The sequence below is a fragment of the Bacillus sp. FSL W7-1085 genome (assembly GCF_038595035.1).
In the GTDB taxonomy this organism is placed as follows: domain Bacteria; phylum Bacillota; class Bacilli; order Bacillales; family Bacillaceae; genus Bacillus; species Bacillus altitudinis.
The window spans coordinates 3,234,053-3,349,395 of the sequence record NZ_CP152000.1 but is presented as its reverse complement, the minus strand read 5'-3'; the positions used below and the strand labels follow the sequence as shown (position 1 = coordinate 3,349,395).

Genomic DNA, 115,343 nt, shown 5'->3' with positions numbered 1-115,343 from the left:
GCCGTTTGAAGATGAGCGGGCCCTTTTAGCAATGTGATCTGCTGACTGCCGCGTTTGATTAATTCCATTGCAGCCATTTTCCCACCTGCCGTAGCATCTGCAAACACAGAAGGCGCATTTGGAACGGTACGATCTAAGAAGACAACAGGCAGTTCATCATCATTGTACAAATCCGATTCAGGTTCGTTTGTGACAGCGATGACACCGACCACCTGGTTTTGCTTAAAGGTTTGTAAATAGGCCATTTCCTTCTCCCGATCTTCATCACTGTTTCCGAATAATAAGCGAAAACCGTTTGCATGAATCTCATCCTCAACGCCTCTAGCCAGCTGAGGGAAGAAGGGGTTTGTGATATCAGGTAAGATGAGACCAACTAATCTTGATTCTCTTTTAAAAAGGGATCGTGCCACTTCATTGGGGAAGTAGTTTAGCTCCTGCATCGCTTGTGTCACACGGGTTTTCGTATCAATATGGACGTATCCAGTATCATTGAGCACGCGTGAAACAGTTGCAACAGACACTTGAGCAGCTTTTGCAACATCTTTAATTGTAGCCAATGGAGTGCCTCCCTTCTTTGATGTGTAACCGTTTACACAGATAGATTATCACGAAAGCATTGAAAAAACAATCTTAAAAAAATAAAAAAAGAAAAGAAAGAGGACGTCTTCCTTTTCTTAACTAATAATGCCTGTTTGTGTAATGTTCACTTTGATTTTTGGAATGATTTTCACTTTTGGATAATCGGTGACCCAATTCATTTTCATATACTCATCATAATGTCTGACTCTGTATTTTCTGCCGAGGCTTAGCACATCGGAATTCGCATCTTGCAGGGCAGCGATAATTTTTTCTGCTTCTTTTGTCAAAATGACTGATAGCTTTTTGTTGAGCATTTCAATTTTTTTGTCAGTATCAAGGTTATCTTTTGGGTACTCAATGACAGAAGTATTAAATTCAAATTTGAGTGAGTATGTTAAGTTTCGATGATCAGGATTTAGAATCTCGATGTCTCTCTTTACATCAGTGACTTGAATCGTAATGTAATTGTTTTCTTTTGACTTCATGTCGCTTCTCACTTTTTTTGTGAAGTTGGCATACTTGCCCATTTTTCCGTCCATGACGGTGAGTAAGATCGCATCTTGACCGTACAACTCGCCTTTCTTCTTCTCATTATCAAATAGAGCAACCCCTTTTACACTGATTAATTTCTTCGATTGATCAAAATAGATTAAAGGCAGTGTGAAGTCCTCTCCAGTTTGAAGCATTTTAGATCGAATACTTTGAATGTTTTTAGGTGCTACTTGGGAGGAGCGTGATGCGGTTGTGATCAAGTTATTTAAATAGTCACTCACGATGAGTTTTTCCTTCAGCAGCGAGTTAATCACTTCTTCACAGGTCCCCCCTTGAACAACGGCAAGATTTGCGAGGAGGGGACTTTTTGGATCACGATAAAACATATCTAAGTAGGGCAGAAGACGATTTTGGGCAAATTCATCACCGATCAGCATCACCCGCATTTTCGACATGTCTATTTTTTGATCCACTATCCGGCTGAAGTTGGTTCTTGCTTTTCTTAAAGTAGGTGCTTCCGTTGTGAGAAGAGTGGTTAAAAAGCTGCCAGTATTTCCTTGCTCCATACTTTGAGATTGCTGCACTTTTCGATAAGTGATTGAGTATTTCGCATTGTCATCCTCTCCTTGATCAACAGCGGAGGTTAACACAAGAGAGATGTTCTTTAATAAATTTTGATCCCAGCAGCCAGGCATGAATATGAGAGAAACACACATGAGCAACGTCAGTATGTACTTATGACGCATGTGATTTCACCTTCCCTTTGCGATGTTTGATAAAGATGATAATGGCCATAAAGATTGGGAGTGTGTAAATAAATGAATATTGCGCAATGGTGGTAAAGTCATTAAAACGCTGAATTCTAAAATTATCGGTTGCAAGGTAACAGCTAGCCGCATAAATCAAAATGGCAAAATAAAAGACGTATTTTTTGTGGTCTTTTTTCTTGAGAATACTTGCTACGCCATTTGCACAGAAGTAGAGATAGTTACTGAGTGTGGCTAAAATGACAAATACCCAGAAACTAAGAAAAATTAAATCTGTCCGTTCAATCACACCGAACGAAATGGTTTTTAACAGATAAAGAACAGGATTTGGAATGATATTGAGCTCAATCGGGCTGAAGAACATAAAACAAATCACTGTGATAAATAGGTAGTAAAGTGTCGTGCATATATTGGCAATGGTCATGACCTTGTATCGCGCTTTAATGGTGCCTTTCATCAGTGGAGAGATGATCAGAATCATCTCAAATCCATTCATAGATAGTACAACATCCTTCAATCCGAGTGAAACTTGAGAAATGTCCACTTGAAAAAAAGGCATGAGATAGTCGATATTGGTTCCTTTTAATGAATAGAGCATTAAGAGAGACAGCATAAGCAAAAAGGGCGTTAGAATGAAGTTAAACCTGACGATGGCTGTAATCTGCTCCTTTGCAATGTAAATGATGGAGATCATCAGTAATAGATTTATGACCCAATTTGGTGTGAGTGGGAGCACCCAAATACCCAGAATTCTCGTGAAAATAGATAGAACGACAATACAGACTGAGGCGAAATAAATTGTATAAAGAGCCACTAAGATTCGCCCAATCCATTTTCCAAAAACCTCAATTAACGCCTCGAAAAATGATGTCTCAGGATATTTGTGAATGATATATATAAAAATGGTATTGATGATTTGGATAAAAAAACAGGCCAAAATGATAGCCATCCAGCCATCATGCCCCATATCTTTCATGAGCAAATGAGGCAGGGCTAAAATACCGACACCAATTTGAGATTGAATGATAAAAAAGACAGCTTGAGATGGAGATATTTTATTTTTCATCTTGATTTTTCCATCCTCTCAAATTTTCAATTTGCTCTTTCTTTTTTGGGTTTAAGTAAACAGGGCGATTTTTATACATCCACATTGGTAATCGAATCACAGTGTCTTTTAAATCCTGCCAGTTAAATGGAGTTACTGGAGATAAATACGGGACACCTAGTGATTCAAGGCGGCATAAATTCATCAGGACGATCGACAGACCGAATGAAATGCCAATAAACCCAAACATCGATGCCATGAACATGAGCGGAAAACGCAGCATCCTGATGGTAGACGTCATTTCAAACGAAGGAAGAACAAAGGAAGCAACAGCGGTCACGGCGACCACAACGATAAGAACATTGGAAATGAGCCCAGCTTTTACTACCGCATCTCCAATGACCAAACCGCCTACGATCCCAATGGTCTGTCCAATTGGTTTTGGCAGACGCACCCCAGCTTCGCGTATGAGCTCAATCGTAATCTCCATCAGCATTGCTTCTATTAAAGGTGGAAAAGGAATGCCGATAATGGAATTTTTCATCGTAATCGCTAATTCATCCGGGACTACCTCATAATGAAAGCCGATGACTGCAATATAAAAAGAAGGCAAAATCACAGCGATGATACAGGCAATATAACGAAGAATACGAATAAACGTAGCTGGAATCCAGCGGCTATTGTAGTCATCTGGTGATTGAAAGAAGCTAAAGAATGTAATAGGCAGAATGATAGCCATTGGACTGCCATCCATCAGCACAACAATTCTCCCCTCAAGAATGGCGGATCTCACTTTGTCAGGTCGTTCTGTATCAATGAGCTGCGGGAAGATGGAATATGAATCATCCTCAATCGCCTCTACAATAGAACCGGGGCTAAGCAGCGTGTCTACTTTAATAGAAGAAATTCGTTTGTTAACCTCATCTATCTTTTCTTGATTGGCAATATCAGAAATATAAACCGTCGCAACCTTTGTTTCAGATTTTGTACCGACCTTATGATACTGGATTGCAAGTTTTCGATCATTTAAGTGTGAACGCAGCAAGTATAAATTGGTATCTAAACTCTCAACAAACCCATCATGTGCGCCTGCAATAATACTTTCAGAAGAAGGTTCAGAAATGGAACGCAGCGGCGGCTGTCCAACGGCAAATATTTTGATCTGTGAGGATTTTTCATCAAGGAAAGCAATGCTTCCTGCAATAATGCTGTCGACAATCAGCGTCAAGTCTCCTGTTTCGAGTGTACTAAGTGATTTTGTATAATTCTGCTCTCCAGGAGGACCGAGCAAGTTGCCGATAATGAAGTCGTTTAATTTGCTTTCTTCAACTCTTGTTTTAATATAAAACAGCACTGATTTCGTTTCATTCACCATTAATTCCCGGTATTCAAAATCAGCGCTTTGCTGAAATGCTTTTTTCAGAATCCGAATCTTTTCCTCAAACCCGCCTGATAAAAAGTGTAAGCGTGTTTGCTCATTCGTGTTTGGCATCTTTAGCCTCCTCTCACAGATTTTTTAACCATAGTGTAAGCCGAGAAGATGATTTTATGCGTCATCTTTGGGGAAAGCATGACACGCACCGACAACTTTCAACTAAAATCACATTAAAAATGTTAAGAAATGATGAATCTTGATAAAAAGAAATGAATAATGTTTCATTGTTTAGGTCATAAGGAGTGAATATCGTAAAAAGAGGCTATAACAAAATGATTAATCTTTGACATCTTATCCCAATTTTTTGTGACCTGAAAATAAGCAGATGACTTGATTTTTTGAGAGGTGACCTTTGTCATAGGTCAACACATAGCGTTCTGACCAATGAGGATGACTTTCTAACTTGTTCATTTAAAAATATAAAATATTCTAAAACACGCACTATTCATTTAAAGCGCTGATATGACTGATTTCATAGAGATGAGAGGGCTTTAAAACATTGATTCAAAATACATCTTAATAATTGTCGAAAAATTTAGGGAGAAAAGGACAAAAGATTTTTCACTGTTTGATGGTAACGCTTTCTCTTGTTTGAAGCAGAAATTCAGTCGTCATTTTGTCCGTCTTTTGGCCTTTTCATTTGAGCGTGAGATAGGCAAATACGCCTTCTGATTAGAGGAATTTGGCATACGAGGAAGTGAAAGATTATGTTACATAATACCGATTGTGATTTTATGCTGAACCTATATACTGTTGATTGAATTTACATATCACACTCATAAAAAAAGGAGATGTAGATAAGCGATGTGGTTAATCGTTATAGCCTGTGTCATCATGTTAGGGATTGGCTTTATTGAAAAGAAGCGTCATCAGAAAAATATCGATGCCCTGCCGGTACGCGTCAATATTAATGGTATACGCGGAAAGTCTACCGTTACAAGATTGACAACCGGTATCTTAATGGAGGCAGGTTATAAAACTGTCGGCAAAACAACAGGAACGGATGCAAGAATGATTTATTGGGATACGCCAGAAGAAAAACCGATTAAAAGGAAACCGCAAGGACCAAATATCGGAGAGCAGAAAGAAGTTATGAGAGAAACCGTTGAAAGAGGAGCAAATGCCATCGTCAGTGAATGTATGGCGGTGAATCCAGATTACCAAATTATCTTTCAGGAAGAGCTGCTTCAAGCGAATATTGGCGTGATCGTAAACGTTCTTGAAGATCATATGGATGTGATGGGGCCAACTCTTGATGAAATAGCTGAAGCCTTTACAGCGACAATTCCTTACAATGGGCACTTGGTTATTACGGATAGTGAATATACAGATTTCTTTAAAGAGATTGCGAAAAAACGCAATACTGAAGTGATTGTTGCAGATAATTCCAAGATTACCGATGAGTATTTACGGAAATTTGAGTACATGGTGTTCCCGGATAATGCTTCACTTGCACTTGGTGTCGCACAAGCATTGGGAATTGATGAAGATACGGCATTCAGAGGCATGTTAAATGCGCCGCCTGATCCAGGAGCGATGAGAATTCTTCCATTAATGGACGCAAAAACACCTGGACATTTTGTAAATGGATTTGCGGCTAATGACGCAGCATCTACATTGAACATTTGGAAGCGTGTGAAGGAAATTGGATATCCAACAGATGAACCGATTATTATCATGAACTGTCGTGCGGATCGCGTAGATAGAACGATCCAGTTTGCGGAGGATGTACTTCCTTATATTGAAGCAAGTGATCTTGTCTTAATTGGTGAAACGACAGATCCAATTGTGAAGGCATTTGAGGATGGAAAAATTCCGGCTGACCACTTACACAACCTTGAATATCAATCTACAGAACAAATTATGAACATGCTTGAGAAAAAGCTTCATAATCGAGTGGTTTATGGAGTCGGCAATATTCACGGCGCCGCTGAACCTTTAATCGAAAAAATTCAAGAATACAAAATTAAGCAGCTTGTCAGCTAGGAGGAAATATAGAAAATGTTCGGATCAGATCTTTATATCTCGTTAATTTTAGGTGTTCTACTCAGTTTAATCTTTGCAGAAAAAACAGGAATCGTACCAGCTGGGTTGGTTGTTCCAGGTTATCTGGCGCTCGTCTTTAACCAGCCAGTCTTCATTTTAGTTGTTTTATCTGTCAGCTTGCTGACATATGTGATCGTTCGTTTTGGTCTATCGAAATTTATGATTTTGTACGGACGCAGAAAGTTTGCGGCGATGCTGATTACAGGAATTGCCCTAAAGCTCATATTTGATTTCTTCTATCCAGTGGTTCCGTTTGAAATAGCAGAATTCCGTGGAATTGGAATCATCGTGCCTGGATTGATTGCGAATACGATTCAAAAGCAAGGTCTTACGATTACCCTTGGAAGCACATTACTTCTAAGTGGTGCAACATTTGCCATCATGTATGTTTACTATCTATTTTAAGATAAGGTGTGTCCAATGATGAATAAAAAATTGAGCTTTCAGGAAAAGCTGCTGAAAATCACAAAGAACCAAAAGAAAAAGACGAATAAACACGTACTGATTGCTTTACCGATTGTCATTGCTTGTACATTTCTATTTACATTTATCGGGAAAGCACAAGTACCAACTGTAGAAAAGAATCCAGAAAACATCCTGACCGCTTCGTTTGTCGGAGATATTATGTTTGGAAGAAATGTAGAGAAAGTAACAGACCGCTATGGAAAGCAGCACCTGTTCCGCTATGCGAAGCCGTATTTTGATGTATCAGATTATGTAACTGGGAATTTTGAGCATCCAGTGGCTTCAGATAAGGAACAGGCAGCACAAAAGAATATTCATTTGAAAACAGATGAAGATTCTGTACAAGCGTTAAAGGATTTGAATTTCTCTGTACTAAACTTTGCGAATAACCATGCAGCAGACTACGGTGAAAAAGGCTTAAATAACACGATTGATGCCTTTGAAAAAGCTGACATGGATTATACAGGGGCAGGGCGCAACGTCAAAGATGCGAAGCAGAACATTTCATACAAAGAAGTGAATGGCGTTAAAATCGCTACCCTTGGTTTTACAGATGTATATGGAAAAGATTTTAAAGCAACAAATCGCAAGGCAGGTATTCTGCCAGCTGATCCATCTATCTTTATTCCGATGATTTCACAAGCTGCTGAAAAGGCAGATATCGTTGTTGTTCATGCGCACTGGGGACAGGAATATAACAATGAAGTAAACGACAGACAAAGAGAGCTGGCAAGAGCGATGTCAAAGGCTGGTGCTGATATCATTATCGGTGCACACCCGCACGTTCTTGAGCCGATGGAAGTCTATAACGGAACAGCGATTTTCTATAGCTTGGGGAACTTTATTTTTGACCAAGGCTGGTCAAGAACACGTGACTCTGCCATTGTTCAGTATCATCTGAATGAAGATGGAAAAGCGACATTTGAAGTGGTTCCAATGTACATCAAAGAAGCGACACCTGCTCCAGTCAAAGCAGGATCTCTTGAATCAAAATCGATTATCCGTATGCTGACAAATGGCACGAATGCGGATTGGAAAGAAAAAGACGGACATATTTTCTTTGAAGTCGATCATTCTGATAAAGTTCAAACATTAAAAGAAAATGAGGGGAAGGATAAAAAATGAAATTCCTTAAAGCAAGCTGGCCGTTTGTTGCGTTAATTTTAGTCTTTGTCTTTATGTCTGCTTTTAAATTTAGTGACAGCCTCACAGATCATGAGAAACAAAAGATCTCGGTTGAAATGCAGAAAATTGAACAGCAAAAGCAGTCAAAAGCGGAAGCGAGTAAATAAAGAAATGATGATGAAAAGAGCACGCGAGGCGTGCTCTTTTTTGACGGAAAAAGGTGTAAAATGAAAGGGGTCATGTCGAAACTATAAAAGAAAGGAGGAAGAGAGGATGAAATGGAAAGGAATACTGCTTGGAGGATGTGCCATTGTAGGACTCATGTTTATGTCTCAAACAGAGGTGTCTGCTCAAACAACAACTCCTTTAAAACAAGCGGAAACGCTGATAGGTACGCCTTATCATAAAGGAGGAATCGATCCGAAAACGGGCTTTGATGCGTCTGGCTTTATACAATATGTATACAAAACAACAGGTGCATTTGATTTGCCGCGAAAGGTGATCGATCAATACCAAATCGGTGAAAACGTATCATGGGGAAAAGCGAAGCCCGGAGACCTTGTCTATTTTCGCAGTCTTGAAGAAACAAAAGACATCCCGACACATGTTGCTTTGTACGCTGGAAATGATCAAGTGATCCACATCACACTCAGTCAAGGGGTGGTGAAAACAGATGTCAGCAAAAGTAAATATTGGACCGATCGGTTCTATGCGGTCAAACGGCTGCCTGTCTCCCAAGAGATGTCGGATGATCAACTGGTGAAAGATGCGATGAAATATTTAGGAATCCCTTATGTATTCGGGGCATCAGATCCAAAAGTAGGATTCGATTGTTCAGGTTTTTTACAATATTTGTTTGGAAAATCACTTGGGATTTATTTACCAAGAAGTGCTGAGCAGCAATGGATGGTTGGAGAGAAAGTAGCACGAGACGATATTCGGCCTGGAGACTTTGTTTTTTTTAGCAACACGTATAAAAAAGGAATTTCACATGTAGGAATGTACATCGGAGGAGACCGCTTTATTCATGCGAGCCGTTCGGAAAGTGTGACGATTTCTTATTTGTCTGAATCGTATTGGCGTGAGAAATGGACAGGTGCGAAACGATTAACTGAGCTGAAACTAGCGAAAGAAGACCCAGTCGTATCAAAAGCCGCTACGTATATTGGAGAAGTACCTTATGTAAAAGGTGGTGCGAGCCCAAAGCAAGGCTTTGATACAGCAGGATTCACGCAGTATATCTATCAAGAAGTGCTTGGAATTGAGATGCCTCGCTATGCGCCGGGACAAGTTAAAGCAGGTACACCTGTGAAACGATCGGAACTAAAGCCAGGAGATCTTGTCTTTTTTAAAGGGACTTCGTTGATGCCAGCCATTTATGCTGGTTCAAATCAAGTCATTCATGTGACGGTTTCAAATGGCGTTGTCATTACCAATATGAAAACAAGTACGTATTGGAAGGATAAATATGAGACGGCTGTTAGAATCAAAAAATAAAGAAAAGCCCGATCAATGCTCGGATCGGACTTCTCGACTTCTCACTAGGCGCTGATCAGACAAGCGTCTTTTTTTCTTGAAATTGATTCTGCAAAAGCAGATCAATAAAATAGGCGACGCCATCTTCATGGTTGCCTTTTGTGATATAGGTGCTTTGTTCTTTAATGACATCCACCGCATTCCCCATCGCTACCCTGTGTCCTGCTTCATCGAACATGGATAGATCATTAGGGCTGTCACCGATCGCATAAATATCGGATGGGTCTACGCCATAATGGGCTGCAAGTTTTTTGAGGGCATGTCCTTTACCTGACTCTTTTGGCAGTACCTCAATGATATGTTCTCCAGATGAGGTCAAGGAGAGCTCAGGCATCTTAGAAAGAAGATCTCGTGCTTCTTGCAGCTTATTCATATCAAAGGAGAAGCATAGTAGTTTATAAGTTGGTTCATTCGACTCAAAAATTTGACGGATGTCATCGACAGGTTTGATACCAAACTGTTTAAATTGAGTCATCGCCCCTTCCCATAAATCAGCTACATCCTCATGAGGATTGGCGCTTTTGATCATATCAAATTCAGCTTTGAGCTTTTCTTTTCCATCAAATGGGGAAAGGAGGGCATCGTCTGTATAGACCTCGAAATAAATGTTCCGTTCCACTAATTCCTTTGCAGCACGTCTTCCAGCTTCTTGATCAAGGGTGATTCTGCTGAAGAGCTTGTACCCTTCTGTATGGACAGTTCCTCCATTTGCCGCAATAATGGGAATGTCCAAATCCCCAAGAAGCTCTTTTACATCAAAAGTCGCGCGCCCTGTACAAATGGTCACAATATATCCAGCTTCCTTCGCACGAATCAATGCTTGCCGGTTTTGAGCGGATATTTCACTTTTCGTATTTAAGAGTGTACCGTCTAAATCAATCGCAATCATCTTTTTCATTGCTGTTATATCCTCCTTCATTCATGCAATAGCCTCTTCAAAGTATGTACGATTTCCTTCATTCTCATGAAAGAGTCGGATCGTGGATTCCTCTCTTTAAGGCTAAACAAAAATGGTCAATTGATCAAGGATATAAGAAAAAGCGCCCAAAAGGACGCTTTTAGCGTGTAGACAAACCCTCGCATTCTTTGTCAGTCCTGCGCTCCGGTGCTCACGAATGTCAAATTCGCTCTGCTCCGGTGCTCGTCCTTCCTAGACTGCAAAGGTTTTCTATCACGCTGAAAAGAAGAAAAAGGGCAAACACCTTTTTCAACACATAAAAAGCGCCCAAAAGGACGCTTTCTGTTTTTATGATAATTCAAGCTGTTTCTTCAATTCCGTTTTGACTTCGTTCAGTTGGTTTTGATCCAATTGGTAATAATAAACGCCATTTGGCTGGTAATCAGATCCTTTTAGTTGAATCGTATCAACAGATTTCAATGAAGTGAGTAGTGGGAAAAGACCGACTAGTTCTTTCATTGACAGGTTAGTTGAGACGTTATCACCTAGAGTATCTATGATATTGTCATAAGACGGAATAGACGTTACTGATTTTGATTTATCGAAAATGGCTTTTAAAACTTCCATTTGACGCTGTCCACGCAAGAGATCACTGTCTGCTTTTCTTGTTCTCACATAAGCGAGAGCTTGATCACCATCTAGTGTGTGAGTACCCGTTTGCAGCTGAACTTTGCCCTTTGTATCTTTAAGAATCTGTTTCACAACATATTCATCTTTAATGTTAACGGAAACACCATTCAATTCATTCACAATTTCTTTAAATGCTTTGAAATTACTTTCAATCACAAAGTCGACAGGGATATCTAGTAAATTCTCAACTGTACTCACCGTGAGGTCTGCATCACCAAATGCGTGTGCATGTGTGATTTTGTCATAACCATGACCTGGAATATTAACATATGAGTCCCTTGGAATACTTAATAATTTCACGGTTTTATTCGTACGATTTACTGTCGCTAATACCATTGCATCGCTTCGTGCTTGTTTGACGGTTTCGCCTGGTCTGCTGTCAATGCCAAGCAGCAAGACAGAAAAGCTGTCTTTCCCAGGATCAAATGCTTCAATCCGTTTGACAGATTGTGCACCGCGGTCTAGAGAGACTTGTGCTTTTTTGGCAGCCGATGTCACTTTATAGTAGGCATAGCCGGTGACAGAAGCGGTTGTCAGTAAAAGAATACCAAAAATAAAAAGAGTGACTTTCACCCATGGTTTTAAACGCTTTTTGCCTTTGCGTTTACTTCTTGTTTGATCCATATATTTAAACCCTCGCTATGATTTTATAGTAAAGATGTCCTTCTTCCTGCTTACAAACTAAAACAAATATACCTTAAAACGGGATATAGTGCGACATTTTTTTCACTAACGCTTAATTGACGTTTCCTTATCTAAAAAAGTTTCAATGATACGCAAATGAAATATATTTGTCATAAAACATCGAAATGTTTGAAATGACAGGAAGTGAGGAAAATGATTTTTCATAGAGAAACATCCAGTCATTACATAGATAAAAGAGGGGTTATGATCATGAAAAATCGGAATGGGTGGCTTTATTTCTTCGGCGCACTTGGCGGCGCCTTATATGGTTACGATACAGGTGTCATTTCTGGCGCTATTTTATTTATGAAAGAGGATTTAGGTTTAAATGCATTTACAGAGGGACTTGTGGTCAGCTCGATTTTAATTGGGGCGATGCTCGGGTCTTCTCTTTCTGGAAAACTGACAGATCAATTCGGACGGAAAAAAGCGATAATCGCCGCAGCCATTTTATTTATTATCGGCGGATTTGGAACAGCCCTTGCACCGAATACGGAGGTCATGGTCTTATTCCGAATCGTGCTAGGACTTGCTGTCGGATGCTCGACGACGATTGTTCCATTATATTTATCTGAACTTGCGCCAAAGGAATCAAGAGGGGCACTTTCCTCATTAAACCAACTCATGATCACATTTGGTATTCTTCTTGCCTATATTGTGAACTACGTTTTAGCAGATGCAGAGGCATGGCGTCTGATGCTTGGAATTGCCGTTGTTCCTTCTGTTCTCTTGTTATGTGGTATTTTGTTTATGCCAGAAAGTCCTCGCTGGCTGTTTGTCCAAGGACAGGCGGACCGGGCGAAAGAAATATTGTCAAAACTTAGACAAAGTAAGCAAGAAGTTGAAGACGAAATTGCGGATATTCAAAAAGCAGAAAGTGAAGAAAAAGGCGGTCTTAAGGAATTACTCGAGCCATGGGTGCGCCCCGCTTTAATTGCTGGTGTCGGCTTAGCCTTTTTACAGCAGTTTATTGGGACAAATACGATCATTTATTATGCACCAAAAACATTCACAAGTGTCGGCTTTGGCGATTCAGCAGCCATTTTAGGAACTGTAGGAATTGGTGCAGTCAATGTTGTCATGACGTTTGTTGCGATTAAAATCATTGATCGTGTCGGGCGGAAAGCGTTACTCCTATTTGGAAATGTAGGGATGGTTCTTAGTTTGATTGTTCTAGCAGTGGTCAATCGTTTTTTCGAGGGATCAACAGCTGCAGGGTGGACGACGATTATATGTTTAGGACTTTTCATCGTCATTTTTGCTGTCAGCTGGGGCCCGGTCGTATGGGTGATGCTGCCGGAGCTGTTCCCAGTACATGTCCGGGGAATTGGTACGGGGGTATCGACCTTCCTACTGCATACAGGGAATTTGATCATCTCGCTCACATTCCCAACCTTGTTAAGTGCAATTGGCATCAGTAACCTTTTCCTTATTTATGCAGCCATCGGCATAGGTGCCTTCTTATTTGTGAAATATTTGGTCACAGAAACGAAAGGGAAAAGTCTTGAAGAGATTGAAGAAGATTTAAAAAAGAGAAACCGTGCCGTCGTGAATGACGAAGGGGAAACGGTATGAAAAAAGACCAGCTGCATGAGGCAGCTGGTCTCAGCGTGTAGACAAACCCTCGCATTCGCCCGCAGTCCTGCGTGCTGGTGCTCACGAATGTCAAATTCGCTCCGCGCCAGTACTCGTCCTTCCTAGGGCTGCAAAGGTTTTCTATCACGCTGAAAAGAAGACAAAGGGCTAAAATCAAGTTCATTTTAGCCCTTTGTTAAACAAACGTTTAATCAAGAAAGGACAATCACTCATCTTCTGAACGTGCTGCCTATGACATACATATGGAACAGGCGGGCGAAAGGTGGAAATGAGATGAAAGGAAAAACGAGCATTGTGATGCTGACGTACAATGAACTGCACCTAACGAAAAAATGTATCGACAGTATCAAGAAGCATACTCGGCGTGATGAATATGAACTCATTATCGTGGATAATGCTTCATCAGACGGAACAAAGGAATATGTGAGACAACTAGAAGATGTCGTGTTGATTGACAACGAGAAGAATCAAGGCTTTGCCAAGGGCTGTAACCAAGGGGCGAAAAAAGCAACAGGAGATAGTCTTCTTTTTTTAAATAACGACACGATTGTGACCGAAAACTGGCTTTTGCCTTTAAGAGAAGCCCTTTTTGCATCAGATCGTATTGGCATGGTAGGCCCTGTCTCCAATTATGTGAGTGGTCCTCAGCTCGTTCAGCCATCTTACACAGATGTGAAGGAGCTTCCTGCCTTTGCGAAGGCATATACGGCTTCGAAAAAAGGTCAAAGAACATATGTGCATAGACTTGTTGGTTTTTGTCTGCTGGTCAAAAGAGAGCTGATCGAGGATGTAGGGTTATTTGATGAGCGATTTGTATATGGATCATTTGAGGATGATGACCTTTGTCTGCGCTCATTGCTGAAGGGGTATCAGCTGCAAATCGTCCATGATTCTTTTGTGCATCATCACGGTCATGCTACCTTCAATGCCAATGAAGAAACGAACATCTCTACGTTGTTTGCGGAGAACAGGCTTCGTTTTTTAGATAAATGGGGCATTGATTTAAACCTGATAACGCCCCATCCATATTTTGCAGCACTGCTCCCTGAGGATGCCGGATGTGTGCTGGATGTTGGCTGTGGTGCTGGGGCGACAGGACTTGAACTGATCAACCGGCAGTCCGTTGACATGTACGGAGTAGAGGCGGATGCATTAAAAGCAGAGATGGCAAAGGCGTATTACAAAGAAGTGATTGAGACAAAAGCGGAGGCGTATCCTTGGTCAGAGAAAGAAGCTTTTTTTGATGCTGTGATCTTTTCTGATGTGTTAGAGCATGTGTCAGACCCATGGCAGATGATTGCTCAAGCGCATGCGTCTTTAAAACCAGGTGGCGTGATCATTTGCTGCTTACCTAATATGATGCATGCGGAAGTACTGCTGCCTTTATTGGCAGGTGATTTTACGTATCAAGATGTGGGGATTTTAGATCGAACACATATGAGATTTTTCACACCAAACACAATGCGGGCGCTCTTTCCAGACCATTTATTTCATCGCGTGATTGAACAGCCGATCAATGTGCCAATTGATCAAAACGTTCAATTGTTTTTTGACGAAGTGGCGAGAGTAGGAGAGTCACTTGGCTTTCAAACAAAAGCATTATCTGATCAAATGACGCTCTATCAGCTTTTGATCGTTGCACGTAAAAAAGGCGGTTCCCCCTCCGGGTAATCCGCCTCAGCGTGTAGGCAAACCCTCGCATTCTTTGTCAGTCCTGCGCGCCGGTGCTCGCGAATCCTTCATTCGCTCCGCTCCGGTACTCGTCCTTCCTAGACTGCAAAGGTTTTCTATCACGCTGAAAAGAAGACAAAGGGCTAAAACAAAGTTCATTTTAGCCCTTTGTCAACCATCTAAGGCGGATGACCGCCTTTTGTGCTACCATTTAAAGCTTTTTGTTGCGCCTTCTGCACCAAAGTTCAAAATGCTCACTTTTACGTCATATGCAATGTCTACTTCTTGAAATAGTGTATCCCATTCATTGCGGTGCTGATCCCAAAAGTCTGGATACTTGATGCGCACCTGCCGATTTAAAAGGATCGGGTCAACGCCAACTTCTTTTTGCATGTGGTGGACAGCTTTTTGAATGCGCTCTTTGATTTTGCGTTCAAAAATGCGCTCAAATCGTTTGATGTATTGCTCATCGTATGAGTTTTCAGGGGGATATTGATCTTCTGATAGTTTCCCGTTTGTTTGTACACTAATGTTAAAGGAAATCTTTCCGTTCTTCAGATAGGGTTCAATCTTGGATTTTGCTTTCTTGATTTCATACGTAATCGGAAAGCCTTTGTAGGTGGCGGGTACGACTCCGCCTGAGATGCGATTCATGACCCAGTTTAAAGATTGGACATCTTTTGCTGGAATGAACCCTATCAGCTTTCGTGTTTTTCCATGGATAATGCCTGCACCATCATAGGTGAGTTCTCCGTTTACGACATCCACACTTTGGACAAGAAAGCTTGTACCCATCTGAAAGTAATCCGACGCTCGGCCAATACGTGTTGGCAGTAAAATCTTTCCGTTAAAGCTCCGGTTTTTTGATGTTTCAAAAATATGCTCGACTGGCACCTTTTGTTGTGATTTTAATTTTTGATTGATGATTTTTGATGCCTCATGGCGTGACACTAAGAGGTAGCTGCTTCTTCGAACCTCATCATCTCGTATAAAGTGGTTGAGTGTTCCTTGAATATCATGATGCTCGGCTTGATTTTTGCCAAACAAAAAGATTTTGAGGTGATCACTGTAAATCGGCGGGTCCTTCAAAGCGACATTGCTGACTGCTTCCAGTACATTTTTCCCCTTTGAGACGACATTCACATAGCCAGGGGAATCTGCTTCTTGTGTACCGCCCATTTTAGGGACAAGGTTTTGATAGGTGAGTTTGACTCCGTTATCATCTTCCTCGTCAATTCCAACACCGCGCACAAACGATAATTTCTCAATATCCTTTAAGTCCCAGCAGCCTGTCGATAAAAGCAAAAGACAGCAAGACAGAAAGGTGAGCCATAAACGCCGCCCTTTCATGCAGATCGACCTCCCCATTTTTTACGTATCATGAGCAGAACAGCTGTTATAAAAGGAATCGCTAACACAGCGAATAATGCATAGCCGAGTAAAGTCGAGTAGTAAAAGACTTCATTGATATTTCTCGGAAAAAGAGAGAGAGCTGAGGTCAGCAAAAACAGCAACCATAGCAGTCTCGTTAAATTGGTTGTCTTAAAAACCGTTTGACAGCCTTTAATAGCAAATTGGAAAAAGCCCAGCATACAAATAAACTGCTGGCACGTCCAGATCGTCAGTAAGAAAATATCAAAGCGTTCAATGAAGACCCCTTCTAGTTCTAGCGCTTGAATGAGTGAGACAGTGGGCCAGGTGAGTGATTTCGTTTCTCCAACCGTCATGGAACCAATCACAATAAAGAGCGTGAGGGAGTAAATAAGTGTGGTGATCCCTACACCGATCGCTGCGGCCCATTTCGCTTTTGACCATTTGTCTTTATAGATAAGCGGTACGACAAACAAAATGACTTCAAAGCCTGTAAATTGAATAAATGTTTGAGAGAACAAATTACTAAAATCTTTAAACCCGTGCGCCATCACTGGGCGTAAGTAATCAAAATCAAATATTTTCAAACTAAACAGCATGAGCCCAATGTAAATGATCATGGTCATCGGATAAATATATGTCACCATTTTCACTACCGGAAAAATTCCGCTTTTTAAATGATAGGTGGCCACTAGTAAAAAAATCATCACAATCACGGTCATCGGGGTCGATTGCAGCAGGAAAAATTGAACCACTTCCCCTAGTACACGCGCCTCAAAGCCAACAATGGCTAGTAAATAACCGATCAGCATTAGGTTAAAGATCGTGCCAAAGAAGGCACCGGCTCCTTTTGTATTCGATTCAAAAATGGTATCCGGTGCATTCTTCTCCGCAATCCAACCTAGCAAAAAAGCAATGAAAGCAAAGATGACTCCCTGTATTAATACAATGATCCAGCCATCAGGGAATCCTGAATTGGCAGAACTGCGTGGAATGGTTAAAATTCCAGCGCCTATCATTGTAGAACTGCACAGAATGGTGACTTGTAACAATGATAGCTTCTCAGCTCTGTACATCGTTTACTCTCCTTGTCTTTTGAGATTTTTTGTCTTGGCTGTTTTCGGTCTTGATTTAAATAGCCCTATTGGTAAACGAACGTACGTATCTTTTAAATCTGAAAACGGTGAAGACAAAACAGGTGTGAAATAGTCAAAACCAAAGGTCTTTAGCTGCATCAAGTGACAAAGTACAAATAAATAACACATGATGAGGCCGTATAATCCAAACATGGCTGAACTGAAGATCGCCATAAACCGCAGAATGCGTAAGGGGAAGCTGAAATCATATGATGGAGCAGTGAAATCGGCTAGTGCCGTCAGAGACACAATAATGACCATTAAGGCACTGACGATATTGGCTTGGACAGCCGCCTGTCCAATAATGACGCCGCCAATCAGTCCAATCGTCTGCCCGATCGCCCTAGGAAGACGAAGTCCAGCTTCCCGCAGCAGTTCAATCGTAAACGACATCAAAATGGCTTCCACTACAGGAGGAAAGGGCACATTTTGCCGGCTGCCTGCGATGGTAAGTGCCATTCGTGTTGGTAATAAACCAGGATGATAGGAAACAAGGGCGATATAGAGTCCCGGTAAAAAGATCGTCAAAAGCACGGCAATATAACGGAGCAAACGCAAAAGAGTCGCACTTGTCCATCTTTGATAATAATCCTCCGGTGATTGCATCAAGGCAGTGAGTGTCATCGGCATAATGAGGGCAAACGGCGTCCCATCGAGCAAAATAGACACCTTTCCTTCGAGCACAGAGGCAATCACCCGATCAGGACGTTCTGTATTTTGAATCTGCGGGAAAATAGAGATATGACTGTCTTCAATCAGCTGTTCTATGTAGCCGCTCTCAGGAATATCATCCATTTTGATTTGCTTCATACGAGAGAATACATCATCTACTAGTTTGGGGTCTGCGATATCACGAACATACACAAGAGCAGCAGATTTCTTGTTACGAGTACCTATGTTCACCTTTTGAATGACAAGGTTCGGATCGTTTGCTCTTTCACGAAGCAATGCCGTGTTTTTTTCAAGATTTTCAATAAATCCAATCCTTGGTCCTCTAACAAGGACTTCTGATTGCGGCTCCTCTACTTCTCTAAATTGAAAAAGATTCGTATGGAGCGCAAGAGCTTGAGTGGCCCTATCCACAAATAAAATAGCCCTGCCGCTGTATAACTGCTCGATGGCAAGGTTCATATCTTCCAGCACATCATTTTGAATACCAAAGAACGTTTTAGAAAGGAGAGAAAGTGTGGTGTGGTCGACCTCAGTGATGGTCAGTTCCTTTTGCATAGGTGAAATAATTTGTTTGGAAAGCATCTCAAATTCTGTGAGTCCTTCAACGTACACGAGACATGCAGAGACAGCGGAAGGACCAAATGAAAAAGAGTGGAACACGATATCATCACTTTTGCCGGCAAAGCTTTTGACACGCTGAATGACGGACTCTATATCTTGTTCAATACGACTTTTCATAATACCTCACCCTCATGTCTTTTTTTATAGAGTGACTCGGAAGGAGAAGAATTATGCAAATAGAAAAAAGAGAATCCCCTAAAATAGGAATTCCCTTCACATGTTTATCTCGCCAGCCAGCCGCCATCTACGGCTAAAATATGACCGTTCATATAATCAGAGGCAGGGGAGCTGAGAAAGACGGCGGCACCTGCTAGATCTTCAGGCCGTCCCCAGCGTCCAGCGGGGATTCGTTTCAGAATCTCTTCATTCCGGTTCGCATCGTCACGAATGGCTTGCGTGTTATTGGTTGCAATATAACCAGGCGCGATCGCATTGACCTGAATATGCTGACTTGCCCATTCATTTGCAAAAGCTTTCGTCAAACCTGCGACAGCATGCTTACTTGCTGTATAAGCGGGAACAAAGACACCGCCTTGAAATGATAGAAGGGAAGCGATATTGACAATTTTCCCTTGCCCTTTTTTCAGCATCTGCTGTCCGACCTTTTGCGTGAGGAAAAAGAGACTGTTGATATTCACATCCATGACAGTATGCCAGTTTTCCTCTGAATATTGAGCAGCCTCTTCTCTTTTAATGGTCCCAGCATTATTGATCAAAATATCAATTGAATGCTGTTTTAAAAGGGCATCAACATCCCGCTTTGCGGACTTAGGATCTGCAAAGTCTACTTGAATCGCATGAAATGATCTGCCGGTCTGTTCGACAAGTTCTTTTGTTTCATCAAGCGGCGTATGGTGGTAGGTGCCGATGATATCTGCACCTGAACGGGCAAGCGCTACGGCAATACCTTGCCCAATACCAGTTCCAGGACCTGTGACAAGAGCTGTTTTGCCTTCGAGGGAAAAGAGGGACGCTACATATGATGTCGTCGTCATCTCATTACCTCAGCTGGTCCATCGGGACAAAGTCCATATCTTTAAACGTATAGTTTTCTCCCGCCATTGCCCAAATAAATGAATAATTTGCGGTACCTGAGCCTGAATGAATGGACCAGGCAGGTGAGATGACGGCTTCTTCATTTGCTACAACGAGATGTCTCGTTTCAGATGGCTCCCCCATAAAATGAAAGACACGTGCGTCTTCCTCTATATCAAGATATAAGTACACTTCCATCCGCCGGTCATGTATATGAGCAGGCATCGTGTTCCATGTGTTATTGGTTTCAAGCTGAGTGATGCCCATCATAAGCTGGCAGCTTTGGATGCCGTCTGCATGAATGACCTGATACAGATTCCGTACGTTCGAGGCGGATGCTTCCCCTAAATGATTCGGTGTTAATTCAGCAATCGCAGCCTTTTGTGTCGGATACGCTCTATGAGCTGTGGCTGACACAAGATAAAATTTGGCCTGCTCACCTGATGAACTAGCAAACTGTACATGTTCGTGTCCAAGTCCAATATATAAGAAATCTTTATGCTCCAGCACAAATGACTCACCATCGACTGTAACCGTACCTTGGCCGCCGACATTCACAATGCCAATTTCCCGTCTTTCAAGGAAATATTCTGTACGTAAAAAGTCGCCGGCATCTAGCTTGATCGGTTCTGATGTCGGCATAACACCGCCAATCACCACACGGTCCTCATGCGAATAATATAGCTTCAATTCACCACTGACAAAGAGTGTCGGAATATGAAAATGACGACGAAGTTCCTCTGTTGTAAAACGCTTGACCTGCTCAGGATGTACAGCATAACGATTTTCCATTTGAGATAAGCCTCCCTTTCCATCTGAAACATATGATTGTTTTATTTGGTATCGGTTTCAAGGAAAATTCTAGAGGAAAAAGAGAGCGGCGTCAACCGTTAATTTGAAATCGCTTTCTTTAATTGTATAAAAGCTTTTTTTCTTCATGTTCATGAAAAAAATCTTCTGATACAGTTCAACTTGTGGTATGCTTTTTTTAAGTTTATTTGAAATCGGTTTCGAAACAAATGAGAAGATCAATCTTGGGAGTTTTTTGTATGAAAGAGAAAAAGCAAACGAAAGTCACCATTAACGAAGTTGCAGCATATGCAGGTGTCTCAAAATCAACGGTATCCAGATACATCAATGGCAGAACAAATGAAATTTCTCCTGAAAAGGTAAAAAAGATTAAAAAAGCCATTGAGGAGCTCCATTACCGTCCGAGTCAGCTTGCCCAAGGATTGAAAGTAAGAAAGAGCAAGGTCATTGGTTTTATTGTGGCTGATATTACGAATCCATTCTCTGTTGCGACACTTCGTGGTGTGGAAGAGATTTGTGATGAATATGGATACAGCATCATGGTGTGCAACACAGATAATCGTCCAGAAAAAGAACGAGAAATGCTTCTGAAGCTGAATGCGCATTATATTGAAGGGCTGATCATTAATACGACCGGTCAAAACAATGACATTTTGCAAGACTTTAAGCAAAACGGTGTACCGATTGTTCTTGTTGACCGTAAGTTACCTGAACTCAAGGTTGATACCGTCACAACGAATAACCGTGACATCACGGCTCGTCTACTTCACCAAATGTATGAAAAAGGCTACGAACATATCGCTTTCTTTACTGAGCCGGTCGATGGGATTAGTCCACGTGAAGAACGAAAAGAAGCCTATGAACAGACGGCGATGAGTCAACATAAGACACCTATGATTGCAGAAATCAATTTGAAGCAAAAGGAACAAATGCGAGATGAGATTTGTCGTTTTTTACAATCAAGCCATCAGAAAAAAGCGATTTTAGCAGGCAATGGATTACTCATGCTGAAGCTCATCAGTGAACTTGTCGATCTTGGGGTAAAGATTCCTGAGGAGATAGGCATTGCCGGATTTGATGATACAGAATGGTATAAGCTGATCGGGCCAGGCATCACTACGGTGGCGCAGCCATCTCATGAGATGGGGAAAGCGGCGATGCAAAAAATCAAGACGCGTCTTGAAGGGGATAAGAGTGCACCCCAGACCATTCAACTTGATGGAGAAATCATTGTGAGAAAATCTTTATAAACGTTAGGCAGAGAAGAGTATACATACGTGCATGCTCTCTCTTTTTCAACTGTTTTGAAACCGGTACCAAGAAAGGGGAGAAATGAGTGAAAGCATTGGATGTGATCACATTTGGGGAATCAATGGCGATGTTTTATGCAAAAGAAATTGGCGAGCTTCACCAAGTGCATACGTTTCAAAAAGCACTTGCTGGTGCAGAGAGTAATGTTGCGGTCGGCTTGGCAAGATTAGGCTTTAGCGTAGGCTGGATGAGTAAGGTCGGGGCGGACTCACTTGGTACATTTATTTTAGAAGAGCTTCAAAAAGAAGGGGTCGATACGAAGGCAGTACTCCGTTCAAATGATGGAGCCAAAACAGGAATATTGCTTAAATCAAAAGTCATCGATGGAGACCCTGATGTGACGTACTACCGAAAAGGCTCTGCTGCGAGCACATTGAACCCAAGCGATTTCCCGTCCACTTATTTTCAGCAGGCAGGACATCTTCATATGACCGGAATCCCGCCTGCTGTGTCTAGTGAAATGAGAGCGTTTTCTTTTCATGCCCTTAAAGAAATGAAAGAAGCAGGAAAAACCATTTCCTTTGACCCGAACCTTAGACTTCAACTATGGGAAGAGGAAGAAGACATGATTCATACGGTGAACCAGATGGCTGCTCAAGTAGATTGGTTTTTCCCAGGGCTTGCAGAAGGTCAAAGACTCACTGGATGTCATGAGCCGGAAGCGATTGCGGATGTTTATTTACAAAAAGGCGTCAAGCTTGTGGTCATTAAACTGGGAGCGGAAGGAGCCTATTTCAAAAGTGCATCCGGCCAAGGTGTAGTGGATGGTTTCCATGTGTCTCATGTCGTGGATACAGTCGGAGCTGGTGATGGATTTGCAGTGGGAGTGATGAGCGGTCTGCTGGACGGATTATCATATGAAAAATCGGTGACAAGAGGCAATGCCATTGGAGCACTTGCAGTCATGTCCCCAGGAGATCACGAGGGCCTGCCGACTCGAAAAGAGCTTCAGGCATTTATAAAAGAAGCCAAACGATATCAAAGGCGACACGATATGAAGGGAGATGAGAGGTATGGGAAAGTCAGCAAGTATGAGCGTTAAAGAGAAGCTCGCAGCTTGTAAACTCATTGCGGTGGTCAGAGCAGGTAGTGAAGCAGACGGGATAGAGATGATTGGTCGTTTAAAGAAAAAAGGGGTGCGGGCCATCGAAGTGACATATACCACGCCCAATGCAGAGCGGATCATTGCATCTTACCAGCATGACCACGACTTGATTGTCGGAGCTGGAACGATTACAACGCTTGAGCAGGCACAATCAGCCATTGAAGCCGGCTCTCAATTCATCGTTAGCCCTGGATATCTTCCTACTATCGGAGAGCACCTATCTTTTCACGATATACTCTACGTGCCAGGTGTTTTGACCCCGAGTGAAATTATGCAGGCAAAAGCAAATGGATACAGCGTGTTAAAGCTTTTTCCGAGCGGCTCCTTCGGTTTGTCCTATATGAAAAATTTGCAAGGTCCGTTTCCAGAGGTTGAGTTCATCCCAACAGGAGGCATTCATCCAGTCGATGTGCCAAAGTGGCTTGAAGCAGGAGCCGTTGCAGTAGGTGTCGGCAGCCAGCTTGAAAGCAGTACAGCAGAAGAATTACAGGCTGTTCTTTCTTCCACCATCATGTAGTTCACATAAACAACCGGCTGATGACTGCCGGTTGTTTGTTCGTTTATCTGACATAAAAGATGGGAAGGCGCTTCTTTTCACATAAAATGAGCATAAAGGAGAGGTCGATATGTACATTCAACAAGATGAACTAAAAGATGGTCAAATTGAACAATTGATTAAAGCTCATTTAGAAGAGATGAAAAAACATTCACCGCCAGAAAGCATTCATGCCCTTCCGTTAGACCATCTGAAAAAACATGATGTCACAGTATGGAGTGCAAGGGATGGAGAGGTGCTTCTTGGCTGCGGAGCCATCAAGGAGCTATCAAGTGAACATGGTGAACTCAAATCGATGAGAACGGCAGCAGCCCATATGCGAAAAGGCGTGGCGAAGCATCTGTTGACCCACCTTCTCCAAGAGGCGAAGCGGCGGGGGTATAAAAGAGTGAGCCTTGAAACAGGTGCGATTGCTTTCTTTGAACCGGCAAGAAAATTATATGAAAGCTTTGGATTTCAATATTGTCCGCCTTTTGGTTCATACCAAGAAGATCCGAACAGTTTATTTATGACAAAGGAATTATAGAGGTCGAGAGAGTATGCTTTTATAAGCAGCTCTTTTTTTATGCGGCAACAATGGAAGGAGGAGAATGTGAATGAAATGGTCGAAGTTGTTCGGAATGGGCGCATTTCTCACATTTTGTGTCGTATCTGTTCTTTTTTTATCTATATTAGGTCAAGATTTAGTTAAAATTGAAAGCGCTTCCGATGAGGCGGTATCAACTTATCAATATCACTTTGTTCTTGTACCAGAGGAACTTGATAATGAATATTGGCAATTGGTGCAAAAGGGAGCTGCTGATGCGGCGGAAGTTCATCAGGTGTATCTTGAATACCTAGGTCCAAAGCAGGCTGATTTGGATGATCACCTGAAAACCATTGATATGGCGATTGCTGGTCATGTGGATGGCATTATGACGCAAGGGCTCGATGCAAAGAGATACAAACCGCTCTTTCAAAAAGCAAGAGAGAAAGGTATAGATGTCGTCACAGTCGATACCGATGCAGAGGGGAGCAAGCGTCAAGTGTATGTCGGAACAGATAACTATTATTCTGGCTTTATCGCCGGACAGGCACTCATCGCCGATACAAAAGGCGAACAGTATGTGGGCATTGTGACGGGACGGCTTGATGCGATTCACCAGAAGCTTCGCGTGAAGGGGTTTCGAGATGCCGTTTCTGGTGAGAAACGCATTCATATTGCTGGAATAGAAGAGTCGGCGATTACAAAATCAGGTGCTTCCGGTGCTGCGTATAAATTGTTAAATGATCATACGCAGCTCACCGCATTTTATGGAACAAGTGCATTAGACGGAGTCGGCATTATTCAAGCAACAGAGCAATATCATTCGTCTAAAGATGTTTATGTGCTCGCATTTGATACTCTGCCTGATACGATTCAAGCGCTGGATGATGGGAAAATTGATGCAGTGGTTGTACAGCATCCTTATGAAATGGGCTATCAAGCGGTTGAATCTCTTGTTCGTTTGCAACAAGGGGATAAACAAGAACCGCTGCAGTACACAGGGACGAGTGTGATTCGGCGAGGAGACCTGCCCCTTCATCAAACGGAAAGACCACAGGGGGTTCAGCCATGAGAAAAATACGAAGTAAATTATTATTGGCATTTTTAATTCTTGTGCTCCTTGGTAATGTGGCCGCTTTTTTTGTGTATTGGAGCAGTTCAAAAATCACATCAGAATATAGCAAGAGCTTTCGTTCCTTTCTCCTGCTGAATGATATTTCGACAGAAGCAAAAACGATGTATGAAAAGGTCAACGCCTTTGCCATCGAAAAGGATCAGGCGTTTGCCAAGGGGTATGCTGAATCAAAACAGAAAATGACATCATATGATCAAACATTACTCAAAGATGCAGGGCTTCATGCCGCCATCCCCTCCATTGAAAAATATCGATATATGATGCGGACGCTCATAAACGAAAGTGATGCGACAATGAATCATGTCAAAGAAGGGAAAATCAAAGAATATGCTGCAAGTGTGAAAGAAGTAAGAACCGTGTCCTCTTATATCCAAGAGCAGACAATGACTCTTTTGGATGATGAATTATCTGAGTATCAAGTACTCTACCAATCCCTTCAAAAAAGACATCAAACGTATGCGCTTTTTACTCTATGTCTGTTTACATTATCGATAGGCATCGCTTTATGGATGGCCTATATCATTGCGGGTGGAATTTCAAGACCGATCGTTCATCTGTCTCGAAGTGCCAAAGAAGTATCAGAAGGAAATTTTGACGGTCCGAATTTGCATGTGTCATCAAAGGACGAAATCTCTGTGTTAAATCATGCCTTTGAGCGAATGCGGCGAGAGATGAAGGTCATGATTGAAGAGATGAAACAAAAGGCCGCTTTAGATCAGAAAATTAAAGACATGAAGCTGAAAACACTACAAAACCAAATGAATCCACATTTTTTATTTAATACATTAAACATCGTTTCACGTATGGCGTACTTAGAATCAGCTGATGCGACATCGAGATTGATACAATCCGTTTCTACACTGATGCGGTATTCGCTATCTCCTCTCAGCGCATCTGTTACGTTAGAACAAGAAGTGAAAGTGGTAAAAGAATATTTTCATATACAAGAAACAAGATTTTCCGATCGTATTACATGCAAAACGACCATAGATGAGTCGTGTCTATCTGTTCACATTCCGAGCCTTACATTGCAGCCGCTTGTCGAAAATGCCTTTATTCATGGGGTAGAACCAAAAGAGGAGGGGGGGCTTGTAGAGCTCTCTATTGATCGAGATGATGGCTTTGTCATGATTCGGATTCGGGATAATGGACTTGGCATCAGTGATCAAGAGAAAAAGAGATTGCTATCGCAAGAGGAAGAAGATCATCCAGACACACGTAGTAAAGGTCACTCGACAGGAATTGGTCTTCGAAATGTGATGTCGAGGCTGCGTTTGTTTTACGGAGTGCAGGATGCCCTTCAAATTGATTCAAAGCCAAACGAAGGGACCACCATTCAATTGACAATACCAATCAAGGAGGAACGAGCATGCTGAACGTGCTGATTGTGGATGATGAAAAAATTGAACGAATGGCGATGCGTAAGTTCATGACCGAATGGCTGCCAGACTGTCATATTGCAGGGGAAGCTGCGAATGGAAAAAAGGCGGTGGAATTGGCGCGGTCTAAGCCAATTGACCTTGTGCTCATGGATATTCAGATGCCAGGCATGGATGGACTCACAGCGATCAAACAGATCAAAGCAAGCTGTCCTCATACTAAATTTATTATGCTGACAGCCTACGATACGTTTGATTATGCCAAACAAGCCATGCAGGAAGGGGTCAAACAATACCTTGTCAAACCAGCTGATAAAGACGAAACCATTACAGCGATTCGTTCTGTTGCGGCAGAAATTCAGCAGGAGGTCTCCCTGCGGCAGGCGGAGAAAGTCAATCAGCAGTCAAAATGGCTGGAAGCTCATGTGTTGAACGGCCAATCTTATTCCTCCACAGCGTTTGAGCGGCTGTTTCAGGATTTTCAAGCAGGTCTAGTGATCGCTGTTCAGCGGACAGGCGGGGATCAACTCCTGAATCATTTGCAGGAGTCTGCTCTTTTTCAAGCAGTGCCTATCCAAGTGAGCGGTGAGCTGTTCACATGCTTGATTTACAGCCGTCAATCACCTGGTCATCTAAAGGCGAATGTACTGCAAGCCATTCGCGCTACCATGACAAGCGAGCAGCATTCACCTGTCATTGTTGGCATGGGTCATCCTGTCTCAAATCCACTTCAACTTCAGAAAAGTGCGGCAGAAGCGAAGCTTTCCTATTATCAGCGAAAAAAAGATGACGGTGCGGTTCGTTATGGCTTTTACTATACAGATAGACAACCTTACGTATTGATCAACTTGCCTGAGCTTGCCGATGACATGATGCTGGCACTAGAAGAAGGGAGAAGAGATGATGCTCTTGCTTACTATGATGCCTTCCAATTAGAAGGGGCAACCATCTCTCATGTGAAAGAGCTGCTCATTTTACTCAAATCACGACTTCGTGCAGATGTGCCGATTCTAGCTATCACTACAGAAACAGAATGCCGCCAATGCTGTGAACATTTATTTGATCTGTATGAAGCAAGAACCCAGACGGTGAATGATATAGAACGGGCGAAACGATACATTCAAACACATTTTTGCGAACATATCACGCTGGAGCAAACGGCCGCCTATGTTGATTTAAGCCCGACGTATTTCACCAAACGCTTTAAGGATGAGACAGGTCTGACGTTTAAAGAATATGTGACGACCTGTAGGATGGATAAAATGAAGAAGCTACTGAAAGAGAGTTCGCTTAGTTTAAAAGAAATCACCTATCAAGCAGGATATACTGATCCGAATTACGTCAGTCGTGTGTTTAAAAAAATGGTTGGCTGTTCACCGAAGGAATATCGAAAACAGGTCGTAAAAAAATGAAGAATTTCATAAAAAAGTGAAGAAGTTTGCCTGAAAAAAGGCAAGGATCTGCCAGTATACTTATTTTGATAACGCTTACAAAATAGGGATGGGGGATCCATGATGAAGTTTAAATTAGGCTTTACTTTATTGGCACTCTGTATGCTGGTCGTCTCTGCTTGCAGTTCATCGACGAACTCAGATGCAAAAAAAGAGGGCGGAGCGGAGAAACTAGAAATTTTCTCTTGGTGGACTGGTGCAGGTGAGGAAGACGGACTGAAGGCACTCATTCAATTGTTTGAAGAGAAAAATAAAGACATTCCAATTGAAAATGCAGCTGTCGCTGGTGGCGCTGGTACGAATGCAAAGGCTGTTCTAACAAGCCGGATGCAAGGAGATGATCCGCCAGCTACTTTCCAAGTACACGGGGGAGCAGAGCTGAATGAGAGCTGGGTAGCCGCAGGTAAAATGGAGCCGCTGGATGACCTTTATGAGAAAGAAGGCTGGAAGGATAAATTTCCAGAATCACTGATTGACCTTGTGAGCAAAGACGGGAAAATCTATTCCGTTCCAGTGAATATTCATAGAGGCAATGTGCTTTGGTATAACAAAAAAGTATTTGAAGATCAGGGCTTAGAACCGCCAACGACGTTTGATGAATTTTTCAAAACAGCCGATGCCTTAAAGAAAAAAGGGATTACTCCACTTGCGCTTGGGGATAAAGAACCTTGGGCAGCGACTCATTTGTTTGAAAGCGTTCTTCTAGGTGTACTAGGTGCAGATGACTATCAAAAACTTTGGGCGGGCGACTTAAAAATGGATGATGCAAAAGTGAAGGAAGCGGCAGACATCTTTGGACGTATGCTCGAATACGTCAACGACGATCATAGCTCGCGTAACTGGCAGGATGCCTCACAGCTCGTGGCAAAAGGGGAAGCTGCAATGAATGTCATGGGCGACTGGGCAAAAGGATACTTTGTGAATGATCTAGATTTGAAGGTGAATAAAGACTTTGGATACGTGGCTACTCCTGGTACGGAGGGCAGCTTTATGGTCATCACGGATACATTCGGACTGCCGAAGGGTGTCAAACAGCCAGAAAACGTGAAAAAATTCTTATCTGTCTTAGGATCTGTGGAAGGACAGGATGCGTTTAATCCGTTGAAAGGGTCAATACCGGCACGTGTGGATGCAGACGTATCAAAATATGATGAATATGGAAAATCGGCAATGAAGGCGTTTAAAGAGTCAAAGCTCGCACCGTCTCTTGCGCATGGCTCAGCTGCTGAAGAAGGTTTTGTCACGAAGGCGAACCAAGCCGTCAATATTTTCGTGACACAAAAAGACAGCAGTCAGTTCGTTTCTTCTTTAAAAGATTCAATGAAATAAAGATGAAAGAGGCGGCCGTTAGGCACCGCCTCTTTTTTAAAAAAGGAGTGTAGCTTCATGCGCATGGACACATCGCCGATCACAAAAACACCAGCAGCAAAAGTGAAACGTGTTCGGAAAAAATGGAATGGAGACCAGCTGCTTGCCCTGCTATTTTTAGCACCGTCAGCTGTTTTATTATTCATTTTTGTTTACGGATTTATTGGCTGGACAGGATATGTTTCATTATCGAACTGGACCTCGCTTGTTCCTGATTTTTCTTTCGCAGGTATGAAAAATTATGTCATGCTGTTTCAAGATTTTCGCTTTCAGTCAGATCTTCGAAACACGGTCTTTTTTACATTATTCTTTATTGGAGCAGTCATTGCTTCTGGGCTTGTACTCGCCATTTTACTAGACCAGAAGATCAAGGGGGAATCACTTTTTCGGAATCTCTTTTTCTTTCCGATGGCCCTTTCCTTTGTTGTCACAGGTGTTGTGTGGCAATGGATCCTAAATCCATCTACTGGGGTGAATCTGTTTTTAAAAACACTCGGCATCCAGCCCAAGTGGTACACGGATACGAACATTTTAGCTGGATTTGTCTGGGGAAAAATTGAGTTTGGTGTACCGGCAGCAATGATTGCAGTTGTCATCGCTGCTGTGTGGCAGATGACAGGGTTCTCACTTGCGATGTATTTGGCTGGTCTTAGAGGCATTCCAGAGGAAGTGAGAGAGGCTGCTAGAATGGATGGCGCAACCGAGTGGCAAATCTACTGGAAAATCATTTTCCCGCTGTTAAAACCAATCACAGCGAGCGTCGTCATTATCATGGCACATATTTCTTTAAAGATCTTCGATTTGATTTACTCGATGACAGGACCAGGTGCAAACTTTGTCACCGATGTGCCAGGTGTTTATATGTTTGAAATGACCTTTAGAGGAAACCATTATGCAGGTGGTGCCGCCATTGCGATCGTCATGTTGATTTCTGTTGCGGTCTTTATCGTGCCGTATCTCCTGTCTAGCCGGAAGGGGGCTTCATCATGACCGCAAGAGGATTTGTCCGTCCAGTTCTTTATGCTTTATTAATACTGTGCAGTTTGTTTTTTCTCATGCCTGTTTATGTCATGCTCGTCACAAGCTTAAAGCCATTAGGTGAAGTTACCCTTGAGCGAATGTGGTCGCTTCCATCTACACTTGATTTCTCAAGCTACAAAATCGCTTTTGAAAAGTTATCACCCAATTTAATGAATTCTCTTTATCTAGTCATTCCTGCTACCTTATTGTCAGCTGTATTAGGTGCGATGAATGGCTATGTGCTGTCTAAATGGCGCTTTAAAGGATCAGAAGTGGTGTTTACCTTCATGTTGTTCGGTATGTTTATTCCATACCAAAGTATCCTCATTCCACTTATTCAATTTTTACGTGAAATCGGCTTGTATAACTCCATTCCGGGACTTGTACTTGTCCATGTCGTATATGGCCTGCCAATCACAACACTCATGTTCCGCAATTTTTATGTGAGCATTCCTGATGAAATGATTGAATCAGCGAAGATGGATGGAGCTGGGTTTATCGGGATCTTCAGACATATGATTTTGCCGCTTTCCATCACAGGGTTTGTCGTGGTTGCCATTTGGCAGTTCACAAATGTGTGGAATGAGTTTCTATTTGCGGTCACTATGACCACAGCAGAGAATCAGCCGGTCATGGTTGCACTGCAAAATTTATCAGGCAGTCAAATTGTGCAATGGAACGTCCAAATGGCAGGGGCGATATTGGCAGCGCTGCCGACACTTTTGGTCTATATTCTACTCGGAAAATACTTTGTGAAAGGACTTCTTGCAGGCTCTGTCAAAGGGTGAATTGATTTTCTTGTTATCGTTTTCATTCGGTGTACTGAAAGGATTGACTTCTCTTTAGATAGCGTCATAATAAAAGTTGAGACTTGCTAGTTTTCATCATGCTAGGCGAGGATTATCAAAGGGTAGCAAAGGGAGGAGTCATCCTGAATGAAGCAGTCACCAATTTTTTTACTGCCTGAATTGAAGGAGAGAATATGGGGAGGTACAGCCTTAAGGGATCAATTTGGCTATGATATTCCTTCTGATCAAACGGGAGAATGCTGGGCAATTTCTGCTCATCCAAACGGACCAAGTGTCGTGCAAGACGGTCCATATAAAGGGAAAACGCTGATCGAACTATGGGACAATCACAGAGAATTGTTTGGGGGAATAGAAGGCGATCGCTTCCCGCTCTTAACCAAAATTTTAGATGCAAACCAAGATTTATCCGTTCAAGTTCATCCAGATGATGATTATGCGGAAAGACATGAAAATGGCGAGCTTGGGAAAACAGAGTGCTGGTATATCATTGACTGCAAAGAAGGCGCAGAAATGATCTATGGTCATAATGCAAGGACGAGAACTGAGCTTGTGACCATGATGAACAGCGGAGATTGGGAAGGCCTTTTGCGGCGAGTGAAAATTAAGCCGGGCGATTTTTATTATGTGCCAAGCGGTACCATTCATGCGCTATGTGAAGGCACACTGGTTCTTGAAACGCAGCAAAGTTCAGATACGACCTATCGGGTGTATGATTATGAACGAAAAGACCAAAATGGCCATGAACGTGAACTTCACTTCACGCAGGCCATTGATGTTACCACGGTTCCTCATGTAGACGGTTATGCAGATGAATCAGTAGAAACTCGTCCAGGGGTGACCATTAGAACATTTGTAGAAGCAGAATATTTTTCTGTGTATAAATGGGAAATTGATCAAAAAGTAGAGCTATCGCAAGATTATCCGTTTTTGCTGTGCAGCGTTATTAATGGGGAAGGGTCCTTAGAGCATAATGGACATACATATCCGCTGCCAAAAGGAGCCCATTTTATCCTGCCTGCTGAAACAGGGAACTTCACCATTGAAGGATCTTGTGAACTGATTGTGTCACATATATAAAGAAAAAGACTTTCAAGCATGGAATAGAGCTTGAAAGTCTTTTTTAGTTAATTTAACACTTTATAAAAAGTATCCATTGCTTTTTTATTGTACTCTTTATAATTGAATGGAGCATAAGCAGGATTTGTATGATTACTAAAGTTATTTAGCCCTCCTACAAGTCCATCGACACTGTTATTGACTAAAGCACCATATTTGCCATTCTCTAAAACTGTTCGATTTGCAATAATATCCGTTGCCAAGATATCCATTCCTAACGTCATGGCTTCTAAAAGTACCATTGGCTGGCCTTCATAGTGTGATGATAAAACAAAGCAGTCACACATTTTTAGGACGGTAAATGGATTTTCAACTTGGCCAACTAAAAACACATAGTTTTGCAATTCTAATTCGTCTATTAACTTTAGAAGGTCATTTTTAAGAGGACCATCGCCGAGAATATATAGTCTGCTGTTTGCATTTGTTTCTAAATGTTGTTTAAAAGCAGTAATTAAATTATCTTGCCCTTTTTCTGGAGACAGACGTCCCATATTAACAAAATTATAGTGTTTTTTGGAAGGGTAAGGAACAAATTCATTTCCTATTTCAAACCCTCGAACTTCAAGAATTTCAATCGCTTTTTTATCTACCCAGCCTACTTTTTCGTTATTAAACACTATGGAACAGTAAGTTGATATAGGTGTGGTAATTTCTTCTGTAATATCAACTTCTTTTTGATTGTAAAGATAAAAATCTTTCAAGACTTTAAACCTAGTATCTTCGTTCGTTTTGCTATAAATTTTAAATTCGTTCAAATGAAGAGAAGCAGAGTAGCTCACTTCTTTACGATTTAAAATAGTTTGATGATCTAATGTTTTAAACGCTTTTACATGTAACCATCCAATCACTTTTTTATCTAAAGAGAATTGGTAATATGTCGCTTCTTTTGTTTTATGGCTCTTGTGTACAGTCACAATAGCACCTTTATATAACTCAGCGCTGCAAACTTCTTCATATCCGAAATTTGGATATGCTTTTGTCCATATTGTATGATTCTCTGGATGGACAATTTTCATTTTTTTATTTATATTTCTTTCTAAAAGTGTTCTATTAGGCAATGAGCGAATAAACTCTGCATGTTCGTGGTAATTTTTGTTCAATAATGTTTGTATTTCTTTTTCCATCATGACTTGCTTTTCCTCAGATTGAACACTATTTACTTCATAATTCTTCAGTATTTTTAGTGCAGATGAGTCTATCCAGCCTATTAGTTGTTTGTTGATATAGAATCTGCAGTAGAGTGAACGTTCAGTTCTAGCTTCTCGGTCTATCTCTACCATAATATTCTTATAGGGGTGACTCGAAGAAACCTTTTTAATTCCCCTCGTTTTAAAGGGTTTAGTCCAAATATCATTATGTTTAGGGTTGGTGATTAATGCTAATTTATGAACTTCTTCTTCACATATAATACTATCTGGAAGAAGTTTAAAAGCATCTTTATTTAGCCATCCCACAACATGATCTTCATAAGAGAACTTATATAAAACTTCGTTTTGTTTTGTTACAGCTTTTCTTGTAATCATCACTACATTGTTTTCAAACTCTTTGCTTGAAAAAGTGGACAGGTTATCTTCTACTAACGTAGTGAAGATTTTATCATGTTTGCTGCTTAGAATTTTTGCTCTTGATTTAAAAGGTTTATTCGATTGGATAAGGCTTGATGTGTTTTGGTCACCAGATTGTAATTCTATTCCTAATATTTTGTCTGGATTGATTGAGTTCATCACATAATCAAACTTACTTTCATCTGTATAGCGAGATAAATTTTGTTTGTTCAATTCCATTGTGCCTTTAGAAACACTGACCAATTTATCAAATTTATGATATATGGTGAATAAACCTCTCAAATTTATTTTATGAGGCTTCTTACCATTGATCGTTCTTTCGCTATCAGAGAGAAGATCATTATGCATAAAACATATTTTTGTTTTAGCATCTGCAGAAACGAGATATTTAGCCCAATATAAACTATATCCGCTAAAATCAATGACATGGTCAAAAGTGGATTTTCCGAAAAGGCGACTAAATTCTCTGGAATAAGCATCTTGTGGATAGAGCTTTTCCCCGAATTTACTGGTTACTCCACGATTATGAATGAATTTATCTTTATAAACTTCTTGTAAAGTGTAGACAGGTAGGCCTGGCTTGAAAATAAACCTGACATTTTTATTGACTTTTGCAATATTATTTAATACCTCTTTGGAGTTTGGTGTGCTCATATAGCAACTAACATCATATTTATGATAATCAATATTTTGTGTTAAATTAATGAAAGAGGAAGTGATACCATTATTTTTCATTCCCCCAGGGTAAATCAATATCTTTTCTTTCTTTTCATGAAGAGCATTGATGAAACGGATGTCTTCCGTTTCATTGTTGAAAATAGATTTAACAACTCTCTCAGTCACTTTACCATCGTCATGTTTTGTGAAGTCATGTTTAAATTGATCATACTGACGTTTAAATTGTGAATTTATGTCTTCTATATGAGCAATCGAATCTGCCAAATTTTTAATGTTATAAAGGCGGGGACCAGGAAGGTCTTTAAGATTAAAATACATGCCTCGCTCTTCATTATATTCATCTGCATCCCACATATAAAAAAGAACGGGTTTATTTGTAACTAGAAAATCAAAAAATATACTTGAATAGTCAGTAATCAATAAATCGGTCGCACTTAGCAGCATATTTGTATCGATAAAGTCTGGTATCAGCCGACCTTGTAATTCTGCTGATTGACTGGCTTGGTGATACAGAAATGGATGAAGCTTAAGAAGGATATTATATTCTTGACTAAAGCGTTCATGTAAGTAATTCAGGTCAGAAGTGATCTGAGTTAAATTGTTTTTAACTTTACCTACACTTGTCCCTTTCCAAGTAGGGGCATATACAATGGTTTTTTTGTCTAAAGAAAGGTCTACTCCAAAAGAGTGAAGATCTTTTTTAAATTCAAGGGAATCAGTATTCAACGTTAAATCAATTCTTGGATACCCTTCTTCTATAATTTTTCCCGAGAAAAGATGTTTCAACTTATAGCTATTTATAAACATACTTGTTGTATGTTCATTTGGGCTAATGAGATAATCTGAGCTCAAAAAATTTCTCAATACATTCTGAGAATGTGCAGGGTTTCCTGGAATATCAAAGCCCATATATTTCAATGGTGTGCCATGCCATGTATTGATATAGACTTGTTCCTTTTTACATATAAAAAATGGTTGAAAAGTAGAGTTGTTTATTAAATATTTTGCAGTTGCTAAGTATTTCAAATAATCTTTAGAATTTCGCTTTACAAAAATGATGTTTTTATAATCGGTATACTTATCTAAAATTGGTTTTAATATTTCAAAATCATCAATTGACCAAATATGTGTATAGTCTTTGAAATGAGGCTGATGTAACAAATATTCAAAAATGGCTAATGGGCTATCGGTCATACTTTTTCCGTCTCTAGATTCATATAGTACGGTTTTTTCAACAACATCAAAACGTTGATAATAGTATGCATATAAATTGTTTCTTTGGTGTCTTTTGTCCTTTATAAAATTCATTAAAGGGTCTTTTAAAAATTTTATTTTTCGTTTTAATATTTTTTTCTGACGTTTAAAAATTTTCTTGTTCATCATTATGACTCCTTTGGAGATTACTATTGAAAAAGTCAAGAAATTCGTTGTGATATAAAATACAAGTGAATTTTAAATTTCTATAAATTCTAATGATGCTAAATGATACCATACCTTTAAAGAAAAATTAAGAAATCGCTATATCTTTAAAGTAAATTTAAGATGATGTATTGAGGTGAAAGTCCCCCAAAAATGTCACTTTTCATAGGTGAATTTAAATATATTAAGCTTATTTTGTTAAAAAAGTCTGGTGTTTTTGTCGATAAAGAGATTAGTAGACTATTATGCAAAGTTAAGAGAGGGACAGGGAACGTGAAAAAAACCATCAAGATTATGTTACTCGCAGCTGCCTTTGGTATGACATTACACCCAGGCAAAGAAGTGCAAGCAGCCTCCTATGTCGATCAATCCATTTATACGATTAGCACCTCAAAAGTATTTACAACAGAAGCAGAAGTCAAAAAAGCGGTTGACACGTTGAAAAAGGATAAGAAGTGGACAGCCACGTATCAAACCTCAGGAAATACATCGACTTATCAGCTAACTGCCTCAGGATATGACTCACAAGCAGCAGCGAGTGCAAGTGCCGCTGCATTAAAAAAAGAGTTAGGCATGAGCGGTACGGTGTCTCCAGTAGGTGACCGCCTTCCTTTACAGAAAATCGTATCTGATCCAATCAACGATGAAAGTCAGGCGAAAAAACTGACGCTCGAGCTGACGAAAACATCAGGACTCAATAGCGCGTATGAAGCTATCAATCAAAGCAGACCATCATATCAGGTCATTTCAGGAGCCATTGATTCTGAAACGAAAGTCAAAAATATTCAAACCGAACTACAAAAACAGGCCGGAGTCACTAGTACATATCAAACCGAAAACAAAGCTGGCACCGTGTATCAGCTGATCTCAGGCAATATTGTCGGACAGAGTAAGGCAAATACCATCCTGCAAGGTTTTCAAAAGGAATCTGGTTTAAAAGCAGTACTCCAAACGGTAGCAGCAGGCAAACCGTATTACATCGTCACATCTGCTGCACAAACGAATCAGTCTAAAGCGCAAACCCTTCTGACCCAGCTGCAAAAAGAAGCGAAAATCAGCGGAAAGATTCAGAAGGCTGGAGCTGTTAAAAATGTATATAGCATGGAATCAGGCTATTTCAAAGACAGTAAGCAAGCAGCCTCAGCGGCGGCTCAGATCAAAAAACAAGCTGGTGCGTCAGGTACTGTGCAGCGAGTAGGGAAAACGAAAAATTATATCGTAAAGCTCAATCAATTAAATGACACAACTTACGCAAAAACAGTTGCTTTTTTCAAGAAAAAGAAATGGCGCTATACGTCTAAAAAGATCTCCTCTACACAGCCATATCAAGTAGTGACTGGGAATCTTTTGGGCGATGATCAAGCAAAAAAAGCAACGGCATTTTTCCAAAAGAAAAAAGTATCCGCCACAACGAAAAAAACAGGCAAAGCATCTGATAGCACGTATCGACTTGTCGTGAATCAAGCAACGGATCAGACAAAAGTAAATAAAGGTGCTGCATACTTAAAAGCACAAAAGGTGACAAGCAGCATCACAACAGGCAAGGGACAAGCCGTCAGTAAAGCATACAGCCTAATGACAACTCCTGTATATGATCAAAGCAAAGTAAAGCAGGCACAAGAGATCATGAAAAAAAATGGAGTTGCTAGCAGTACAAAAACATTAACAGAAGCTGTTAAGCAATACCGTATTACGACAGAGGCAACTGTGAATCAGACAAAGCTGAATCAAGCCTTAAGTTATTTAACCAAACAAAAAATGAAAGCAGCCGCTCAAAAAACGGGAGCAACTGATTATGGTCAATATCAGATCAAAACAGGGGTTATTTCGACTGCTGCCTTAAGAGACCAAGGCATGACATTCTTCAAAAAACGAAATGAACCAGCTGCTTATACAACAACGACAAAACCGGCATATAAAATCAACATCACACAGCAGTTTACAGGGTTACCAAATGCGAATGCGGCCATTGCTTTTGTGAAAAGCCAATACGGCTGGACAGCCACTGCGACCAAAATCAAAAATGGTCCAATGGTGATGCAGACGAATTATAACCTCACAGTCAATGAGATGGTAAACAAACAAATGAAGGTGTCGCCGCAGACAGATGGTGCAGCCTACGTCTATGCGACATATGTAGACCCAGCGACGTCCACAGTGAATACAGACGGGCTAAATGTACGTTCTACACCTGATTCAAGTTCGGCTAGCAACATCGTCGCACAGCTGAACAAAGGGACAAAAGTGAAGCAGCTTGGAAAAGAAGGCAACTGGATCAAGATCAGCCTCGGCTGGAGAAATGCGAGTTCAGCAGAAGTATTAAAATATGTAGATCCAGCGAATATCGCGGAGGGCACTCAATCTTATTTTCAATTTCTCAAACTCTCTGAAGCTGCAAATCTCAATCCAACTGAAGTGAATACGAAGATTTTAGCAGGGAAAGGCATTCTTGCCGGAAAAGGACAAGCCTTTATCACAGCAGCAAAAACGTATCATATTAACGAAATCTATCTGATTTCACATGCATTGCTTGAAACAGGAAACGGCAGTTCCATTTTAGCGAACGGTACGAAGTTTAATGATAGAATCGTGTACAACATGTATGGCATTGGTGCATATGACAGTAACCCGAATTACCTCGGTGCAAAGTATGCGTATGAACAGCAATGGTTCACACCAGAGGCAGCCATTATTGGCGGGGCAAAATTCATTGGCAACAGCTACATCAATAATGCCACGTACAAACAAGATACCATTTACAAAATGCGCTGGTCTGCGACAGCCACTCACCAATATGCAACAGATATTGGCTGGGCTTCTAAACAGGTCACTCGTATGTATAGTTTGTATAACTTACTTGATAACTATACGCTGTATTATGATATCCCCGTGTATAACAAATAAAAAAACGTCCGTGCTTCTTAATGAGAAGCCGGACGTTTTTTGTGTAAGAGCTGATGTTCAATAAAGGAAAGAAGCTGCTGACTTGATTTCCCTTTTGAATATTGATTCCATTCCTCAGCAAAGGTTTTCAATAAGTCTTGATTGGCTGATTCGTTTAGCTGCTTAAGCTCCGTTAAGAGCAGATCTTGAGTGACGCAAGCCTTTCCTGGAATGATGTCTTCATAACGTTCGACTAAGCCGCGTTTTGTGCGATAAGTCTCTAGATCGTAAGTGAAGAACAAAACAGGCTTTCGGAGCAGCGCATATTCAAACACAATGGACGAATAATCTGTAATCAGGACATCGCATACAGAGAGCAATGGAAAGAGCGGCTGATCGGACACATCAAAGATCCACTCGCCATCTGTTTCTGCTTTGGCTAAATGTTTCACCGCAGGATGAAGTTTGACGAGCAGAATATAGTCGCCCTTCAGCTCACTCTGCAATTGTTCTTTAGAAAAAGGTAAGACAAGACCGTCCATTGCAAAGTCCCGGTAGGTCGGCGCATACAGCAGCACTTTTTTGCCTTTTGGAAAAATATCCGTCTGAAAGGAAATAGGGCGCTCATCATAGTACGCATCTGTGAAGGGGACACCTGTTGGCAAAAAACGATCGTCGTTGACGCCAAATGAAGTTTTGAAAATCTCGCGCATGTGATCTGAGCCAGTAACGATATAATCGAAAGACGCATAGACCCGCTTGAAACGCTGCAGATCACGAGAACTACGGTGATGATTTGAAGCATCTTCAAGACCGAACTTTTTCAAAGCACCATTGGCGTGCCACACTTGAATACAAGTGGTAGAAGGTCTATTTCTTAGCACACTTGTCATCAGAAAATAATTATCTGTGACGACGACTTTGCTTTTTAGCATCGTATAGATACATTGAATGAGATGGATGGGATTTTTTTCATGAAAATAGCGAAATGACACATGAGGCACGTCCTTGTCTATCACGGAAGCATGCTTCGTATAGAGGACAGTGAGCTTCATTGTCATATTCGCCTGTTTTTGATAAGTATCAATGAGAGCAGCTGCGTTCTCTTGGAATGAAACAAGCAGCGTCACCTGATTGTCACGAGGTTTCACGCCGCTCATGAGCCATCCAGCAAAAGAAACAAAAGCTGCATAGCATGAGATGATCATTGAGCGTATATTCATCATGTATCAGTCTCTCACAGCTGCTTCGTCTGATCTTTTACTTGCTCAGGATAGTAGCGCTTTTTCCCTTTGTTTTCTTTTAATACGGCAAAAGCGTACTTTGGGATATTCAGCATTCGTTTCCATCTCCACGGATTGACAATGAGTCTGTACAGCCATTCCGTATTTGTTTTAATCATCCAGCGTGGTGCACGCTTCACCGTTCCGCTAAATACATCAAAGCTTCCGCCTAAACCGATGCAAACAGCTTGCGGGAACAAATGACGGTATTCATAAATAAAGTTCTCTTGGTTTGGATAACCTAAAGCAACAAACACCATATCTGCTTTTGAACGAGCAATTTGTTTTGCCACAAACCGTTTATCCGCCTGATAACCATCACAGCTGCCTGCAATCACCACATTCGGATATTCCGTATCAATTCGCTGTTTGACAGCCTCAAGCACTTCTTTTTTCGCACCATATAAAAAAATACTTTTAGATTGCTTGTTTGCGAGATCAAGCATAGACATGAACACATCAAAACCTGCAATTCTTGATTTCAATGGACTTTGCGTCATGCGTGACATCAACACAACGCCTACACCATCCGGCAGTACATAATCCGCAGAAGAAACAACTTGATGATATGCATCATCCTTCATGACAGCATAGCCGATCTCTGGGTTCACTGTCGCAATCATGGCGCCTCTTCTCTGGGAAATATGATGCTGGTTGATATAGCTAATAAATTCATCTAAGTCACCATTTACATAAGAAAGGTTAGAGACCACTTCTGTTTGCATTGTTCAGACCTCCTTTTTCATTTTGTTATCTATGAAACGTTCATTGTAAATTCATTCTTCGCCTACTCATCATTTTATCACAGTTGCTCCATGAAATATTAACAATAACTTTACAATCCTTTTAATTTCATGACATTTTAATAAACAACTAGTCTCTAAAAACGTTGAAATACTGTATTGACGCAGTTCCACTATTTCATCCATTAAATTGGAAATAGTTTGTCTTTACATTTTCTTAACGTTTTTTAGGCATTATGATATAATGAGGTTCCGAAGAGCGAAAAAACATGACCGATGAGAATAGGATTACGGATAAACATTACTGCTTGAAGCAGTCGAATAAGGATGAAGAAAGGAGTTTATGTTTGCAATGAAGAAAGTTATTACTTACGGTACATTTGATTTATTACACTGGGGGCACATTAAGCTGCTAGAACGTGCAAAGCAGCTCGGAGATTACTTAGTGGTGGCCATCTCTACAGACGAGTTTAATCTACAAAAATCAAAAAAAGCTTATCATAGTTACGAGCATAGAAAGCTGATTCTTGAAACTATTCGTTATGTAGACGAAGTTATTCCAGAAAACAGCTGGGATCAAAAAGTCCGCGATGTACAAGAGCATGACATTGATGTCTTTGTCATGGGAGATGACTGGGAAGGTAAATTCGATTTCTTGAAAGAGCATTGCGAAGTCGTTTACTTGAAGAGAACAGAAGGTATCTCGACAACTCAAATTAAGGAAGAAATTGCTGGACTTTAATAGATGAAAAAAGTACTTCTTATCTTTTGGTAAGAAGTACTTTTTCATGTAAAATACAATGAGTAAGTCAACAATATTATGAAGGAGAGCTTCCTTTGTTTCAAAATTGGATGAAGAAAAAAGTTGAAGATACATTGGATCAACCTGAACAACATGAAACAATGGCATCAGTGGACGACATGCCTGATATGGACTACTACGTTATTATGGGCGATGTACCAAAACAGGATGAGAGCTTAACGAAGTCTTTAAAGGCAAGAATAAAACCATTAGTTGATCAACATAAACGTACTGCAATTTTAACTTTGAATTATGATGTAAATGTGAAGGAACGTATTCACCACATGGAAGAGATTTTTTCTCCTGAGGTTGACATCTTGAATGTGTATGAACACTATATTCTACCGGAAAGCGGAAGTAAAAGACGTTACTCGGAATTTATTGTCGGTGAATCATCGCATTCGATCAATGAAGCAGTAATTCCAGCAGATACATCGACCATTCAGGTGACGAGATATAAACGGTCTTCTTCTCCCATTTGTTATATTGAACAATATAATGAAGAGAAGCAATTGGTGAAAAGGGAAGAATATAATTTTCATGGCGTTTTATGCAGAGTACAAAGTTTTGTTCCCCATACAGGTGCACTATACTTGGAGGAATTGATCAATGACGATGGCAGTATTTATATGGAGTTCATCTACCCTGGAGATGTAAAAAAGAATCCAGTCCGTCACATTAATTGGTATAAAAAAACAGGAATTCAAACATTTACAAAGAAGACGGATATAAAACAACAATGGCTATCCAGCATTCAATTACAAAATGACCGGTTAAAACTGATGGTCACAGAGGACCGGGACCAGGACCGCCACTTGTTTAAAATAGATCAACCGGAATCAACTTATTATGCTGCTTTTGTGCATGAAGCCCATTATGAGGAAAATCCGCACCATATCAATTCTCAATATGGAGAATTATTTAAACAAATAAGAAAACAGCAAGTGGATGCCGTCTTCTTTGGCGATACTAAGCATAAAGAAGATGTTGAGAAGGTTTTAGGAGAACAAACTTATTTCTACCATGTGCCTTCTGATGAAATGTCAGCTTGGAAAACAGTACTTCATCAGATGCTGGAAAACCGTATACGTAAAGATGAGCTGAGAAAGATCGTGGATCGCACGAAATGGGTGCTGCATGGTCTTAGCTCTGAACACCATGTTCTTCATCTTCAGCTTAAGATGACAGACGAAATGAGCCAAGCGGATCATGTGGAAATTGATTTTGCAGGATATGATCGAGTGAATGGAGCTGAAATCATTTCTCAAACAATTGATGAGAATGATCAAGTCAGTTTCCCAATTGGTCATTTTCAAACAAAGAAAAACATCGAAACCAACCAAACAAAATTTGTGGATTTTTACATCCGCTTTAAAACAGAAGAACTTCAAGAAGTTTTGCAACGTCTAGAAGTAGAGGGAGAGCTCCTTACCAATAAACCATCTTCAATTGATGGTTGGTCGTATCAAACGAAACAGGGGAACTATTCTTGGAAAGTAAAATAATGATACAAATAACGGTAAGATTTTTGAACAGAGGAGATTAACGATTAATGATTGAAGAGGGAATCCATAAGAAGAGTGTCGTTGAAGGTTTAAAAAATCATCATGAAAAATTGGAAATGCTCGTTCGCATCTACGATGACATGCCATTAGCAGATAGAGAGTTTTATCTGTTTATGAGGGAAAGGGTCTCAAAACAAGAACTATTCCTCCCGCTTGTTCATCAAGAAGAGAATCTATTCAAATTGGTACTGAGTGAAGCATCGCTTCCGCTTGCGTTAGAGCAAGGCCAAACATACAACTTATATGTCACGGACTATGTGAGCGCAAACAAAGAAGAGGACGAAGACGAGCTTGAAGACTCAGCTTATGATTCTGATTCGGAAGAAGAGGATGAAGACGCAAAAGAAGCGGATACCAGCGCAACTTCCGAAATAGAAGAAAAAACACCATATTATAAACGTCGTTTAAAAATGGAAATTGAAACGCCAGAACTGACATTTTTAGAAAATAAAGAAGCGCTGTTGTATGTTATTCCATATCGTACAGACAAAGGCAATGCTTCATTGAAAATCAAACGGGAGCTCAAAGTTGTGAAATTCCATCACATCGAGCTCAACAAAGAATGCACGCTATCCTTATCTGGGTATGCAGGCGTTCTAAGTGCAGAGCACCCTTATCAGATCAAAGAAGTAAAGCTTCTATTGAAGAAAAATGGTGAGGAACCAGTTGAGCATCGTTTTCCTGTCAAGATGACACATAAAAAAGATGAAGTCATTCAATATCGTGACGACCATAAAACACCACAACTGTATCAATTTTCAGCAGAAGTTCCTTTAGAGGAGTTAACTTATTCCTTAAACAAACGCCTTATATACCGCTTTTATCTAGAATTTATTTGCGACGTCAACGGAGTGGAGGAAACATTAACAACTGCTTCTTTGGTACTTGGAGATCGTTCAAACAAACTCAAAGGGCTTGTTCAAATTCATAAAAGAGACGACGTACCAATTCGTTATGAAGTGTACAGAAAGAAAAAAAGACAAACTCTTGGTATTCGAATTAATGATTACACCATGAAGACACGTGCTAAGTACTACATGAAAAGCAAGTGGAAGAAATTCAAAAAGCAATTTGGGAAAATCAAAAAAATTCGAAATCGTCTTGTAACAAGAACCTTTAAAACAACCTTTAAGTTGGCGAGTAAGCTGTCCGTCAAAAAGAAAACTGTTGTGTTTGAAAGCTTTAATGGGAAACAATTCAGCTGTAACCCGCGTGCTATTTATGAATATATGAAAGAAAATCACCCTGAATATACGCTGATCTGGAGTGTTAAAAAAGGGCATGAAGCTCCATTTAAAGAAAAGGGCATCTACTATATCAATCGTCTGTCATTGAAATGGATTTTTGCAATGGCAAGAGCCGAGTATTGGGTCGTAAACAGCCGTTTGCCACTATGGATTCCAAAGCCAGAACACACCACATACTTGCAAACGTGGCACGGTACGCCATTAAAACGACTGGCAATGGACATGGACGAAGTGCATATGCCTGGAACAAACACGAAGAAGTACAAAAGGAATTTCACGAAAGAAGCATCGAATTGGGATTATCTGATTTCTCCTAATGCATACTCGACCGAAATCTTTACCCGTGCGTTCCAATTCCAAAAGACCATGATTGAGTCAGGATATCCGAGAAATGATTTCCTTCACAATCAAAACAATGAAGAAACAATGAGAGCGCTCAAACAAAAAATGAACCTGCCGCTTGATAAGAAAATGATTCTATATGCACCGACATGGAGAGACGATCAATTTTATAAAAAAGGGCAGTATAAATTTGATTTAGACCTTGATCTGCATGAGCTACGAGCATCTATCGGAGAAGAATATATCATCATCCTTCGTATGCACTATTTAGTAGCGGAAAACTTTGATCTCGGACCATATGAAGGCTTTGCCTATGACTTCTCTCATTACGAAGATATTCGAGACCTTTATATGATTTCAGATCTACTCATTACAGATTACTCTTCCGTGTTCTTTGATTATGCAAATCTCAAACGTCCGATGCTGTTCTATGTACCAGACATCGAAACATATCGTGACAAACTGAGAGGCTTCTATTTTGACTTTGAACAAGAAGCACCAGGACCACTTGTAAAAGAAACATCACGCGTGATTGAATGGGTAAGAGAAACAGAACAGCCGACATTTACATTACCACCTTCATTTACGCCGTTTTATAAAAAATTCTGCTACCTAGAGAGCGGAGAGTCATCGAAGCGTGTGGTGGAAGTGGTATTTAAAAAGGAATATTGAGAAGCACTACTAAGGGATCCTCATGCCTAAGAGTGAATCCCTTAATAGTGCTTTTTTTGGTTTATTTATTTAGAATTGTAATTTAGGACCGAATTTTAACTATTAACTTTGTATTAGGTATATGTTATTATAAAGCTGATATTCAAATAAAAAACAAATAATTTCTTAGGATTTAAGGCTTTTCTGAGTATTTTTTCATAGGAGGATCATCTTGAAAGGAATAATTTTAGCTGGTGGTACGGGCTCGCGGCTTTATCCAATTACAAAGGGTATCTCTAAACAATTAGTTCCCATTTACGACAAACCAATGATTTATTATCCACTATCAGTTCTAATGCTAAGTGGTATTAAAGAAGTACTTATTATTACTACCCCAGATGATTTAGAACAATTTAGACGTCTTTTAGGGACGGGAGAAACTTTAGGAATACAAATAAGTTATGAGGTACAAAAAGAACCTAAAGGACTTGCAGATGCTTTTATTATTGGAGAAGAATTTATAGGCCAAGATAATGTGTGTCTTGTGCTCGGTGATAATATATTTTATGGACAAGGTTTAACTGAAATCCTAAACAAAGCAGTAGAACTAACGACAGGTGCGCTTGTTTTTGGGTATTATGTAAAGAATCCAGAGGATTACGGTGTTGTCCAATTTGATAATAGCGGAAATGTTCTTGGCATTGAAGAAAAACCTAGCCAACCTAAATCAAACTATGCGGTACCTGGTCTCTATTTTTATGATAATAAAGTGGTGGAAATCGCAAAAAATGTTAAACCCTCAGCAAGAGGGGAAGTTGAAATTAGTTCTATTAATGATTTTTATTTGAAAAATGGTGAATTGAAAGTGGAAGTTATGGGTAGAGGAATGGCTTGGCTAGACACTGGTACACATAAAAGTTTACTAGAGGCAAGTAATTATATTGAGGCAGTTCAAAATAGACAAGGGCTCTATGTCGCTTCATTAGAAGAAATTGCTTATCGTAAAGGGTATATAAATGAAGAACAACTTTCTCGTTTAGCTCTACCATTAACGAAAACTGAATATGGCAAATACTTATTAGATTTAGCTGAAAATAAAGAAGTCATTCTTAAATAGAAGTTACAAAGGAGAGAATAATGAAAACTTACCTTGTTACAGGTGGAGCAGGTTTTATTGGTTCTAACTTTATATCATATATGTTAGACAAGTATACAGATATAAAAATTATAAATCTAGACAAACTAACTTATGCAGGGAATCTTGAAAACTTATCTCAATATGAACATTTCGTGAATTATAAATTTATTAAAGGTGATATTAAGGATTCGGAATTATTGAGTGAAATTTTTGAAAATAACGAAATTGATTATGTAGTGAATTTTGCAGCTGAATCTCATGTAGATAGAAGTATCGAAAATCCGCAAGTATTTGTGGAAACCAATGTGCTTGGTACATTGAATCTTTTGAATACAGCTAAAGAATTCTGGCAAACAGATGCAGACTCTTATAAAGAAGGAAAAAAGTTTATTCAGATTTCAACAGATGAAGTGTACGGTTCATTGAGTGAGGAAGGGTATTTTACAGAAGAAACACCTTTAGATCCTCATAGTCCGTATTCAGCTAGTAAGGCTTCGGGTGATTTACTGGTACAATCGTTTTTTGATACGTATAAATTCCCTATGAATATTACAAGATGCTCTAACAACTATGGACCATTTCAGTTTCCAGAAAAATTGATACCACTTGTTATTCATCACTGTATTGAAAAAAAGAGCATCCCTGTTTATGGAGATGGATTGAACGTTAGGGATTGGCTTTTTGTTGAAGACCATTGCAGTGCTGTAGACTTAGTTATTCAAAATGGCCAACTTGGAGAAGTATATAATATTGGCGGACATAACGAAAAGACAAATATTGACCTTGTGAAAAAAATCATAACTTATTTAAATGAGAAGGTAGATCACACGGTTACCGAAGACTTAATAGCCTTTGTTAGAGATCGAAAAGGTCATGATAGACGTTATGCGATTGATCCAACAAAAATAGAAAAAGAACTCCAATGGCAGCCGAAATATCATTTTGAAACAGGTATTATAAAAACAATTGATTGGTATTTAGATAACTCTCTATGGTTTAAAAATATTATAGACGATGAGTATAAAAATTACTATCAAAAAGCATACAATACAGTAAAGTAATATTTTATTTTTGAAAAGCCCTATTCAACACCATGAATGGGGAATTTTTTCTTTATTGCTATTGTGAAAAATGTAATTGAGATGAGGTTACGAAGACTAAAAATGAAAATTAAAAAATTAGTTTCTAAAATATTAAAGTCAAAAATAAGTAAACATAAAGTGAAAATCCAAATTAAAAAAGAAGAACTCCATTTAGTTGTTAATCATTTAGGCTTTAGTTTATTTAATAAATATGTAATTTTGAAAGATCGTGAGAGTGGCAGATTTTTAAAGAGCAAAATTAAAAAAAACATCTCTGTTTTTAATCTTCAAGATATTGTAGATCTTAATAGTAATGGAACTTTGGATGTGTATATTACTCTTCAATTTTATAGTAAATATTTTCGTAAGAGAACTGTATTTAGCATAAATAATCAAGGGTTTACATCATATTCAGAGGATTTGAACTTAAAATTAAAAAGTTTTAAAACCAAAAACGGAAATCTATCTTTTGATTATAAAAAAAATATTTTTACTCAGCATATAAAAAATTTAAAAAGTGTAGGCTCGAACTTTTATATTGAGGGGGAAGTAATCCAATTTTCAGATGAATATTCAGTTAGACAATTAGAATTAATTGCAGTAAGAAGAGACAATAACAAGTCATATGGCTACTCTTTAGATTTTCAGAAAGAAAAGAATAAATATATTTTTAAAAAAATTATTTTGATAGATAAATTAAAACAACATTTGGATCTCAATAGCAGATGGGACTTCTTTTTGCAAATAAGGGATGATAAGAAACGAATCTGTTATAAGGAACTAGTAGATATGACAGGTTATAATGATTTCTCAAGAGAAGAAGATAGGTATCTACTAAATAATGAATATAAAGATAACTTCAAGCTTATTTTATATGTAACTATGGGAAAAGAGAGCTTAGCATGCTGGTTTACTGATAATGAACAATATATTAAGACATACAATATCGCTAGAGGTAAAACTATCTTTAATAACACTTGTGATAATCATCCAATTCATAAGAAAATGATTTTCTTTGAAAGTTTTTTAGGAAAAAGTTACTCAGGAAATCCAAAATATATATATGAATACTTATTGGAAAATGGATATGGTGAAGAGTATCAATTTGTATGGTCTTATCAAGGAGAATCGAAATTACCAGGAAACCCAATTGTAGTAAGTAGAGAAGAAGAAGATTATTATCGATACCTGGCGCTTTCAAAATATTGGGTGAACAATATTATTTTCCCGGTACATCGGAAAAGAGAAGGTAATGTGTATATCCAGACATGGCACGGAACGCCTTTAAAAAGATTGGGTTATGACATAGAAGTAGATGGTCCTGAAAAATTGGCTAGGGAAAATTTTTATTTAGAATCTCGTAATTGGGATTTTCTATTGGCAGCTAATAAATACTCTGGTGATATCTTTAAGCGGGCTTTTAAGTTTGAAAAAGAGATCATATTAAATGGCTATCCATCTAATGATATTTTTTATAAAACGAATAATATAGAAAAAATTGAATCCATTAAAAGAAAGTTGAGTATTCCTAAGGAAAAACAAGTTATATTGTATGCTCCAACTTGGAGAGATAATGAATCCAATGGATCATGGAACCATTCCTTTGAGATACAATTCGATTTAGATCAGTTCCAGAATGAATTTGGTGATGATTATGTATTAATCTTAAGAATGCACCATTTAATTTCAGATTATTTAGTGCTTAATCCAAGCAAACATTCTTCAATCATTGATTTATCTAAATATGATGATATTCAGGAATTGTATTTAGTCAGTGATATTTTAATCACGGATTATTCTTCTGTGTTTTTTGAGTATGCAAATAGCAAAAAGCCGATATTGTTCTATGCTTATGATTATCAACTTTATAAACAGGAGATAAGAGGTTTTTACTTAGATATGTACAAGGATTTGCCAGGTCCAGTATTACAGGAACAAACAGAGTTATTTGATGCGATAAAAAATATTCATCGTGTGGAAAAAGAATATGAAGAAAAATATAATGAATTTTTCCAAGAGTATTGTAGCCTGGAAACAGGAAATTCAGCTAAATTAGTTATCGAAACAGTATTCAAAAAATAATTGGAGGTAACAATGAAAAAAGTTCTAGTGTTTCCATGTGGTTCTGAGATTGGCTTGGAGATTCACAATTCTCTTAAGTACTCAAAAGACTTTGAATTGATCGGTGCTTCCAGCGTCTGTGATCATGGTAAGTATGTATATAAGAATTATATAGAGGGTATGCCAAATATCCATGACGAAGGCTTTATTGATCAATTAAATCGTATAATTAAAGAAAATGAAATTGATTTTATTTTCCCTGCACATGATAGTGTGGTATTAAATTTAGCACAGAATCGAGAACGACTTCATGCCATAGTTATAACATCAGATCAATTGACTTGTGAGATTTCAAGATCGAAAAAGAAAACGTATGAATTTTTTGAAAAACAATCTTTTGTTCCAAAAATGTATGAAAAGGTTGATGATGTAGATACATTCCCCGTATTCTTAAAGCCAGATGTTGGACAAGGTTCAAAAGGAGTAGCACTTGCAAGAAATAAAAAAGAGCTGGAGTTTTATAAAAATAATCAATCCGACTTATTAATACTAGAATATCTCCCAGGTAAAGAATATACAATAGATTGCTTTACAAATAGAAATGGAGAACTTGAATATACTGGGAGACGTGAAAGGAAGCGTATTAAGAGTGGTATAAGTGTAAACTCTTCCACGTTACCGATGGATGAGCAAACAACACAGATAGCGCAAGAAATTAATAAACATCTTAAATTTAGAGGAGCTTGGTTTTTTCAAATTAAAGAAGATGTGAACGGTCAATACAAGTTGTTAGAAGTGGCACCGCGAATTGCAGGAACTATGGCATTATATCGTAACAAAGGTGTAAACTTCCCTTTACTGAGTTTATATGATCGAATGGATTTTGATATAAAAATAGAAGATAACGGTGTGAACCTTGAAGTAGACAGGGCTTTGATTAATCGATTTAGCATTCAATACTCTTATCAAAGAGTGTACGTGGATTTTGATGATACGATTACGTATAAAGATAAAGTTAATCCTCATGTAATGTTATTTTTATATCAATGTTTTAATAATGAGAAGGAAATTATCCTAATTACAAAGCATATCAATGATATCAAAGAAACTTTGGAAAAGCTTCGAATCCACATTAACCTTTTTGATCGTGTCATTCATCTAAAAAAAGAAGATATGAAATCAAAGTTTGTAGATAATCAAATACCTTCTATATTTATTGATGATTCTTTTAGCGAAAGAGATCAAATTAAAGCAATTGACATCCCTGTGTTTGACGTAGACTCGATAGAAGCATTAATTGATTGGAGAAATTAAATGATAAGACAATTTAAATTTCAAACGCCAATTCATGTGACAAAACCAAAACTTCCAAAACTTGAATATTACACGGATAAGATAAAAAGTATTTGGGAGAATAAATGGTTAACAAATGACGGTCCATTACATGAAGAGTTTAAAAAAAATCTTCAAGAATATCTTGGGGCACCCCAAATTGAACTCTTTACCAATGGCCACTTAGCATTAGAAATTGCTTTAAAAACAATAGAAGAAAAGGGTGAAGTGATTACAACACCTTTTACTTTTGCTTCTACAGTTCATGCAATAAAAAATACAGGTTTCCAGCCAGTTTTTTGTGACATAGAACCAAATACATTCAATATCAATATCAATCATATTGAAAAACTCATTACTGAAAAAACAAAAGCAATTGTAGCAGTGCATGTTTTTGGAAACCCATGTGATGTGAATGAATTAGATCGAATTTCAAGGGATTATGGAATACCTGTTATCTATGATGCAGCACATGCTTTTGGAATTAAAATAAATGGTAAACCGATTGCAGAATTTGGCTATGCATCTATGTTTAGTATGCATGCAACCAAAGTTTTTCATTCGATTGAAGGTGGAGTTCTTTGTTTTAAACAGAAAGGATTAATTCAACAATTAAAAGCTTTGAAAAATTTTGGTATTACTTCAAATGAAACAGTTGATTATATTGGAATTAACGCAAAGATGAATGAATTCCAAGCTGCTATGGGATTAGTGAATTTGGAAGAAATTGATCAAGATATAATAACAAGAAAAAAAATTTATCATCAATATGAAGAAAAATTATCTGAGATACCAGGAATTAATGTTGTAGCAATTGATGATAATGTCCATCACAACTATTCATACTTTCCAATAATTTTAGAAAATCAAGAGATGAGAGATTATGTAAATGAAGAATTGAAAGCATATAATTTGTTTACCAGGAAATATTTCTATCCTCTTTGTAATGACTTCGGTTGCTATACATTTGATTCAAGTGAAACGCCAGTAGCAGTATATGTTAGTAATCGAATTTTAGCATTGCCAATGTACACAGAACTATCCTTAAGTGAAGTTGAACAAATCTGTACCATCATGAAAATAGTTTTGGACAATTTTCATAATCAAGTCAACATAAGAATGACGAATCAAGTGGGTGAACTATCGAATGAGTCAGTATAAACTAAGCGTTGTTGTATTGGTTTATAATACAGAATACTATTTGAAGGAGTGCCTTGATTCACTTGTTAATCAATCATTGCCAGATTTGCAAATTATTGCAGTAAATGATGAGAGTCCTGATAATAGTGCCGAAATTTTAGATGAATATGAAAAAAAATATTCGAATATGATGGTAATTCATCAAAAAAATAGTGGGGGCGCCAATGCGGGGAATCACGGATTAAAATATGCAACAGGAGAATACATTACGCTCATGGATTCAGATGACATTCTTCCTCTTGATGCCTATGAAAAATTATATTTAGAAGCAAAGAAAACTGAGTCTGATATTGTGATAGGAAGGCCTAATATCTTAATAAACGGTTTTCAAAAAGAAATTATTTATAAAAAGGAAAGAGAAGTTTGGCAAAAGAATAAATTAATCGAGAAAGTAAAAGATTATCCTGATGTTTTTTATGATGGATTTTATTGGAATAAGATATTTCGGAGAGAGTTGATCTTTGAATATCAATGTTTTATGCCTCCAGGTATGCTATATGCAGATCGCCCAATGGTTCATAAGGCATTTTTATATGCGAAAAAAATATCAATCATTACGGATGTTGTTTATCTTTGGAGAAAAAGAGGAGAAGAAGCAACTCAAAAGTCAATAACTCAATTAAATGGTGATTTACGAAACTTTCAAGATCGGATAGAATCACTTAAATATCAATTAGAATATTTCGAGAATTATGGTGATAAAGAGCTTTTAAATGAATTTCTTAAAAGAAATATTGAACGTTTGTTCTTTCCGATTAAAAATATCGTTTGGGATAAAAAGTTTAGGCACGTATTTTATAAAGAAATTAAACCGATTTTACAAAAGATTGATAATATCTTTGACAATGATTTAGGGATTACTAGTAATTTATATATCTACTTTATTTTGAATGAGCTTCATGAGGAATTAATATATTATTTAGCTGGTAATCAAAAAGGAAATATATTAAAAGAGAATGGTAAATACTATTGGGCCCTTCCCTTTTTTAGAAACGAAAGTCTCAATATTCCGGATGAACTCTTTGAAATTAAAGTACTAAAAGAAGAATTTATCAAAATAAATCATATAGATGTTGATGGTCAAAAAATTATATTCAGAGATATCGATATACCAAAAACGTTTAATGATGCTCAGGTATTTCTTTCTTTTGAGTCAAGACATAATTTATCGAAAAAAAAATTGATCAATACATTTACAAATGATGTTGGTCAATTAAATGCGGAATTTTCTTTAGAAGATTTGAATCAAATTGCAACATATGATATTTATCTTATTGTTCAAAGAAACGACAAAGAAGATAAATTTAGAATTTCTAAGCAAATGTACAAGGGGGCCCTTAATCATTGCAATCAATCTAATTTTCATCTCTTTTTCACTATTAACGGAAACCTATCTATTGAAAATATAAATGTAAAAGTAGAACAATTGATTTTGAATGATGAAGGTGTTTCTATATTAGCAGAAAAGCCAATAATAGAAACAGGGACATTCTATTTGAAAAATCGAATAACAAGAGAAGTAATTTTTCTGAAAAGAACATCAAGTACAGAGTTCAATATTAAATGGGAACATTTCTTTGAAGGGTTTAAGACATATGACCTTTTTTACTGCTCGCAAGATCGTCACTTTAGATTAAGAAAAAATTTATTAACAGATAGACTATATAATAGGTATAACTTAAGACCTTTTCAGGTAGAAATATACGAAACGGCCAAAGGAAACATTTCTTTAAAAAGTTCAACGAATATTACCCGATTCTTATCAAGATTGAAAGTTTAATTTTAAAAAGGAGGAAGTAGCTTCCTCCTTTTTATATTGTTTATGATGTGTATTTACTGATAAGTGAAATATTCCTCAACTTCTGGTACAATTATGAGCGGTGCTTTTTTAAAAAAGTGATCCCAAAAACTTATATCTAAGGAAGATTAGAATGAACGCAATGTTGACGATACTGAAGGAGCAAATCAGCTCATTTTCGCTGATTATGCGACTTGCTGTTTATGAAACAAAATCAAAATATCAGATGAATTATTTAGGTGTTTTATGGCAGTTTTTAAATCCATTGATTCAAATGCTGGCTTACTGGTTTGTTTTTGGTTTAGGCATTCGTGGAGGACAGCCGATTGTCATTGGAGGCATGGAGGTTCCATTTATCATCTGGATGCTTGCTGGATTAATACCTTGGTTCTTCATTAGTCCGACGATCCTTGATGGATCAAACAGTGTGTTTAAACGCATTAATATGGTATCAAAAATGAATTTTCCGATTAGTGCGCTGCCGTCTGTGGTCATCATGTCCAACTTGTTCAGCTATTTTGTCATGATGGGTGTCTATCTGATTGTGCTGATTTCTTATGGCATATATCCTGACGCGCATTGGCTACAATATATTTACTATCTTATATGTATGATCGCGTTTATGTTTTCGTTTAGTTTATTTAATTCAACAATTAGTGTACTCGTAAGGGACTATCAATTTCTTTTACAATCAGTGACACGGTTACTTTTCTTTTTGCTGCCGATTTTTTGGAATATCTCAGAGAAGCTCACTGGAGACAAAGCATGGATAGGAGATATTTTAAGATTAAATCCTCTTTTCTACATTATTGATGGTTTCAGAAATAGCTTGTTAAAGGGAGAATGGTTCTTCCATGATGTGAAATATACGCTTTATTTTTGGCTGATTACGCTTCTTCTTTTAACAGTCGGTTCATTACTGCATATGAAATTCAGGGATAAATTTGTCGATTTTCTTTAAAAAGTAAGGAGATTATACGATGAAACTAAAGGTTTCGTTTCGAAACGTATCCAAGCAATACGTCTTATATAAAAAGCAGTCTGACAAGATCAAAGGGCTGTTTTTTCCTAATAAAAATGAAAAAGGTTTCTTTGCCGTTCGTGATGTGTCGTTTGATGTCTATGAAGGAGAGACGATTGGTTTTGTAGGGATCAACGGTTCTGGGAAATCCACGATGTCGAACCTTCTAGCGAAAATCATTCCACCGACAAGCGGTGAGATTGATATGGACGGCCAGCCATCGTTAATTGCCATTGCGGCAGGGCTGAACAATCAGTTAAGTGGTAAAGACAACATTCGTTTAAAATGCTTAATGATGGGTCTGACAAATAAGGAAATTGATGATCTTTATGAAAAAATCGTAGAGTTTGCGGATATTGGAGACTTTATTGATCAGCCTGTAAAGAGCTATTCAAGCGGAATGAAATCCCGTCTTGGTTTTGCCATATCAGCACATATTGATCCAGATATCCTCATTATTGATGAGGCACTGTCTGTAGGAGACCAAACCTTCTATCAAAAATGTGTGGATCGGATCACCGAATTCAAAGAACAAGGAAAGACGATCTTTTTCGTCAGTCACTCCATTAGTCAAATCCAAAAAATCTGTGATCGTGTTGCCTGGATGCATTATGGTGAACTTCGTATGTTTGATGATACGAAAAAGGTTGTGAAAGAGTATAAGGAGTTTGTTGATTGGTTTAACAAGCTTTCCAAGAAAGAAAAAAAGGAATACCAATTGAAGCACAAAGAAGGTCGAAAAGGCGTACAAACGACAGAGAAGGTCACGAGGTATAATGACACTGGAAAACGACGTTCCTTTTTCGGACCGGCGTTTCAAGTCACCATAATAGCTGTTTTAACCATCTTACTTGCCCTTTCTATGTTTTCGGATCGTCCGCTGCGTACACTGGCGACATTTGGTGCAATTCCTTCAGGTAAAACAGAGACGCCCCAGTCAACAAACCATGAGACGAAAGGTGCCCCTGATGATATGAAAAAGATTGATCAACAGGCTATAGTTAAGGCAGATCCAATGACGGTTTATACAGACAGGGCCATGAAAAAAAAGGCAGACGTCACATTATCGTTTGGCCAAGAAGTAAAGGCTGTGGCTAAAAATAAACAAGTCGTTCAAATCAAAACAGCATCAGAGACATATTATGTGAAACCTGATGCGCTACAAAACGCAGATGAATTGAAGTCGTTATCCATCGGACCAGCACAGTTCAATTCCTACGTATCACCCGCATCTGCGGGTTCGTATGAGTACTTACTTTCTTTCCTTGGAAAAGAAGAGTCTGTGCTGAAGCAAAGAATGCAAACACTTAGCTCGGTCAAAAGTGAACAAGGCGATACCATTGAGCGCCTGACCACTGAGAAAACCGATTATGTGATTCAAAATGGTCAGGCGAATACGATGGTGTTCCGCGAGATCATGCCTATCTCTCCTTCAACACTTGGACTGACAGAACAGAATGTCTGGATGAATGAGAAACAAACGAAATTCGCAGTAAAAGGCGAAAATCATCTATTTGTTATCGATAATGAACAACATACGCTGACCGTTTCAGCGACCAATTAAAAAAGCTGCCGATGCCGGCAGCTTTTTTAATTCACTTCTTCTTTTTCAAGAAGCTGTTTCATAAATGGAATGAGTTTTTTCTTTAGCTCTTCATCTTGAAGGGCAAACTCTAGCGTCGTTTCGATGAAACCTTGCTTCTCTCCAACATCATATCGTTTTCCTTCAAAATCATAGGCAAATACCCGCTGGATGTCATTGAGCTTTTGGATGGCATCTGTCAGCTGAATTTCTCCACCCGCACCAATTTCTTGTTGATCAAGGTACATAAAGATCTCAGGCGTGAAAATGTAGCGCCCCAAAATGGCTAAATTGGATGGTGCTGTTCCTTGCGGCGGCTTTTCAACAAAGTTTTTCACTTGATAGCGGCGTCCTTCTTGGGTAAGAGGATCAATGATCCCGTAGCGATGCGTATCGCTGTCCGCTACCTGCTGAACGCCGATCACGGACGAAAGTGTTTTTTCATATTCATCCATCAGCTGGCGAAGTCCAGGTGTTTCGGCTTGGACAATATCATCACCTAATAAAACAGCAAAGGGTTCATCACCGATAAAGTTACGCGCGCACCAAACGGCATGTCCTAAACCTTTTGGTTCTTTTTGGCGGATGTAATGAATATCTGCAATATTAGATGATTTCCTTACTTTTTCTAGCAATTCCATTTTTCCTTTTTCTTCTAGATTCCTTTCTAGTTCGGGAGCAAAATCAAAATGATCTTCTATAGCTCTTTTCCCTTTCCCAGTCACAATAATAATATCTTCGATGCCTGAATCAACAGCTTCTTCAATAATATACTGAATAGTTGGTTTATCTACGATAGGGAGCATTTCCTTAGGCATGGCCTTTGTTGCAGGAAGAAAACGTGTTCCTAGACCGGCAGCTGGTATAATGGCTTTACGTACTTTTTTCAATGAACTTTGCACCTTCCTTTTGTATATATACAGAGTTTACTATTAAATTCTATCTTACTTTTAAAAGGAGTCAAACTCTATTGTGATGTTTAAAATAATTTTAAGATAAATTTGTAAACATGATTGATGTTTTGTATAGATATTTTATTAAGCTATAATGAAGTTCAATTATCAATTGTAGATAATTTTTGTATAATGGACTCATAAAATGAGAAGAAAAGAGGCATCGACTATTGAGAACATTACATGTAATGACTGTATTCGGGACGAGGCCTGAAGCGATTAAAATGGCACCCCTTGTCCTTGAGCTAAAAAAACATCCACAAATTAAATCTTCAGTTACTGTGACGGCTCAACATCGACAAATGCTTGATCAAGTGCTGAAAGCTTTTGATATTACGCCCGATCATGATTTAAATATTATGAAAGAACGCCAGACATTATCTGAAATCACATCGAATGCACTGTTGAAATTAGATCAATTATTCAAAGAGGAAAAACCTGATATTGTGCTTGTTCATGGAGACACAACGACAACCTTTGCAGGAAGTTTGGCTGCGTTTTATCACCAAATTTCAGTAGGTCATGTTGAAGCGGGGTTAAGAACACATAATAAATACTCACCGTTTCCAGAAGAATTGAACCGTCAAATGACAGGAAATATAGCCGATATTCATTTTGCGCCGACACATGAGGCAAAGCAGAATCTTTTAGTTGAAAATAAAAAAGAAGAGACCATCTTTGTAACAGGAAATACAGCAATTGATGCATTGCAAACAACGGTTACAGAGCAGTATCAACACCCTATTTTAGAGAAAATAGGCACAGATAAAATGATCTTATTAACGGCTCATCGCAGAGAAAATCTTGGTCAGCCGATGAAGAACATGTTTAGAGCGATTCGCCGTGTTGTAGAAGAATTTAAAGATGTTCAAGTCGTATACCCTGTCCATCTAAATCCTGCTGTTCGTGATGCGGCACAGACTGAATTCAGTGATCTTGATCGTGTGCACTTAATTGAGCCGCTTGAAGTAGTTGATTTCCATAACTTTGCTGCTGCCTCGCACTTTATTTTAACGGATTCAGGCGGTGTGCAGGAGGAAGCTCCCTCTTTAGGAAAGCCAGTATTAGTGCTGCGTGATACAACAGAACGTCCTGAAGGCGTGAAAGCTGGTACGCTGAAGCTCGCAGGTACAGATGAAGAGACTATTTACAACATGGCAAAACAGCTTCTAGTCGATCAGAAAGAGTACGACAACATGTCAAAGGCGTCTAATCCATATGGTGATGGACAAGCGTCAAAACGAATTGTCGAAGAGCTTCTCCATCGTTATGGTTTAAGTGATGAAAAACCAGCCCCATTCCAATCATAAAAAAAAGAAGACTACATTTCTGTAGTCTTCTCAGCATGTAGACAAACCCTCGCATTCTTTGTCAGTCCTGCGCGCTGGTACTCACGAATGTCAAATTCGCTCCATGCCAGTACTAGTCCTTCCTAGACTGCAAAGGTTTTCTATCACGCTGAAAAGAAGACAAAAGGCTAAAATAAAGTTCATTTTAGCCCTTTGTCAACAATCTGACACCTTTCTCAAAAAAGGTGTTTTTTATTTACGAAGCTTCCAAACTATCCTTCAATTCCTTCTTCACTTTCGCTAAACTGCTGTCATCAAGCTGATAGTAATAAATATTATTGATTCGTGTGCCTGTACCTTTCAGCTCGTGCTGTTTTACTTTTTGTCTTGCATCACGATAATCATTCATCATCGTCCACATGTCGTCAAAGGACATATTCGTTTTCATGTTATTTTCAACGACTTTAAACATATCACCGAATTTCGTAATAGATGAAATGTTAGCCCCTTTTGCAATGATGCCTTCAATGACTTGTCGCTGTCTTTGCTGACGGCCGAAGTCACCTTTAGGATCTTGCTTTCTCATTCTTGTATAGGCAAGGGCTTGATCACCGTTCAGGTTAATCTCTCCTGTACCAAATGAATGGCCATCATAGCTGAAAGCAAACGTACTGTTCACCGTAATGCCGCCAAGTGTATCGACAATGTCTTTAAAACTTTCCATATTTACTTTCACAAAGTAATCCACAGGTACATCAAGCAGTTCCTCTACTGTATCTGCCGCCATTTGTGTACCGCCGAAAGCGTAGGAGTGGTTGATTTTATCCATTGTGCCTTTTCCGACAATTTTTGTATACGTATCACGGGGGATACTCACCATCTCAGTTGTTTTCGTTTTCGGATTCACAGTCATGTAAATTAATGTATCTGCACGGCCTCGGTCATTCTTTCTTTCATCGACACCCATGACTAAAATGGAGATCGGGTCTTTTTTACTTAAATCGACATCTTTGTCACGCTTATCTGACTTCTTTAAGTTCTCTTGAATGCCTGCGACAGTTGATGCGGCTGTATTCCAAAGATGATACGCGTATCCGCCAGTGGCTAATACGAATAAGCCAATAATCGATAAAACAATCCAAAGAACCTTCTTTTTCTTTCTTTTTCTCTCAGCTCTCATAATGTCCCTCACCTTTTCTATCATTCTTCCATGATTATAGGTTTACGAATCTTGATAAACAAGTTATTTTTTTACTCTGAACCTAGATATAGACGTTGTAACAAAAAAAAGGTTTCAAAAAACCTTAAATTTACCTTAAAATATTAAGTTATAAGACGATACAAAGACATGAGGTGAAAAAAATGAAGAAAATCGTCGTTTTACCGTTCTTAATACTACTACTAGGTATCGTGCTCACGGCATGTGGAACGGCTGAGCAATCCTCAGGAGAAAACAAGACAAGCAGTTCAACTCCTCAGGTGCTGGAAGAAAAAGCTGAATTTATTGGAATGGCTGATGCACATACAGTCGAAGTAAAAAAAGTGAATACGACCTTAAGCTATGAATTTACGGATAATTTTAAAGATGTATTAAATGAATTTAAACCAGGTGACAAAGTAGAAATCTCTTACTTTATCAATGACAATGGTCAAAAAGAAATTCAGAAGATTGAAAAACAGAAGTAAAAAAAGATGGGCGGGATGAACAAAATTGAAGAAAACAGGCATTACACTTATCGTTCTCATGACAATGACACTACTAATTGCACCTTTACAGTCTGCCATGGCCAGCTCGACAATTTCAGTGAAATTGTCTAATTATATCGGAAACAAAACAAGCATGGATATTTCAACAACTGGGGAATACAAGCTGTCAGGATCCAATGTTGCTGTGACGAAAAGATATGACGGCAAAAATCGTTACGAAGTAGCCAATAGTATCGCTTCTGCAGGCTGGAAAAATCCTTCAACTGTTGTGATTGTGAGCCGAGATGCATTTGATCATGCCATTTCTGTATCGCCGTTAGCATACAAATTAGGCGCGCCAATTTTGTACACGAACATTGAAAAGCTAACGAAGACAACCGAAAATCAGTTAAAAAAAATGAATCCTGATAACATCTTAATTGTCGGGAATACAAAAAGTATTTCAACAGCTGCTGAGAAATCAATCAAAAAGTATGGAAAAGTGAGACGCATTAGTGGGAAAGACAAATTTGAAATTTCCCAAAAAATCGCCAAAGAGATGGGTAATTATAAGCAAGCAATTGTTGTCGGCGGGAACTCATTCATGAATGGGATTGCAATTGCATCCTATGCATCGAGAAAAGGATACCCAATCCTATTAACAAAAAAAGATTCCATTCCGTCATATAAAATGCCAAGTAAAGTCATTATCATCGGCAGTACAAAAAGTACGGGACAAAAAGTAGAAAATCAAATCAAGAAAACCTCACAGGTGACACGAATCAGCGGTGCCAATCGCTACGAATTATCTGTGAATATCATTAAAAAATTAAACATTAATGCAGATAAAGTGTACTTGGCAAAAGCCTCTAGCTATATTTATGCAATGCCTTTGTCGCAATTGGCTGCAAAATCTAACAGTACCGTTGTGTATGTGAAGCCGGATTCTGTCACAGCGTCATTAAAAGCATTGCTGAAAGAAAAAGGTACATATGCTTACCATCTTGCTGGTAGCACAAGTGCGATTACAGATAGCTTAAAAAATTCTTTAGCCAAACAAGTCTATCTGAAAAAAAATCAAAACTACCAATTGAATATTTCTAACGGAAAAATTTCATTAAAAGGCATTAAGACGTATAACACAGTAAGAGTTGTTCCTGAGAAATATTCAACCAAAAATGTCCTTCAAATCGCAGGTAAGCCTTACTTAGGTAACGTCAACTTTGCTATTGAATCAGGATATATCAGGCCGACTAATGAAAATATTCCATTTGAAGACTATCTAAAAGGTGTTGTGCCAAACGAAATGCCTGCAAGCTGGCATGTTGAGGCATTAAAAGCACAAGCGGTTGCCGCTAGAACGTATTCAGTGAAAAGTATTGGAAAAGTCGTACCTGATACAACAGCCTTCCAAGTATATGGAGGATATAACTGGTACACAAATTCAACAAAAGCTGTTGATGCCACAAAAGGCAAGGTTCTAAAATACAACAATCAACTTATTTCAGCCACCTATTATTCTAGTAATGGCGGATACACTGAGGCGAGTGAAGAAGTATGGGGGAATGCACTGCCATACCTAGTCGCCAAGCAGGACACAAAAGATCCTGTCAATGCGTGGACACTGAAGTTGTCTAAAAAGCAATTAGGCACTACGTTGACTGCTAGTAAAGCAGCTTCTGAGTGGTCTAAGGCAAAAGAAGCCAATGCTGCCGACCTTGCTGGTCTAAAATCATGGCTGTTGAAAAATAAAGAAACAGCTGCATCTGACATGAGAATTGCATCTATTTCAAGCCTGACATTCTCAGGAAAAACAAAAGGTCAGCGTGCGAAGACCGTTTCAATCAAGCTGAATTACCATCTGAAAAACAAAACAGGTACGTATACAGTGAACAAAAGTACAACGGCAAGTATGAAAATGACAGAGTTTAGAACAGTCATGGGCGCAACAAAGGTGAAAAGTACGTTTGCGTCAGTAAAGAATAATACAAATGATTTCACGATTTCAGGAAAAGGCTATGGTCACGGTATTGGTATGAGTCAATACGGCGCCAAAGCTAGAGCTGAATCTGGAAACTCGTATTCTTCCATACTTTCGTTCTACTATCCAGGTACAAAACTAACAAATTATTAAGAATAAAAGGAGGACTTAGAAGATGCGCTCAATGATCAAAACAGCCATCCTCAGCCTCATCGCCATTTTCGTTATTGTTCCAACAGCTTCAGCAGATAACTCGGTCTCCCGAATTGATGGTGGGAGCCGGTATGCTGTAGCAGCAAACGTAGCGAAAAAAGGATGGGGAACAGCAAGTACAGTTGTTTTAGTGGGGAAAACTGCATATGCAGATGCAACAGCAGGAATTCCACTGGCACATCAAAAAAATGGACCAGTTCTTTACACAAATAGTACAAGCCTTTCTGGAGATACAAAAAAAGCCTTAACGGCTTTAAAAACGAAGACAGTTATTGTTTTAGGCAGCACATCAAGTGTGTCAAACAACGTGGTCAATCAAGTAAAGAAAATGGGCATCTCTACACAACGTATTTCAGGAAAAAACCGATATGAGCTATCGGCAAATATCGCGAAAAAAATGAAAACGCCAGCTGGCGTCGTTGTGGTTGAAGGGTCATTCTATGCACATGGAATTGCCATTGCACCTGTAGCGGCACAAAAAGGGTTCCCAATTCTATATACAGATAAAAAGGGCCTTCGTTCTGAAATCGCTTCTGTTGCAAAAGCAAGCAATGTGAAACAAACCATTGTCGTAGGCGGAGAGAATTACGTCACAAAAGCAGCTTATAATCAATTAAAATCTCCAACGCGAATCAAAGGCTCTACTCGTTATGACGTGGCTGCGAATATTGTGAAAAAATACAATATGAGCACAAACAATACCTATGTAGGAAGAGGGTTTGGCTATGCCACTTCATCTTCTGCGGCAGGAATTGCAGCAAAGCAAAACAAAGCATTGCTCCTAACGAATGAAAAGACGCTGCCAAAGGTAACAAGAGCGACGATTAGCAGCAAAAAAATCACCAAATTTACCGTCGTTGGTAGTACAAATACAGTGACACCAACTGTTGTGAATCAATTGAAAAACCCTGTCGTTGGCAAAAAAGTATTCATTGACCCAGGTCATGGCGCTCATGATTCAGGAGCGGTAGGCTACGGATTATATGAGAAGAACTTAAACTTAGATGTAGCCAAACGTCTAAATACAAAGTTAAACAACGCAGGTGCACTTGTGACGATGTCAAGAACATCAGACACATTCGATAGTCTTCAAACACGGGTGAGCAAAGGTGCGTCAGCGAATGCAGATATCTTCATCAGTGTCCATGCGAACTCAAATGATAACAGCAGTGCAAATGGAACTGAAACGTATTATGACAAAACATATGCAGCAACAAACAGCTTGAAGCTCGCGCAAAATATTCAGCCTAAAATGGTCAGTGCATTAGGCACAAGAGACCGTGGCGTGAAGACAGCTGCCTTCTACGTCATTAAATATTCTAAGATGCCAAGCGTTCTCTTAGAAACTGGTTTTGTTTCCAGTCCAGTTGATTCAAATATTTTGAAATCCGCTACTTATAAAGATCGATTGGCGTCAGGTATTTCAAGCGGTGTTTCAGGCTATTTTAGATAAGAAAACATACAGATGAGGGGTGCCGAAGATACACCTCTTAGGCTGCTCGAGAAACGACTCTCGGCAGCCTTTTTTCAAAAGTACATGAAGTGTTTCCTGGGTTCCATGATGAAGGGTTCAAAACCAAGGAGGTTGACTTCATGCGTTCTTATATCAAATGTTTTGTTTTAATTGTGGTTTCACTATGTTTATATGCACCATCAGCATTTGCGCAGCACAATGTATCAAAGATTGAGGGAAGTAATCGATATGAGGTGGCAGTTAACGCTGCAAAACGTGGCTGGTCGACAGCACCTACAGTTGTTTTAGTAGGCGGTGAAGCTTATGCTGATGCGCTAAGTGCTGTGCCGTATGCCTTTCAGCAAGGAGCCCCAGTGCTGTTAACGAATACTAGTAGTCTTTCTGGTGCAACTAAATCAGGTCTTCAGCAGTTGAAAACGAAGCGTGTTATCATTCTTGGCGGAACCGCAAGCATTTCTCAAAAAGTCGTAGCGCAGCTAAAAGCAATGAATCTTTCCGTATCGCGAATACAAGGAAAGAATCGATATGAATTGGCGGCAAACGTTGCTAAACAAATGAAGAGTGCTGATACAGCTGTGATTGTGAATGGTTCTGCTTATGCAGATGCTGTGGCGATTGCTCCATATGCTGCAAAACAGGGCTTTCCTATTTTATTAACCGATGCAAAAGGGCTGCGGCAGGAAACAGCCAATCTATTAAAAAGCAAAGCGGTGAAACGGACGATTGTGATTGGCGGGGAAACAAGTGTCAATCAAGCGGCCTATCAAAAGCTGCCATCACCCGTGAGAATCAGCGGAGCCAATCGGTATGAAGTGGCAGCCCGAATTGCGAAAACATACCTGATGAAGACAACCCAAACGTATATGAGTAACGGCTATGCATATGCCGATGCGGCAGCTGCGGCAAGTATGGCAGCCAAGCAAGGGCAAACCCTTCTTCTTACAGACGCTCAATCAGTGCCAGATGCGATTCGTCGTGTCATTGGGACTAAAAAGATTTCAACATTTACAGTGTTGGGCGGAACATCAACCATACGAACCAGTGTGATCACACAGCTGAAAAATCATGTGTTAGGTGAAACCATCTTTATTGATCCAGGCCATGGTGCGCAGGATGCTGGAGCGGTAGGAAATGGGATGTTTGAAAAAAATGTTAATCTGGATGTCGCGTTAAAACTGCAAGCAAGGCTCAAACAAGCGGGTGCGCTGACGGTCATGTCTAGAACATCTGATACATTTGATTCCTTGCAAACACGTGTAAGCAAAGGATCACAGGCTGGTGCGGATGTGTTCATCAGCATCCATGCCAATGCAAATGATAATAGCGGTGCAAATGGAACAGAAACGTATTATGATGCGACGTATGCTTCGGCCAATAGTTTAAAGCTGGCACAAAAGGTACAGCCCCAGATGGTGAAAGCCCTTGGCACAAGAGATCGCGGTGTGAAGACAGCAGGATTCTACGTGATCAAGTATTCAAAAATGCCCAGCATCTTGCTTGAAACGGGGTTCGTAACCAGTCCGATTGATGCCAGTATATTAAAATCATCGACTGCCAAGGAGCGGATGGCTTCAGGAATCGCTGCAGGTGTATCTCAATATTTTGAATAAAATAGATCGAACGAATGATATGTCAAGTTAAAAATACATTTCATTTCAGGTTATTTTTGTTATAATCGAAACATAGAGGGTGGATTTTTCACGTATTTGCCTTCCAATGACAGCAAATCGACAAATCATGAAGAGGTGACGATCTTGAAAAAATTAATCACAATGCCGTTTTTAGTCTTACTTCTAGGTGTAATGCTCACAGCATGCGGCACATCAAATCAGTCAAACGATAACAATACGGATAACAGCAAAAAAGAAACAACTGAAGCAGCAGATCAAAAGAAAGAAAATGCAACAGATGAAAAGACGGAAGACAAGTCTGCAAGTGAAAAAGCAGATGATGAAAGCAAAGAAACAGCTGCTCAAACAGAAGACCAAGCAGGTCAATCTGATGAAGATGCAAAAGAAAGCTCAAGTAAGGAAATCACAAAAGAAGAAACGACAAACGATCAGTCAAAAGCTGAATCTAAAACAAAAAAAGAATCTACAACGAAGAAAAATGAAGTCACCAAAGAAGGCACATATGTCGGTTTGGCTGATGGACATACAATTGCTGTCAACATTGATGGAAAAGAAGTAGCCATTCAATTCGGAAATACATTTTCTAAACAAGTGAACAGCCTAAAAGAAGAGTCAAAAGTGAAAGTAACTTATACAAAAGATGCAAACGGAACGCTTAGACTGAAGACGATCGAATCCGTAAAGGCAAAATAAAAAAAAGACACGTAGACCCGCAGAAATGCGGGTCTTTTTTACGTTTAAAAGGGCATAACTTGATATAAGGGCACATTCTTAACACACTTTTACAAGACTTAACAGCCCATTTACATTTGCTTAATGTTGCTCTGCTAAACTGACTTTCATAGAACATCTCTTTACACAACAACTACTTTGAATGGTGAGGTGCAGGTCAGTGAGCGCAGAGAAAGCGATGAACCTTTACAGAGAATATGAAGTGAGACGAAACCACTCTTTTGCTTTAACAGAACATATGGTTCGATATTTATTTGCAAAACGTTTCATAGATGTCGTGTTCTCGTTCATCGGATTGATGTTGAGTACGCCAATCATTTTACTGTTTGCCCTTTTAATTAAGCTAGAAACACCAGGGCCAGCCTTTTATATGCAGGAAAGGGTCGGAAAAGACGGTGTCTACTTTAAATTATGGAAGCTCAGATCGATGAGAACCAACGCAGAAAGCGGAGGAGCGAAATGGGCGCAAAAAAATGACCCTCGTATCACCAAAGTGGGGGCATTCATCAGAAAAACAAGAATTGATGAACTGCCGCAATTTATCAACGTGTTAAAAGGAGAAATGAGTATTGTAGGTCCACGTCCTGAAAGACCAATGTTTACTGCCGAATTTAATCGGACGATTCCAGGCTTTACAAAAAGACTGACAGTGAAGCCGGGGCTGACTGGTCTTGCTCAAGTAAATGGGGGATATGAAATGAGTCCAAGTGAAAAATTATCACACGACTTACAGTATATTCAAAACTTGACATTTTCTCTCGACACGAAGATTATGGTAAAAACGTTAAAAGTCATCGTGACTGGTGACGGAGCCAGATAAGTAAAGTAGGGAAGAGAAATGGCAAGTATGAAAAATCGCCTGCTGGGCGGAGCAAAATGGACAAGCTTGTCCGCATTGATCATTACCATCATCCAAATTGCACAGTTCGCCTTTTTAGGAAACGTAATGTCACTGAAAGAATTTGGACTCGTTGGCATGATCACAACGGTCACAATATTTACACAGATTTTACTTGATCTAGGCATCGGTGCTGCGATCATTCAAAAGGAACAAACGACGGAACGTCAATTATCCACATTATATTGGATCAACTTGCTGACGGGAATTCTCTTGTTTTGTGTATTGATCCTCGCAAGTCCCTTGATTGCCGCCTTTTATGCCAGACCTGAGCTGGAAGGCTTGCTCAAGTTATTATCAATCATGTTTCTCATTGCACCAATTGGTCAGCAATATCAATATATGATGCAGAAAGATTTAGCCTTTAAAACCTTAAGTACGATTGAAACGATAGCGACGATCATTTCGCTGATTGTTCTACTTATTCTAGCCTTTTTTATCAATCCAATTGTGGCCTATGTGATCTCTCAAGTGCTGCTTCAATCAGGAAAAGGTCTCATGTATGCAGCGGCTTATTGGAAGAAGTGGCGCCCAGCACCCGTTTTCGCATTAGGGGAAGTGAAAGAGTTTTTCTCCTTCGGGGCTTTCCAGCTTGCGTCAAGACTCGTCAATCGGGCAGGCTCAAACATCGACATGATTTTAATAGGACGGTTTCTTGGAGCAGAGGCATTAGGGATTTACAGCCTGGCTTATCAAATCGTCACAATCCCGGTGCTGAAAATTAACCCGATTGTGACGAGAGTGGCTTTCCCAGTTTTCGCAAAAAGTCAGCGTGATCACTCTAGGCTGCGTGAGGGCTTCCTCAGCATGACGAATATGCTTGCACTCATTAGTTTTCCACTACTCATTGGTCTTGCTGCCGTATCAGATAGCTTTATAGAAGTGGTGTTTGGAGAGAAATGGCTAGTGGCGGTCCCGGTTTTGAATATTTTGTGCATTGTCGGTCTACTCCGTGTGCTGATGAATCCAAATGGTTCCATCCTTCTTGCAAAAGGGAGAGCTGACTTAGCATTTTATTGGGATACAGGCATGCTCATCGTATATGGATGCGCCTTATATGCAGGAGTCCATACTGGCAGTCTATTGACTGTAGCTTGGGTCTACTCAGGGGTCAGTCTGCTGAATTTCATTGTCGGCAGGTGGCTGATGGCTTATGTCATTCAGCTAGATATGAAGGTATATGTAAAATCTCTCGTAAAGCCTGCTGTCATGACGTTGTTAATGGCCGGCTGCGCAGTGACTATTCATCAAGGGATGAAGCTGACATCAGCGGATATACTGCTTCAATTACTACTGACGATTGGTTTAAGTGCGGCTTTATATAGCTTGCTACTTGTCAAAATGTATCCGCAGATGGCAGGGAAATTATGGAGAAGAGGTCGTTCGTCATGAAGGTGCTATGGCTGACAAGTGTATATCCTAGTGAAAAACATCCAAGTGAAGGCGTCTTCCATGAAACGCAAGTGCAGGAGCTGGTCAAACAGGGCGTAGAAGTGAGCGTGATTTGTCCTACTCCTGTCAATCCGCCCATCTTACGGATGCTTAAAGCTTCCTATCGTCAGAGAAAAGATCTTCCCCAGCAGGAAGTGAGGCGCGGCGTGCCGGTTTACAGACCGCCCTATACAGCGCTGCCTGGACAGCTAAAATGGGCTCAGCCGAGTAAACGAATCGCAGCTTCTGTCCTGCGCACAATGGAGCGTTATGAACTGTCACCGGATTTCATCCATGCGCACTTTGCCATGCCGTCTGGCGGCGCAGCAGCTGTGATCAAAAAGGAAGCAAACATCCCTTATCTTCTGACCTTACACGGCAGTGATGTGAACGTCTATCCAACCTATAGTCAAGGGGCGCTTGCAGCCTTTAAAGCAGCAGTAAAACAGGCGTCTGCTGTTCTCACAGTGAGTGAAGAGCTGGCAAAGAAAACACATGACATGACAGAGGTGGATGCACAATGCCTCCCGCTTGGAATTCCGCTCAAGTCATTTGCTAGAACACTGGGGGATCAAACAGCCATCAGAAAGCAGATTGGTTTACCGCTTCACGACAAGCTCGTCGTTTATGTCGGCCGTTTAGTCAAAGAGAAAGGTTTGCTTGAATTAGCGGAAGCTGTCAGCGGGATGGAGGGTGTAAAAGTCGTCTTTGTCGGAAAAGGCCCCCTCGCAAAGGAGCTGACCGAACGGGCGGGAGAATCCATTATACTCCCGGGGCAGGTGCCGAATGAACAAGTCAAACATTATTTAATGGCAGCTGACCTGTTTGCCCTTCCTTCCTACAGTGAAGGAATGCCGACTGTCGTTCTTGAGGCGCTCGCTTTAAAAATGCCTGTCATCGCAACACGGGTTGGTGGTCTCCCATCACTATTTTCTACCTATCAACATCTGCTCATTGAACCGCGTTCAACGAGTCAGTTAAAAGAAGCGATTCACGCTTATCTTTATGAAAACAGATGGAACGAGCAAGTGAAGAACGATCTTCACCACATCGTCCATACAGATTATTCATCATCACATAATGCTAAGCTCCTGATGCAGCAATATGAAAAGGTGCTGAATCAATCAACATCCACCGTTTAAACAGGATGAAATGTGCAAAGACTGATAGATAAACAGTTTGGAACGACCAATATGCTTTTACTGAGAGGATGAAACATGTTGAAGAAAATTGCTGTGATTGGAACAGGATATGTCGGGTTAGTATCGGGTACTTGTTTTGCTGATATCGGAAATCGCGTCATTTGTTGTGACATCGACGAATCAAAAATCAACAGCTTAAAAAGCGGTCTCGTTCCAATTTATGAACCGGGCTTAAAGGAATTGATTGAGAAGAATACAGAAGAAGGAAGATTGTGTTTTACAACCAATATTCCCGCTGCAATTCGAGAATCAGAGATTATTTATATTGCGGTAGGAACACCAATGACACCTCAGGGGGAAGCAGATTTAACATTCGTGAAAGCTGTGGCTCAAACGGTTGGGGAACACCTGAATGGATACAAAATCATCGTGAATAAGAGCACAGTGCCAGTTGGAACAGGACGTCTTGTTCAAGCCATTGTTCAAAAGGCTTCACGCAGTAAATATCCATTTGACGTCGTCTCCAATCCAGAGTTTCTGCGGGAAGGTTCAGCTATTCAAGATACGATGAATATGGAGAGAGCGGTCATTGGCTCTACAAGCGCACATGCATCCACGATCATTAAAAAATTGCATGATCCGTTTCAAACAGAAGTAGTTGAGACCAATCTAGAAAGTGCAGAAATGATTAAGTATGCGGCAAATGCCATGCTCGCCACAAAAATCTCATTCATCAATGACATTGCGAACATTTGCGAGAGAGTTGGTGCTGATGTGGAAAAAGTCAGCGAAGGCGTTGGGTTAGACAGCCGGATCGGGCATAAATTTCTAAAAGCAGGCATTGGATTTGGTGGTTCTTGTTTCCCAAAAGATACGATGGCTCTTCTCAAAATTGCCGAAACAGCTGGCTACCGGTTCAAGTTGATCGAATCTGTCATTGAAACTAACAACCACCAAAGAGCCCATCTTGTCAGCAAACTGATGAGTGTGTTCGGTGATATTAAAGGAAAATCGATTTCCGTTTTAGGGCTCGCATTTAAACCAAATACAAATGATATGCGTTCAGCGCCAGCACTAGATATTATCCCAATGCTGAGAGAGCTCGGAGCTTTTGTCAAAGCCTATGATCCAATTGCTTATGTAGAAGCAGAAAGAGAGCTTGGCCCGCAGGCGGTCTTCAGCAATGATCTCTATGAAACAGTGAAAGATACAGATGCTTGTCTCATCTTAACGGAATGGGATGACGTACAGAAGATGGATAAGGATCAGATCAAGCAGCTGCTTCGTTCTCCCATTTTAATTGATGGAAGGAATTTGTTTGATCCAGCAGAAATGAAAGAGAGAGGATTTATTTACCAGTCCATCGGCCGCCCAGGCGTATGGGAAACAGAATTGGTATCGAAGGCACAATAATAGGGGGAACTTGGATGAAGAAAGTATTGGTAACTGGGGGAAGTGGATTTATAGGATCTCATACGGTAGAGGCTTTATTAGAGAAAGGTTATGAGCCCATCGTTCTTGATAACTTTTCAACTGGATCGAAGGAAAATATCGCTCATCTTTCCGTACAATGCATTGAAGCAGATGTCACAAAATCAGAAACGGTCGATTTGATCAAACACATTGCACCAGATTATATCATTCATCTTGCAGCGCAAGTGAGTGTAGCCGTTTCGGTTCAACATTTCGTCTACGACGAAGAGGTCAATATTAAAGGTTCGCTGCATGTGATCAAAGCAGCGGCTGAAGCCGGGGTGGAGAAAGTGGTGTTTGCCTCATCGGCAGCAGTCTATGGAGACCCAGTCTATCTGCCGGTCGACACAGCTCATCCACTGCAGCCTGGTTCACCTTATGGCTTGTCGAAACTGACAGTTGAACGATACTTACAGATGGCAAAATCACTCTATGATGTGGACTATTGTATTATGCGGTACAGCAATGTATATGGTCCGCGCCAAGACGCACTTGGTGAAGGCGGTGTTGTCTCAATTTTTTCTGATAAGTTTGCGAAAAATGAGGCACCTTTCATCTTTGGAAACGGGGAACAAACAAGAGATTTCATCTATGTAGGTGATCTAGCCGCAGCGAATGTTGCAGCTTTAACAGCTCAATCAAACGTTTGTTTAAATATCTCAAGTGGTCATTCCATCACGGTGAATGAGTTGTTTCAAACGATGAAGCGAGTCACGAGATCAGATCTTGAACCGATTTATAAGCCTCAGCGTGCAGGAGATATTGTGCATAGTACATTGGAAAATGAGGAAACGAAACAAGTCTTAACATGGGAGCCTGTTGTGAGTTTACAAGAAGGTTTGGCTCGTACCATTTCCTACTATGAACAGGAAGTAAAGGCTTAATCCCTCAAATCGGATGGGTTGCTTAGGAGGAACAAGGGTATGAGTGTGAAACAAACAGCATGGCAAATCATAATCGGATGTATTTTATTAGCAGCAGGTATCGGGCTTGTACAAATGGCATCCACGCAGCCTATCGGGTTAAAGAAGATGGTGGTCATTCCGGTTTTGATTGTGGTGCTCATAGCGGCTGCTATATGTATGAAGCTCTACATGAATGGTGAGCACATATTCATGTCAGCCATTTACCTTTTGATTGCATTAACATTTCTCAATAACGCTTTTTTCTCTATCAGTGCCGGATTCTTTAGTCTCTTTCTCTACCGCATCATGCTCTTGGCTGTCTTTGCTTTATTCATATGGCGGATGAGGGACAAAGAAACGTACATATCCCAGTGGCAGCAAATTCGCGTTAAAGGCATTCTTGGCTTTTTCGCTGCATGGTTTCTTTACGGACTCATCTCACTGCTTTGGGCTCATTCGGTCACAGACGGCCTGAAATATATGTCTCTTCTTGCGATGGGAATGGGTTTTGTCTTTCTTGTGGTCATGTACATTCAGCGAATGGATCAGATCGTAACTTTTTATAGTATTTGGCTAGTCATGACCTTATTTGTGATGGGAATCGGGTTCTATAATCACTTGACCTTGAATCATTTACCGAATACCTCATTGTATCTTGGACCAGCGTACAAACAGCACTATCCTACAGCTGTCTTCTTTAATCAAAATGACTTTGCGACGTTTTTATCTATTAGCTTTTTCTTATATGTGGCGTGCATGCGCCAAATGAAAAATGGTTATATCAAAGCGTTCGGATTACTAGGAGCCATCTTAGCGCTGTATCTCATTTTGTTAACAGAATCGCGCGCCAGCTTGCTTGGCATATTAGCCGGAGTGGCAATCTATGTATGGCTGTTGATGCCTCGCTTTTTAAAAAAGTGGTCCATCATGGCAGCAGGCGGGCTTGTTATCATCTGTATCGCCATTTTTTCAGCCAAAATCTATTCTGTCTTTTATGACTTGTTTCTCGCTTCTCAGGTCGCTCATTCTTTTAGCGAACCACTTCCGTCCAACATTGCCCGGGCGAATTTAATCAAAAACGCTTGGTATTTCTTTACGAATTCATACGGTTTCGGAGTCGGAGCGGGCAATGTGTCTTATTACTTAGCTCACTTTTCTATCTTTGATACAGATCAGGTCGTGGAAGTTCACAATTGGCTGCTAGAGGTGATGACGAATTTTGGGTTTGCCGTCATGCTAGGTTATATCTCAGTGTATGCCTATCTCATGTTCTCACTGTACAAACAATACCAATTGGCTGACACGAGATTAGCCAAGATGATCATTGAAGGTCTATTTGCTGCCATGCTGAGCTTTCTCGTCTCAAGTATCAGTCCGAGTTCGGTCTCGAATTTATATTTCCACTGGGTGTTTCTAGGTCTAGTGATCGCAGCGGTCAATATCATGAAAAATAAACAGCGCTTCAAGCCGTGGGCAAACGTGTGATGCTGAGTTTGTATGGCTACACTAGTGAAAAAGCAAATACGTCAATGTTGGGAGAATGAGCATGTCTGGTTTTATGTTAAGAATAGGGAAGCGAATGAAAAAATATATCGTATGGCTTGTGCTGCTGCCCGTTGTATTGGCTGCTTTTGGTTTCTTTTTTGCCAAGGGGACAGTAGAACAGTCTAGTTACACAGCTGCTGTGACCTTGACGCTTGGGAAATATGACGACGGTGTGTATAACAATATGGCAGAAGTGACATCTCTATTAAAAAGTGATGCATTTCTGAATCAAGCACTCCGTGATGTAAAGGAAGAAGAAAGGCAGGATGTGAAAAATCGTTTGATTCTCACTAACCAGTCCGATACACAATTGCAGTTGTCGTTTACAGATGCTGATCAAGCTCGAGCTTTGGCGGTAGTGAAACAAGTGTCAGATACATTTTTAAAGCAGGACAAAGCCTTATTTACGAAAAGACAGCAAGTCATTGAAAGGAGACTATCCGCTCTTGAAGATGAATCTGTCAGCAATGACTCCAAGGTCGATAAAGAACGATTTTTATATGAATTAGAATCGACAAAGCTCGGGATGAAGCAGGCAAAGATTGTCGATCCTGCCCAAGTGCTTGATGAAGCAGGCAAAGGCATGTCAGCGAAAAAACGAGCACTGCTTGGACTTGTCATTGGCCTTAGCATCTCGCTTATGTTTGTGGTGTTACCTGAAGTGTTCAAAGAATCTTAATGATGAACTGGAGATGAGTCTTAGGTGAACAATCAACCGTTAGTATCAATTATTACACCGGCGTATAATGCGGAACGTTATTTAACGGATACAGTTCATTCCGTCCTTGCCCAAACCTATTCCAACTGGGAGCTGATCATTGCAGATGATTGCTCAACAGATGGCACAAGGAAGTTGTTAGGGGAATTAAGTCAGACGGACGACAGAATCAACGTCATTTATTTAGAGGAAAACGGGGGAGCCGCTATTGCTAGAAACACCGCCATCAAACAGGCGAAAGGCCGCTTTATCGCTTTTTTAGATAGCGATGATATGTGGAAACAGACAAAGCTCGAAAAGCAGGTCAAGTTTATGTTAGATAATGATCATGCCTTTACTTTCACGGCATATGACATCATTTCAGAAAATGGAGAGCCGTTACAAAAAACCGTCACAGCGCCGGCTCAGTTGAACTACAATGAAGCTTTAAAAAATACGATTATCGGCTGTTTGACGGTGATGCTCGATCTTCAACAAGTAGGACACGTGGAAATGCCAAACATTCGAACAAGGCAGGACTTAGCCACATGGCTCTCTATTTTAAAAAAAGGCTTTACTGCCTATGGAATGAGTGAGCCGCTCAGTGAATATCGCATCGTGGGAAACTCGATTTCTAGTAACAAGTGGAAAGCAGCGAAAAAAACATGGTTTGTCTATAGAGAAATTGAGCAGCTTCATTTTGTGAAAGCATCTTGGTGTTTTATGCACTATGCCACAAATGCTGTCAAAAAGCGCTTATAAACAGAAGGGAAAAAAGGTGATAAAGGTGAAAGCAGAGTCGATCATACATGTGATTGTCGCAACGGGAGAATGGGGACACGATGGCCTAAGGTACAGACGGCATCGACTGGCGGAATTTCTTGCATCTGATCCAGAAACGAAAGAGGTCATCTGGGTATGCCCATCTGCCACTCGTCATTCAACTCCCTTTCAGCCTATAACGGATCGAATGAAGCAAATGACCATTCCTGATGTGCTCAAGAGCAAGTTTTTTCGCTTTGGCCGTTATCAAGATATGTTTTATTTTCATAAATTATCTCCTCTTCTTGAGCATTTGCGTCAAGAAGAAAAGCAGGGCATAGCCGTCTGTTTATGGTATACGTTTCCGGGATTTCCGCTCTTATCTTCTTTATTTGAATGGAAACATATTGTGTATGATTGCAGTGACCTGTGGGGAGAGCCCATCAGCGGAAAAAACAACATTCTCTCTTATATGAGACAGCGAGTCATTGTAAAAGCTGAAAACCGCATTATTAAATATGCACACAGCATTACATGCTCTTCACAATACTTACATGATCAAATCAAAAAAAGGCTCATGGGTGAACCGAAAGATGTCTTTACAGTGGAAAATGGCGTCGAGTATGATGTGTTTGCAAAAAGCAACCTCCCTAGCAGGGAAGACGTGCTAGAGGGAAGAGAGGGAACGGTTCTTGGCTTTATAGGTGGGATCAAGCCGAAGCTCGATTTTGACATGATCGCTCAAGCTGCTCGCATGCAGCCAGATTGGACATTTTTATTTGTCGGTCCGGATGGAACGAATGGAGATCCATCTTTTCAGCATGCACTCAAACTGCCCAATGTCCTATGGACTGGAGCAGTCGCACCAGAAGAAGTGCCTGCTTATATGAAATTAATTGATGTAGGGATGATGCCATACAAACATTCTCCTTACAATCAAGCGGTTTTTCCGCTCAAGCTGTATGAATTTTTAGCAGCCGGAATCCCTGTTGTTGGTTTAAATCTTCCATCAACGGAAAGGCTAAAAGAGAATGATGTGTATGAATATGTAGAGGGCGAAGATCCAGCTCTCTTCGTAGAAGCCTGCCAGAAAGTGATCAGTAAAAAAGATGACATGAAATGCAGACATCTAAGACAAAGCCGGGCAAAGAAAAAAGATTGGCACGCACTGTTCACAAACATGGTGGAATTAACGAATATTAAAGAAAACGCATAATTCATTCAGGATTGTGCGTTTTTATTTGTTTCTTCTTCTTAGGGGGAGCTTGTGATCATCCTATATTCAATTGTATAATGGAAAGAGCGGCCAATATACAAAATACAGATTTCAATTTAGAAGGAGACTGACCTATGGATTACGAACGCGCCTTATTAGCGTTTTTTGTCTCTCTGGCTACAGTTTTAATTGTGACACCAATCGTCAAAAAGTTTGCAATTAAGATTGGTGCAGTGGACCAGCCGAATAAACGAAAAGTTCATGATAGAGTAATGCCTCGAATGGGCGGTTTGGCGATTTTTATTGGGGTAGCGGCTGGAGCACTAGCAGGCGGGCTGTTTCTACATAATAAAATTACAGCTATATCAGTTGGCGCTGTACTCATCGTCATTTTAGGTATATTTGATGATAAATATAATTTAAGTGCAAAATTCAAATTTCTTGTGCAAGTTCTCGTTGCTTGCTTAATCGTGAGCACGGGCTTAAAAATGGACTTTTTCTCTGTTCCTTTCTTAACAGATCGACTGGAGTTAGGATGGATGGCGTATCCCCTGACTGTACTATGGATTGTTGGGATTACAAATGCGATCAATTTAATTGATGGATTAGATGGACTGGCTGCCGGAATTTCGGTTATCGGTTTAACCACGATTGCCGTCATGGCATTTTCTGCGGACAAGATCCTGATTCTTTCGTTATCTCTTGTCGTCATTGGCAGTACCATCGGTTTTCTTTTTTATAACTTCCATCCAGCAAAAATATTTATGGGTGATACAGGTTCGTTATTTTTAGGCTATATGATCTCGGTCCTGTCACTTTTAGGATTGTACAAAAGTGTTACTTTGTTTAGTGTTGTTGTCCCTGTGATTATTTTAGGTGTGCCTATTTTTGATACGACCTTTGCGATCATAAGACGAATATTGAATAAACAGCCTATCTCATCACCTGACAAATCACACATCCATCATCGACTGATGGCCTTTGGCTTATCACATCGAATGGCAGTGATTGTGATTTACATGATTGGCTTAGTCTTCAGCTTAAGCGCGATTTTGCTGACAAGTGCCACCATTTGGCTGTCATTGATCATCATCTTTTTACTGGTCATGTTTATGCAAGTTATCGCTGAAGTCACTGGTTTGGTGAACGAAGAGTTTAAACCATTTACGAAATTCTACAAACGTATGGTCAAAAGACAATAAAAAAACAGCCCGCTTCCAAGGAACGGGCTGTTTTCCTATTATTGTCCTGATGTGCTGGTCGAAGGGGCCTGTGTATCGGCTGACCCTGTTGTACCAGAAGATGAATCGGTTTGTGTATTTGTTTCAGTTGAGGACGATGACTCAGCAGGAAGCTTTAAATGTGTCCTTAACTCATTTTGCACCTCAGCCAAGTTGGTTTGATCTGGCTCAAAGAAGTATGTTCGATTTGGTCCTAAATAAAGGTCTGATCCTTTAATAGATAGTGTTTCAGTATCGTCTCCTTTAAAACCACTGTAAATTTGCTGTAGAGCAAGTCCTTCTGTGATGCGGAAGTTGGTTGTTATATGATCACTTACTTCTTTTGCGATATTATCCACGTTTGCAATGTTATGAGGTTTCGCCATTTGATCAATCATGGCACGTAAGATTTGTTTCTGACGATCGTTACGCCCGAAATCACCACGTGGATCTTGTTTTCTCATTCGCGCATAAGCAAGTGCCTCTTCCCCGTTTAAATGCATATTTCCTTTTTTAAAGTAAATCTTTTTCGATTTTTTGACGTCACTTTTTTCATTGAAGTCAAATGGAACGTCAATATCGATTCCTCCAACTTCATCAATGACATCCTTAAAACCGTCAAAGTCTACTGTTGCATATTTGTCAATTGGGATATGCAAGAATTGTTCGACAGTTTCAATCGTTTCGTCTTTACCGCCTTTAGCAAATGCCGCATTGATCTTTACTTTATTTCCCGTTGTGTCACTAGCAAGCTGTACTCGTGTGTCACGGGGGATACTGACCATTTTCATTGTTTTATCCTGAGGATTAATCGTTGCGACGATGAGTGAATCTGAACGGCCGTGATCACCATTTGTGGCGTAATCCTCTATACCAACAAATAGGACAGAGAAAGGTTTTTTCTTTATATCAATGACAGCATCACGGAGTTTCGATTTCTCCCCGCGCTCTAATTCATCATAAGTTTTGTCAGCAGCCTGGAGTGTATTCACAATCTTATAAACTGCAAATCCGCCCATGCAGATGAAGAGAAGCAAAAATAAGACCAGAATCCGTTTGAAAATCTTTTTCTTCTTACTCTTTTTCTTTCGTACACGCACTTTTACTCGTTGTGCCATTCATCTGTCTCCTTTATCGGACCAACGTCCTTTTCTAAATAAATCAATTCGCCTTCTTTAGTAACACTCTTTCCATTAGTTAACTCAGTCATCCATTCAATGAACTGCTCTGTTTGTGTTTCTTCTACATACGTTTCAAAAATCACATCTTCTGCATAATGGATGTCTTTTAGCTGAAAAGATGAGGCTCTAAGCTCATTCTCTACCTTTCCAAGCCATGTATAATCTATTGTTGTGTGCATCGTACGCATTAAACAGCGTTCTACCATACCAACATGATTGATTGCTTCAGACACAGATTTTCCGTACGCACGAATTAATCCACCGGCACCTAGCTTAATACCGCCGAAATAACGAGTGACGACAACTACTGTATCTTTCAGCTTGCGTTTTTTTAGCACTTCAAGCATGGGTACACCTGCCGTACCGCTTGGTTCACCATCATCATTTGCTTTTTGAATCAGATCATGTTCACCGATCAAATAGGCGGAACAATTATGAGTGGCGTTCCAATGTTGTTTTTTTATGGATTGTATAAAGGCTTGTGCTTCTTCTTCTGAGACAGCACGTTGTATATGACAAATAAAACGTGATTTTTCAATGACGATCTCATGCTCGCCACGGCTTTTTACTGTGAGATAGCGGTTCAGCAAAAGACATACCCTCCTGACAAGCAAATTGTAAGGCTAGAGAAAATTTGCATTGGTTTTAGAATTTTACAGCGTATTTTGTTATGATGATAGGAGCGGAAAAAGGGTCGTCATAAAAATTTCATGATTTATACGCATTCTTTCATTATAATTCGACATAAAATGCAGATCAATGACATTTATAATAAAAAAAGATGACATCACTGTTACGGGAGGGAAAAGCCATGACAACACCTAAAATGGATCCGAAGTTATTGGATTCAATCATCATGAAAATGCTAAGTACAGTTGATGGCAGTAAGGACGAAGTATTTAGAATCGGCGAACAGTCCCGTCAACAATATGAAAGCCTAGTAGAAGAGCTCAAGCAAATTAAACAGCAAGTCAACGAAGTAATTGATTTTGGGGATAAACTAGAAGTACATACGAGACATGCTAGAAATCGATTATCTGAGGTCAGCAGAAACTTCAACAAATTCAGCGAAGAAGAAATACGAGAAGCCTATGAAAAAGCACATAACCTGCAAGTAGAATTGACCATGATCCAGCAGCGCGAAAAACAGCTGAGGGAAAGAAGAGATGATCTCGAAAGACGATTGTTAAGCTTACAAGATGTCATTGAACGTTCAGAAACGCTTGTGAGCCAGATCACGGTCGTTCTCAACTACTTGAACCAAGATTTACGTCAGGTCGGTGTTTTACTTGAAGATGCTCAGGCAAAACAAGATTTTGGACTAAGAATTATTGAAGCCCAGGAAGAAGAGCGCAAAAGGGTATCACGAGAAATCCATGATGGACCTGCTCAGATGCTGGCAAACGTGATGATGCGTTCAGAACTAATTGAACGAATTTTTAGAGACCGTGGAACAGAAGAAGGCTTTAAAGAAATTAGAAGTCTAAGACAGAATGTGCGAAATGCACTGTACGAAGTGAGAAGAATCATTTATGATTTAAGACCGATGGCTTTAGATGATTTGGGTCTCATTCCGACACTGCGAAAATACTTAAACACAATTGAAGAATATGATGGAAAAACCAAAATTACGTTCCAATGCCTAGGGGATACAGAAAATGAAAGAATTGCTTCTCAGTTCGAAGTGGCACTGTTTAGACTAGCCCAAGAAGCTGTCACAAATTCATTGAAGCATTCCGAAGCTGAAGAAATCTCTGTAAAAGTAGAAGTGACAAAAGACTTTGTCACGTTAATTATCAAAGACGATGGAAAAGGCTTTGATATGAAAGATGTGAAAACAAACAAAAACAAATCCTTCGGTTTACTTGGCATGAAAGAACGCGTAGACTTACTGGAAGGTAAAATGACCATAGACTCAAAAATAGGTCTAGGGACATTCATCATGATTAGAGTACCGTTAACATTACAAAATAAAATTGTAAAATAGAGACAAAAGACATATTGACCATAAAGTTCAGGTGTAGAACAATAAACATGGGGAGGCGTAGCTTGTGACTAAAGTAAATATTGTAATTATCGATGACCACCAATTATTCCGTGAAGGTGTCAAACGGATTTTAGATTTTGAACCTACTTTTGAAGTAGTTGCAGAAGGAGACGACGGTGACGAAGCTGCACGTATCGTAGAACACTATCATCCGGATGTTGTCATTATGGACATTAATATGCCGAATGTAAATGGTGTGGAGGCTACAAAACAGCTAGTAGAGCTTTATCCCGAATCAAAAGTCATTATCCTATCTATTCATGACGATGAAAACTATGTGACACATGCATTAAAAACAGGAGCAAGAGGCTACTTGTTAAAAGAAATGGATGCAGATACCCTCATTGAAGCAGTAAAAGTAGTAGCTGACGGAGGCTCTTATTTACATCCGAAAGTCACTCATAACTTAGTAAATGAATTCCGACGCTTAGCAACAAGCGGCGTTTCAGCACATCCACAGCACGAGGTATATCCTGAAATTCGCAGACCACTTCATATCTTAACAAGACGTGAATGTGAAGTTCTTCAAATGTTAGCTGACGGAAAGAGCAACAGAGGTATTGGTGAGTCGCTCTTTATTAGTGAGAAAACAGTCAAAAACCACGTGAGTAACATCTTGCAAAAAATGAATGTAAACGACCGTACTCAAGCTGTTGTTGTAGCAATTAAAAACGGCTGGGTAGAAATGAGATAATGTTCCGGACAAGTACTCCTTTTTCGCCTGTTTTTAGTTCTCTCACATTCAAGTTAGAGAGCAATGATAGGCAGGTAAGGAGTCTTTTTCGGATATAGCGGGCTTGCCTATTGATTAGGCAAGCTTTTTTGATTAGTATTATAAATCTAGTGAAAAACAATGATCATTCTTTTTTAAAAAGCAACTTAACGGATAAGGAAGGTATTTAAGAATGAAAATAGCCGTTGTAACAGACAGTACTGCTTATATACCACAAGAACTACGTGATAAACATCATATTCATATGATCCCTCTGAATGTCATCTTTGGTACTGAATCATACCGTGAAGAAGTAGAAATGGATTGGAAGACATATTATGAAGAAGTCAAGAAACATAAAGATCTTCCAACCACCTCTCAGCCTGCTTTCGGTGAACTTATAGAATTATATGAAAAACTTAGTGAAACATATGATGCTGTGATTAGTATACATCTGTCAAGCGGAATTAGTGGAACATACAATAGTGCGGCCTCAGCGAATGAACTAGTTGACGGAATCGACATTTATCCGTTTGATACAGAGACTAGCTGTATGGCGCAAGGTTTTTATGTGTTAGAAGCTGCTGAAAAAATCCAAGGTGGTGCTTCTCCAGAAGAAGTAATTTCCCATCTCAATTATCTGAAAGAAAATCAAAGAGCTTATTTTATGGTAGACGATTTAACTCATTTACAACGAGGCGGCAGATTAAACGGTGCACAGGCTTTTATTGGAAGCCTCTTAAAGGTAAAGCCTATCTTGCATTTTGACAACAAGCTAATTGTCCCTTTTGAGAAGATTCGTACACGCAAAAAAGCCATTTCACGTATTTTTGAATTATTTGATGAAGATGCATCACGTGGTGTTCCAATGAGAGCAACTCTGATACATGGTAATAGAGAAGAAGAAGCAGATGAATTAATTGCGCACTTATTAGAAAAGTATCCTCATGTTGAATTTTATAAAAGCTACTTTGGTGCCGTGATTGGCACTCATCTAGGCGAAGGCTCTTTAGCACTTGGCTGGATCATCAGGTAGATATCAAAATCCCCTTTTCTCATGGAAAAGGGGATTTGTTTTTCTATTTTTACAATTAGACGAAAGGCCTTCTCTTTGTACATAATGGGTCAACATGAATGGAAAGGTAGTGCGTGAAATTGAATCTGGAAAAAGCAATGGAACTCAGTCACAAGCTACAATCAAGGCACCTTCTTCCTGTTGAATGTCAATGTACACAGTCCGAATTGGAGTGGCTGGAGAATCAAGGGTTTATCCATAGAACACCTGCAGTCGATAGGGGGGCGAGTGGTTTGATCTGCTGCCGGTGCGGTGTATCAAACAAGCGCTACTTTGCCCTCTCTCCGTGTGAAACATGTAAAAAAGACTGTGTATACTGTAGATCCTGCATCATGCTGGGAAAAGTAAGCGAATGTGGCTTTCTCTACGAATGGACGGGTCCACAAAAGAAAGAAACAAGACAAATTGAATTAACATGGCAGGGAGAGCTTTCTAAAGGGCAAAAGAGAGCGTCCGATAGGCTAGTAGAAGCAATTCAAAACAAATTTGATCTGCTCGTTTGGGCTGTTTGTGGTGCGGGGAAAACGGAGGTGCTTTTTCATGGTATAAAATATGCGCTAAATAACGGAATGAGTGTTTGTATTGCGACGCCTAGAACCGATGTTGTACTTGAGCTCGAACCTCGAATGAGAAAGGCATTTCAAGGACTGAATATAGCTGCACTTTATGGCGGGAGTTCTCAAAGATTTCAAATGGCACCGCTTATGATCGCTACAACCCATCAGCTAATGAGATATAAAAACGCCTTTGATGTCCTCATTGTAGACGAAGTCGATGCATTTCCTTATTCAATGGATGAACGGCTTCAGTTTGCTGTTTTAAAATCAATGAAAAAAACAGGAGTTAGAATTTACTTAAGTGCCACACCATCTAAAAAAATGCAAAAGGATGTTGCTCGTAGACAATTAGAAGCGATCAAAATTCCTCTGCGCTTCCACCAAAAACCGTTGCCTGTCCCAACTTTTCAATGGGTTGGAGATTGGAAAAAGAAATTAAAAAGAAATCGGCTTCCAGCATCTACAATGAACTGGCTGCATGAACATATCACAAAGAAAAAAAGAGTGTTACTCTTTGTTCCTTCTATTTCTACTATGAAGAAGGTAACTCATATTCTTCAAGTTCAAGATGTAAATGTACAGTGTGTTTCTGCGGATGATCAAGGAAGGAAACAAAAAGTCCAGCATTTCAGAGATCATAGATACGATGTATTGGTTACAACAACTATTCTAGAAAGAGGCGTTACTATTCAAGATGTTCAAGTGGGCGTATTAGGTGCGGAATCTCCTATTTTTACAGAAAGTGCACTTGTCCAAATTTCTGGTAGAGCAGGGAGACATCCAGATTTTTTTAACGGAGACGTGTACTTTTTTCATTTTGGTTTAACGAGAAGTATGAAACAAGCAAAGAAACATATCGTAAAAATGAATAATACAGCTGAAGAAGAGTTTTCTGAAAAATAGTGTGAGTTCAACTAAATCATGGTACATTATATTCACAAAACACAAATGGCAGGAGAGACAAAATATGCTACTCAACGCAAAAGAAATACTACTTAAAGAAATTCTCTATCAATATCTCAACCAATTAAACATGATTTGTCATTGTGAAAAATGTATAGAAGATGTATTAGCCATTTCTCTAAATCAAGTGAAACCGCAATATATAACAGATATCGATAAAATATCCTACAGTAAATCCGAGATGGTGGATAAACAGAAAAATACGGCGATGCTCGTTATTCTGACAGAAGCTGCTTCAACGGTCACTACATATCCAAGGTGCGAAAATCATTTGCCGTTGAACAAAGAAAAGCGTTGATTTGTCCAATTTGTGAGAGCCATTTTGTGGCTGCTTTTACATGGAAATCATTCCTACTATTAAATGAAGATCGTTTATGTGTAGCATGTAAGAACCACCTGATGAAGATTCAAGGTCCTACTTGTCCCAAATGCGGAAGAGCGCAATCAAATGATCAATTGTGTCAGGATTGTTCAAGGTGGGATAAACGACGGGATTTTGCTGAGATTCTTGTAATGAATCGGTCTGTTTATGCTTACAACGACTTTATGAAAGATATTCTAGCTCGATTTAAATTTCGAGGTGATACGGCTTTAGCTGATCTATTTAAAAAAGATGTACAGTCAGCGTTTAAACGTTCTTTTTCAATCAAAGAACCGGTCCTTGTCCCAATTCCTTTGAGTAAAGAGAGATTAAAGGAAAGAGGATTCAATCAGTCAATGATGCTTGCTTCCATGATTGGCGGACCTATATTTGAGCCACTTATAAAAGTACATCAAAGTAAGCAGTCTAAGAAAAGAAAAAATGAACGTTTACATCAACAGAATTTGTTCCAATTAAGGCAGTCAAACCCGATCGTTCTAAAGGATATCATATTAATCGATGATATTTATACAACTGGGGCGACAGTCTATCATGCAGCAAAAATTTTAAAAGACGCAGGCGCCAAAAGTGTTTCCTCTTTTACGTTGATTCGTAGTTAAAAATCATGACAATCAACCGATATTAAGAAAAGAAAATAACGTAAGGGGTTTTGGTTATGAATCAATTGGCAAACTGTCCACAATGTAATCAGTTATTTTTAAAAACCACCATCCAAACGGTTTGTAACAAATGCTTTGAAGAAGAAGAACGTTCTTTTGATATCGTTTATAAATTCTTGCGTAAGCAAAGTAATAGACAATCAACCATTGCTGAAATAGTAGACGCAACAGAAGTTGATGAAGAATTAATCCTGAAATTTATCCGTTTAAAAAGACTTCAAATTAGTCAATTTCCGAATATCAATTATCCTTGTGAAAGATGCGGCCAACCGATCAGAAAAAACAAGCTGTGTAGCCATTGTGAAAAGGATATAAAGACGCAAATCAGCCAAATGGACCAAGAAGAAGAGCGTAAAAGGGAGATTGAATCTAGGAAAAAAGACACCTATTATGCCATTAATCCTAAAAACGACTGATTCCCTAAACTAAGTTGCAGTTTGGTCGATAAAATGGATAGAATCAAGACAGACTGTAACGGAAAGCGAGAGGAATCCCGTGAAAATTAATCGATATGGAACACAACCAGTAAATCCTTACAAGAAAACATATGAGAAACAAACGTTGCAATCGAATCAAGCAAAATCAACTGACAAAGTCGAAATTTCTAAAAAGGCAATCGAAATGCAAAAGGTGCCGAATATCATGAAAGAACGTCAAGATAAAATAGACCAAATTAAAAAAAGCATTGAAGCCGGAACATATCAAGTAGATCCAAAAGGCATTGCAGATAAAATGTTGAATTTTTATAAACAACAATAACAAAAGGGAGTAGCGTGAATGTCAGTAAAAATAATGATTGAAGAACTGCACCGTCTCTACGGATTACATGAACAGCTTCTAAAGCTGTCTAAGAATAAAACAGAAATGCTGAAAAATAATGAGATCGATGCTCTTTCAGAGGTTCTGAACCTTGAGCAAAAATATATTCAGGCCATTTCACAATTAGAAGAAAAGCGGATTGAAGCAGCAGTTCAATTTTTACAAAGTGATCAATCGCCGACAATCACCGCATGCATCGAAAAAGCTACAGGAACGGATCAAGAAGAGCTTATTTCGTTATATGAGAAGCTGAATGACATCATGGTGGAACTGAAAGATGTAAACGAACTGAACAAACAGCTTATTCAGCAGTCACTTCAATTTATTTCACTGACATTCGATCTTGTGAATCCTAACAAAGAAAATATGAATTACGGACAAAATGGTCTTGAGAGTTCAAAGCCTAAACAGCATAGGGCTTTGTTTGATTCAAAGGCGTAAACAAGGAGGATATCTATGGGTTCTACATTCATGGGACTAGAAACGGCAAAAAGAGGAATCACAGCCCAGCGTGCAGGGCTTTATGTCACATCAAACAACGTATCCAATGCAAATACTGATGGCTACTCAAGACAGAGAGTTACCTTTAAAGCAGAGAATCCTTACCCAGTGATTTCTGTTTATGATGGCAAGACATACGGCCAAATGGGGACAGGTGTCCAAGTTGGAACTGTTGAAAGAATTCGAGACAGCTTTTTAGATCTTCAGTATAGAGATCATAACAATAACTTGTCTTATTATGCGACGAAGTCTGATGCTCTTTCACAAATGGAAGGAGTGATGAATGATTTGACAGATGAAGGCTTGAATAGAGCCTTTGATAATCTCTGGAAATCATTACAAGTCTTATCGGAATCGAAAAATGCTGATACTGCTTCAGCCCGTACAGTTGTTAAGACAAGTGCTCAAGCTTTAGTAGATCAATTCCGCCTGCTAAATTCTTCTTTAACAACGATACAAAAGAATTTAAAAACTGAACTCGATTCAACGGCAAAAAATGTGAACACCCTATTAACTCAAATTGATGAAGTGAATAAACAGATTGCAACAGTTGAGCCAAATGGTTATCTTCCCAATGATCTTTATGATACGCGAGACGCTCTTATAGATCAGCTTTCCTCACTTGTTGATATTAAAGTGAGCTACAACCCTTCTGGAGGAAATGCTCTGGAAATTGCTGAAGGAACCGTTAACATCGACATTATCGGTGCTAATGGACAATCTGCTGGAACAATTTTAAATGGCATTACCAATGAAAAATCTGAATTGCAACTTTCCTATGATAATACGACGGGACTTGTTAACTCACTCCAATTTGGAACGACAACCATCGCAGCTGATCAATTACAAGTGAATGGTAAAGTAAAAGCACTTGTTGAGGCGTATGGCTACATGTCTAATGGAGATGAAAAAGGCATGTACCCGGATATGCTTGCTGAGCTGGATGAAGTAGCAAAAGTATTTATGGATGCTTTTAACGACGTCCATAAGCAAGGATACACGTTAAATGGCACAAGTGGACAAGACTTTTTCGATATTGAGAATAACAATGATTTGAATAAAGGCTTGGCAGCCCGTATCAAAGTGAGTGACGTGATTTTAGCATCGACAGATAACATTGCTGCATCTCTTAATCAAACGCAAGGTGATGGTTCGAATGCTACGAAATTAGCTAATATTCAAAACTTAAAGCTACCAATCGGCGGAAATACCACAACAATTCAGGATTACTATCAGAATGTCATTGCCGAAATGGGGATACAAGCTAAAAAGAACATGACCCTTGAAAGCAGTTCAGCAGCTCTTGTGAATTCAGCCAATGAACGCAGGATGTCAACTAGTGCTGTATCTATAGATGAAGAAATGACGAACATGATTCAATTTCAGCATGCGTATAATGCAGCAGCAAGAATTATGACGATGCAAGACGAAGTATTAGATAAAATAATAAACGGCATGGGAGTCGTAGGAAGGTAGGGTAACTGATGCGAGTCACGCAAAGTATGATTTCTCAAAATTCACTTCGAAATATTAGTAAAAGTTATGAAAAACTCTCTAAAATTAATGAGCAGGCACAGTCTGGAAAACGTTTCACAAAAACGTCTGATGATCCTGTTGCAGCAGTGAAAAGTCTTCAGTATAGTACAGCCATGTTTCGAAATGAGCAATACCAAACTAATTTAAATGAGGCACGAAACTGGATTGATACATCTGAAACAAGTGTCACTGAAATAATTGATATCATGTCAAATATACGAGATAAAGTACTCGATGCGGCCAATGGAACAAAACAGCCAGAAGATTTAGCTGCTATCGGGGTAGAAATTGGTCAGATGAAGAATCAAATCATTGATGCAATGAACACGCAGATGTTAGGTAAGTTTGTTTTTAATGGGACGAATACAAATGTTAAACCAGTTGTAGAGAATGCAGATGGTACGTTTACATTTAACTTTGAAAACTATACAGATGCAAACGTGGTTCAGTCGAACATTTCTGATGGAATCACATTAAATGTGAATTCAAATCCTCTTTCAGCTTTTGGTGGACAATCTGCCAGTGGTCAAAATGTCATTGAAATGCTGACTGATTTAGAAAACTCATTAAAAAATGGAACGTTTACAAATTCAGATGATGCATTAGGAAATATCGATCAGTTTAAAGAAGTGATGAGTGCTGAGCGTTCAGATCTTGGGGCTAGATCCAATCGTATCGACTTAGTCGGGAGCCGTTTGACTTCGCAATTTGAAGTGCTGAAAAAGGCTAAATCAGATGCCGAAGATGTAGAAAGTGAAAAAGCCATTCTTGATCTTCTTCAACAAGAGACTGTGAATAGAGCTGCTTTAGCGACGACAGCTAAAGTGATTCAGCCATCCCTTGTCGATTTCTTAAGATAAGAAAAAGCATCCGTTGGGTGCTTTTTTGCATCATGGAGGTGAACCTATGCAAATCCCTAGATTGTTAATGGAGCAAACTTATGCAAAGCTGCAAATGTCGACAACCCCTTCCAAGCAAGAAGTAGAGCAGCCAAGAGCTGAGCTTGAGATTCAGCAGCCAAGAGCTGTCATGAATATCACAAGGACACCGTCGAAATTAACAATAGATCAAACCGAGGCATTTGCCGATATGGATATTAAGTCGATTTTTAGGCGTTCAGAGGAATGGGCTGCTGAGGGGAAACGTGCGATTGGAGAAGGAATGGGGCGTAGAGCGGAAGAAGGAAGTGAACTCATCAAGATCGAGAATGGTGGGAATGCGATTGCTGAGTTTGCGAAAATCAATGGCAGTCCTCCAGCAAAACAATTCAACATCGGTGTGATTCCTTCATTTTTTAGTGTGAAAATTCACTATCAGCCATCTGAACTTAAAATTGATGTGGAGCCGCAAAAAGCTATTATAGAGGCAACACCTCATAAACCAATTGTTAACTACCAGCCAGGTAAAGTTCATATTGATATGTTACAATACCCAGAATTAAAAATAGAAGTTGACGAAACAGGTCAAAATGGTGATAAGGTATAGTTAAGAAAAATGAAAAAGGTCGTGAATTATGATCATTCAAACAAAATACCATGGCGAAGTGACGATTAAAGAGGAGCAAATCATTCACTTCTCTAATGGGATACCAGGATTTCTGGATCAAAAACAATTTGTCATTTTACCTTTATCAGAAGAATCCCCATTTTTAGTTCTTCAATCTTTGAAAAATGCAGAACTAGGCTTTATTGTCAGCAGCCCATTTTTGTTCTTCAATCAATATGAATTTGACTTAGAAGAATCGGTTGTAGACATTCTTGGGGTAGAAGATGCCAATGATGCGGAAGTCATGGTTATTTTAACAATGGGATCTTCTATTGAAAAAACGACAGCCAATTTAAGAGCGCCTATTATTGTGAATCGGAAAAACATGAAAGCCAAGCAGGTCATTTTGCATGATTCAGCTTATCATACAAAACATTTGCTAGAGGTGGCTTCCTCATGTTAGTTCTATCTCGTAAATTAAATCAATCGATTCAAATAGGCGACGATATTGAAGTTAAAATTATTGCGATTGAAGGCGACCAAGTAAAAGTCGGAATTGAGGCTCCTAAGCATATTGATATTCACAGGAAGGAAGTATACCTGTCTATTCAAGAAGAAAACAGCCGTGCTGCTAGCTTGTCCTTTGATCTACTTTCTCAATTATCCTCACAAAAAAAGTGAGGATTTTTTTATCCTATTTGTCTATCCTCCTCCGGGTGAAACCGTAGAAGTACACCATCTATATGAAACTTTAACAAATCGGTCCATCTATATTTAATTTAATAATTCAAAGCCGATATAAAAGATAGATTAAAGCACAGGAGCTGAATAACTATGTCTGTTGGTAAGTTGACTTCGCTAGAGCCACTGATTGATGCATTTCAAACCCGTGTTACGAATCATCAAAATGACAATGCAAACACTGATTTACAAGCAAATGGAAAAGTCGTTTCAAAAGAAGAAATTGAGAAAACGCTTCAAGGAGCAAATAAGCTGATTGAACCTACTCAATTTCATCTTCAATTTGAATTGCATGAAAAACTCAATGAATATTATGTCAAAGTCGTAGATAACCAAACCGAAGAAGTCATTAGAGAGATTCCTTCCAAAGAATGGCTTGATTTCTATGCGGCAATGACAGAGATTGTCGGTTTATTTGTCGATAAAAGAATGTAATTGAAGGGAGAACATAAACAATGGTTAATCGAATTACTGGATTTTCAAATGTATTTGATATTGATGAAATCGTCTCAAAGCTAATGAAAACTGAGCAAGCACCGCTTGATAAAATGACACGCCAGAAACAAACACTTGAATGGCAAAGAGACAGCTACCGCGAGGTCAATTCAAAGGTCAAAGAATTAGATGATCTCATTGCCAAACTAAATTTAACATTACCCAGTACTTATGGCGCAAAAAAGGTGACAAGCTCAAACGAATCTGCTGTCACAGCAACTGGCTCAACAAATGCTTCTTCTGGCTCGATTAATGTGACCCAATTAGCGACAGCATCCGTATTCAAATCTTCTAGTCCATCTGGATTTACTGCTTCAAACGGTACGTTTACGTTTGAGGTGACGACACCAGATTCTACAACACCAAAAACAGTGACCATTAATACAACTGATACAGATACCCTTGATACAATCGTGACAAAATTGAACAGCTCTCAACTTGGTGTCACTGCTTATAAAGGCCAGATCTTTGATGGAACCAACTACGTAGATACGATCGCTCTGACTTCACGTACGACTGGTGAAGGTGTCAGTATTAAGGCGGCAGATGGCAATTCTGCTTCATTTTTAACGCAATTAGGCTTCCAAGTGGATGGAGATAACAAATTAGTTGCAACCATTCAGGGACAGAAAGCTCAATACGAAATTAATGGTCTCAAAATGGAAAATAACAATAATACTTTCACGCAGGCTGGTATCACATATGAGCTGAAAGGAACAACAGATAAGCCTGTCAGCTTGAACGTTTCAACAGATGTCGATGCCATCTTTGATAAAATTAAACAATTTGTTGATAAATACAACGAACTCGTTGAATTGGTCAATGGTAAAGTGAATGAAAAACGAAATAGAGACTATCAGCCATTAACGGCTGAAGAGAAAAAAGCCATGTCTGAAAAAGAAATTGAGTTATGGGAAACAACAGCTAAATCGGGCTTGCTGAGAAGTGATTCTATTTTACGAGGTGGTGCCTCTAAAATAAGAAGTGATTTTTATGCTGATATTACGACAAGTGATGGGAATAAAATTCACATGACACAAATCGGTATTTCTACATCATCTTCGTATAAAGATGGCGGGAAGCTTGAATTAATTAAGGATACGAATGGAATAGAGAAATTAAGAAAAGCCATTGAAGAAGACCCACAAAAGGTAAGTCAAATGTTTATCTCGGGTTCTTTAAATGTTGATTCTAAAGACAAAGACAAAGCACAGCAGCAATATAAAGAACAAGGAATCATCTATCGCGTCAAAAATTCCTTATCAGCCTTCACGAAGAGTATTCAAACAAAAGCTGGTAGTACAACAATGGAGCTAAAAGAATATGGACTTGGTAAGGATTTAGATTCTTTGGCAAAACGAATGGATACATTCCAAGACCGTTTAAAAATGGTGGAAGCTCGTTACTACAAAAAGTTTAACGCCATGGATAGTGCGATTCAAAAGCTAAACAACCAATCTGGCTATCTTTCTCAACTGCTTGGACAATAATTGGAGGTTTATAACATATGGCAATTCAGAACCCTTATGCCGCCTATCAGAAAAATTCTATTGAGACCGCAACACCGGCCGAGTTAACGCTTATGCTTTATGAAGGATGCTTAAAGTTTATTAGACTAGCAAAGCATGGCATTCAAAAAGAAGATGCTGAAATGAGAAACTTGAACCTGAAAAAGGCTCAAAACATCATCCAAGAATTAAATGTCACCTTAAATCGTACGTATGATGTATCAAAGAGCATGGCAAGTATGTATGACTACATCTATCGAAGACTGATTGAAGCCAATCTGCAAAATGACGAAGAGATCCTGAATGAAGTAGAGCAATATGTGACTGATTTCCGAGATGCTTGGAAGGAAGTCATTCAAACCGATCGAAAAGGGCGTCACCACTCTATTGGAGGATCTCTATGAGTATTGTGGACCAACTGCACGACCAAACGTTAAAAATGGCAGCGGAAATAGAGGCCAACCCGCAAAGTGAGACACTCGTTGAAGACTTTGATGCTTTTTTAGTTGAGAGAGACGAACTAATGAGAGACATTCAACATGAGCTTTCCGTTCAAGAAAAAGAGAAAATCAAAGAAATCATTCAAACAGATCAACTGATGGCCAAGCAATTAACAGAGATTCAAAATGGGATCAAGGCAGATATTCAAGCCATTCAACGTAAGAAAACAAAACAGCTGAATTATCAAAATCCGTATCAGCCCATGACAAGTGACGGCGTATACTACGATAAACGGAAATAAATAGGTGAGACCTGTGGCGTATCGTTCAGATGACTATATTTTATTAACCACATATTATGACCTTCTATATACGATAGAAGAGAGTCTAAAATATTTAGATGAAATTGAGAAGGATTTCGCTAAAACAGAAGGGGATCGGATCTTTAATGATCTGATCCATGCCTTCTTTCATTTAGAGACAACACATCCGCTTCTGCTTTCGATTATTGAAAATGAGCACTTTGCCAAGACGATTCGATCGTTTGACCAAATTTTTTTAAGTTTCGATATACTAGCTTTCTATACATTCCCTTCAAATCACTTCCAGTCATTCCTTACATCATATTTTATACCTGAATATAGAAAGTGGATGGATGAAATACATGCCTGTATGAGGCCGTATGTCATTCATTAATTTTTGTTCAATTCAGACCATTCGGAGGAATTTATGAGACTAAAAAATCAATTTTTATTTGGACTTATTGTCATATGTGTATTGTTTGTCAGTATTTTAGGATTTTCTAGCTTTATCTATTACAAAACAGATCAATCGTATAAAGCACTCCTCACCAAAGAAGTAAAGCTGTACCAGACCTCACTGGAATTAGAGGCACTGCTACAAAAGCAGGAAGCACAAATCAAAACGTATGTGGTTGTGCAGGATAGGAAAGTCTCACAAAATATTGAAGATACCTATGTTGATATTAATAAAAAAACAGGTGATGCTTTAAAACTGAGTACAGTCAAACAAGCAAAAAAATTGTTAGAAAAGATTTCTCAGAAGAATGAGCTTTATTATGAATCCACGAAAAGGCTATTTATCTCATTGAATACCAACAATCAAAAAGAATTCAACACCCGCCTCAGTCAAGAATTACAACCTATCGAACAAGAAATACATACCTTTACAAAAGAATTTGCTCAAACACAATTGAAACAGCGGGATCAAAAAATCAGTCAGCTCAATGAAGAAAGTAACCAATTATTGCTGACGCTTATTCTCGTTAGCGCAGCGATTATAGTCGGCTTTTTAGTCATTGGCACAAGGTTTGTTCATCGTATGACAAAACCGATTGTCTCTGTCACACATGCAGCAAGAAGAATGGCAGATGGTGACCTCACACTTGAAGAGATTGAAGTAACCTCTAAAAATGAAATTGGCCAGCTCGGTACGGCTTTTAACCAAATGACAGCTCATTTGCGTCAGCTCATCTTACAGGTGCAAAATGGGTCAAGGCAATTAGCTGATTCTGCTGCTCAATTTGAAGAAACCATCAGTCAAACCATTTCGGCGAGTGAACAGACGTCTAGCTCGATTGAACAGGTCAGTGAAGCTTCACGTGAACAATCGGATGCAGTAGGAAAAGTAGCTTCGGCGATTCAAGAAGTCTCGACTGGTATGCATAATGCGGCTGAACATACGTCTGATGTTTCGGGTCACTCAATTTCAGTGACTGAAAAGGCTGAAGAGGGCGCATCCCTCATTCAACAATTTGTGAAACAAATGAGTTCTATTAAGGAATCTGTGAATGAACATCATTCTACAATGGCCAATGTACAAGTACAGTTTACCGGCATTCAAGACCTGCTGGGGAATATTCATGCCATTGCAGATCAGACAAATTTACTTGCTTTAAACGCAGCCATTGAAGCAGCAAGGGCTGGGGAACATGGACGAGGTTTTGCGGTTGTTGCAGATGAAGTCAGAAAGCTGGCGGAAGAATCAAGTCAGCTGACTGATCAAATTAGTCAGCTACTCGCCAACGTGAACAAAGATACTGAAAGATCGTCTTACTCTATGACGAAAGTGGAACGAGATGTAGCAGAAGGTGTGAAAGTATCGCAATTGTCTGAACAGAGCTTTCAAGAAATTCTGGAATCCATCCGTGATATCTCAATGAAAGCAGAGGAGCTTTCTGCCACGACAGAGCAAATCTCAGCTAGTACAGAAGAAATTTCTCAAACAATTGGTGTGATAGAAGAAGGAGCCAAGCGAAATTCTGAGGAAACAGAGTACATGTCGGCGGCTGTTGAAGAATCACTAGCGGCGAATGAGGAAATGAAAGCAGCTGCGGAAGATTTAAAATCTTTGTCTCAATCACTGAAAACATCTATTTCATCTTTCAAGATTTAACAGTGCGATGGTCTTTTTCAAGAATCAATCGAATATATATTCATCACCTATCAAGTAAAAGCTGAAGCACCGCAGGATTCGACAAATTTCAATAAAAATTCACATTTTTTTTACGTTTGAGCAGGAGAAAAGGAGGGAAAAGTAGAAATAAGTTTACATATCCTTAATTTTAAAGGAGGCGTTCTTTACATGAATTACAATGTCCGAGGAGAAAACATCGAAGTAACACCTGCACTAAGAGATCATGTCGAGAAAAAAATTGGAAAGCTGGAGCGTTATTTTGAGTCAGATGTTGATGCTTCAGTCAACGTGAACTTGAAATTTTACAACGATCAAGAATCTAAAGTTGAGGTTACCATTCCAATGACTGATCTAGCACTTCGAGCAGAGGTGCATAATGAGGATATGTACAATGCAGTAGACCTAGCAACCAGTAAATTAGAACGTCAAATTAGAAAACATAAAACGAAAGTGAACCGTAAATTCCGTGAGCAAGGTGCGAAAAAGCATTTATTTGCTGGAGGAAACGGTGCGTCCGAAGTAGCAGTTCAAGATGACGAAGAGATTGATGAAACAGAAATCGTCAGACAAAAACGCTTCAATTTAAAACCAATGGATAGCGAAGAGGCCATTCTCCAAATGAACATGTTAGGTCACAGTTTCTTTGTCTTCACAAATGCTGAGACAAATTTGACCAATGTGGTATACCGCCGAAATGACGGTAAATATGGACTCATTGAGCCGAACGCTTAATCATTCGTTCCTTTTGATCCGAAAATGACCTAAAAAAAGTAAACCCGCTCCCTTCATTAGGGGCGGGTTTTTTGTGCTAAATCATTGCAAATTCTTTGGAAATCAAGGAAGGTATGGTATGATAAATGCAGGTAAATATGGACCTGTCAAACTTTTGGACATGCCGAAAAATTGCATGAAATAGAGGAGCGTTATTATATGCTTGGAATCTTAAACAAAGTGTTTGATCCTACGAAACGTACGATCAGCCGATATGAAAAAAAGGCAAATGAAATCGAAGCTCTCGCTCAAGATTTTGAGAAATTATCTGACGAGGCTTTACGAAATAAAACGATCGAATTTAAAGAAAAACTTGAAAAAGGACAATCTGTAGACGACCTTTTGGTTGAAGCATTTGCAACGGTTCGCGAGGCATCACGCCGCGTGACAGGAATGTTCCCATTTAAGGTGCAGCTCATGGGGGGGATTGCCCTACATGAAGGGAATATCTCTGAGATGAAAACAGGTGAAGGTAAAACGTTGACATCAACGATGCCTGTTTATTTGAATGCTCTTTCTGGAAAAGGCGTCCACATTGTAACAGTCAACGAATATTTGGCAAGCCGTGATGCAGAGGAAATGGGCAAGATTTTTGAATTTCTTGGCTTAACGGTTGGCTTGAACTTAAACAGTTTAGACAAAGATGAAAAAAGAGAAGCGTACGCTGCTGATATCACGTATTCAACAAACAATGAGCTTGGCTTTGATTATTTACGAGATAACATGGTGCTGTATAAAGAGCAAATGGTTCAAAGACCACTTCATTATGCCGTCATCGATGAAGTTGACTCCATCTTAATTGATGAAGCGAGAACACCTCTTATTATTTCTGGACAAGCTGCAAAATCGACGAAACTTTACGTACAAGCAAATGCCTTTGTTCGTACGTTAAAAATAGAAGACGATTTCACTTATGATATTAAAACAAAAAGTGTACAGCTGACTGAAAGCGGAATGACGAAGGCGGAAAAAGCATTTGGCATCGAGAACTTGTTTGATGTCAAACATGTCGCTCTTAACCACCATATCGCGCAGGCTCTTAAGGCACATGTTGCGATGCAAAAAGACGTTGATTATGTTGTGGAAGATGGTCAAGTCGTCATCGTTGACTCCTTCACAGGACGTTTAATGAAAGGACGTCGCTATAGTGAAGGTCTGCATCAAGCCATTGAAGCAAAAGAAGGTCTTGAAGTGCAGAATGAAAGCATGACACTTGCAACCATTACGTTCCAGAACTACTTCCGTATGTATGAAAAGCTATCTGGTATGACAGGTACAGCGAAAACGGAAGAAGAGGAATTCCGTAACATTTACAATATGCAGGTTGTCACAATCCCAACCAATAAACCGGTTGTGCGTGATGACAGACCTGATTTAATCTACCGTACAATGGATGGCAAATTTAAAGCAGTAGCTGAAGACGTCGCACAGCGTTATATGACAGGACAGCCGGTCCTTGTCGGAACTGTTGCGGTTGAGACATCTGAATTGATTTCAAAACTGCTTAAAAATAAAGGCATCCCTCATCAAGTGTTAAACGCGAAAAACCATGAGCGTGAAGCACAAATTATTGAGGAAGCTGGACAAAAAGGTGCCGTCACAATTGCGACAAACATGGCGGGACGTGGAACAGACATCAAGCTTGGCGAAGGTGTGAAAGAACTAGGCGGTCTTGCTGTTATTGGGACAGAGCGTCATGAATCACGCCGTATCGATAACCAGCTCCGTGGTCGTTCTGGTCGTCAAGGAGACCCAGGGATTACTCAATTCTATCTCTCAATGGAAGATGAATTGATGCGCCGATTTGGTGCAGAGCGGACAATGGCGATGCTTGATCGCTTCGGTATGGATGACTCTACTCCAATTCAAAGTAAAATGGTCTCAAAAGCTGTTGAATCTTCTCAAAAACGTGTTGAGGGGAATAACTTTGATTCCCGTAAGCAGCTTCTGCAATATGATGATGTTCTTCGTCAACAGCGTGAAGTCATTTACAAACAGCGTTTTGAAGTCATCGATTCTGATAACTTGAAATCGATTGTGATCAATATGATTCAATCGTCTATTGAGCGGGCTGTTGGATCTTATACGCCGAAAGATGAGCTTCCAGAAGAATGGAAACTAGATGGTCTTGTTGAATTAATCAACACGAACTATTTAGATGAAGGTGCCATTACGGTCAAAGATATCTTCGGTAAAGAAGCAGATGAGATCACCGAATTCATCATGGAGCGGATTAAAGAGAAATACGATGCAAAAGAAGAGACATTTGGCGATGAACAAATGCGTGAATTTGAAAAAGTCATCGTTCTTCGTGCAGTAGATTCGAAGTGGATGGATCATATCGATGCAATGGATCAGCTGCGTCAAGGAATCCATTTACGTGCATATGCACAAACCAATCCGCTTCGTGAGTATCAAATGGAAGGATTTGCGATGTTTGAGCATATGGTCGCTTCAATTGAAGATGACGTCGCTAAATATGTGCTGAAATCAGAAATCCAAAACAACCTAGAACGTGAAGAAGTCGTTCAAGGACAAACAACTGCTCATCAGCCTCAAGAAGGCGATGAGGAGAAAACAGTGAAGAAAAAGCCGGTGCGTAAAGTGGTGGATATCGGAAGAAACTCACCATGTCACTGCGGAAGCGGCAAGAAATATAAAAATTGTCATGGGAAGACAGAATAAGTAATGGAAAGAGGTGAAAACCTCTTTCTATTCATGTCAGCCCCCATACATCTATGAGGTGAAGGATATGGAATTAGTAGAAATTAGACAAGAGCTTGAAAATATGGCTAGCAGGCTAGCTGATTTTAGGGGGTCTCTTTGACCTAGAAACAAAAGAAGTCAAAATCGCAGAGCTTGAAGCGACGATGTCAGAGGCTGATTTTTGGAACGATCAGCAAAAGGCTCAAGGGGTAATCAATGAAGCCAATGCACTAAAGGATTCTGTGAACTCCTATCATGAACTCAGTGAATCGCATGAAGAACTACAAATGACACATGACTTATTAAAGGAAGATTATGACGAGGAGCTTCATGCAGAGCTTGAAAAAGAGCTGAAGAACTTAACGAAGCAGTTTAATGAATTTGAGCTACAGCTTCTTTTAAGCGAACCGTATGACAAAAACAATGCCATTCTTGAGCTTCACCCGGGTGCAGGTGGAACGGAATCACAGGACTGGGGATCGATGCTCCTCAGAATGTATACCCGCTGGGCAGAGCGCAGAGGCTTTAAGGTTGAAACCCTTGATTATCTTCCAGGGGATGAAGCCGGAATTAAGTCTGTGACATTACTGATTAAAGGACATAACGCTTATGGTTACTTAAAAGCAGAAAAAGGTGTTCATCGTTTAGTCCGTATTTCTCCATTTGATTCATCTGGCCGTAGACACACCTCTTTCGTTTCCTGTGATGTCATGCCAGAATTTAATGAAGAAATTGATATCGATATTCGTACAGAGGATATTAAGGTGGATACGTATCGTGCAAGTGGTGCAGGGGGTCAGCACGTCAATACGACGGACTCTGCGGTTCGTATCACACACATCCCAACAAATGTCGTCGTGACGTGCCAAACGGAAAGATCCCAAATCAAAAACAGAGAACGTGCAATGAAAATGCTGAAATCTAAGCTTTATCAAAAACGGATCGAAGAACAGCAGGCGGAATTGGATGAAATTAGAGGAGAACAGAAAGAAATTGGCTGGGGAAGCCAAATTCGCTCGTATGTTTTCCACCCATATTCTCTTGTGAAAGACCATCGTACCAACACGGAGATGGGAAATGTTCAAGCGGTGATGGATGGAGATTTAGATTCCTTTATCGATGCGTATTTACGTTCAAAATTATCATAAAAACTCGGCTTCTTGCCGGGTTTTTTTAATTGTGAGAAAATATAATGAATATAAAGGAATACATATGCCATACTGACTCTATATCCTTTGTATGATGAAATTAGCAATTAAAGGGGGAAATAATTTGGGATTAAAATCATTACAAGAGACGTGGGATTTAGATGCCTTTTTTAAAGGAGGCAGTTCTTCATCAGAATTTATCACATACTTAGAGCATATACAGCAGCTATTAGATGAGTTACGACAAAAGGTAGATGCCTTTTCAAAAGAAGATACACAAATTGAAAAAAAGTTAACAGCTGTCCTTGAAACGTATGAAATCACATATAAAAAACTAGCGCAAGCAGGTTCATTTGTATCCTGTCTACAATCTCAAAATACAAAGGATATGAAGGCGGGCAGTCTCCGGGGGTCTATTGCCAAGCTGGAAGCTGAATTAGGAACCATTCTAGCAGGGTTTGATCAATCACTTGCTGAGATTCCTACTAGCCAGTGGGAAGAATTAATGGATTCAGCCGCTTTCTCAGATGTTCGTTACATATTAAATGAACGAAGAGAACATGTGAAAGATCAACTGCCTGTTGAACAGGAAACACTCATTCAAAAACTAGCAGTAGATGGGTATCATGCGTGGGATGAACTTTATTCTAGCTTGGTGAACAAAATTACCATTCCATTTGAGCAAAATGGTGAAACACAAATGATTTCTGTAGGCCAAGCAGAAAATGCGATGGATGATTCAGACCGTGAAGTGAGAAAAGCCGTGTATCATAATTTAGAACATGCATGGACACAGGATGAACATTTGTTTGCAAGCACACTCAATCATCTCGCTGGTTTTCGTCTACAAGTATATGAAGCAAGGGGATGGGATCATATATTAAAAGAGCCCCTTGATATTTGCCGGATGAAACAAGAGACGCTCGATACAATGTGGTCTGTCATTGATGAACATAAACAGCCATTCATTGATTATTTACAACGTAAAGCTGACATGCTTGGGGTTGATAAACTAAGCTGGTTTGATGTGGGAGCGCCTATTGGAAGTGAGACAAAAACCTATTCTTATCAAGACGCAGCCGCTTTTATTATCAAGCATTTCGCAGGGTTTGGAAAAGAGCTTGCTGCTTTTACTGAAAAAGCTTTTAATGAACGCTGGGTAGAAGCTGAGAATCGCCCAAACAAACGAGTGGGCGGTTTCTGTACGAATTTCCCTGATAGCGGAGAATCACGTATTTTTATGACCTTCTCAGGGACTCCATCCAATGTAGCGACACTAGCACATGAGCTTGGTCATTCGTTCCATCAGGAAGTCATGCAGGATGTTCGGATGTTGAATCGTAAATATGCGATGAATGTAGCTGAAACTGCGTCGACATTCGCAGAAATGATTGTGGCAGATGCTTCATTAAAAGAGGCGGCCAATGAAGAAGAGCGTCTCAGTTTGTTAGAGGATAAGCTGCAGCGCAGTGTGGCATTCTTTATGAATATTCAATCACGCTTCTTATTTGAACAACGCTTTTATGAAGAGCGCAAACAAGGAGAAGTGCCAGCTGACCGCTTGAATGAGTTGATGGTAGAAGCACAGAGGGAAGCCTTTGGCGACTCTTTAGATGAATACCATCCGCATTTCTGGGCGTCTAAACTGCATTTCCATATTACAGGTGTCCCGTTTTATAACTTCCCTTACACCTTCGGATACATGTTCTCTCTAGGTATTTATGCAAAAGCATTGCAGGCTGGGGCATCATTTGAAGAGAAATATATTGCGCTATTAAAAGATACAGCGTCAATGACTGTAGAAGATTTGGCATATAAGCACCTAGGTGTCGACCTGACTCAAAAAGCATTTTGGGAAGAGGCCATTTCACTGGCTGTGGCAGATGCTGAAGAGTTTTTAGAAGCGACGAAGGCATAAAAAATGAAAAGCTCCCATTACGGGAGCTTCAGCGGTAGACAAACCCTCGCATTCTGTGTCAGTCCTGTGCGCTGGTACTCACGAATGTCAAATTCGCTCCGTAAAAGTAGCTGTCCTTCCTAGACTGCAAAGGTTTTCTATCACGCTGAAAAGAAGACAAAGGGCTAAAATCAAGTTCATTTTAGCCCTTTGTCATCAATCTTGCAGCTCCCATTACGGGAGCTTTTTTGCTGGTTTTAACCATTCCAGCATCGTCTGAACGATGTCTTTTTGTTGCGTGAGGACTGGAATGTCTGCAGGCTGATCCCCTTTTTGTTTGTCATACATGCCAAATTGAGCATGATTACCGCCTTTTATCTCATGGTACACCGTTTGAGAAGGTAGCTGCTTTTTCGATTTTTTGATTTTTTCTTGTGTCGCCAGCCCATCTTTTTCGCCTGAAATAGATAATACTTGCAAGGAAGCCTGTTTCAAATTATCTGATGCAGGATAGGAGGCAAGGAAAAAGAGGCCGTCCAGCTTGCTTTGATTTTTCTCTGCATACATAGCGGCAGCTGTCCCGCCTAGCGAATGCCCGCCAATGTACCAATGCTTGATGGCTGGATGACTTTTGAGGATATCCTCTGCCTTCTTCGTATTAAAAATCGCGAAGGAAAATGGCATGTCTGGGATAAAGACCGAATAGCCTTTCTTCATCAGCGCATTCCCTAGATAGGCATACGCAAGAGGTTCAACTTTTGCCCCAGGATATAGAATGATGCCAGTATCGCTTTTTGATGCTTCAAATGAATATATCCCATTTTTATGATCGACCTGCTCAATCTTCATCTGCTTTTTTAACGCTTCCGATGGTCCATATGTAAAGCGGCTCCATGTATAGAAAGCACCAAAAGCTAAGATGATGAGTGCAAGTAATGTAATACCGGTGATCTTCAGTATTTTCTTCATCGTATGTCCCTTCTTTCTCATGTACATATTAAATATACCATCATTTACTCTTCTGCCAAACGGCAAGTACGCTGATCCGGCTGTGTGATAAAGTATTAATCCATTAGCACTGCATTTGGCTGTTATTTACAATCTGAATGAGAGGGCTTAAAATAGGTGTGCATTCAGAAGTAACGGAGGAAGAAAGACATGAAGCAGGAACATTCTCAACTTTGGATTGAAGTGAAAAATTATGTACTCATTTTAATAGGATCAGCCATCGTGGCGGTTGGCTTTAATACGTTATTATTACCAAATCAGATTGCTGCTGGCGGTGTGAGTGGAATCAGTACCATTATGCAGTCATTCGGTTTTGAAGCTGCATATGTACAATGGGGTCTCAATATTCCGCTCTTTATCGCAGGCTTTTATTTATTAGGTGGAACATTTGGGGTAAAAACGCTCGTTGGTTCTGTCTTTTTACCTTTAATGGTGTTCTTAACAAGACACATTGCTCCTGTCACCCATGAAGCACTGCTCGCCGCAATATTTGGCGGTGTAGTGATTGGGCTCGGAATTGGGCTCGTTTTCCTCGGCAATGGTTCAACGGGAGGAACGGCACTTGCGGCCAAAATCATCAATAAATATACAGGGCTGACGTTAGGTACTTGTTTAGCGATGATGGACGGTTTGATTGTTTTGGCGGCCATGACTGTTTTTGGGATTGAAGAAGGACTGTACGCTGTGATCGGAGTATTCATTTCTAGTAAGACGATTGATGTGGTGCAGGCTGGCTTTAGTCACTCGAAGATGGCCATGATTATTACGGACCATGAGGATGAGGTCAGACAGGCGGTGTTTGATCAAATTGATCGTGGTGTAACGAAGATTTCAGCAGTAGGTGGGTACACCGACCATGACCGGCCTATTTTAATGTGTGTGGTAGGGCAGTCACAATTCACAAAGTTGAAACAAGTGGTAAAAGCGATCGATGCATCAGCGTTTGTCATCGTCATGGATGCAAAAGAGGTGCTTGGTGAGGGTTTTAAAAGGGCGTAAACAAGGATATAATAACGTTGATCAAATGATTGTAAGGGAGGGAAATACATGAAAAAGAGCGGATTAACGCTTCTTTTTGTCGCTATGCTTTTTGTACTTGCGGCCTGTGGAGGAAATTCAAGTAGCAGTGACAAAGAAGGCAGTAAAAGTGCTTCAAGTGTGAGCAGTGGTGAAGAGATTTATCAGCAAAACTGTATTGGCTGTCATGGAAAAGACTTATCTGGCGGAGGCGGCCCAAGCCTGAAAGAAGTCGGGAAGAAATATAATGAAAGCCAAATTGCAGATATTGCCCAGAACGGTAAAGGATCTATGCCAAGCGGAATGGTAGATGAAAAACAAGCAAAAGAAGTCGCCAAATGGCTTGCAGAGAAAAAATAAAACCTTTGTCTAATCGACAAGGTTTTTTTATTTTCTATTTGTAGAAAAAGACTTTTGGATAGTATGAAAACGTATTATATTAAATTTTATTTAAAAAATAAGGGTAAAAAGACACGTTTTTCAGTTTTGATTGCTCTATTTACCTTTTATTTATAAGTTTTGAAATATAAATGTAATACCATTGCGTCGATTCATGACGTATAATTGGAGTTGTTGAAATTTAGACGATTCAATTTTTTCATCTTTTTGGATGAAAAGGACATAAATTGCTTGTGCGTATCGAAGGGTATGTGCGTGACCATACATAACGTTTTTTGACGAGAAGTGTCAGAACATCATGATAAGCTGTTTGACAGCGAATAAGAAAAGATTAGGTGATTACATGATTGAAATGAAGGAAGTCTATAAGATCTATCCTAATGGTGTAAAGGCGATCAATGGAATCAATGTCTCTATCCATCCAGGAGAGTTTGTGTATGTTGTTGGTCCCAGTGGCGCTGGTAAATCCACGTTCATTAAAATGATGTATCGTGAAGAGAAGCCAACAAAAGGGAAAATCTTAATTAATAACAAAGATTTAGGCTCGATGAAGGAAAAAGAAATTCCTTATGTGAGAAGAGAAATTGGCGTAGTATTCCAAGATTTCAAACTACTTCCAAGTCTTACGGTCTTTGAGAACGTGGCATTTGCTCTTGAAGTCATTGGTGAACAGCCAAGTATTATTAAGAAAAAAGTGCTTGAAGTACTTGATTTGGTGCAATTAAAGCACAAAGCTCGTCAATTTCCAGATCAGCTTTCCGGCGGTGAACAGCAGCGTGTATCGATCGCTCGTTCGATCGTCAATCATCCTGAGGTTGTCATTGCAGACGAACCGACAGGAAACCTTGATCCAGATACTTCATGGGAAATCATGAAGACACTCGAAGAGATTAATAACCGCGGAACAACAGTCGTCATGGCGACACACAACAAAGAGATTGTAAACAGCATGAAGAAACGCGTCATCGCAATCGAAGATGGAATGATTGTGCGTGACGAAGCAAGAGGGGAGTACGGAATTTATGATTAAAACTCTCTCGCGGCATTTACGTGAGAGCTTCCGTTCACTTGGAAGAAACACGTGGATGACATTTGCATCAATTAGTGCGGTCACTGTCACATTGATTTTAGTTGGGGTTTTTCTTGTCATTATGCTCAACTTGAATAACATGGCATCGAACGCTGAGAAAGAAGTAGAAGTAAAAGTTCTCATCGATTTAACGGCGAATCAAAAGCAGCAGGATGAATTAAAAGCAGAAATTGAGAAGATTCCTGAAATCAGTGATGTGAAATACTCATCCAAGGATGATGAACTAAAAGCACTGATTAAAAGCTTTGGTGAAAATGGACAATCTATGGGACTGGTTGATCAAGAAAATCCATTAAATGATGCGTTTATTGTGAAAACAACAGATCCTCACGATACACCAAAAGTAGCGAAGAAATTAGAAAACCTAAAAGGGACGTATAAAGTCACTTATGGAAAAGAAGAGGTCAGCCGACTCTTTAATGTTGTCGGAGTGGCGCGTAATGTCGGCATCGCACTTATTATTGGGCTTTTATTTACAGCGATGTTCTTGATTTCCAATACGATCAAAATTACGATTTTTGCTAGACGTAAAGAAATTGAGATTATGAAACTAGTAGGTGCAACGAACTGGTTTATCCGCTGGCCGTTCTTCATCGAAGGATTACTACTTGGTGTATTTGGCTCGATTATACCAATCGCTGTATTGCTTGGCACATATCATTATGCTGTCGGCTGGGTGGCGCCAAGGGTACAAGGTTCATTTATTTCAATGCTTCCATACAATCCGTTTGTCTATCAAGTATCACTGATCCTTCTATTGATCGGTGCCATTATCGGTGTGTGGGGAAGTTTAACGTCCATCCGTAAATTCTTGAAAGTATAAATCTATTTATATTGATGGCAGCACTCGAAGATTCTATAGAAGGTGTGACCGGTTGATCCAATTCATCCGGTCGACTCTTCATGTCGACAGTTGTCATGGGAGGGGAATATCGTTTTGAAAAGAAAGCTGATGATGGCTGGAATGGCAGCGTTTATTGGAACAACGTGGCTATACATTCCAGGGAACGAAAATCGTGCATTCGCATACGAAGACCTAGATCAAAAACGTCAACAAATTGAAGAGAAAACATCGAAGACTGAATCAACCTTGAAGAAAAAGAAATCAGAACTGGCAAAGCTTGAAAAGAAAGAATCAAAGCTCAAGCAAGAAATTGAAAAAATTGACCAAAAAGTAAGTGCCGCAACTGAAAAAGTCGCAGAAAAAGAAAAAGAGGTCAAACAGACGAAACAAGAGATCAAAAAACTAAAAAAAGAGATTGAAGTCATCAACGAGCGAATTGAAAAGAGGAAAGCGATTTTCAAAGATCGAATTCGTTCTATGCAAAAAAGTGGCGGTACAATCAACTATTTAGATGTGCTGCTAGGTGCTCGTAGCTTTAGTGATTTTGTCAGTCGTGTGGGAGCTGTTACAACCATCGTTGAAGCAGATAAAGACATGATTACAGAACACGAAAATGATTTGGAGCTAGTAGAGCAAAAAGAAGCAGAGCTAAATAAACAGCTAAGTGGACTTGAAACATCTTTGAAAGAGCTTGAAACGTTGAAAAAGGACCTATCTAAACAGCAAAAAGAAAAAGGAAAAGTCCTTGGTCATGTAACGGAAGAAAAAGAACATGCACATGATGAACTAGGAAAGCTTGAAAATGAACAAGAAATTCTAGCGAATCAGAAAGCGGCGGTAAAGTCTGAAGAAGCACGCCGTCAAAAAGAAGAAGCGAAGAAAGCAGAACAAGCAGTTGCTGAAAAAAGTGCACCTGCACCAAGTGGAGGATCTGATCAAGTGTCAGATACACCAGCAAGTAGCTCAGGTTTCATTAAGCCAGCTGCAGGCCGTTTCTCATCAGGCTTTGGCGGACGTTCTGGCGGACAGCACTACGGATTAGATATCGCTGCAAAGGGCACTGTATCTGTCGTTGCAGCCGCATCTGGAACAGTCACGAACTCAAGCTACTCGTCGAGTTATGGAAACGTGGTGTTCATTACACATAACATCAATGGCCAAACGTATCAAACGGTATACGCTCATCTTTCAACTAGAAGTGTGTCAACAGGTCAAAGAGTCGAGCAAGGTCAATTCCTTGGATATATGGGCAACACAGGTCAGTCTTATGGCCAGCATCTTCATTTTGAAATTCATAAAGGATTATGGAATGGCGCGAAATCAAATGCAGTCAATCCAGCGCAATATATCCGCTGACAAAAAGCCGATAACAGCATGTTATCGGCTTTTTTCATGTAGATGAAGTTAAAATAACAGCAGTAATCCGGCAATAATAGGTGTTAAAAGCACAGCGGATTTTAAGAGAGGTTTCGGCGCAAGGCGTGTAAATTTTGCCCCAATAAAAGCCCCTAATACGGTACCGATTAAGATCTGAACGAGCAGGATAAAGTCAACATAGCCTTCTGAAATATAGCCAATTCCACCGCCAATAGAGATTGGAATAATCACTAGCATCGTTGTGCCAACAGCTTGTCTAATAGACAGCTTCAGCAAAATCAAAAGCCCCACTTGAATAAATGGTGCTGATCCGATACCGAACATCCCTGAAAGCATCCCTGATACAAGGCCTAATATAATGCCCCTGATCAGCAATTGGCGTGAAGAAAGCGGCTGCTGCTCAGCATCTTCTTTTAGGACAAACAATTTGATCATCATAAAAACAGCAGATAAAAAGAGCATACCAGCTGTTAAATAGTGCAGGCTATCCTCTGGAATAAAAGGAGCCACTTTTGCTCCGGCAAATGAAGCAATACAAGCTAGTGCACCGACAATCAAACCTGATTTGAGCTGGATATTTCCTTCCCGGTAGTGGCTGTATGCACCAGATAAAGTCGTAAATGCCATAGCAGCTAAAGATGTCCCAAGTGCAGTATGGATTGGTACATCAAAGATTAACGTCAGCAATGCGATGACAAAACCAGCCCCGCCAGCTCCTACAAACCCTAGTAAAATTCCTAATAAAAGCATCGTCAATATAATATACATAGCGAAGACTCCTTCTCGATCGTAACAAAATAAAAATTACACCTATTGAAATGATTAGTCAAGCCTCCTTAGGAGAATGTCTTTACATGAAATCCCTTCTTCTGGCATATAATAACTCAGGTCATCAGGAAGAGTTGAAGAAGGAGGCCAAATATGAAAAAACAAATCGCATCCATCATGGCAAGTGTCATTCTCATCATCAGTGCAGGGGTTATGACGCATAAAGAGGCGACTCAAGCGGAGTCACCGAAAGCGGCTGCAGTGGCTGGACAAGCTCAATCAAGTGATCGAGCGAAGGAAAACGGAATGGAGAAAATTGAGAAAGCCTATGACCTCATTTCGAATGAATATGTAGAGGAAGTGGATCGTCAAAAGCTGCTTGAAGGTGCCATACAAGGAATGCTTTCAACCTTAAATGATCCGTATTCAGTATACATGGACAAGCAAACCGCAAAGCAATTTTCGGATTCACTTGATTCCTCATTTGAAGGAATTGGGGCAGAAGTTGGAATGGATGAAGGAAAGATTATCATTGTCTCTGCCTTTAAAAAATCCCCTGCGGCAAAGGCGGGTCTGAAACCGAAAGATGAAATCATCAGCATTGACGGTGAGTCGATGAAAGAAAAAAGCCTAAACGATGCTGTACTGAAAATAAGAGGAAAAAAAGGAACGTCTGTCGCCTTGAAAATCAGACGAAATGGAATTGAAAAAGAGCTAACATTCCATATCAAACGAGAAGAAATCCCGCTTGAAACCGTAACGGCTTCAATGAAAGAGGTCAATGGTCATAAAACAGGCTATATTGCGATCTCTAGCTTCTCTGAAGATACGGCGAAGGATTTCACGGCAAGCTTGAATAAGCTCGAGAAAAAGGGCATGGAAGGCCTTGTGCTGGACGTGAGAGGAAATCCTGGCGGCTATCTACAAAGTGTGGAAGACATTTTGAAACATTTTATCACAAAGGATCAGCCATATATTCAAATTGCAGAACGGAATGGCGATCGAAAACGATATTTTTCAAAACGAAAAGAACAAAAACCATACCCGGTCAATGTCTTAATTGATAAAGGAAGTGCATCCGCTTCTGAAATTCTGGCTGGTGCCATGAAAGAAGCAGGGAAGTATGAAGTGGTAGGTGACGTTTCCTTTGGTAAAGGGACTGTGCAGCAGGCGGTACCAATGGGAGATGGGAGTAACATTAAATTAACGCTGTATAAGTGGCTGACACCGAAAGGGAATTGGATTCACAAAAAAGGCGTTGTGCCGACGATTGCGATTCATCAACCAGATTACTTCACCGTCGGCCCGCTCCAGCTGAAAGAACCGCTTCAGCTTGATATGAACAATGAAGAAGTCAGACAAGCACAGACATTGTTAAAAGGGTTATCATTTGACCCAGGCAGAGTAGATGGATATTTTGACGAAGAAACGAAAAAGGCTGTACTCGCATTTCAAAGCACATACAATCTCGAAAAATCAGGTGTGATTGATTTAAAGACAGCGAAAATGATGAACAAGATGGTAGATGAAGTGAAATCTTATGAAAAGAATGATCTTCAGCTACAAACTGCACTAAAAGCACTATATCTCAAAAAATAAAGAGGCGAATAAATGCCTCTTTTTTTTGGTTCATAAGTGTTACGAACATGTAATAATTTATTCTTAAAAATATATTATATCGAGAAATATATTCATTTATTTTACAAAAAACATAACATTCCTTCGAATTTACCCGATAACATATTTATATAAGAGACTTTCTGTTGATTTAAACATGTCATGAAAATGAAACTTTTGAAAGTTGTATGTTACATAAATAATTCTTACAATAAAAAGTAGCACTCATTTTAAATATTTTATTTTTTGCGGATATTCAGCTTAAGCATTGAGCTGTACCGAGGTTTGCGCTTTTCTTAAAAGAACTAGTAAATGGGGGTACACAATTGAAAAGGGCAAGTATTGTGAGAGAGAAAAAATATTACGAGTTGGTAGAGGAGCTTAAGAGTCGTACGAAAGATGTGACGTTTTCGGCTACAAAGGCATTAAGTCTACTCATGCTGTTAAGCAGGTACTTGGTCAATTACACAACGGTAGAATCAGTCGACGAGATCGATGAAGACTGTGCTGAGATATACTTCAATTATTTAATGGATAATCATAAGAGACTTGGTATAAACTTAACCGACATCAAGAGGTCCATGCAGCTTCTCGGCGGCATACTAGATGTAGATGTAAATCACTATTTAAAAGATTTTTCACTGTCGAATGTCACACTTTGGATGAATCAGGAGAAATAAACCTGATGTCAAGCATCGATTTATTTGATAGAATAAGAGAAAATGCTTGACTTGGGCGGTGAACGATAATGAGCTCGGAGTGGATGGGAGCCGGATTAAAAGCGGTCGGTCTGTTTTTAATCCATCCTCTTTTTTATTTTATGATATTAATCAGCCTATTATATGGCTACATCCGCGTAAAGCGGGAGAGAAAAGCGTTTCAAACAAGAATAGAAGATGTTTACGATGAACTGAAATTTACATATTCAAAGGGATGGGTTCCAGGAATTTGTCTATCGATCATATCTGTAGGCTTAGGGATTTCCCTTCCGCCTGGATTCATCGTGCTGATTGCAGCGATGACCATCGTTTTCTCTTTATTCTTTAAGGCGAGTGCGCTTTCGTCTGCATACACACTCGGTTTCAGTTTTATTGCGGCATTTGGACTGATGTCTGTTCAAGTGAGCCATTCTTGGCTGCCGCAGCTTTCAATGATGAATGCATCAGCCGTTGTGATCCTGTTAGGGCTACTGTTAATGACCGAAGGCATCTTAGCCTATCGAACGGCGCATTTACGTACATCGCCTGCAATGGTGATGAGTGCGAGAGGACTTTTGATCGGCCAGCAGCGAGCAAACCGTCTGTGGCTTCTACCACTTGTTTTGCTGATGCCGGCAGGTGAATGGACTTCTTCTCTGCCATGGTGGCCTGTGCTTCAAGTGCACGATCAAAGCTTTTCATTTATTGTGATCCCGTACATCATCGGCTTTGGCCAGCGTATTCAAGGATCGCTGCCAATTGTGAGTATTCAAATTACGTCACGCCGAATAATGATGCTTGGTCTAGTTGTTGCTGCAGTAGGTGCGGCAAGTATTTGGTTTGAGCCGATTGCGTGGGGAGCTGTTGTTCTAGCGATTGCAGGAAGAGCCTTTTTATCATGGAAGCAGAGGGCGAATGACAACGCTGCACCATTCTTTTTCTCTAAGCGGAATCAAGGGCTTATGGTGCTTGGTATCATTCCGAATACCCCTGCGGCTGATTTAAAGCTTGAGATCGGAGAAATTATTACAAAGGTCAATGGAATCGAGATCAAAACCGTTTCAGAATTTTATGAAGCACTACAAACCAATCGTGCTCTGACAAAGCTTGAGATCATTGGTCTCAATGGTCAGACAAGGTTTGAGAAACGCGCCTCCTACGAAGGGGAGCATCACCAGCTTGGTATCCTGTTTGTGAAGGACGATCCACAGCAAGAGCCCACGGCGATTTCATCTTAAAAAAAGCTGCTAGAGATGGCAGCTTTTTTCTTTTGGGCGCGTTTCTCTTCCATAGGATTCGCCCCATTCACGCATGGCAAAGATAATGGGCTTTAACGTATTTCCAAGAGAAGTCAGTGAATACTCGACACGAGGAGGAACTTCCTCATAGACTTCACGGTGAACAATCCCGTCTTGTTCAAGTTCTCGTAATTGCAACGTCAGGACACGCTGCGAAATTCTTGGCAGAAGCCGGCGTATTTCGTTGTAACGCTTTGGACCGCAAGTCAAATGATAAAGGATGACGCCTTTCCATTTCCCTCCGATGACATTTGTAGTGATAGACACGGGACAGCCATGATTCACAATACTGACTGGATTGGATGGTGCACTCATCTCAACATTCCTTTCTTAAACGAAAATGGTCATAAACGAACATGTTTGTACCTAACGAACAAAAATGTGCGTACTTGAATCAATGAAAGCTTTTCTTTTACCATAGAGATAGACATCACACATTCGGGTTGTTTGTTTTCCTATCATAACAATTTCTATTAGGGAATGGAAAGAAATTGGATTGTGGGAACACACCTGTCCATTAGAAAGGATGAATAATATGCGAGACAAAGAGCTATTAAAAAAAGAAATCATTGAGGCGTATGAATTCCGTCATGCGACAAAAGAGTTTGACCCAGCGAAAAAGATTCCAGAGGATGATTTTGCATTTATTTTAGAAACAGGAAGACTTTCTCCAAGCTCTGTAGGGTTTGAGCCTTGGAAGTTCCTCGTTATTCAAAATGAAGCATTTAGAGAAAAATTAAAAGAGTATACATGGGGGGCGCAAAAGCAGCTTCCAACTGCCAGCCATTTTGTGATCATCTTGGCAAGAACAGATGCCCGCTATGATTCAGCATATGCAGAATACATCAACAAGCAAATCAAAGGAATGACAGACGAAACGTTTGAAATGGTCAAGGGGCGCTACAGAGAATTCCAAGAGAACGATCTTCATCTACTAGAAAATGACCGTACATTATTTGATTGGGCTTCAAAACAAACGTATATTGCCTTAGGTAACATGATGACAGCTGCGGCACAGATCGGCATTGATTCATGCCCAGTTGAAGGATTTAGCTACGATCACATCCATCGTATCTTAGAAGAAGAAGGGTTACTGGAGGATGGTCAATACGACATCTCTGTCATGGCAGCCTTCGGTTATCGTGTCACTGAGCCAAAACGCGGCAAAACACGTCGCCCGATGGATGAAGTAGCTGTTTGGATTCGTTAATCGCTGTTTGTCTGAAAAAGGCTGTTGACAATTGCGTGGTTAGTCAGTATATTTAAAAAATAAAATCTTTGACGAATATACAAATTTGACTATAAACGCTTTGACTTGAGAATAGTAAATGAACATCCGTTTTTTAAGAGAGCTGCGGGTCGGTGCAACGCAGTAAAACGAATCATTGAACTCGCTCAAAGAGCGGTAAGACTGAATGAATAGTAAGTCTTTACGTGTGACCTCCGTTATCGGGTTTTAAGTTGGATTCAGCCATGGCTGAATCAATAAGAGTGGTAACGCGGTTGCAAGGTCAGTCGTCTCTTCCAGGAGATGGCTGGCCTTTTTATATGCTTTTATCTCATATTTGTCTGAAGATTCAAATTTAAAGGAGCTATAGAAAATGGAAAAGGAACATGTGCAGTTAAAACGAACAATGACATCAAGGCATATTATGATGCTTGCGCTTGGCGGTGCCATCGGTGCTGGTCTGTTTAAAGGAAGCAGTTCTGCCATTGATATTGCGGGTCCTGCTGTCATTTTGGCATACATGATTGGTGGTCTTATTTTATTATTTATTATGCAAGGACTTGCCGAAATGACCGTTGCACGACCTGGAGCAAGAACATTCCGTGACTTGATTGAACCTGTGTTAGGAAAGTATCCGGCCTATTTCTTAGACTGGATCTATTGGAAGATGTGGGTGCTGAATATTGCAGCAGAAGCGATTGTGTCGGCCATCTTTATTCAGTACTGGTTCCCACAAGTGCCAATCTGGATGCTTGTGTTAATCATTTCACTTGTAGTCACAATCATTAATGTTTGCTCAGTCAAAATGTTTGCTGAGACAGAGTATTGGTTGGCTTCTATTAAAATTGCTGTCATCATCTTATTTATTATCATTGGATTTACCATGCTATTTGTCTCATTCGGACAGCATGCAGCACCTGGATTGTCTAACTTAACGGATCACGGTGGATTTTTCCCAAATGGTACTGGCGGATTAATTGCAGCAATGCTGGTTGTCGTGTATTCATATGGTGGGACGGAGATGATTGGGGTCACTTTAGCAGAAACAAAAAACCCTGAAAAAGTCATCCCAAAGGCCATTCAAAGTACGTTTGTACGCATCATCGGTTTTTATGTACTGCCGTTCTTTATCATTGTCAGCTTAATCCCTTGGAATCAAGTCAACAATGAGCAAGTAAGTCCATTTGTGACAGTGTTTGCAACAATCGGAGTACCGTATGCTAGTGACATCATGAATGGTATTATCTTACTAGCGATTTTGTCTTCTATGAACTCTGGCTTGTATGCTTCATCACGGGTGCTTTATACACAGGCAATGGATGGCCGTGTATGGAAAGGATTCTCCAAGCTGTCAAAACAGCAGGTGCCTGTTCGAGCCATCCTTGTATGTACATCTACCTTGTATGCAGCTGTATTGATTTCTCTTTTTGTAGGAAGTCAAACGTTTAATTACTTAATGGGCTCTTTAAGTTACACAGTTCTATTCATCTGGTTTATCATTGCCGTCGGTCATTTGAAATCTCGAAGCGTCGCACAGCCAGGCGGATATCGCGTGAAGCTGTATCCTTTCACAACGTGGTTTTCCGTTATTGCGATCATGGCCATTTTTGTCGGCGTTGTATTCAATACACCAATTGTTCAAACGCTGGTCACCATGGGCATTTATTTAATCATTACACTTTCTTTCTTTATTAACAGAAAACGGTTTGAAACAGCCGTCTAATTTATTAAAAAGCGTGCAGGACCTTCTGAAGGGTCTCGCACGCTTTTTTTAATGCTGTTTATATTGCTTGAAGTGGACAGGGGATTGAACGGGATGTGGCTTTGCCTGAAGGCCATAGCTCTCCCTG

At 39.7% G+C, this 115,343-nt stretch carries 102 protein-coding genes, 1 pseudogene and 1 other annotated feature (2 of these 104 running past the window's edge); of the genes and pseudogenes, 81 read left to right on the top strand and 22 right to left on the bottom strand.

The features are described 5' to 3' along the window. The 4 genes from MKY11_RS17370 to MKY11_RS17355 form a co-directional block, all read right to left on the bottom strand. A protein-coding gene (locus tag MKY11_RS17370; protein WP_008343265.1) for a LacI family DNA-binding transcriptional regulator crosses the window boundary here: on the bottom strand, positions 1 to 557 show its 5' portion. 430 nt of this gene lie to the left of the window's left edge; only the first 557 of its 987 coding nucleotides appear in the window; the start codon lies at positions 555 to 557; the stop codon falls past the left edge of the window. A 117-nt stretch (positions 558 to 674) separates the two neighbouring features. Further along, on the bottom strand, positions 675 to 1,817 hold the full coding sequence (locus MKY11_RS17365; RefSeq protein WP_135009609.1) for a Ger(x)C family spore germination protein: 1,143 nt from the start codon (positions 1,815 to 1,817) through the stop codon (positions 675 to 677). Continuing rightward, complete coding sequence (locus tag MKY11_RS17360) at positions 1,807 to 2,904, bottom strand: endospore germination permease (protein WP_056408339.1); 1,098 nt, start codon at positions 2,902 to 2,904, stop codon at positions 1,807 to 1,809. Before MKY11_RS17360 ends, MKY11_RS17365 begins: the two co-directional genes overlap by 11 nt. Next, entirely contained in the window at positions 2,894 to 4,375 is a 1,482-nt protein-coding gene (locus MKY11_RS17355) for a spore germination protein (RefSeq protein ID WP_058337015.1), read from the bottom strand. The genes MKY11_RS17360 and MKY11_RS17355 overlap by 11 nt, the downstream gene beginning before the upstream one ends. 747 nt (positions 4,376 to 5,122) lie before the next feature. On the opposite strand from MKY11_RS17355, the gene pgsB reads away from it, so the two are divergent. The 5 genes from pgsB (at position 5,123) to MKY11_RS17330 (ending at position 9,451) form a co-directional block, all read left to right on the top strand. Further along, entirely contained in the window at positions 5,123 to 6,304 is a 1,182-nt protein-coding gene (pgsB, locus tag MKY11_RS17350) for a poly-gamma-glutamate synthase PgsB (protein WP_007497522.1), read from the top strand. A 15-nt stretch (positions 6,305 to 6,319) separates the two neighbouring features. Next, on the top strand, positions 6,320 to 6,769 hold the full coding sequence (gene pgsC / locus MKY11_RS17345) for a poly-gamma-glutamate biosynthesis protein PgsC (RefSeq protein ID WP_007497520.1): 450 nt from the start codon (positions 6,320 to 6,322) through the stop codon (positions 6,767 to 6,769). Between the two features lie 18 nt (positions 6,770 to 6,787). Beyond that, complete coding sequence (locus tag MKY11_RS17340; RefSeq protein WP_024718710.1) at positions 6,788 to 7,954, top strand: CapA family protein; 1,167 nt, start codon at positions 6,788 to 6,790, stop codon at positions 7,952 to 7,954. Then, positions 7,951 to 8,121, top strand: a complete 171-nt coding sequence (locus MKY11_RS17335) for a hypothetical protein (RefSeq protein ID WP_008343253.1) — start codon at positions 7,951 to 7,953, stop codon at positions 8,119 to 8,121. The genes MKY11_RS17340 and MKY11_RS17335 overlap by 4 nt, the downstream gene beginning before the upstream one ends. Before the next feature lie 106 nt (positions 8,122 to 8,227). Continuing rightward, positions 8,228 to 9,451 carry a C40 family peptidase gene (locus MKY11_RS17330; RefSeq protein ID WP_342501641.1) on the top strand — a complete coding sequence of 408 codons (1,224 nt, stop codon included), beginning with the start codon at positions 8,228 to 8,230 and terminating at the stop codon, positions 9,449 to 9,451. A 55-nt stretch (positions 9,452 to 9,506) separates the two neighbouring features. Here the strand turns inward: MKY11_RS17330 and MKY11_RS17325 are convergent, their stop codons facing one another. Together MKY11_RS17325 and MKY11_RS17320 are read right to left on the bottom strand one after the other, a co-directional pair. After that, a complete protein-coding gene (locus MKY11_RS17325) occupies positions 9,507 to 10,388 on the bottom strand; it encodes a Cof-type HAD-IIB family hydrolase (RefSeq protein WP_342501640.1) in 882 nt (293 codons plus the stop codon). A 348-nt stretch (positions 10,389 to 10,736) separates the two neighbouring features. Beyond that, on the bottom strand, positions 10,737 to 11,702 hold the full coding sequence (locus MKY11_RS17320; RefSeq protein ID WP_058337013.1) for an LCP family protein: 966 nt from the start codon (positions 11,700 to 11,702) through the stop codon (positions 10,737 to 10,739). A gap of 270 nt (positions 11,703 to 11,972) precedes the next feature. On the opposite strand from MKY11_RS17320, the gene MKY11_RS17315 reads away from it, so the two are divergent. Beyond that, on the top strand, positions 11,973 to 13,337 hold the full coding sequence (locus MKY11_RS17315) for a sugar porter family MFS transporter (RefSeq protein ID WP_089374136.1): 1,365 nt from the start codon (positions 11,973 to 11,975) through the stop codon (positions 13,335 to 13,337). A 294-nt stretch (positions 13,338 to 13,631) separates the two neighbouring features. Then, positions 13,632 to 15,029 carry a bifunctional glycosyltransferase family 2 protein/class I SAM-dependent methyltransferase gene (locus tag MKY11_RS17310; RefSeq protein ID WP_342501639.1) on the top strand — a complete coding sequence of 466 codons (1,398 nt, stop codon included), beginning with the start codon at positions 13,632 to 13,634 and terminating at the stop codon, positions 15,027 to 15,029. 204 nt (positions 15,030 to 15,233) lie between these two features. Here MKY11_RS17310 and MKY11_RS17305 read toward each other — a convergent pair whose 3' ends face one another. From MKY11_RS17305 to kduI, 5 genes are all read right to left on the bottom strand, one after another. Next, positions 15,234 to 16,379: a Ger(x)C family spore germination protein gene (locus MKY11_RS17305; RefSeq protein ID WP_024719279.1), complete on the bottom strand. Its 1,146-nt coding sequence runs from the start codon at positions 16,377 to 16,379 to the stop codon at positions 15,234 to 15,236. Next, positions 16,376 to 17,476: a GerAB/ArcD/ProY family transporter gene (locus tag MKY11_RS17300; RefSeq protein ID WP_342501638.1), complete on the bottom strand. Its 1,101-nt coding sequence runs from the start codon at positions 17,474 to 17,476 to the stop codon at positions 16,376 to 16,378. The genes MKY11_RS17305 and MKY11_RS17300 overlap by 4 nt, the downstream gene beginning before the upstream one ends. A gap of 3 nt (positions 17,477 to 17,479) precedes the next feature. Beyond that, the gene (locus MKY11_RS17295) at positions 17,480 to 18,946 is read right to left on the bottom strand and encodes a spore germination protein (protein ID WP_024719277.1); all 1,467 of its coding nucleotides are present in this window, start codon (positions 18,944 to 18,946) and stop codon (positions 17,480 to 17,482) included. Between the two features lie 104 nt (positions 18,947 to 19,050). Beyond that, positions 19,051 to 19,824: a 2-dehydro-3-deoxy-D-gluconate 5-dehydrogenase KduD gene (gene kduD / locus MKY11_RS17290; RefSeq protein WP_058213531.1), complete on the bottom strand. Its 774-nt coding sequence runs from the start codon at positions 19,822 to 19,824 to the stop codon at positions 19,051 to 19,053. Between the two features lie 4 nt (positions 19,825 to 19,828). Further along, entirely contained in the window at positions 19,829 to 20,656 is an 828-nt protein-coding gene (gene kduI, locus MKY11_RS17285) for a 5-dehydro-4-deoxy-D-glucuronate isomerase (RefSeq protein ID WP_017368169.1), read from the bottom strand. Positions 20,657 to 20,913: 257 nt separating this feature from the next. Between kduI and MKY11_RS17280 the strand changes: the two genes are divergently transcribed. The 11 genes from MKY11_RS17280 to manA all read left to right on the top strand — a co-directional run bounded on the left by MKY11_RS17280 (position 20,914) and on the right by manA (position 32,411). Next, positions 20,914 to 21,924 carry a LacI family DNA-binding transcriptional regulator gene (locus MKY11_RS17280; protein WP_058337009.1) on the top strand — a complete coding sequence of 337 codons (1,011 nt, stop codon included), beginning with the start codon at positions 20,914 to 20,916 and terminating at the stop codon, positions 21,922 to 21,924. An 86-nt stretch (positions 21,925 to 22,010) separates the two neighbouring features. Next, on the top strand, positions 22,011 to 23,027 hold the full coding sequence (locus MKY11_RS17275; RefSeq protein ID WP_082627033.1) for a sugar kinase: 1,017 nt from the start codon (positions 22,011 to 22,013) through the stop codon (positions 23,025 to 23,027). Beyond that, positions 22,999 to 23,607: a bifunctional 4-hydroxy-2-oxoglutarate aldolase/2-dehydro-3-deoxy-phosphogluconate aldolase gene (locus tag MKY11_RS17270; protein WP_024719273.1), complete on the top strand. Its 609-nt coding sequence runs from the start codon at positions 22,999 to 23,001 to the stop codon at positions 23,605 to 23,607. The genes MKY11_RS17275 and MKY11_RS17270 overlap by 29 nt, the downstream gene beginning before the upstream one ends. Before the next feature lie 109 nt (positions 23,608 to 23,716). After that, positions 23,717 to 24,172 carry a GNAT family N-acetyltransferase gene (locus tag MKY11_RS17265; protein ID WP_024719272.1) on the top strand — a complete coding sequence of 152 codons (456 nt, stop codon included), beginning with the start codon at positions 23,717 to 23,719 and terminating at the stop codon, positions 24,170 to 24,172. Between the two features lie 70 nt (positions 24,173 to 24,242). After that, positions 24,243 to 25,244 carry a sugar-binding protein gene (locus MKY11_RS17260; protein ID WP_342501637.1) on the top strand — a complete coding sequence of 334 codons (1,002 nt, stop codon included), beginning with the start codon at positions 24,243 to 24,245 and terminating at the stop codon, positions 25,242 to 25,244. Beyond that, the gene (locus MKY11_RS17255; protein ID WP_342501636.1) at positions 25,241 to 26,683 is read left to right on the top strand and encodes a sensor histidine kinase; all 1,443 of its coding nucleotides are present in this window, start codon (positions 25,241 to 25,243) and stop codon (positions 26,681 to 26,683) included. The genes MKY11_RS17260 and MKY11_RS17255 overlap by 4 nt, the downstream gene beginning before the upstream one ends. Further along, entirely contained in the window at positions 26,677 to 28,098 is a 1,422-nt protein-coding gene (locus tag MKY11_RS17250; protein WP_342501635.1) for a response regulator, read from the top strand. The genes MKY11_RS17255 and MKY11_RS17250 overlap by 7 nt, the downstream gene beginning before the upstream one ends. Positions 28,099 to 28,197: 99 nt before the next feature. Next, a complete protein-coding gene (locus tag MKY11_RS17245) occupies positions 28,198 to 29,466 on the top strand; it encodes an ABC transporter substrate-binding protein (RefSeq protein WP_035389707.1) in 1,269 nt (422 codons plus the stop codon). A gap of 57 nt (positions 29,467 to 29,523) precedes the next feature. Further along, complete coding sequence (locus tag MKY11_RS17240) at positions 29,524 to 30,495, top strand: sugar ABC transporter permease (protein ID WP_024719268.1); 972 nt, start codon at positions 29,524 to 29,526, stop codon at positions 30,493 to 30,495. Then, positions 30,492 to 31,313 carry a carbohydrate ABC transporter permease gene (locus MKY11_RS17235; RefSeq protein WP_008343219.1) on the top strand — a complete coding sequence of 274 codons (822 nt, stop codon included), beginning with the start codon at positions 30,492 to 30,494 and terminating at the stop codon, positions 31,311 to 31,313. The genes MKY11_RS17240 and MKY11_RS17235 overlap by 4 nt, the downstream gene beginning before the upstream one ends. A 147-nt stretch (positions 31,314 to 31,460) precedes the next feature. After that, on the top strand, positions 31,461 to 32,411 hold the full coding sequence (gene manA / locus MKY11_RS17230; RefSeq protein WP_007499909.1) for a mannose-6-phosphate isomerase, class I: 951 nt from the start codon (positions 31,461 to 31,463) through the stop codon (positions 32,409 to 32,411). Positions 32,412 to 32,458: 47 nt separating this feature from the next. On the opposite strand, the gene MKY11_RS17225 is transcribed toward manA, so the two are convergent. Continuing rightward, entirely contained in the window at positions 32,459 to 36,073 is a 3,615-nt protein-coding gene (locus MKY11_RS17225; RefSeq protein WP_342501634.1) for a CDP-glycerol glycerophosphotransferase family protein, read from the bottom strand. A gap of 312 nt (positions 36,074 to 36,385) precedes the next feature. On the opposite strand from MKY11_RS17225, the gene MKY11_RS17220 reads away from it, so the two are divergent. Further along, positions 36,386 to 39,016, top strand: coding sequence for an N-acetylglucosaminidase (locus MKY11_RS17220; protein ID WP_342501633.1), 2,631 nt, complete (start codon positions 36,386 to 36,388; stop codon positions 39,014 to 39,016). Positions 39,017 to 39,033: 17 nt separating this feature from the next. Here MKY11_RS17220 and MKY11_RS17215 read toward each other — a convergent pair whose 3' ends face one another. After that, a complete protein-coding gene (locus tag MKY11_RS17215; protein WP_342501632.1) occupies positions 39,034 to 40,221 on the bottom strand; it encodes a CDP-glycerol glycerophosphotransferase family protein in 1,188 nt (395 codons plus the stop codon). An 11-nt stretch (positions 40,222 to 40,232) separates the two neighbouring features. Next, complete coding sequence (locus MKY11_RS17210; RefSeq protein ID WP_024719265.1) at positions 40,233 to 41,003, bottom strand: WecB/TagA/CpsF family glycosyltransferase; 771 nt, start codon at positions 41,001 to 41,003, stop codon at positions 40,233 to 40,235. Between the two features lie 370 nt (positions 41,004 to 41,373). Here MKY11_RS17210 and tagD point away from each other — a divergent pair, with 370 nt between their 5' ends. From tagD to tagH, 11 genes are all read left to right on the top strand, one after another. Beyond that, a complete protein-coding gene (gene tagD / locus MKY11_RS17205; protein WP_008343212.1) occupies positions 41,374 to 41,763 on the top strand; it encodes a glycerol-3-phosphate cytidylyltransferase in 390 nt (129 codons plus the stop codon). A gap of 95 nt (positions 41,764 to 41,858) precedes the next feature. Then, a complete protein-coding gene (locus MKY11_RS17200) occupies positions 41,859 to 43,328 on the top strand; it encodes an alpha-glucosyltransferase N-terminal domain-containing protein (RefSeq protein WP_342501631.1) in 1,470 nt (489 codons plus the stop codon). A gap of 47 nt (positions 43,329 to 43,375) precedes the next feature. Then, positions 43,376 to 45,649 carry a CDP-glycerol glycerophosphotransferase family protein gene (locus MKY11_RS17195; RefSeq protein WP_274660522.1) on the top strand — a complete coding sequence of 758 codons (2,274 nt, stop codon included), beginning with the start codon at positions 43,376 to 43,378 and terminating at the stop codon, positions 45,647 to 45,649. Between the two features lie 211 nt (positions 45,650 to 45,860). Then, positions 45,861 to 46,745 carry a glucose-1-phosphate thymidylyltransferase RfbA gene (gene rfbA, locus MKY11_RS17190; RefSeq protein ID WP_039170392.1) on the top strand — a complete coding sequence of 295 codons (885 nt, stop codon included), beginning with the start codon at positions 45,861 to 45,863 and terminating at the stop codon, positions 46,743 to 46,745. Between the two features lie 20 nt (positions 46,746 to 46,765). Continuing rightward, positions 46,766 to 47,827 (top strand): dTDP-glucose 4,6-dehydratase, encoded by a 1,062-nt coding sequence (gene rfbB, locus MKY11_RS17185; RefSeq protein WP_057078974.1) that lies wholly within the window; start codon positions 46,766 to 46,768, stop codon positions 47,825 to 47,827. 102 nt (positions 47,828 to 47,929) lie between these two features. Continuing rightward, the gene (locus MKY11_RS17180) at positions 47,930 to 49,930 is read left to right on the top strand and encodes a CDP-glycerol glycerophosphotransferase family protein (protein ID WP_274660523.1); all 2,001 of its coding nucleotides are present in this window, start codon (positions 47,930 to 47,932) and stop codon (positions 49,928 to 49,930) included. Between the two features lie 12 nt (positions 49,931 to 49,942). Further along, a complete protein-coding gene (locus MKY11_RS17175; protein WP_274660524.1) occupies positions 49,943 to 51,223 on the top strand; it encodes an ATP-grasp domain-containing protein in 1,281 nt (426 codons plus the stop codon). Then, positions 51,224 to 52,402: a DegT/DnrJ/EryC1/StrS family aminotransferase gene (locus MKY11_RS17170; RefSeq protein WP_039170374.1), complete on the top strand. Its 1,179-nt coding sequence runs from the start codon at positions 51,224 to 51,226 to the stop codon at positions 52,400 to 52,402. Beyond that, on the top strand, positions 52,389 to 54,221 hold the full coding sequence (locus tag MKY11_RS17165; protein ID WP_039170376.1) for a glycosyltransferase family 2 protein: 1,833 nt from the start codon (positions 52,389 to 52,391) through the stop codon (positions 54,219 to 54,221). Before MKY11_RS17170 ends, MKY11_RS17165 begins: the two co-directional genes overlap by 14 nt. A gap of 151 nt (positions 54,222 to 54,372) precedes the next feature. Continuing rightward, positions 54,373 to 55,200: an ABC transporter permease gene (locus MKY11_RS17160; protein ID WP_039170378.1), complete on the top strand. Its 828-nt coding sequence runs from the start codon at positions 54,373 to 54,375 to the stop codon at positions 55,198 to 55,200. A 19-nt stretch (positions 55,201 to 55,219) separates the two neighbouring features. Next, positions 55,220 to 56,824: a teichoic acids export ABC transporter ATP-binding subunit TagH gene (gene tagH, locus MKY11_RS17155; RefSeq protein WP_203143746.1), complete on the top strand. Its 1,605-nt coding sequence runs from the start codon at positions 55,220 to 55,222 to the stop codon at positions 56,822 to 56,824. Positions 56,825 to 56,850: 26 nt separating this feature from the next. Here the strand turns inward: tagH and galU are convergent, their stop codons facing one another. Beyond that, positions 56,851 to 57,732 (bottom strand): UTP--glucose-1-phosphate uridylyltransferase GalU, encoded by an 882-nt coding sequence (gene galU, locus MKY11_RS17150; protein ID WP_203143744.1) that lies wholly within the window; start codon positions 57,730 to 57,732, stop codon positions 56,851 to 56,853. 233 nt (positions 57,733 to 57,965) lie between these two features. Here galU and wecB point away from each other — a divergent pair, with 233 nt between their 5' ends. Further along, entirely contained in the window at positions 57,966 to 59,105 is a 1,140-nt protein-coding gene (wecB, locus tag MKY11_RS17145) for a UDP-N-acetylglucosamine 2-epimerase (non-hydrolyzing) (RefSeq protein WP_274660525.1), read from the top strand. Between the two features lie 235 nt (positions 59,106 to 59,340). Here the strand turns inward: wecB and MKY11_RS17140 are convergent, their stop codons facing one another. Further along, complete coding sequence (locus MKY11_RS17140) at positions 59,341 to 60,264, bottom strand: LytR family transcriptional regulator (protein WP_274660526.1); 924 nt, start codon at positions 60,262 to 60,264, stop codon at positions 59,341 to 59,343. A gap of 182 nt (positions 60,265 to 60,446) precedes the next feature. Between MKY11_RS17140 and MKY11_RS17135 the strand changes: the two genes are divergently transcribed. The 15 genes from MKY11_RS17135 (at position 60,447) to MKY11_RS17065 (ending at position 78,072) form a co-directional block, all read left to right on the top strand. Continuing rightward, complete coding sequence (locus MKY11_RS17135) at positions 60,447 to 60,770, top strand: hypothetical protein (RefSeq protein ID WP_024719258.1); 324 nt, start codon at positions 60,447 to 60,449, stop codon at positions 60,768 to 60,770. A 25-nt stretch (positions 60,771 to 60,795) separates the two neighbouring features. Further along, positions 60,796 to 62,904, top strand: coding sequence for a SpoIID/LytB domain-containing protein (locus MKY11_RS17130; protein ID WP_274660527.1), 2,109 nt, complete (start codon positions 60,796 to 60,798; stop codon positions 62,902 to 62,904). 22 nt (positions 62,905 to 62,926) lie between these two features. Beyond that, positions 62,927 to 64,417 carry an N-acetylmuramoyl-L-alanine amidase gene (locus MKY11_RS17125; protein WP_024719256.1) on the top strand — a complete coding sequence of 497 codons (1,491 nt, stop codon included), beginning with the start codon at positions 62,927 to 62,929 and terminating at the stop codon, positions 64,415 to 64,417. A gap of 140 nt (positions 64,418 to 64,557) precedes the next feature. Continuing rightward, positions 64,558 to 66,048, top strand: a complete 1,491-nt coding sequence (locus tag MKY11_RS17120) for an N-acetylmuramoyl-L-alanine amidase (protein WP_342501630.1) — start codon at positions 64,558 to 64,560, stop codon at positions 66,046 to 66,048. A 135-nt stretch (positions 66,049 to 66,183) separates the two neighbouring features. Further along, on the top strand, positions 66,184 to 66,762 hold the full coding sequence (locus tag MKY11_RS17115; RefSeq protein WP_223255607.1) for a hypothetical protein: 579 nt from the start codon (positions 66,184 to 66,186) through the stop codon (positions 66,760 to 66,762). 199 nt (positions 66,763 to 66,961) lie between these two features. Beyond that, a complete protein-coding gene (locus tag MKY11_RS17110; RefSeq protein WP_008348294.1) occupies positions 66,962 to 67,621 on the top strand; it encodes an exopolysaccharide biosynthesis polyprenyl glycosylphosphotransferase in 660 nt (219 codons plus the stop codon). Between the two features lie 18 nt (positions 67,622 to 67,639). Further along, positions 67,640 to 69,091 (top strand): MOP flippase family protein, encoded by a 1,452-nt coding sequence (locus tag MKY11_RS17105; RefSeq protein WP_274660529.1) that lies wholly within the window; start codon positions 67,640 to 67,642, stop codon positions 69,089 to 69,091. Further along, positions 69,088 to 70,272, top strand: coding sequence for a glycosyltransferase (locus MKY11_RS17100; protein ID WP_274660530.1), 1,185 nt, complete (start codon positions 69,088 to 69,090; stop codon positions 70,270 to 70,272). Before MKY11_RS17105 ends, MKY11_RS17100 begins: the two co-directional genes overlap by 4 nt. Positions 70,273 to 70,347: 75 nt before the next feature. Continuing rightward, a complete protein-coding gene (locus MKY11_RS17095) occupies positions 70,348 to 71,685 on the top strand; it encodes a UDP-glucose/GDP-mannose dehydrogenase family protein (protein ID WP_144666236.1) in 1,338 nt (445 codons plus the stop codon). A 14-nt stretch (positions 71,686 to 71,699) separates the two neighbouring features. Then, a complete protein-coding gene (locus tag MKY11_RS17090; protein ID WP_024719250.1) occupies positions 71,700 to 72,629 on the top strand; it encodes an NAD-dependent epimerase/dehydratase family protein in 930 nt (309 codons plus the stop codon). Positions 72,630 to 72,668: 39 nt separating this feature from the next. Beyond that, positions 72,669 to 74,135 (top strand): O-antigen ligase family protein, encoded by a 1,467-nt coding sequence (locus MKY11_RS17085; protein ID WP_274660531.1) that lies wholly within the window; start codon positions 72,669 to 72,671, stop codon positions 74,133 to 74,135. Between the two features lie 61 nt (positions 74,136 to 74,196). Next, the gene (locus tag MKY11_RS17080) at positions 74,197 to 74,874 is read left to right on the top strand and encodes a hypothetical protein (protein WP_039169802.1); all 678 of its coding nucleotides are present in this window, start codon (positions 74,197 to 74,199) and stop codon (positions 74,872 to 74,874) included. Between the two features lie 24 nt (positions 74,875 to 74,898). Beyond that, a complete protein-coding gene (locus MKY11_RS17075) occupies positions 74,899 to 75,654 on the top strand; it encodes a glycosyltransferase family 2 protein (protein ID WP_024719247.1) in 756 nt (251 codons plus the stop codon). Then, a complete protein-coding gene (locus MKY11_RS17070; protein ID WP_342501629.1) occupies positions 75,623 to 76,870 on the top strand; it encodes a glycosyltransferase in 1,248 nt (415 codons plus the stop codon). Before MKY11_RS17075 ends, MKY11_RS17070 begins: the two co-directional genes overlap by 32 nt. 134 nt (positions 76,871 to 77,004) lie before the next feature. Then, on the top strand, positions 77,005 to 78,072 hold the full coding sequence (locus tag MKY11_RS17065) for an MraY family glycosyltransferase (RefSeq protein WP_024719245.1): 1,068 nt from the start codon (positions 77,005 to 77,007) through the stop codon (positions 78,070 to 78,072). A gap of 38 nt (positions 78,073 to 78,110) precedes the next feature. On the opposite strand, the gene MKY11_RS17060 is transcribed toward MKY11_RS17065, so the two are convergent. Together MKY11_RS17060 and MKY11_RS17055 are read right to left on the bottom strand one after the other, a co-directional pair. After that, positions 78,111 to 79,208, bottom strand: coding sequence for an LCP family protein (locus tag MKY11_RS17060; protein WP_024719244.1), 1,098 nt, complete (start codon positions 79,206 to 79,208; stop codon positions 78,111 to 78,113). Then, positions 79,193 to 79,861: a YigZ family protein gene (locus tag MKY11_RS17055; RefSeq protein ID WP_017357860.1), complete on the bottom strand. Its 669-nt coding sequence runs from the start codon at positions 79,859 to 79,861 to the stop codon at positions 79,193 to 79,195. Before MKY11_RS17055 ends, MKY11_RS17060 begins: the two co-directional genes overlap by 16 nt. Positions 79,862 to 80,082: 221 nt before the next feature. Here MKY11_RS17055 and MKY11_RS17050 point away from each other — a divergent pair, with 221 nt between their 5' ends. From MKY11_RS17050 to MKY11_RS16930, 25 genes and pseudogenes are all read left to right on the top strand, one after another. Continuing rightward, positions 80,083 to 81,258: a sensor histidine kinase gene (locus tag MKY11_RS17050; protein ID WP_024719243.1), complete on the top strand. Its 1,176-nt coding sequence runs from the start codon at positions 80,083 to 80,085 to the stop codon at positions 81,256 to 81,258. Between the two features lie 64 nt (positions 81,259 to 81,322). Further along, positions 81,323 to 82,012 (top strand): two-component system response regulator DegU, encoded by a 690-nt coding sequence (degU, locus tag MKY11_RS17045; RefSeq protein WP_008348273.1) that lies wholly within the window; start codon positions 81,323 to 81,325, stop codon positions 82,010 to 82,012. 211 nt (positions 82,013 to 82,223) lie between these two features. Beyond that, positions 82,224 to 83,066 carry a DegV family protein gene (locus MKY11_RS17040; RefSeq protein ID WP_024719242.1) on the top strand — a complete coding sequence of 281 codons (843 nt, stop codon included), beginning with the start codon at positions 82,224 to 82,226 and terminating at the stop codon, positions 83,064 to 83,066. A 371-nt stretch (positions 83,067 to 83,437) separates the two neighbouring features. Further along, positions 83,438 to 84,565 (top strand): DEAD/DEAH box helicase, encoded by a 1,128-nt coding sequence (locus tag MKY11_RS17035; RefSeq protein ID WP_274660532.1) that lies wholly within the window; start codon positions 83,438 to 83,440, stop codon positions 84,563 to 84,565. A 64-nt stretch (positions 84,566 to 84,629) separates the two neighbouring features. Continuing rightward, positions 84,630 to 84,923 carry a competence protein ComFB gene (locus tag MKY11_RS17030; protein WP_008348267.1) on the top strand — a complete coding sequence of 98 codons (294 nt, stop codon included), beginning with the start codon at positions 84,630 to 84,632 and terminating at the stop codon, positions 84,921 to 84,923. Then, a pseudogene (locus MKY11_RS17025) lies at positions 84,884 to 85,087 on the top strand (hypothetical protein); the annotation flags it as partial. The gene MKY11_RS17030 and the pseudogene MKY11_RS17025, both read left to right, overlap by 40 nt. A 51-nt stretch (positions 85,088 to 85,138) precedes the next feature. After that, positions 85,139 to 85,606 carry a ComF family protein gene (locus MKY11_RS17020; RefSeq protein WP_034647592.1) on the top strand — a complete coding sequence of 156 codons (468 nt, stop codon included), beginning with the start codon at positions 85,139 to 85,141 and terminating at the stop codon, positions 85,604 to 85,606. Between the two features lie 56 nt (positions 85,607 to 85,662). Next, positions 85,663 to 86,082, top strand: a complete 420-nt coding sequence (locus tag MKY11_RS17015) for a TIGR03826 family flagellar region protein (RefSeq protein WP_017357864.1) — start codon at positions 85,663 to 85,665, stop codon at positions 86,080 to 86,082. Positions 86,083 to 86,161: 79 nt separating this feature from the next. Continuing rightward, a complete protein-coding gene (gene flgM, locus MKY11_RS17010; RefSeq protein ID WP_274660533.1) occupies positions 86,162 to 86,425 on the top strand; it encodes a flagellar biosynthesis anti-sigma factor FlgM in 264 nt (87 codons plus the stop codon). An 18-nt stretch (positions 86,426 to 86,443) separates the two neighbouring features. Beyond that, positions 86,444 to 86,926 carry a flagellar protein FlgN gene (locus MKY11_RS17005; protein ID WP_007499977.1) on the top strand — a complete coding sequence of 161 codons (483 nt, stop codon included), beginning with the start codon at positions 86,444 to 86,446 and terminating at the stop codon, positions 86,924 to 86,926. Between the two features lie 15 nt (positions 86,927 to 86,941). Then, a complete protein-coding gene (gene flgK, locus MKY11_RS17000) occupies positions 86,942 to 88,462 on the top strand; it encodes a flagellar hook-associated protein FlgK (protein ID WP_058336981.1) in 1,521 nt (506 codons plus the stop codon). A gap of 8 nt (positions 88,463 to 88,470) precedes the next feature. Beyond that, a complete protein-coding gene (gene flgL / locus MKY11_RS16995; RefSeq protein WP_008348257.1) occupies positions 88,471 to 89,382 on the top strand; it encodes a flagellar hook-associated protein FlgL in 912 nt (303 codons plus the stop codon). Positions 89,383 to 89,428: 46 nt separating this feature from the next. After that, entirely contained in the window at positions 89,429 to 90,007 is a 579-nt protein-coding gene (locus MKY11_RS16990; protein ID WP_024719238.1) for a DUF6470 family protein, read from the top strand. 28 nt (positions 90,008 to 90,035) lie between these two features. Continuing rightward, positions 90,036 to 90,470, top strand: coding sequence for a flagellar assembly protein FliW (gene fliW / locus MKY11_RS16985; protein WP_041091474.1), 435 nt, complete (start codon positions 90,036 to 90,038; stop codon positions 90,468 to 90,470). Further along, on the top strand, positions 90,464 to 90,688 hold the full coding sequence (gene csrA / locus MKY11_RS16980; RefSeq protein ID WP_008348252.1) for a carbon storage regulator CsrA: 225 nt from the start codon (positions 90,464 to 90,466) through the stop codon (positions 90,686 to 90,688). The genes fliW and csrA overlap by 7 nt, the downstream gene beginning before the upstream one ends. A gap of 153 nt (positions 90,689 to 90,841) precedes the next feature. Beyond that, positions 90,842 to 91,183: a flagellar protein FlaG gene (flaG, locus tag MKY11_RS16975; RefSeq protein WP_007499987.1), complete on the top strand. Its 342-nt coding sequence runs from the start codon at positions 90,842 to 90,844 to the stop codon at positions 91,181 to 91,183. A 20-nt stretch (positions 91,184 to 91,203) separates the two neighbouring features. Further along, positions 91,204 to 92,733: a flagellar hook-associated protein 2 gene (locus MKY11_RS16970; protein ID WP_342501628.1), complete on the top strand. Its 1,530-nt coding sequence runs from the start codon at positions 91,204 to 91,206 to the stop codon at positions 92,731 to 92,733. A gap of 17 nt (positions 92,734 to 92,750) precedes the next feature. Continuing rightward, the gene (gene fliS / locus MKY11_RS16965; protein ID WP_008348247.1) at positions 92,751 to 93,155 is read left to right on the top strand and encodes a flagellar export chaperone FliS; all 405 of its coding nucleotides are present in this window, start codon (positions 92,751 to 92,753) and stop codon (positions 93,153 to 93,155) included. Continuing rightward, a complete protein-coding gene (locus MKY11_RS16960; protein ID WP_008348246.1) occupies positions 93,152 to 93,493 on the top strand; it encodes a flagellar protein FliT in 342 nt (113 codons plus the stop codon). Before fliS ends, MKY11_RS16960 begins: the two co-directional genes overlap by 4 nt. A gap of 13 nt (positions 93,494 to 93,506) precedes the next feature. After that, on the top strand, positions 93,507 to 93,887 hold the full coding sequence (locus MKY11_RS16955; RefSeq protein WP_008348244.1) for a hypothetical protein: 381 nt from the start codon (positions 93,507 to 93,509) through the stop codon (positions 93,885 to 93,887). Between the two features lie 33 nt (positions 93,888 to 93,920). Beyond that, on the top strand, positions 93,921 to 95,606 hold the full coding sequence (locus MKY11_RS16950) for a methyl-accepting chemotaxis protein (protein ID WP_274660536.1): 1,686 nt from the start codon (positions 93,921 to 93,923) through the stop codon (positions 95,604 to 95,606). Positions 95,607 to 95,795: 189 nt separating this feature from the next. Continuing rightward, entirely contained in the window at positions 95,796 to 96,359 is a 564-nt protein-coding gene (gene raiA / locus MKY11_RS16945; RefSeq protein ID WP_007499992.1) for a ribosome-associated translation inhibitor RaiA, read from the top strand. A gap of 198 nt (positions 96,360 to 96,557) precedes the next feature. Then, entirely contained in the window at positions 96,558 to 99,083 is a 2,526-nt protein-coding gene (gene secA, locus MKY11_RS16940; RefSeq protein ID WP_039169779.1) for a preprotein translocase subunit SecA, read from the top strand. A 67-nt stretch (positions 99,084 to 99,150) separates the two neighbouring features. After that, positions 99,151 to 100,252, top strand: a protein-coding gene (prfB, locus tag MKY11_RS16935; RefSeq protein WP_096881918.1) for a peptide chain release factor 2 whose coding sequence is annotated in 2 segments (ribosomal slippage) — positions 99,151 to 99,222 and positions 99,224 to 100,252 — 1,101 coding nt in all. Because the reading frame shifts where the segments join, the coding sequence is not laid out codon by codon here. 124 nt (positions 100,253 to 100,376) lie between these two features. Beyond that, positions 100,377 to 102,170 (top strand): M3 family oligoendopeptidase, encoded by a 1,794-nt coding sequence (locus MKY11_RS16930; RefSeq protein WP_274660538.1) that lies wholly within the window; start codon positions 100,377 to 100,379, stop codon positions 102,168 to 102,170. Positions 102,171 to 102,383: 213 nt separating this feature from the next. Here MKY11_RS16930 and MKY11_RS16925 read toward each other — a convergent pair whose 3' ends face one another. After that, positions 102,384 to 103,118, bottom strand: coding sequence for an alpha/beta family hydrolase (locus MKY11_RS16925; protein ID WP_342501627.1), 735 nt, complete (start codon positions 103,116 to 103,118; stop codon positions 102,384 to 102,386). A gap of 189 nt (positions 103,119 to 103,307) precedes the next feature. Here MKY11_RS16925 and MKY11_RS16920 point away from each other — a divergent pair, with 189 nt between their 5' ends. The 5 genes from MKY11_RS16920 to MKY11_RS16900 all read left to right on the top strand — a co-directional run bounded on the left by MKY11_RS16920 (position 103,308) and on the right by MKY11_RS16900 (position 107,863). Continuing rightward, positions 103,308 to 104,156: a YitT family protein gene (locus MKY11_RS16920; RefSeq protein ID WP_284725758.1), complete on the top strand. Its 849-nt coding sequence runs from the start codon at positions 103,308 to 103,310 to the stop codon at positions 104,154 to 104,156. 48 nt (positions 104,157 to 104,204) lie between these two features. Then, positions 104,205 to 104,534 carry a cytochrome c551 gene (gene cccB, locus MKY11_RS16915; RefSeq protein WP_008348231.1) on the top strand — a complete coding sequence of 110 codons (330 nt, stop codon included), beginning with the start codon at positions 104,205 to 104,207 and terminating at the stop codon, positions 104,532 to 104,534. Between the two features lie 382 nt (positions 104,535 to 104,916). Continuing rightward, positions 104,917 to 105,603 carry a cell division ATP-binding protein FtsE gene (gene ftsE, locus MKY11_RS16910; RefSeq protein WP_008348229.1) on the top strand — a complete coding sequence of 229 codons (687 nt, stop codon included), beginning with the start codon at positions 104,917 to 104,919 and terminating at the stop codon, positions 105,601 to 105,603. Next, positions 105,596 to 106,486 (top strand): permease-like cell division protein FtsX, encoded by an 891-nt coding sequence (ftsX, locus tag MKY11_RS16905; protein ID WP_025208057.1) that lies wholly within the window; start codon positions 105,596 to 105,598, stop codon positions 106,484 to 106,486. The genes ftsE and ftsX overlap by 8 nt, the downstream gene beginning before the upstream one ends. 114 nt (positions 106,487 to 106,600) lie before the next feature. Further along, a complete protein-coding gene (locus MKY11_RS16900) occupies positions 106,601 to 107,863 on the top strand; it encodes a M23 family metallopeptidase (RefSeq protein WP_079919135.1) in 1,263 nt (420 codons plus the stop codon). Positions 107,864 to 107,911: 48 nt separating this feature from the next. Here MKY11_RS16900 and MKY11_RS16895 read toward each other — a convergent pair whose 3' ends face one another. Continuing rightward, positions 107,912 to 108,652, bottom strand: a complete 741-nt coding sequence (locus MKY11_RS16895) for a sulfite exporter TauE/SafE family protein (RefSeq protein WP_017368130.1) — start codon at positions 108,650 to 108,652, stop codon at positions 107,912 to 107,914. A gap of 153 nt (positions 108,653 to 108,805) precedes the next feature. On the opposite strand from MKY11_RS16895, the gene MKY11_RS16890 reads away from it, so the two are divergent. The 3 genes from MKY11_RS16890 (at position 108,806) to MKY11_RS16880 (ending at position 112,205) form a co-directional block, all read left to right on the top strand. Beyond that, a complete protein-coding gene (locus MKY11_RS16890) occupies positions 108,806 to 110,251 on the top strand; it encodes a S41 family peptidase (protein ID WP_041091482.1) in 1,446 nt (481 codons plus the stop codon). A gap of 344 nt (positions 110,252 to 110,595) precedes the next feature. Continuing rightward, entirely contained in the window at positions 110,596 to 110,949 is a 354-nt protein-coding gene (locus MKY11_RS16885) for a swarming motility protein SwrAA (RefSeq protein WP_007500014.1), read from the top strand. Positions 110,950 to 111,032: 83 nt separating this feature from the next. Beyond that, positions 111,033 to 112,205 carry a PDZ domain-containing protein gene (locus tag MKY11_RS16880; protein ID WP_082515448.1) on the top strand — a complete coding sequence of 391 codons (1,173 nt, stop codon included), beginning with the start codon at positions 111,033 to 111,035 and terminating at the stop codon, positions 112,203 to 112,205. A 9-nt stretch (positions 112,206 to 112,214) separates the two neighbouring features. On the opposite strand, the gene MKY11_RS16875 is transcribed toward MKY11_RS16880, so the two are convergent. After that, positions 112,215 to 112,580: a winged helix-turn-helix transcriptional regulator gene (locus MKY11_RS16875; RefSeq protein ID WP_017357877.1), complete on the bottom strand. Its 366-nt coding sequence runs from the start codon at positions 112,578 to 112,580 to the stop codon at positions 112,215 to 112,217. 220 nt (positions 112,581 to 112,800) lie between these two features. On the opposite strand from MKY11_RS16875, the gene MKY11_RS16870 reads away from it, so the two are divergent. Together MKY11_RS16870 and MKY11_RS16865 are read left to right on the top strand one after the other, a co-directional pair. Further along, positions 112,801 to 113,475, top strand: coding sequence for an NAD(P)H-dependent oxidoreductase (locus MKY11_RS16870; protein WP_035701558.1), 675 nt, complete (start codon positions 112,801 to 112,803; stop codon positions 113,473 to 113,475). Between the two features lie 91 nt (positions 113,476 to 113,566). Beyond that, positions 113,567 to 113,791: a binding site (T-box leader), on the top strand. Between the two features lie 75 nt (positions 113,792 to 113,866). Continuing rightward, positions 113,867 to 115,216 (top strand): amino acid permease, encoded by a 1,350-nt coding sequence (locus MKY11_RS16865; RefSeq protein ID WP_008348215.1) that lies wholly within the window; start codon positions 113,867 to 113,869, stop codon positions 115,214 to 115,216. A 48-nt stretch (positions 115,217 to 115,264) separates the two neighbouring features. Here the strand turns inward: MKY11_RS16865 and MKY11_RS16860 are convergent, their stop codons facing one another. Next, positions 115,265 to 115,343: the end of a glycosyltransferase family 2 protein gene (locus tag MKY11_RS16860; RefSeq protein ID WP_024719910.1), read on the bottom strand. It continues 914 nt past the right edge of the window; 79 of the gene's 993 nt are visible here — the last part of the coding sequence; its start codon lies off the right edge, out of view; it ends in the stop codon at positions 115,265 to 115,267.

What these genes read in the sequence shown, in the direction of transcription:
- MKY11_RS17365 (WP_135009609.1), bottom strand. Translation starts at nt 1,817, where the DNA reads ATGCGTCATAAGTACATACTGACGTTGCTCATGTGTGTTTCTCTCATA.
- MKY11_RS17360 (WP_056408339.1), bottom strand. Translation starts at nt 2,904, where the DNA reads ATGAAAAATAAAATATCTCCATCTCAAGCTGTCTTTTTTATCATTCAA.
- MKY11_RS17355 (WP_058337015.1), bottom strand. Translation starts at nt 4,375, where the DNA reads ATGCCAAACACGAATGAGCAAACACGCTTACACTTTTTATCAGGCGGG.
- pgsB (WP_007497522.1), top strand. Translation starts at nt 5,123, where the DNA reads ATGTGGTTAATCGTTATAGCCTGTGTCATCATGTTAGGGATTGGCTTT.
- pgsC (WP_007497520.1), top strand. Translation starts at nt 6,320, where the DNA reads ATGTTCGGATCAGATCTTTATATCTCGTTAATTTTAGGTGTTCTACTC.
- MKY11_RS17340 (WP_024718710.1), top strand. Translation starts at nt 6,788, where the DNA reads ATGAATAAAAAATTGAGCTTTCAGGAAAAGCTGCTGAAAATCACAAAG.
- MKY11_RS17335 (WP_008343253.1), top strand. Translation starts at nt 7,951, where the DNA reads ATGAAATTCCTTAAAGCAAGCTGGCCGTTTGTTGCGTTAATTTTAGTC.
- MKY11_RS17330 (WP_342501641.1), top strand. Translation starts at nt 8,228, where the DNA reads ATGAAATGGAAAGGAATACTGCTTGGAGGATGTGCCATTGTAGGACTC.
- MKY11_RS17325 (WP_342501640.1), bottom strand. Translation starts at nt 10,388, where the DNA reads ATGAAAAAGATGATTGCGATTGATTTAGACGGTACACTCTTAAATACG.
- MKY11_RS17320 (WP_058337013.1), bottom strand. Translation starts at nt 11,702, where the DNA reads ATGGATCAAACAAGAAGTAAACGCAAAGGCAAAAAGCGTTTAAAACCA.
- MKY11_RS17315 (WP_089374136.1), top strand. Translation starts at nt 11,973, where the DNA reads ATGAAAAATCGGAATGGGTGGCTTTATTTCTTCGGCGCACTTGGCGGC.
- MKY11_RS17310 (WP_342501639.1), top strand. Translation starts at nt 13,632, where the DNA reads ATGAAAGGAAAAACGAGCATTGTGATGCTGACGTACAATGAACTGCAC.
- MKY11_RS17305 (WP_024719279.1), bottom strand. Translation starts at nt 16,379, where the DNA reads ATGAAAGGGCGGCGTTTATGGCTCACCTTTCTGTCTTGCTGTCTTTTG.
- MKY11_RS17300 (WP_342501638.1), bottom strand. Translation starts at nt 17,476, where the DNA reads ATGTACAGAGCTGAGAAGCTATCATTGTTACAAGTCACCATTCTGTGC.
- MKY11_RS17295 (WP_024719277.1), bottom strand. Translation starts at nt 18,946, where the DNA reads ATGAAAAGTCGTATTGAACAAGATATAGAGTCCGTCATTCAGCGTGTC.
- kduD (WP_058213531.1), bottom strand. Translation starts at nt 19,824, where the DNA reads ATGACGACGACATCATATGTAGCGTCCCTCTTTTCCCTCGAAGGCAAA.
- kduI (WP_017368169.1), bottom strand. Translation starts at nt 20,656, where the DNA reads ATGGAAAATCGTTATGCTGTACATCCTGAGCAGGTCAAGCGTTTTACA.
- MKY11_RS17280 (WP_058337009.1), top strand. Translation starts at nt 20,914, where the DNA reads ATGAAAGAGAAAAAGCAAACGAAAGTCACCATTAACGAAGTTGCAGCA.
- MKY11_RS17270 (WP_024719273.1), top strand. Translation starts at nt 22,999, where the DNA reads ATGGGAAAGTCAGCAAGTATGAGCGTTAAAGAGAAGCTCGCAGCTTGT.
- MKY11_RS17265 (WP_024719272.1), top strand. Translation starts at nt 23,717, where the DNA reads ATGTACATTCAACAAGATGAACTAAAAGATGGTCAAATTGAACAATTG.
- MKY11_RS17260 (WP_342501637.1), top strand. Translation starts at nt 24,243, where the DNA reads ATGAAATGGTCGAAGTTGTTCGGAATGGGCGCATTTCTCACATTTTGT.
- MKY11_RS17255 (WP_342501636.1), top strand. Translation starts at nt 25,241, where the DNA reads ATGAGAAAAATACGAAGTAAATTATTATTGGCATTTTTAATTCTTGTG.
- MKY11_RS17250 (WP_342501635.1), top strand. Translation starts at nt 26,677, where the DNA reads ATGCTGAACGTGCTGATTGTGGATGATGAAAAAATTGAACGAATGGCG.
- MKY11_RS17245 (WP_035389707.1), top strand. Translation starts at nt 28,198, where the DNA reads ATGATGAAGTTTAAATTAGGCTTTACTTTATTGGCACTCTGTATGCTG.
- MKY11_RS17240 (WP_024719268.1), top strand. Translation starts at nt 29,524, where the DNA reads ATGCGCATGGACACATCGCCGATCACAAAAACACCAGCAGCAAAAGTG.
- MKY11_RS17235 (WP_008343219.1), top strand. Translation starts at nt 30,492, where the DNA reads ATGACCGCAAGAGGATTTGTCCGTCCAGTTCTTTATGCTTTATTAATA.
- manA (WP_007499909.1), top strand. Translation starts at nt 31,461, where the DNA reads ATGAAGCAGTCACCAATTTTTTTACTGCCTGAATTGAAGGAGAGAATA.
- MKY11_RS17225 (WP_342501634.1), bottom strand. Translation starts at nt 36,073, where the DNA reads ATGAACAAGAAAATTTTTAAACGTCAGAAAAAAATATTAAAACGAAAA.
- MKY11_RS17215 (WP_342501632.1), bottom strand. Translation starts at nt 40,221, where the DNA reads ATGATGAATATACGCTCAATGATCATCTCATGCTATGCAGCTTTTGTT.
- MKY11_RS17210 (WP_024719265.1), bottom strand. Translation starts at nt 41,003, where the DNA reads ATGCAAACAGAAGTGGTCTCTAACCTTTCTTATGTAAATGGTGACTTA.
- tagD (WP_008343212.1), top strand. Translation starts at nt 41,374, where the DNA reads ATGAAGAAAGTTATTACTTACGGTACATTTGATTTATTACACTGGGGG.
- MKY11_RS17195 (WP_274660522.1), top strand. Translation starts at nt 43,376, where the DNA reads ATGATTGAAGAGGGAATCCATAAGAAGAGTGTCGTTGAAGGTTTAAAA.
- rfbB (WP_057078974.1), top strand. Translation starts at nt 46,766, where the DNA reads ATGAAAACTTACCTTGTTACAGGTGGAGCAGGTTTTATTGGTTCTAAC.
- MKY11_RS17180 (WP_274660523.1), top strand. Translation starts at nt 47,930, where the DNA reads ATGAAAATTAAAAAATTAGTTTCTAAAATATTAAAGTCAAAAATAAGT.
- MKY11_RS17175 (WP_274660524.1), top strand. Translation starts at nt 49,943, where the DNA reads ATGAAAAAAGTTCTAGTGTTTCCATGTGGTTCTGAGATTGGCTTGGAG.
- MKY11_RS17170 (WP_039170374.1), top strand. Translation starts at nt 51,224, where the DNA reads ATGATAAGACAATTTAAATTTCAAACGCCAATTCATGTGACAAAACCA.
- MKY11_RS17165 (WP_039170376.1), top strand. Translation starts at nt 52,389, where the DNA reads ATGAGTCAGTATAAACTAAGCGTTGTTGTATTGGTTTATAATACAGAA.
- MKY11_RS17160 (WP_039170378.1), top strand. Translation starts at nt 54,373, where the DNA reads ATGAACGCAATGTTGACGATACTGAAGGAGCAAATCAGCTCATTTTCG.
- tagH (WP_203143746.1), top strand. Translation starts at nt 55,220, where the DNA reads ATGAAACTAAAGGTTTCGTTTCGAAACGTATCCAAGCAATACGTCTTA.
- MKY11_RS17140 (WP_274660526.1), bottom strand. Translation starts at nt 60,264, where the DNA reads ATGAGAGCTGAGAGAAAAAGAAAGAAAAAGAAGGTTCTTTGGATTGTT.
- MKY11_RS17135 (WP_024719258.1), top strand. Translation starts at nt 60,447, where the DNA reads ATGAAGAAAATCGTCGTTTTACCGTTCTTAATACTACTACTAGGTATC.
- MKY11_RS17125 (WP_024719256.1), top strand. Translation starts at nt 62,927, where the DNA reads ATGCGCTCAATGATCAAAACAGCCATCCTCAGCCTCATCGCCATTTTC.
- MKY11_RS17120 (WP_342501630.1), top strand. Translation starts at nt 64,558, where the DNA reads ATGCGTTCTTATATCAAATGTTTTGTTTTAATTGTGGTTTCACTATGT.
- MKY11_RS17105 (WP_274660529.1), top strand. Translation starts at nt 67,640, where the DNA reads ATGGCAAGTATGAAAAATCGCCTGCTGGGCGGAGCAAAATGGACAAGC.
- MKY11_RS17100 (WP_274660530.1), top strand. Translation starts at nt 69,088, where the DNA reads ATGAAGGTGCTATGGCTGACAAGTGTATATCCTAGTGAAAAACATCCA.
- MKY11_RS17095 (WP_144666236.1), top strand. Translation starts at nt 70,348, where the DNA reads ATGTTGAAGAAAATTGCTGTGATTGGAACAGGATATGTCGGGTTAGTA.
- MKY11_RS17090 (WP_024719250.1), top strand. Translation starts at nt 71,700, where the DNA reads ATGAAGAAAGTATTGGTAACTGGGGGAAGTGGATTTATAGGATCTCAT.
- MKY11_RS17085 (WP_274660531.1), top strand. Translation starts at nt 72,669, where the DNA reads ATGAGTGTGAAACAAACAGCATGGCAAATCATAATCGGATGTATTTTA.
- MKY11_RS17080 (WP_039169802.1), top strand. Translation starts at nt 74,197, where the DNA reads ATGTCTGGTTTTATGTTAAGAATAGGGAAGCGAATGAAAAAATATATC.
- MKY11_RS17070 (WP_342501629.1), top strand. Translation starts at nt 75,623, where the DNA reads ATGCCACAAATGCTGTCAAAAAGCGCTTATAAACAGAAGGGAAAAAAG.
- MKY11_RS17065 (WP_024719245.1), top strand. Translation starts at nt 77,005, where the DNA reads ATGGATTACGAACGCGCCTTATTAGCGTTTTTTGTCTCTCTGGCTACA.
- MKY11_RS17060 (WP_024719244.1), bottom strand. Translation starts at nt 79,208, where the DNA reads ATGGCACAACGAGTAAAAGTGCGTGTACGAAAGAAAAAGAGTAAGAAG.
- MKY11_RS17050 (WP_024719243.1), top strand. Translation starts at nt 80,083, where the DNA reads ATGACAACACCTAAAATGGATCCGAAGTTATTGGATTCAATCATCATG.
- MKY11_RS17040 (WP_024719242.1), top strand. Translation starts at nt 82,224, where the DNA reads ATGAAAATAGCCGTTGTAACAGACAGTACTGCTTATATACCACAAGAA.
- MKY11_RS17035 (WP_274660532.1), top strand. Translation starts at nt 83,438, where the DNA reads ATGCTGGGAAAAGTAAGCGAATGTGGCTTTCTCTACGAATGGACGGGT.
- MKY11_RS17030 (WP_008348267.1), top strand. Translation starts at nt 84,630, where the DNA reads ATGCTACTCAACGCAAAAGAAATACTACTTAAAGAAATTCTCTATCAA.
- MKY11_RS17020 (WP_034647592.1), top strand. Translation starts at nt 85,139, where the DNA reads ATGAATCGGTCTGTTTATGCTTACAACGACTTTATGAAAGATATTCTA.
- MKY11_RS17015 (WP_017357864.1), top strand. Translation starts at nt 85,663, where the DNA reads ATGAATCAATTGGCAAACTGTCCACAATGTAATCAGTTATTTTTAAAA.
- MKY11_RS17005 (WP_007499977.1), top strand. Translation starts at nt 86,444, where the DNA reads ATGTCAGTAAAAATAATGATTGAAGAACTGCACCGTCTCTACGGATTA.
- flgK (WP_058336981.1), top strand. Translation starts at nt 86,942, where the DNA reads ATGGGTTCTACATTCATGGGACTAGAAACGGCAAAAAGAGGAATCACA.
- flgL (WP_008348257.1), top strand. Translation starts at nt 88,471, where the DNA reads ATGCGAGTCACGCAAAGTATGATTTCTCAAAATTCACTTCGAAATATT.
- MKY11_RS16990 (WP_024719238.1), top strand. Translation starts at nt 89,429, where the DNA reads ATGCAAATCCCTAGATTGTTAATGGAGCAAACTTATGCAAAGCTGCAA.
- fliW (WP_041091474.1), top strand. Translation starts at nt 90,036, where the DNA reads ATGATCATTCAAACAAAATACCATGGCGAAGTGACGATTAAAGAGGAG.
- csrA (WP_008348252.1), top strand. Translation starts at nt 90,464, where the DNA reads ATGTTAGTTCTATCTCGTAAATTAAATCAATCGATTCAAATAGGCGAC.
- flaG (WP_007499987.1), top strand. Translation starts at nt 90,842, where the DNA reads ATGTCTGTTGGTAAGTTGACTTCGCTAGAGCCACTGATTGATGCATTT.
- MKY11_RS16970 (WP_342501628.1), top strand. Translation starts at nt 91,204, where the DNA reads ATGGTTAATCGAATTACTGGATTTTCAAATGTATTTGATATTGATGAA.
- fliS (WP_008348247.1), top strand. Translation starts at nt 92,751, where the DNA reads ATGGCAATTCAGAACCCTTATGCCGCCTATCAGAAAAATTCTATTGAG.
- MKY11_RS16960 (WP_008348246.1), top strand. Translation starts at nt 93,152, where the DNA reads ATGAGTATTGTGGACCAACTGCACGACCAAACGTTAAAAATGGCAGCG.
- MKY11_RS16950 (WP_274660536.1), top strand. Translation starts at nt 93,921, where the DNA reads ATGAGACTAAAAAATCAATTTTTATTTGGACTTATTGTCATATGTGTA.
- raiA (WP_007499992.1), top strand. Translation starts at nt 95,796, where the DNA reads ATGAATTACAATGTCCGAGGAGAAAACATCGAAGTAACACCTGCACTA.
- secA (WP_039169779.1), top strand. Translation starts at nt 96,558, where the DNA reads ATGCTTGGAATCTTAAACAAAGTGTTTGATCCTACGAAACGTACGATC.
- MKY11_RS16925 (WP_342501627.1), bottom strand. Translation starts at nt 103,118, where the DNA reads ATGAAGAAAATACTGAAGATCACCGGTATTACATTACTTGCACTCATC.
- MKY11_RS16920 (WP_284725758.1), top strand. Translation starts at nt 103,308, where the DNA reads ATGAAGCAGGAACATTCTCAACTTTGGATTGAAGTGAAAAATTATGTA.
- cccB (WP_008348231.1), top strand. Translation starts at nt 104,205, where the DNA reads ATGAAAAAGAGCGGATTAACGCTTCTTTTTGTCGCTATGCTTTTTGTA.
- ftsE (WP_008348229.1), top strand. Translation starts at nt 104,917, where the DNA reads ATGATTGAAATGAAGGAAGTCTATAAGATCTATCCTAATGGTGTAAAG.
- ftsX (WP_025208057.1), top strand. Translation starts at nt 105,596, where the DNA reads ATGATTAAAACTCTCTCGCGGCATTTACGTGAGAGCTTCCGTTCACTT.
- MKY11_RS16895 (WP_017368130.1), bottom strand. Translation starts at nt 108,652, where the DNA reads ATGTATATTATATTGACGATGCTTTTATTAGGAATTTTACTAGGGTTT.
- MKY11_RS16890 (WP_041091482.1), top strand. Translation starts at nt 108,806, where the DNA reads ATGAAAAAACAAATCGCATCCATCATGGCAAGTGTCATTCTCATCATC.
- MKY11_RS16880 (WP_082515448.1), top strand. Translation starts at nt 111,033, where the DNA reads ATGGGAGCCGGATTAAAAGCGGTCGGTCTGTTTTTAATCCATCCTCTT.
- MKY11_RS16875 (WP_017357877.1), bottom strand. Translation starts at nt 112,580, where the DNA reads ATGAGTGCACCATCCAATCCAGTCAGTATTGTGAATCATGGCTGTCCC.
- MKY11_RS16870 (WP_035701558.1), top strand. Translation starts at nt 112,801, where the DNA reads ATGCGAGACAAAGAGCTATTAAAAAAAGAAATCATTGAGGCGTATGAA.
- MKY11_RS16865 (WP_008348215.1), top strand. Translation starts at nt 113,867, where the DNA reads ATGGAAAAGGAACATGTGCAGTTAAAACGAACAATGACATCAAGGCAT.